Raw genomic sequence first — 113204 nt, 5'->3', positions numbered from 1 at the left:
GTGGCCAGCAGCTTTTTTTCCTGGAAGTTGATCTGGCGCGAGTTCAGGCGCAGGTAGCGCACCTGCGGCTTGGCGTAGTAGGCGTTTTTGAGCTTGCGCTTGTAGTCCTGCACCGACCGGTCGCCGAAAAACCGCGACAGGGCCAGGGCCAGGGAATCCACGTTGCTCTTGAACAGGTCTTCGCCCACCACCGACGGGTCCCAGGCCACCCGGTAAAAGGGCAGCGAGGTGGCCATGATGCTCTCGTTGTCGGACAAAATGCTGCCGCGCGTGGCAAACACCGGCTGGTACACGATGCGCCGCTGCTGCTCCAAGGAGCGCCACTTCTCCCCTTCCTGGTACTGAATGCGCTGAATCTTCCACACGATGGCGCCGGAAAACAGCAGCACGCCCAAAAAGGCGAGCCGCACCCGCGTAACGATGGATTTTTTGACGCTGCCCTGCTGCTTGCTCATGGCTTCGGTGCGCTAGTGTTGCTCGGCTTCGGGGGTGGTGGCCGTCGGGGCGGGCTGCGTAGCGGCCGCGGCGGCCGAGTCGCGCACGGCGCGGGCCGCAATGGAGTCGGCGGTGAGCACCGGCACCTGGTCCAGCTCGGCCTCGTCGAGGCCGCCGGCGGGTACGGTGATGCGGAAGGGCGGCGAGGAGCTTTCAATCAGCCCGTAGCCGGCCACTTTGCGGGCCACCTCACTTTGCTTGCTGGCCTCCATGTAGTCCGATTTCAGGGTGGTGTAGTCGGCGCGCAGGTCTTCGGTTTCGGTCTTGAGCTTCTGGATGTTGCGGTTCATGCGGGTCGCGTAGTGCGTGTTGCCGATGTACAGCAGGATCAAAAACATCACGAACAGGGTGTGCGGCAGAAAGCGCACCGGCACCCCGTCGCGGAACAGCCCGTCCACGTTGACGACCTTCTCCACCAGGGTGAAGATGCTCCACGTCGACGGCTTGCGCGGCTTCGGCTCGGGCCGGGGGGCGCGTTCGGTCGGCTCCGGAGCTGGGGCCTCCGGCTCGGGCGCGCGCTCCGGGGCCGGGGGCGGCACTACTTCGCGCGGCGTGTTCTGGCGCGGCTGCGAGGCGGGCGGACGAAGGGTATTGATGGCCACGGACGGTTCAGGACTTAGATTTCAGCGGGAAGTCGTTGCGGACTCCAACTCGCAATTTAGCGCTGCGCGCCCGGTTGTTCAGCTGCAGTTCTTCCTCCGACGCGGTTATGGGCTTGCGCGTCAGCACCTCAAAAGGCTTCTGGGGGTTGCCGTACAGGTCTTTTTCGGCCTCGCCGAAGAATTTGCCGGCCGCCAGAAAGTTCTTTACCAGCCGGTCTTCCAGCGAGTGGTACGACATGACCACCAGCCGGCCGCCCGGCCGCAGTACCTGCGCGGCCTGCTCCAGCATGGCCTGCAGCACCGCCAGCTCGTCGTTTACCTCGATGCGCAGGGCCTGAAAGACCTGCGCCAGGTACTTGTTTTCCTTGCCGCGCGGGGTGCAGCTGGCAATGGCTTTTTTCAGATCGGCAATGGTTTCGATGCCCCGGCCGCCGCGGCTTTGCACCACGGCTTTGGCCAGGGTGCGGGCGTTCGTCACCTCACCGTACATGCCGAAGATGCGGTGCAGCTCGCCCTCGGAGTACTCGTTGACCACGTCGGCGGCGGTGCGGCCGTCCTCCGGGTTCATGCGCATGTCCAGCGGCCCGTCGAAGCGGGTGCTGAAGCCGCGCTCCGGCGTATCGAACTGGTAGCTGGACACGCCCAGGTCGGCCAGCAGGCCATCTACCGGGCCCACGCCGCGCTGTTCCAGCGCGCGGTGCAGTTCCCCAAAATTCGAGCGGATAAACGTGAACCGGTCGCCGCGCGGGCCGCCGAGCAATTGCTGGGCCTGGCGCTCCGCATCGGCGTCCTGGTCGAAGGAGTAGAGGTGCCCCTGCGGGCCGAGCTGCTCCAGCATGGCCCAGGAGTGGCCGCCGCCGCCGAAGGTCACGTCCACGTAGCGGCCGTCGGCGTGCAGATCGAGCGCGTCGAGGCACTCCTGCAGCATCACGGGGCGGTGGTAGGTGGCGTTGGGGGTGTTCATGCTCATGCGGCCAGGCCGCCGGCGGGCGGAGTTTCAGTGGTCAGGAATTTTTGGGCGAGCTTGGAGAAGCTCTGCTGGTCCTTGATCAGGAATTCGTCGTAGCGCTCCGGCTCCCAGATTTCGCAGCGGTTGCCGAGGCCCACGATGATGGCTTCCTTCTCGATGCCGGCGTAGCGCAGCATGGTGCGCGGCAGCCCGAAGCGCCCGATGTTGTCGAGCTCCACCTCGGTCATGCCGCGGAAAAAGTTGCGCTGAAACTGCCGGTATTCTTCGTTGAACTCGTCCAGCGCCATCACTTTCTCGTGAATCACCTGCCAGGCCGAACGCGGGTAGAGCACCAGGCAGGGCTCGAAGCCGCGCACCAGCACCAGCTGGTTGCCCGATTGCTCCGGCAGGTTACCCTTCACCTTGGCTGGCAACACGAGCCGCCCTTTCGGGTCGAGCTTGCATTCGTATTCGCCGGAGAGCAGGTGCATGGGAGGCTGGCTAGGTATGGACGCAGGGTCGGTAAACAAAAGTACGGAAGGCCCTGCAAAAGGCAACCACCTTTTACCATTTTCTACCACCTACGAAAAAGGCCATTCCGAGTTCGTATAGGCCGTTTTCAGCAAGCCTGAACTGCGTGCGTGGAGCAAAGTGGGAAACCCGATCAGCGTGGTGCCAAAATGACAGCCGGGCCGCGGCGGTGGCCGGCAATCGGAATTGTGCACAAGGCCACTCACATTCTATACTGCGGTGTCCGGTGCATATGGTCTATCTTTGCGGCTGTGAAAACGCCCTCGTTACTGCTGCGCCTCACCAGCTTATGGCTGGCCCTGTTGGTGCTCACCGCCTCGGTGGGCCTGACGGTGCAGCAGCATACCTGCCAGGTCAGCGGCCTGACGCAGCGCGCGGTGGTACTCACGCCGCACCACGGCTGCGCCCCCGAGGAGGTAGCTGGTTCCCCAGCCTCGTCCGGCTGCGAGGTACCGGCTTTGGCGGATAAGGCCACGGTGCAGGATGGCTGCTGCGCCTTCAGTGCCGAACACCACAAGGTGGATGCCGCCGCGCACGACCTGGGCCTGAGCAAGGTACCGGTACCGGCTTTGCTCGCCGTGCTTCCGGCTGCGCCGACTTGGCCGCTGCCGGCTGTCGACCGGGCGCGCCTGCTCACTGCCTGTGTGCTGCACGCGGCCGATGCCTCGCCCCCAACCCGCGCGGGTCGGGCGCTGCTCACGTTTGTGTGCAGTTGGGTCGTCTAGCAGGATTCTTCCCGCCTCGGCACGCTTGCGGGCGGTAGCCGTGGCATTGCCGCCCCTGCGCGGGCGGTGTTCAGCCGGAAGAATCCTAACTCATTGACTGACCTTATGCCTGCTTTCCTGCGAAGCCGCGCCCTGCGTGCCTTGCCCCTGCTGCTGGGGGCCGCGCCGGCCGCTTTCGCCCAATCCGCCGCCCCTGCACGGGGCGAAGTCACCGACGGCTCGACCCGCGCCGCCGTGCCCGGCGCCGTGGTGCGCTGGCTCGGCACCGATCAGGCCACTACGACCGATGAGCGCGGCCTGTTTGTGCTGCCCTACTCTACCAAAGCCACCGCGCCCCGGCTTGTCATCAATGCCCTGGGCTACCGCGCCGATACGGTGCAAGCCGGGCCCTACGTGCGCATCGCACTGCAGAACAGCGCCGAGCTGCAGGAGGTGGTCATCACCGACCGCGCCCCGAGCTACTCCTCGCTCACGCCCACGCACACCCAGGTCATTACCAGCCAGGACCTGACCAAGTCGGCCTGCTGCAACCTCGCGGAGAGCTTCGAAACCAATGCCTCGGTGGAAGTCACGACCACCGACGCGGCCTCGGGTGCCAAGCAGATCCAGTTGCTGGGGCTCGACGGCTCCTACTCCCTGCTGACGGTGGACAACCTGCCGGCCCTGCGCGGCCTCTCTGCTCCGTATCGGCTCAACTACCTGGCCGGCCCGTGGATTGAGAGCATCGACATCATCAAGGGCATGGGCTCGGTGGTAAACGGCTACGAGTCGATTTCGGGCCAGGTGAACGTGCGCCTGAAAGAGCCGGACAAAACCGACCGGCTGCTGTTCAACGTCTACGCCAACGACTTCGGCAAATTTGACGTGAACCTGAACACCTCGGCGCGCCTGAGCCCGAAGTGGAGCACCGCCCTGCTGCTGCACGCCGACCACCTCGGCAACCGCATCGACCGCAACAAGGATGGCTTCCTCGACCTGCCCCTGGCCACCCAGTACAACGTGCTGAACAAGTGGAAGTACAAGTCGGGCACGGCCGTGGTGAGCGAAGTGGGCGTGGGCGCGCTGCGCGAAACCCGGCAGGGCGGCCAGGTTGGCTTCCGCGAAGGAGAAGCCAGCAACCCCTACTACGGCATCACGCAGCAAACCACGCGCTACAACGTGTACGGCAAGTCGTCCTACACCTGGCCCACCAAGCCTTACCAGAGCCTGGGCCTGCTCGTGTCGGGTACCAGCCACGACTTCAACTCCAGCTTCGGCGGCAGCCAGTACGGCACGCTGTTCGACGTGGTGCTCGACCCCGACCACAGCGGCCACTACCGCCCGCAGCGCCAGTACAACGGCACGCAGCGCACCGGGCTGGCCACCTTGCTGTTTCAGAGCGCCATCGGCAACACGGCCCACGTGTACCGCCTCGGCACCAGCTACCTCTACGATGACTACCGGGAGTACCTGCGCAACGGCTTCCGCCCCGGCGAAACGGCCGAGCAGGAGCGCCAGCGCAGCCGGCGCGCCCGCACCGAGCGCGTGCCCGGCGCCTTTGCCGAGTACACCTACCAGAACTCGCGCAACCTGACCGTGGTGGCCGGGGCCCGCGCCGATTACCACAACCTCTACGGCTGGTTTCTGACGCCGCGCCTGAACGTGAAGGTGGATGCCACCAAGAGCACGGTGCTGCGCCTGGCCGCCGGCCGCGGCTACCGCGTGGCCAACCCCATTGCCGAAAACACCGGCATGCTGGTGAGCAGCCGCCCCTTCAACGTGGCCGGGGACCTGCAGCCCGAGCGCGCCTGGAACGTGGGCGGCTCCTTCTCGCAGTACTTCACCGTGGCAGGCCGGCAGGCTACCTTCGTGGCAGACTACTACCACACCATCTTCCAGAATCAGGTGGTGGCCGACCCGTACTCGCTGCCCTCCCTGCTGCTCATCCGCAACCTGGCGCCGGGTGGCCGCTCCTACTCGCGTAGCTTCCAGGCCGAAGTGCAGGTGGAGCCCGCGAAGGGCCTGCAGGCCAAAGCCGCTTATAAGTGGCTCGACGTACGCACCACCTACGGCACGGCACTGCTCCCCAAGCCGCTCACGCCCCAGCACCGCCTGTTTGCCAACGTGGCGTACGCCAGCGCCTACGACAAGTGGCGCGCCGACCTGACAGCCCAGTGGTACGGCCGCCGGCCCTACGCCCCCGGCCTCATGCACCAGCCCGATGCCGGTAGCAGCCCCGAACAGGTGCGCTACTCCCCGCGCTTCGCGACGCTCAATGCCCAGCTCACCCGCGCCTTCAAGCGCTTCGACGTGTACCTGGGCGTGGAGAACCTCACCAACTTCCGCCAGCGCAACCCCATTGACGCGGCCGCTGAGCCATTCGGCCAGCACTTCGACGCCGCGATGAACTGGGGTCCGATCTACGGCCGCCTGACGTACGCCGGCCTGCGCTTCCGTTTGGAATAGTTCTTGGTATAGCCACCCGCCTTTCTTTCTTGTCTGATGAAATACTTCCGTTCGTTTTTGCTGGGCCTGATGGCCATCCTGTTCGCTCACCTGACCCAGGCCCAGACGCCCGCTGCCAAGGCGAAGTCCGGCACCGAGCAGTTGCAGATCAAAACCTCCGCCGTGTGCGACATGTGCAAGGCGCGGCTGGAAAAATCCTTGGCCTACGAAAAGGGCGTGCAGTCGGCCCTGCTTGATGTGCCCTCGCAGGTACTGACCGTCATCTACCGCGTCGACAAAACCTCGCCCGATGCCCTGCGCGCCGCCGTGACGGCCACCGGCTACGACGCTGACCAGCAGGCCGCCAACGCCAAGGCGTACGACCGCCTGCCCGATTGCTGCAAAAAAACCAACAGCGTACACTAAAACTCCGGCCGCCGTGGCCCCCACCGGTGCGTGGGGCCGCGGCGGCCAGCTTTGCGGTAAGCCTCACGCCCAAGCGCTTTGGTGCGTTTCAAATTCCAGTTGCAGGCGGAGCGCTAACGACCGGCTCATGCGCCGCCGGTGCGTGCCCGAGAGTTCTAGTGTAAACCACTCAGCGCGCAGGTAATCCAAGAGATTCACGTGGCTCCTCACATCCATGTGAATGACTGCGGGGGTCACATGCGGCTCGTCAAAGCTAGCAATGAGCACTTTGCTGCTTTGCGCGGTAACGAAGCAGTTGCCTGTGGCCAATGCCATTAGCGTCGGCCCATGCGCGGTGCCGCCCGCCACCGGGTCGGGAATCAGCTCCAGCCGGGCAGCCCGCAACGTCAACGATTCAACGCCGGGCTTTGTCAACGAAACCAAACATTCCAGATTACTGGATAGGGTAGCTTCGATCAGGTAAAGCAGGTCGAGCGAGGGGTCGATACGCAGCCCGACGGAGCGCGTGCGCACCCCGAATGTGGCGGAACGGATGGAAGCATGGCGGGCAATCGTCAGGGCAACTCCCAAAACGACGGGCGTCGAGGCAGCAGGCGTGAACTGAGCCATGACAACAAAAGAAGAAGTGCGCTAAGAGGCGGAGCGGAGGCCAGTGAGTAAGAAGCAGACAGTCAGAATGCTGCTGCACGCTCCTGACCGAAGCAGGAGGCGGTACCCGCTTAAGATACGAAAGATTGACTGGCAATTGTTTAACATAGAGGGCGCTTATGCCCACCATTCTATCAACTCCCCTTTCTGGCCGTTTGCCTGCTGATGCGGTTCATACAAAGCACATTGGTAATTGACTCTTTAGTATATTCACCGCCATTCTCGCTCCATTTCTGGTCATGAAGATTTCCTGTTTGCTTCTCGATGACGATCCGCTGGTGTTGGACCTGCTGCAGGCCTACGTGGCCATGACGGACGTTCTGGATGTGAAAGCAACCTTTACCGACCCGCTGGAAGCGCACCGCTACCTACTCGACAACCCCGTGCAGGTGCTCTTTTCGGATGTGACAATGCCCCACCTCTCGGGCCTGGATCTGGTGCGCTCCTTGCACGAGCCGCCGCTGGTGGTACTGATGACGGCCTACCCGCAGTACGCCATGGAGGGGTTCAACCTGGACGTGTGCGATTTCCTGCTCAAGCCAATCTCCCTGGACCGGTTTCTCAAAGCCGTGAACAAAGTAGCTGGCCTGCTGCGCGCGGCTCAGACGGTGAGCAGCCTGGGTTCCGACGATATGCTGTCGGGTTGGGGCTCGTTTTTTATTCGCACCGATTCGCAGTTTGTCCGCTTACATTACCGCGAGGTACTCTACATAGAAGCCCTAAAGGACTTCACCAAAATCAACACGGTGGATGGGCGCACGCACCTGACACTGGTGAACCTGAAAAACCTGGAAGAACAACTTCCCTTGGGCATGTTTGTGCGCACGCATCGCTCGTACTTGGTCAACGCGGCTCGCATCGAATCCGTCAGTAGCCAGGAAGTGAAAGTGGGCGGGCGCGCCTTGCCGCTAGGCCAAACCTACCGCGACCAAGTCACCGAGCGCATCGTCAACAAGGCGCTGATCCGGCGGCAACACTAGCTCCGCCGGGCCCCCAGCGGGTGGGCAATGTCCGGCAGCGCTGCGGCGCTTTCGAACGCAGCCCCGACTTGCTCGGCTGCCGGGATGGTGAAGCGAAATACAGAGCCGTGGCCTTCCTTGCTTTCAAAGGTGACCTTGCCCCCGTTGCGCTCCACGAAGTCTTTGCACAGACGCAAGCCCAGACCGGTGCCCTTTTCGCGTGCCGTGCCGAGCGTGGTGTGGTGCCCAGCATCTCCGAATATCTTATCGTAGTCGGCCAGGGCGACACCCACACCGGTGTCGCGTACGGAGACCTCCCAGCAGTTGCCCTGGCGTTGCGCTGAGAGGGTCACGGTGCCGCCGCTCGGCGTAAACTTAATGGCGTTGCTCAACAGGTTGCGCAGGATTAGGCGCGTCATGTTCAAGTCGGCCCGCGTGGGATAGGCCTCCCGCAGGTGGTTCAACACCAGAATGTTTTTTCGCTCCGCGTCGCCGAGCAGCAGTGTCAGGCATTCTTCGGCCACGGCATCCAGCCGGAATACTTCGGAACGGGGACCCCCACCCTGCATCTGCGTCGCGGCCCAATTGAGCATGTTATCGAGCAGCCGCAGGGTTGTGTCCAGGGTGCGGGTCAAGCGGTCGGAGTGGGCGGCCAGCTTATCTGGGGGCAAGGAACCCAGGGAAAGCAGCGTGAGCAGGGAATACAGTGAGCTAAGCGGGCTGCGCAGATCGTGTGAAATCACCGAAAACAGCGTGTCTTTGGTGCGGTTCAGCCGGTCCAGTTCCTCCTTTTGCCGGCTGATAGCAGCGTTTTTGCGCTCCAATAGCCGGTTGACCCGTTGCTGCTCTTTGCGGCCCCGGTACAGCGCCGCCACTGTAAGCAACAGGAGTACTGTGCCGATGCCGAGCACGTTGCGGGCCAGCTTCTGCCGGCGCAGGTTGGCTTCCTGCACCTCACGCTTCTTGATGAGCAGTTGAATTTCCCGCTCTTTCTTTTCGGTTTCGTAACGCGTGCGCAACTCGGCCACTTGGGCGGCCCGCTGCTCGGCATCGGCGCTGTCCTGCAGGCTCACGTAGCGCCGTAGCGCCGTAAGGGCCGCTGCTGGTTCGTTGCGCTGCCGGTAGAGCTCCGCCAAGGCGTGGTACAATTCGCTCAGGCGCACCTGGCTACCCGTCCGCCGCACCAGCGGTATGGCCCGCAGCAGGTAGCTTTCCTGCACCTGCGAATTGCCAATGGCGCCGTTTCCGACGGCCAACGACTCGAACAGCGTGGCTTGCAAGTCGGCTGGGGCGCTATGGCGCGGCAGTTGCCCCAGCGCCCGGGTATAGTAGCCCAAAGCCGCCTCGTGGTTGCCGACGGTAGCGTACACTTCGCCAGAACTATGCAGGGCGTACGCCACGGCCACACTGTCGCGCAACGCAGCAGCTTGCTCGGTTCCGAGGCGCAAGTAGTACGATGCCCGGCTGAAGTGCCGCTGCTCCAAGTGCATACGCCCGATGGCGTGAAGCGCCACGGCAGCGCTACGCACATTGCCCAGCCGCTGCCAGATGCTATACGCGCGTTGGTAGCTGTTCAGCGCCTGGGACCAGGCCCGTTGGCTGGCATAGAGGTCGGCCAAATGCTCGTAGCTGTGGCCTTCGCCCGTCGCGTCGCGCAGTTTGCTAAAACGCTCAATGGCCTGCACGTAGCTGATGCGGGCCCGCCCGGTGTCGCCCTGCGTAAACCGCACCCGCCCGAGCAATTGCAGGGCCGCCGCTGCCCCGGCGGGGTCAGCGGCTTGTTGGTACAGGCGCAGAGCCTGCTGCGAATGACGCAGGGCTTGGTCGTAGCGCTGCAGGGTCAGCAGCACTGAGGCCATGCGGCTATGCGCCGCCGCTGCCGTACTCGGCGACCCGGCCCGAGCCTGCTGCAACTCACGCCGAACGACCTGTAACGATAGCCGAGTATCGGATGCAGAAGGCAGCGGGCCATACCGCAGACTGCTGGGCAACCCAAGCTGCTCATTGTCGCGGGCACCGGCCTGGGCGGCGAATGCCGCGAGCCAGCACAGCACTGCCAACCATCCCTGCAGACGGTGGCGGATAGCGTGACGGGGCAATGAGTAGGGTCGGAGCAAAGGCAGGCCGGCGAATTCCTCAATAGCAAGGAGCTTCTTTCGCTAGCTAAAAATAGGAAAAAAACGTGACTATCGACTTCTACCGAAGCAGTACTTTAAGGAAGCTTGTTTCCTTTCGTACGCCAAAGTCGCCACCACGGCAAGTAAGGCTGATCGTGATGTTCGTAGTGGTAGCCGAAAAAGTAGCAGGTAACAAACGCCCACAGATGATGCGGGAGCTGTGTACGAGACTTGTGCGGATTCTCCGCCGCGTGTTCGCCCCGGTGTGGCAGGTAAGTCCCGAAGTAGAATAATTGGACTGTAGCTAGGACAGAAGGCACCATCCAAAACCCGATGACATTCCCAGCCGGGAAAAAGTATTTCAGGACGTGGAAGGTGCCGGCCATCAGCAGCACCTGCCCGAGCGTGATATAGTTGCGGGCAAACCGAAACAGCCAGGGCAGAAACCCACCGTGGCGGCCGTCGTGGAAGTCGGGGTCGTCGGGTGTGGCCACGTGCCGGTGGTGCGCGTGGTGACGCGGCAGCAAACGCGGAAACCAGTTGTAAGCGAACAGCAGCGCCGCTATGGTCCCCAAAGCAGTATTTAGCCACCGCTTGGCGCTGACCACACCGTGCATGGCGTCGTGCGCAGTAATGAAAAGGCCCGTGTACAGGTGCGTCTGCACCAACAGCAGCACGTAGGGTGCGGGGGTACGCCAGTCGGGGCGGTAAAATGCTAGCAGGAAGGCAAGCGACCCGCCCCACGCCGTAATAATGAGCAGGGCCACCGCCACCCCCTTGTAGCCGAGAGGAGCGGGCGCCACTTTGCGGGCAGCGCGAGGAAAATCGAGGTGCCCCCGGTTTTCCTGCACGTGTGGCATCGGGTGCTGGTTGGCCGAAAAATCAGTCATTCGCCTACTTACTTCTTCAACCATCCGGCCTACAGCCCGACCAAGGCGTCACGCACATCCTCCATCAGCCACATGGGCGTGCTGGTGGCCCCGCAGATGCCTACTGTCTGGCCCGGCTGAAACCAGCCAGCGGACAGCTCCTCAACCTTGGAAATGAAGTGCGTGTTGGGGTTGGTGGCTTTGCAGACCTGGTAAAGCACTTTGCCGTTGGAGCTTTTGGTGCCCGACACGAACACAATCTGGTCGTAGTCGGCGGCGAAGCGGCGCAGTTCCTGGTCACGGTTAGATACCTGCCGGCAAATTGTGTCATTGGCCGCCACCTGGTACCCGCGGGTTTCCAACTCGCCTTTGATGCGGTAGAACGAATCGGTGCTCTTGGTGGTCTGGCTGTACAGCGTGATGTTGGATGGTAGCTCGTGGCCGAGCAGTTCATCCAAGCTCTCGAACACCACGGCGTCGCCCCGAGTTTGCCCGAGCAGGCCCCGTACCTCGGCGTGTCCGTGCTTGCCGTAGATGAAAATTCGGTCTTTCCGGTCGTAGCTCGTTTTGATACGGTTCTGCAGCTTGAGCACTACCGGGCACGAAGCATCGATAAGCGTCAGGTTGTTTTGCAGCGCCATCTGGTAGGTGCTGGGCGGCTCGCCGTGGGCTCGGATCAGCACTTTCTCGTCCCGCAGCTCAGCCAGCGTGTCGTAGTCGATGATGCGCAGGCCCCGTTTTTCGAGCCGTTCCACTTCCTCATCGTTGTGCACGATGTCGCCTAGGCAATACAGGTAGCCCTGCTCGTCGAGGATGTCTTCGGCCATTTGGATGGCGTAAATCACCCCGAAGCAGAAGCCGGAATGCGGATCGATGCGGACACTGAGGTTGAGCGGCATAGCTGGCTCGGTAACCGTGAAACCGGGCAGAAGGTTGTGGCCAGGGGCCAACAAAAGGTACGAAATCCAACCAAAGCACCGCCAATTGCGGTGGTAATGGCCTATTCTGGTAGCTGACGTAAGCGAGTCGCGTCGACGCCGCTGACGTGTTGGTTCTGCAGCATAAACTCGCGCACGACCCGGAAAGCCTCGCTGTCAAGCCCCGACTTCGGATGCTGTAACAAGATCTGTGTCAGGAAGGTGCGGTCTTCATCCACATGCTTGCTGGCGCCCAGAAAGCTAGGCAGGTTGCTTTCCACACTGAAGCGCAGAAACCTGATTTCGGGATTTCGGGGACTCATCACCACGGCCTCATCGAATTGCCGGCTGGCCGATTTCACCCGGTCCAGCTTGTCGAACAGCCCGCCAGTGTGCTTCGCCAAAATGGCTTCCGACGCAGCCTTGTAGGCCAGTACCACGGGATTGGCTTCGGCGTAGGCGCTCATCAGCTGATGAAAGCGGCGGCTGGCGGCTTCGTCGGCAGCGGCCTGCCGGTAGTGCTGGCGCAGCTTGGGCAGGGCGTAGGGCGAATGTACGTCGGTGGGGAGCACGGCGGTGGAATGGGCGAACAGCAGGCAGAACAATGGTTTCAAGCGGGGCCGGTGGCGGCACTAAAGGGCACGCAGCCGGTAACGAAAGTACGAGCCCACCAGCAGGAGAAGTTTCGTGTTGTCGGGCACGCGCACGCGGCCGGCCAAGATACGGGCGGCCGGCAGCTGGCGGATTTTGTCGAAAAGCTTCAGGTAGTAAACGTAAGCCAGGTACACGCCCAGCCGGGCCGCGCGGGGCAGTTGGCAAATACCCGCGTATCCGGCCTCAAAATCCGCGCGGATATCGGCTTCGATGGCTTTCTTGGCCTCGTCGTCGAACTGCTCGTAGCAAACGCCGGGAAAGTACACGCGGCCGCGCTCCTCGTAGTCGGAACGCAGGTCGCGCAGAAAGTTGATTTTCTGAAATGCGGCCCCCAATCGGCAAGCGGCGCCGCGCAAGCGCCTGAATTCATCCTCGTCGCCCTCGCAGAACACGCGCAGGCACATCAGCCCAACCACCTCGGCCGACCCATAGATGTACTCCTCGTAGAGCGGCTGGTCGTAGTGCAGGTCTTCCAGATCCATGGCCATGCTGCGCAGAAAGGCTTCGATGAATTCCCGGTCGATGCCGTAGCGGTGCACGGCCAGCTGGAAGGCGTGTAGCACTGGGTTCATGCTGAACTGCTCGTCAAGGGCCCGGTACGTTTCCTCCCGAAACTCGCGCAACAAAGCCGCCCGGTCGCGGTCGTGAAACGTATCCACGATTTCATCGGCCCATCGCACGAAACCGTACACGGCGTAGATGGCTTCGTGGAAACGGGCGTCGAGCGTACGAATGCCCAACGTGAACGACGTGCTGTAGCGCTGCGTGATCAGCTTGCTGCAAGCCAGACTGGCCCGGTCGAACAGGGCCACGTGGTCAACAACGGGCGGTGGCGAAACGGGGGGCGACAGGGTGGCCATAGGAGTTTGGTGTGGTGGGCGTGAGTAGCGGCAGGCCGGGCAGCACTGGTCGGCAAACGGCAACCACTCACGTTTATAAGTTACTTATATTCAGCCCCAATTGAAAATTCCTTTTCAACTTCGCTGGCTACGATCTGTCCCGATATCAGGGCCGGGGGTACCCCGGGTCCCGGCACGGTAAGCTGGCCGGTGAAGTAGAGGTTGGTGATTTTGGGGCTTTTAAGGGTAGGCTTTAGAATAGCCGTCTGGCGCAGGGTATTTGCTAGCCCGTAAGCGTTGCCTTTAAAGGCATGATAGTCTTCGACAAAGTCGCGGTGAGCATAGCTGCGCCGGTAAGTAACCAGTTCGCGCACGGGCTGGCCGGTGTGCCGCTCCAGGCGCTGCATCACCATGTCGTAGTAGCGCTGCCGGGTGGCCTCGTCGTCGCCGCTCAGGCCAGGGGCCACTGGAATGAGCAGGAAAAGGTTTTCCTGGCCCTCCGGCGCCACGCTGGGGTCCGTTATACTGGGTACGCAGGTGTAAAACAGCGGCTTGCTAGGCCAGCGCGGGGCTTCGTAAATCTCGTGGGCGTGCACGGCGAAGTCTTCGTCGAAGAAGAGGTTGTGGTGCTGCACGTTGCGCAAACGCTCTTTCAACCCCACATAAAACAGCAGCGACGAGGGAGCCATGGTGCGGGTATCCCAGTACTTGGGCGTGTAATGGCGGTGCTCGGGCGCCAGCAGCTGTTGCTCTACGTGGTGGTAATCGGCCCCGGCCACCACAATGTCGGCTGCGTGCAGGCCGGCAGTTGTGCGCACGCCGGTAGCGCGGCCCTTGGTCACCTCGATTCCGGTCACCTCCTGGTTGTATTCGATGCGCACGCCCTGCTCTTCGGCCACGCGCACCATGGCCTTCACGATTTCGTGCATACCGCCCATGGGATACCAAGTACCCAAGGCCAGGTCGGCGTAGTTCATCAGCGAGTACAGCGCGGGGGTATTCTGGGGGGTGGCCCCGAGAAAAAGCACCGGAAACTCCATCAACTCCACCAACCGTGGATGCTGGAAGTAGCGGCGCACGTGCCGATGCATGTTTTGCAGCAGATCCAGCCGCACCGCGTCGACCAACAGGCGCGGATCGGCAAACTCGCGCACCGAACGGCCGGGCTTGGTCACGAATTTGCCCATGCCCACCTCGTACTTATAGCCGGCCTGTGCCAGAAACGCGTCGAGCCGCTGTCCCGCGCCCGGCTCCAACTGCTCGAACATGCGCCGCAACGCGGCGCGGTCGGCCGGCACCTGCAAGGTATCCTGCGGCCCAAACACGACCTGGTACGAAGGGTCGAGGCGCACGAGTTCGTAAAAGTCGGCGGGGCGGTGGCCAAAGCGGGCAAAAAACTGCTCAAACACATCAGGCATCCAGTACCAGCTCGGGCCCATGTCGAAGGTGAACCCCTGTGCCTGGAACACGCGTGCCCGTCCCCCGGGACCGTCGTTCTTTTCCAACAATTTCACCGCGTACCCGCGCTGGGCCAGGCAGGCGGCGGCGGCCAGGCCGGCAAACCCGGCCCCAATGACGATGACTTGGGGGGCAGTAGAAACGTTGCTCAAGCGAGAAAAACGTAATGGTGGGGCAGCAAGCTACCAATTGGTGGACGACTTTTGCGGGAAGCCAAGTACTCTGAACCTGGCGCGGGGATGCCGGCGGGTTGCAAAAAGGCCGCAAGCCACGCCCTCATTTCAGGTTGCAGCTTGCGGCCCGTGCACGCATCCGGCGTGGTTACTCCTTCCCCCTACGCGCCGGGTGCGTAGACCTTCAAAGCGTCTTTCAACTCCTTGCGGGCAATGTGAATGCGGTTTTTGACGGTACCAATCGGAATTTGCAGCTTCTCCGCAATTTCTTGGTACTTGTAGCCGATGTAATACATCATAAACGGCGTACGGTACTCGTGGCCTAGGTGGGCAATGGCCTCGTTGATGTCCGTCACCACGAAGTCCGACTGGGCCCCGTTGTGGGTGATGTAGTTTTCGTCGGTGTTGAAGTACTGGAAGTACTCGGTGGTGTCAATGTGGCTGTTGCGCTTCGTTATCTTGTTGTAGTTGTTGATAAACGTGTTGCGCATGATGGTGTAGAGCCACGCCTTCAGGTTAGTCCCCGTCTTGAACTTTTCTTTGTTCAGGAGGGCCTTCAGCAGTGTTTCTTGCACCAAGTCCTTGGCATCATCGGCGTCGCGGGTCAGGTTCATGGCCGCGGGGCGGAGCGAGTAGGAAATCTTCTGTACTTGGTCTGTAAATTCCAGGGAAGTCATACGCCTGTTTAACGTTTGGTGACCAAAAGCTAAACAAACATACGAAAGAACTTGGTAAGCATACGGCCACCCGCCATTTTATTTGCCTTGTTTCGGCCAAGACCAAGAAAACGTCGGCGAACCAGCCGATTCTTTCGGTGAATAGCCCCGCATTTTTACCATCCTCAGCATCATTCCGTCGCCCGGCAAATGCAATCGATTACTCCACAAGCACTTAGACATCAACACGCTTAACTGGAACGCAGTATACTGTAGGCTAGTGGGTTATCGGCACCGCCGCTACCTCTTCAACGAAGCTAATGAAGTCCGTCATGCGCTCCAACCGTCGGAACTGCGGGGGAAGCGCAACGTCCTGTTGGTGCACTGCCGGCCCGTAAAGAGCAAAGTCTACGTCCGGGCACAACCCGGCCAATTGGGCCAGAAAATGCGGGAGCTGGTCACGCTCGGGCACGGTCGTCAGCACCGTGGCTATGTGTTGGGGTCGAAAGTGGATGCATACCCTCGCCAGTTCACTGATGGGCAGATTCTGCCCCAAGTACAACACCCTATGCCCCCGCGCCCGCAGCAAGTAGTTCATAAACAGCAGGGCCAGCTCGTGCAGCTCCGCTTCGGGCAGAAATAATACCCACCGCGGCGCGTCGGGGCTTTCCCCTACCGGCAGGGCATCGGCGGCGGCCAGCAGCTTTTGGCGGAGCAGATGCGAAGTCAAGTGTTCCTGGGCAGGGTTTAGGCTGCCCGTTTGCCAAAGCACCCCTACTCTATATAAGAAGGGATAAACGATGTCCATTACTGTGGCTTCGAAGCCTAGCTCTTCGGTTGCGCGGGCCAGCACGCGGTGCAGCCGCGCCTCGTCCATGTCGATGGTAGCGGTAAGCAGGGCAGTAATCTGGGGATTCTGCTGGCGCGGGTCGTCGCAGCAAGCGGCTACGGCTTGGCACAGCTCCTGCTCCGAGAGGCTGGCCACCTGCGAAATGCGCTGCCCCCGCTCGCAGAGGGTCGCCACGTTGAGCAGACGGCGTAAATCGGCGTCGCAGTAGGTGCGGATGTTGGTGGCGGTACGTTCCGGGCAGAGCACGCCGTAGCGCTGCTCCCACATCCGGATGGTGTGCGCCTTGATGCCGGAAAGGCTCTCCAGGTCTTTGATCGAAAACTGCCCCACGGGATGCGGATGCTAATAAGATGGGGATTGGGAGTCGGCGGCTGCGGGCTGGCAGGGGTGGCCGGACTGCGCCCGCCCCGGCTTGCGGCGGGCCAAACCAAAATACTTCGGCGATACCCACAGCAGCCCAAACTCCTGGCTGCCGTCGCGGCCGGTGGTTTTGTGATGCATCTTGTGAGCCATGTTCAGGGCGCGCAAATAGGTGCTCTGCGTGCGCTTCCAAAAGGGTAGGCGCCGGTGAATCAGCACGTCGTGCACCAAGAAGTACAGCGTGCCGTAGCAGGCAATGCCGAGCCCTACCCAGTAACGCCAGTCTTTCTCAGGCCCTCCGTACACCATGAAAAGCATGGACAGGCCGCCGTAGAAGAGAAAAAAGAAATCGTTGCGCTCAAACCGATGCGGGTGCCGCACGTGGTGCGAACGGTGCAGAAACCACAGCGGCCCGTGCAGCACAAAACGGTGCATGAACCACGCTACGAATTCCATTCCCAGAAACGTAAGGCCCGCCAGTGCGGCGCCGGCTAGTAGATTCATGTTGGGCTAACCGCCGCCGGGCGAAGATGTTTGCTACCAGAGCGCCGGGCGGGAATTATGATTTGTTCGAAACCGGAAGATACGTAGCCCGACGGCAAAGAGATAAAGAAAATCGGCGCCCCGACCATCTGGTCAAAGCGCCGATTGCAAACAGCAGCCGGCGGGTTTTCACCCCCAACGCGTAAATCAGTCCTGTCTCGTACCCTAGTTCCAGGTAATGGGCTCCTTGTTCAGAAAAGCCGAAATGCCACGCTTGCAGTCGTCCGAGCCCCGCGCCTCGGCGTTGAGTCGGGCCGCGTAGCGCAGGCCTTCTTCCAACGGCAGCTCTGGCATGCGGGCTATCATCTCCTTGGTGATTTCCATGCTCTGACCCGAATTCTCAACGCAGAGCCGACGCGCGAAACGGTACACGTGGCCAGCCAGTTCGCCAGCCGGCACTATGTCGTTGATCAGCCCGTAGCCAACGGCTTTGTCGGCCGAGAACACGTCGCCGGTGAGCAGGAGCTGCTTCGTGCGGGCCTCCCCGATTTTGCGCAGCAGAAACACGCTGACGATGGCCGGCAGGAAACCAATTTTAACCTCCGTGTACCCGAATTTGGCTTCGGGTACGGCAAAGGCAAAGTCGCAGAGCGTGGCCAAGCCGCAGCCTCCGGCCAGCGCGTGGCCCTGCACCTGCGCGATGACCACCTTTTTGAGGGTGTAGATCTGGTGAAACAGCTGCATCAGGTGCGTGGAGTCGGCCAAATTATCGTTGTAGCCGAAGTTTTGCAGCTCCTGAATGTAGGCCAAGTCGGCGCCAGCGCAGAAGGCCGGCCCTTCAGCGCGCAGCACCACCACCTTGCACAGGGGGTCGTTTTCGGCGTACTCGAAGGCCTGTTTCAGCTCTGTTACCAGCTCTGAACTAAGGGCATTCCGTTTTTCGGGGCGGTTGAGCGTAATGTAGCCAACAGCATCATTGGCCTCGTAGCGAATGTACTGTAACGCTTCTAGCTCCTGGGTAGCCATGTCTTCCATGAGTTGTTGCGTGGTCGGTGTGGTGGAGGGCCGCGGCGGCGCGTTGTTCTCCCGGGTGGAGAGGTGAAGCCGAAACGGCCCGGTGCGCGGCAGAGGCCCGATCAAGGGCGTCGGTCAAACCTAACAAAAATGATGCGACAATAAAATCGGAATGCCGCACAACGTTAAGGTTGGAGAATGTACGGAGTAACGCAGACTTTGGACGCGTTGCCGTGCACATCTACTCGCCGAAACTGCGGCCGTGGTTGCCAGTGCGGGCCGGCACCGGCTCGATCCAAGCCCCTTCCATGGTTACATCGTGTACCCGCAAGCCGGCGGCGCGCAGTGGCGGAGCCAGCTTTTCGACGTACCAACTGCGGCACGACGAGTCGAATACGATGACGGCCTGCGGCCCGAACGTGGCCCGCAGTTGGTCGGGCCACACCCGGGCGTTGCGCCGCAGTACCACCACGTCGACGGGCACGGGGCGCTGGCCCTGCCACAGCCGCTGGCTTACCCAGGCAACGCGCCGTCCGTGCCAATTCAGCAACACCGGCCCACCGTTGGGCAGGGCACGCACGGCCACCTCCTGCTCGGCCCAGCCCGCCACGTAGCGCGCGGTGCGGTTGCCGCGCCCAATCAGCCCCGGTAGCACGCGGTACGTACGTTCTGTCTGGTTGAGCGGCAGCGAGTCGGGCGTCAGGACCAGCGCGGCGGCCCCATCGTGCAGGCCCACCGCCGAGCGGCGCGGAATGCTGTAGATGATCAGGCGCTTATCGGTGGCCACTTGCCGGGCTTCGGCTACCCGGCTGACGGCAAAGCCCGCCCCCACAGCTGCGGCCGCTCCCAGCCAAGCCAGACGCCGCCAAGCCAGAAAGGCCAGCAGCACGGCGATGAGCAGGTACAGCAGCCAAGTTTGGCCGGGCGTGAGGTGAATGCCCTGCACCAACGCGCCGGGCAAGGACTGGCCGACCAGCACAATGTACTCATTGAAGCACCAGATGAGCTTTTCGAACACCCAGCCGAAGCCCTTGGGTAGCCCGTCCAGCCACAGCCAGCCCGTGGCCCTGACGAGCAGGTACGTCAGGCCCGCTACGGCCTGCAAGGCCAGCCCCACGTACAGCGCCAGCGACGACAACGGCACCGCCACCAGGTTGGAAAGCAGAAAATTCAGCGGAAACTGGTGGAAATAAAACAGCCCCATCGGAAACGTAGCTACCTGTGCCGCGACGGAAAGCGCCACGGCCTGCCACAACCAGTCGAGGCTCCAGCCGATGCCGCCCATCAGCCGCTGCCGGGTCTTCGACTGCCACGGCCGCTTTTTCTTCGCCATCCATTCCTGCGCGTCGACCCAGCGGCCGATCAGCGGCTGCAGGTACACGATGCTGAGCACGGCCAGAAAGGACAACTGGAAGCCCACGTCGACCAGCAGGTACGGGTCGTAGAGAAGCAGGCAAAAAGCGGCCACCGACAAGGTGTTGTACATGTTGCTCTGCCGGCCAACGGCTTTGGCCACGGCGACGAAGGTGAACATCACCGCGGCCCGCAGTACCGATGCCGAAAGGCCCGTCAGAAAGGCGTACGACCAGATGACCAGCAGCCCCAGTGCCGCCGACCAGTACCGAAAGCCGGGTCGGTGCCCGAAGAAGCGCTGCAGTAGCAGTTGGAGCACGGCAAACAGCAGCCCCACCTGCAGCCCGGATACGGCCATAATGTGGGTGGTACCCGTGCTGGCGTAGGCTTGCTTGGTGTCGTCGTCCACGTCGTCTTTGAGCCCCAGCACCAAAGCCGCGGCAATGGCGTACTCGCGCGGTGCCTGCACGTAGCGCCGGAACACACCTTCCAACGTTTGCGCGGCCTGCATGCTCCAGAAGCGCGCCCAACTCGGTGGCGCCAGTTCTATCACCCGGTACTGATCGGGGTGCACAAACTGCTGGTGGTAAACCTGGTGGTAGCTCAGGTAGCGGCGGTAGTCAAACTCTCCGGGGTTCAGCGGGGCTTTGGCCGGGGCTGGGGCACCGCGCACCAGCCACACCTCCCCATAGCCCGGCGGCGCCACCTCGGCCTCGTAGCGCGGAATGGAAACGCGGATACCGCCCCGCGCCGCTCGCCACCGGCCGCCCACCCGCACAGCCGAAACGCGCAGCGTGGTGGCGTAGGTTTTGGGGCGTATCACAGGGTAATCATCCACCACGGCACGGTAGAACTCGATGCCTGTTTGCTGATACAAGTGGTCGGGGGCGCGGCTCTCGGTGGCGCGCTGGGCTGCGGTGGCACCCAGCAACACTACCACCAGCAGGCCTACCAGCCCCACGGCGTCGTTCAGGCCGGGGCCGTTGCGCCGCACGGCCCACCCGTGCGCGGCCAGGTACAGCCCCACGGCGCCGGCCAGCCAAGGCAGCAGTTCGGGCAGCTGCGGGCCGAGGTAAAACCAGATAATAATGCCGCTAATCAACGCCAGCACGAGGCGCACTGCCGGATGAGTCGCCCACGGAATCGTGGTGGTACGGATAGCCATCAGCCAATCGAAACAAAAAATCCTAATTCGATAATCACCGCCGAAGCAGCAACGGCCGAGTTAGGAAAATTCTGTGGCTCCGACAACTACCGGCGCCAACTACCAGCCGCGGCCGGCTACGCGCTGGGCCGTACCCAGCGCATTTTGTAGTGCTCGATGCCGGCTTCGGTAAACTGCTCCCCCACCGTCTCGAAGCCGTGGCGCAGATAGAAACGCACCGCGGCCAGCTGCGCGTGCAGGTACACTTCGGCTTCCGGGTACGCGGCGGCCACGTCGCGCAGCACGGCCTGCAGCAGGGCCGCGCCCACCTGCTGATTGCGGTAGTCGGCCAGCACGGCGAAGCGCTCCAGCTTCACCCCGTTCTCCGTCACGCGCCACCGGGCGGCCCCGCAGGGGGTACCACCGGCGGTGCGGGCCAGGTAGTGGGCGGCGTCGGTTTGGTCGTGCGGGTCGTGCTCTTTCTCCGCGGGCACGCCCTGGCCTTGCACGAAGACCTCGTGACGGATGGCGAAGGCCGCTTCGAGGTCAGCCGGAGCCGTGATACGTTGGGCAGTGGTCATGGGGCAATTGGGAAATCAAATAAGCTGACGAGCTGGCTTACCAGCGGCCTAAAAATAGTGGTGCCACGACTTGGGGAGTCGTGGCACCACCGCATGTACTCGTCGGTCGCGTTAGCTCTGCTCGTGATTCACGGGCAGGTCCGCTGCCGGTGCCTCTTCGTCCGCAGCCGCGGGGCGCTGCCCGGGCTGGTAGTAGCGGGCGGGGCGCACGGGCCGTTCGGCCTGGGCGCGCTGCCGGTCGGCATCGTGCTTGTCGTAAGCCAGCACGATTTCTTTCACCAGGCGGTGGCGCACCACGTCTTCGGCCGACATTTCCACGAAGCCAATGCCGGGCACGCCTTGCAGAATGTCTAAGGCCTGAAAAAGGCCCGATTTGATCTTCGTAGGCAAGTCTACCTGGCTCCGGTCGCCGTTGACCATCACCTTCGCGTTCGGGCCCATGCGGGTCAGAAACATCTTCAGCTGGGAAGGCGTGGTGTTCTGCGCTTCGTCGAGCAGCACGAACGCGTGGTTCAGGGTGCGGCCGCGCATGTAAGCCAGCGGGGCAATTTCGATGGTCTTGTTCTCGAGGTAGAACTTGAACTTCTCTGGCGGCAGCATGTCCTCCAGCGCGTCGTAGATCGGGCGCAGGTAGGGGTCGACTTTCTCCTTCATGTCGCCGGGCAGAAAGCCGAGGTTTTCGCCGGCTTCCACCACGGGGCGCGAAATGATGATTTTCTTGACCTCCTTGTTCTTCAGGGCGCGCACGGCCAACGCTACCGAAATGTATGTCTTGCCGGTACCGGCCGGCCCGAGGGCAAACACCAGGTCGTTCTTGTTAACGGCGTCGACCAAGCGCTGCTGGTTGGCCGTCTTGGCCTTGATGACGCCCCCCTTGGCGCCGAACAGAATCACGTCGGGCGACGAGGCCAGCCGCGCATCCTGCATTTCCTCGTCGGAAGCGCCCACGTACTGCGCGACGGTTTTGTCCGTCACCTGCCCGTACTCGTGGTAGTGCTCGATGAGCGAGGAGAGAATGTCGTTGATGCGCTGGATAACGGCTGTCTGGCCCTGGATTTTTATCTCGTTGCCGCGCGAAATGATTTTGCTGCCCGGAAAGGCGGCCGCCAGCTGGCGGATATTTTGATTATCGGGCCCCAGAAAGTCGACGAGCGACACGTTCTCGAGCGTGATGACTTTTTCGACCAAGCTAAAAGGAGAGTAAACGCCTAAGGCGCAGTGGTGGGAAGAAAAGCGGCCCACGCATTAAGCGGTCAGTCCGGGCCGAATGCCTACTTTTGCCGCCTCCCTGGTGGGGTCAAACAATAGTACGCATTCTTCTCAGAAACGGCCAATGGGGCTGATAACGTTCCTTTCGGACTTTGGCTACCGCGACCATTACGTGGCCGCAGTGAAGGCCCGGCTGCTACAGCTGGTGCCAGCGGTGCCCGTGCTGGACATCACGCACGCCATCGAGCCGTTCAACGTGGCCCAGGCCGTGCACGTGCTCGGGTCGGTGTTTGCTGACTTTCCGGAGGGCACGGTCCACCTCATCGGGGTAGATGACCACGGCGTGGGCCGGCGCGGCTGGCACGCCGCCGCATGGCGCGGCCACTACTTTGTAGCGGCCGACAACGGCATTCTGACCCTGCTCACCGACGCCCACCCCGACGATGTGGTGCTGCTGCCCACGCCCACCGACTGGCCCGCCTCCCCCACCCGCGACGTGCTGGCTCCTGCCGCCGCGCACCTCGCTCAGGGTCGCCCACTCACCGACCTGGGGCCCCTAAGCACCGAGCTCTACCAGCTGCTCAACCGGCAGCTGCGCCTGCAGGACCACCGCATCACCGGCCACGTGGTGCACGTCGACCACTACGGCAACCTCATCACCAACATCACCCGCGAGGCCATTGAGGCGGTGGGCCACGGCCGCCCGTGCACCATCCATTTTGGCCGTGAAGCGGTGCGCGGCGTGGCCCGCCACTACCAAGCTGCCGACCCCGGCGACGCGGTGTGCGTGTACAACAGCCAGGGGCAGCTGTGCGTCGGCGTCAACCAAGGCCACGCTTCCGAGCTGCTGGGCATGCACTTCGACTCGCAGGTAGACGTGCGGTTTCCGTCGGAATAATGGCTGCATGACTGCATAGTCAAATGGCTGCTCGTTCGGAGAACCTGTTGAACGGCCCGCCATCTAACTTGCTAACGATTTGACAATTATGCTTATCCGCATCGTGCGCATGACGTTTCGGCCCGAGGCCGTGACGGACTTTCTAGGCGTGTTCCGAGCTTCCGAAGACCAAATTCGGCAGCAGCCCGGCTGCCGGCACATGGAACTCTGGCAGGATGCCGACCAGCCCCACGTGTTTTGCACCCACAGCCACTGGGATTCGGCCACCGACCTCGACGCGTACCGCCGCTCGGCCCTGTTCGGGCAGGTATGGCCCGCTACCAAGCGGCTGTTTGCCGCTCCGCCGCTGGCTTTTTCCGTACATGCCGTCACGGGCGCCACGGCGCAGCTGCCCCCGCCGGCCCTGCCCGATTCCGTGCTGTAGCCCGACGCGGTCCACGTCCGCCCGGGAGCTTTTCCCGTTGATGCTGTTTTACCCTTCGCGGAGCCCGCTGCTCCGTGCCCTCCCCATGCAGCCCGACTACTTCGCTTTCTACGATTTGCCCGAGAGCTTTTTGCCCGATGAAAAAGCGCTCAAGGCCAAATACTACGCGCTCAGCCGCGAGTACCACCCTGATTTTCACGCCACCGCCGCCCCCGAGCAGCAGCAGCGGATGCTGCAGCTTTCGACGCTCAACACCAACGCTTACCGCACGCTTTCGCACTTTGATCAGCGGCTGCAGTACGTACTACAGCGCCACGGCCTGCTGGAGGAAGGCAAGCAGGAGCTGCCCGCCGACTTTTTGATGGAAGTGATGGAGCTCAACGAGCAGCTGATGGAGCTCGAGTTTGAGCCCGACCCGGAAGTAGCTGCTCGCGTCACGGCGGAGGTCGACCGGCTTGAGCACGGGCTGGAAACCGACAGCCGCCCGGTACTCGCAGGGTACGCGGCCTTGCCGGAGGAGCAGCGCCCGGCCGCCCTGCAACAAGTACGGACTTACTACCTGAAACGGCGCTACCTCTTGCGCATCCGCGAAAGTCTGGCTAAGTTTGCCACCCGTTCGTGAATTACCGACACGCACGGTTGACTTGCCCAGATGGCGGAATCGGTAGACGCGTTGGTCTCAAACACCAATACCGCAAGGTGTGCCGGTTCGACCCCGGCTCTGGGTACTAGCCAGGATTAAGCTAAGCCAAAGGGCCCCTCCGCTGTGCAGAGGGGCCCTTTGGCATTTTTGGGTGCCCGCGAAGGAGCAAGGCTAATTGCAATGTAAATGGGCTTCCTACCTATTGGGCGAACGGGTTCATGAAACGGGACTGCCCAAGGCTCGAGGCAACCTCTAAGGCGCACTAGCGGGAAAAGCCGGATTATTTCCAGCGGCGCATGGTTCCCCGGTTTTCGACTTGTGCGAACCGCACCCGGGTTCACGGCTTCCCGGAGGTAAGGTTTGCAGAGCAACCACCGCGCGGGAAACGCAAAAACGCCCCGATGGCCGTCTGCCGTCGGGGCGTTGTCAGATAGACTGGTCGCCACGTATGGTCCCACACCTGAAACCATACGAGTTGCCGCATCTTGGCGACCAGCCTCACTACCTTAAACGGTCTGCGGGTGGCTGCTGTGACGTTGCTACTACGGAAATAGCCCTGCGGCATAGCGGGATTTTCGTCCTGCGTACTTGCCGAATGACAGCAACCTAACCTCTGCTGCTCTCGGTGTTAGTACGCACGGCGCCCGGTGTCGAGCACAAGAAAGCCCTTCAGCAATGCTGCTGAAGGGCTTTTTGCATTAGGGTTTAGCTACTCCGGGAAGTCTGCCGAGTCGCCGAGGGTGGCCACGCTTTCCAACTCCTGCACCAAGGCGGCAAACTTTTCGCGGGCACCTTTCACCGCGGCTTTGCCCAGGGGCAGGTGCAGCGGCGGGTTCTCCTGGCGCACCAGGTCGTACATGATCTGGGCGGCGCGCTGCGGGTCGCCGGGCTGGCGGCCGCTGTAGCCCTGGATGCCGGCCAGGTTCTGCCCCACGGTGGGCTGGTAGTCTTCGATGGATGTGGTCACCACGTTGGCTGAGCGGCCAGCCCAATCGGTGCGGAAGCCGCTGGGCTCGATGTTGGTGACCTTGATGCCCAGGGGGCCGACCTGCTGGGCCAGGCTTTCGCCGATGGCTTCGAGGGCAAACTTGCTGGCGTTGTACACGCCCACACCGGGGAAGGTTTTCAGGCCGCCGATGCTGGTAATGTTGAGCACGTGGCCGCTGCGTCGCTCGCGCAGGTGGGGCAGCACCGCCCGCAGCACGTGCAGCGGCCCGAACACGTTCACCTCAAACTGCCGCTGCACCTCGGCCGCGTCGATTTCTTCGATGCTGCCCAGGGAGCCGTAACCGGCGTTGTTGACCACCACATCTAGGTGGCCCAGGGCCTGAATAGCACCGCTCACGGCCTGCTTCACCTGCGCTTCGTCGGTCACGTCGCAGACGAAGCCGCGGCCTTGGTCACCGGCTTTTTGGGTAAACTCATCCGCCTGCTCGGGCTGACGAAACGTGGCGGCGACCTTGTCACCTTTAGCCAGTAGCAACTCGGCCAGTGCGGCTCCGAAGCCGGTGCTGACGCCCGTGATAAACCAGTGTTTGGGGGTAATGGCCATTAGCTCTGTTGATAAGTGGAATGGATGTACCGGCTGCCAGATTGGAGCCGGCTCATTCAACTACCAGCCGCGAACTTAGTTTTTGCAGTGGCCATTTTCAGCCGCCCCCCTGCCGGTTTGCGGCTCTTAAGTCCACATACAGGTCGTAGGCTCCTGGACATTCGACGAGACGTAAAACCCGTATAAGCGGCTCAACTTCGCTGGCTCGGCTTTCAACGTATACTGCCGGGGCCACCGCCACGCGGAGCCAGTCGTCTTGGCCCACCCCCACCACTCATGTCGCTAGCCCCGCCACCCGAACCTACCCGCTACCGCTACCTCGGCGACCGGCTGAGTCGCCTGGCCGGCTCACCGCTGGTGGGTGAGGTATGCCGGGCCGTGCTCGATGCACGCGGCAAATGCATCCGGGGCCGCAACGGCTCGATGCTGGTGGAGTTTGCCTGTGGGCGCGCCGTGGTACTGGGCCGGCAACTGCGCAAGTTGCCGGCCGGGCACTCTGCCTAACCGCGACTGCCGCTCGAAAGTCGCGTGCTCAAAGGCGCAGCTCTACTTCCACGGCCGTAGAACCACCCGCGTCGTCATCGGTAACCAGCAACAGTTCGTAGCGGCCCGGGCCCAGCCGGCGCCGGACCGCGACGCTTTCGACCTTGCCCCGGTACGCGCGGCCATCGGGCCATTGCAGCTGCGTCAGGCGCGTCGGCTGGGCCCGTTTGCTGCGCACGGCCGGGTCGAGCACGCCCACGAACGACCCCAGCACCTCCCCATCAGCCACGGGGTCCGTTGTGTCTTCGACGGAGGCCGTCACAAACAGCTGCCCTTCAAATGCCGCGGCGCCCGACAGGCCCGCTGGTTTGCCTTGGATGTGCGGCAGCTCATAGCGCTGCACTTGCACGGTTGGTGCCTGAGAAGTGCGGTGGCGCACGAAGTCCAGCGTCGCGGCCAGAGGGCAATAGAACACGAGGTTGCCGGCGGCCGTGCCCACGCTGCGCTGGAGCAGCAGCAGCGAATCGGCGGTGGCCGCCGCAGCCTCCAGATTGAGCACCACCCCGGCCGGCAGTTGCGCCTTCAGGAGTTGGTAGAGTGCCGTGAGCGAAAGCGGGTACACGCTGGCGGCCGGCGGCGCACCCACGCCCAGCGCTACCCAAAAACCCACTTCGCGGGCCGCTGTAGCTCCCGATCCGAGCACCAACAGGCCATGCTCGCCGTCGGCGCTGGTCACGGCCGTCAGGCATTCAAGGTCCGGTTTGAGGTTCTTGGGAATGCGCCCTGAGCTGAAATGCGCCGTTTCAAACAAGGCCAGCGGTTGGCTGGGCGTCAGGGCCTTCGTATCGAAGCAGTAAAGCAGCGGCGCGTCATCGCCGATGATGTAAGCCGTGTCGCCTACAACTTCAATTCCCGAAGCCGAAGGCAGCCGGGGCAAGGCAATTTCGCGCAGAATGGTGGCGTGCATAGGCAAATCGGCAACCGGACGGTGCAGGAGCTACGCCCCCGGGTCTGGATTATTGCTTGGTGATGGTAAACTCTACGCGCCGATTCAGGCGCCGGGTTTCTTCCCGCTCGTTGCTGGCGCGGGGCCGGTCGCCGCCGTAGCCGATGGTCGCGATGCGCTCCTGACCTACGCCCCGGCTGACCAAGTAGCGCTTGACCTCCGTTACGCGCTGCTCCGACAGCACCTTGTTTTTCTGTGCATCGCCCTGGTTATCGGTGTGGCCTTCCAGGCGAATTTGCACCGAAGGGTTGTCGAGCAAGGTGCGCGAGAGGCGGTTCAACTCGTTGTAGGAACCCGACAGCAGGCTGGCCTTGCCCTGCGCGAAAATAATGGTGGGCAACTCCAGCTTGGCCCCCACCGAGGCCGGCAGGACCAGCAGCTCCAACGTTTGGCTCCCCGTGATAAGTACCGTGTCGGTAGCCGTCAGGAAGCCCCCGGCTGTGGCGGCCACGCGGTAGCGCCCCAGGGGCAGCGAAAACTGGAAGTTGCCACCAGCCGCATCGGTACGGCCGGTCGCGTTGAACACAATGTCGCCGCCCAGCCGGTCGGCCTTCACTTCGGCCACCACCGGCCGACGGGTGCGGGCGTCGAGCACTTTGCCCGTCACGAAGCCGCGGGCGGGCGGCCCCGTAGCCACCACGGGGGCGGCCGGCTGGGCTGTATCGGCCGCGGGCGTTAGGCCCGCGGCAGCCCGCACGATGTCGGCCGGGCCGTTGGCCGTGCGCGACACGGCCCAGTAGGCCGATTTGCCGTCGGGCCCGAGTACGAAGTACGCATCAAAACCCGCGCTGTTGACGGTTGGGCCGAGGTTGCGCGGCTCGCTCCACTTAGCCCAGCTGTCATCGAGGCGCTGGCTCACGAAGATGTCGGCGCTGCCGTAGCCCGCGTGGCCGTACGAAGAGAAGTACAGGGTTTTACCGTCCGGGGTCAGCCAGGGCGCAAAATCGAAACCCGGCGAGTTGACGACCGGTCCCAGGCTGCGCGGCTCGCTCCAGCCCCCGCCCCCGTCGGGCTGGCTGATGTAAAGGTCGTTGCCGCCCTGCCCATCAGCCCGCTCCAGGCTCATCAGCAGCACCTTCTCGTCGGCCGGCTGAAAAAACGTGGTAGACGTGCCCGTGGAATAGTAATTGGTGATTTCCAACGACTCCATTTTGCCCCAGGTGCTGCCCGTCCGGCGGGCCCGGGAAGCGCCTTCGTCGCGTGAGCCGCCGTCGCGCGGTTCGTACCAGCCGCGCACCAGCAGGGCATTGCCGCCGGCCAGTACGGCCTGCACGCCGTTGTGCTGGGGCGTGTTCAGCGCGTCGAGGCGGGTGGCCGGGCTCCAGTTCTGCCCGCTGTCCGTCGTTTCGCTGGTCCAGATGTCGCCCGATTCGGCTACGCCCTCCTTATTGCCAGCGTAGCGGGTGCGCACAAAATACATGGTCTTGCCATCGGGCGTGAGCACCGGGTGCAGTTCGTTGGCTGGGGTATTAATGGCGGCGGCCAGGGCGGCGGGCTTGCCAAAGGTCGGGGCGCTTTCAGCCACCTGCAGACGCAGCGGAAACAATCGCCACTGCTGCGTGGCCCGCGACTGGTAGCGTTGCGCTACCACAGCGGTGCCGTTGGCCTTATCCGATGAGGCTACAGCGAGGCACATGACCTCGTTGCCGCGGCTCACCAGTTGCGCACTGCCCACCGGGCCGGCTGCCACCAGCTTCCACTGCTGAAACAGGCCGCCGGAATACGGCCGCTGCGTCACGGGGGCGTTGTCAGCGGGGCCGTCCACGGTGAGGCACTTACCGCTGTGGCGCACCTCGATGCGAAACCACTCGCTGCCGGCGCTGACGCGCACAAAGCGCCACTGCTGGCTGAGCGCCTGCGTGAACTCCCATTGCACCACGGCCGCGCCGGCCTCGGCCGCTGCGCCTCGTACTTCCAGGGCCCGCCCACTGCCGCGGGCCACCACACCGTACCACGTATCTTCATTCGGCATGGGGGCGGTTTGAGCAAGTATAGTGCGTGTCCCGAGGAGCCCTGCTAAGCAGAGCAAACGCGTGAAGCGACGCAACAACACTGAGGCAATAGGCATGAGGCAGCACACTTGGTCCGGTGCGCAAGTTAGCCGAAATACGCCCCGCGGCGCCCCACCACGCGCCGCCGCCCGGTTTGTGAAGACAAACCGGGCGGCACAAAGCAGGTCAGGAAGGGGTGCGGCGGGGGCTTAGCCCGCGGCGTTGCTGATGTATTTAAAGCGCACAAACCGCTCGTTCTCGTATATGGCGGTGAAGTGCCCTCCTGCATCACCGTTACTCGTGCTGGCACTACTGCGGCGCGGCTCGGCCACCGAACGGGTGGGCGCAGCGGTATCGGTGGTCGGAACGGCCGGATAAGCACCCGGAATAACCCCGGGCACGTGGCAAATGAACGAAAGTATCTTTGAGGCCATGACGATGTGTGTGTCGGTGAAGAGATGGAGAAGGGCGAAAGAAGGTTAACCGGTAAAGCGCGCCGTTCAATATGAAGCAAGCATCATTTTATTGAACGATGCTAAGATAAAGGAATATTCGATTGATTTGCTATCCGTACTACCCCGTAATTTGCCCGTAAGTACTGGCACTTAACCTATTTTAGGTATAACCAAATAAATAGTCGCTCTGGGCCTGATTGAGGCCGTGTTGGTAGATTTCGCTCAGGATTTAAGCAACTTACGAGGTAACTTGGCCCGATAAATGTGCCCCCTCTACCTCGCCCGAACAAGTGCACAAAAAACGCCCGACCTGGCTAGGTCGGGCGTCGTTTGGTGTCATTGGTGCGGCAGGCTAACCGATGAGCTTGTGCCGTAGTGCGTATTGGATCAGGCCAATTACGGATTTGGAGTTGGTCTTGGTCAGCAGGTTTTTCCGGTGCGATTCCACCGTTCGCTCGCTGATGAAGAGCTTTTCGGCAATGCGGGAATTGGGAAATTCGTGCGCGATGAGCTGCAGTACTTCCCTTTCGCGCGCGGTCAGCTCCACCGGCCGTTCCTCGCGCACTTCCACCGCAGTAGCCGGGCGCGGAATGTTCTGCAACAGCGTCGCGCCCACTTCCTGGCTGAAAAACCGGTTGCCCGCGCTGACCTGCCGGATGGCCTCTATTAACTCTTTTTTGCTGGTGTTTTTCAGCAGGTAACCTGCGCCCCCGGCATCAAGCACGTCGGTTACGGAACTGTAGTCGTAGTACACCGAGAGGGCCATGGCCTGCACCTGCGGGTGAGCTTGGCTTATCAGCCGGATCAGTTCTACCCCAGTCATGCCGGGCATGTTCAGATCCACGATTGCCACTTGAATACTCGGGTGCTCCTGCAGGCGCCGCAAGGCTTCGTCACCGCCGGCGGCGGTGGTCACAATCTGGATGTCCTCGACGTCTTTCAGCAAGGAGATGATGCCTTCGATGACCAGCGGGTGGTCATCGACCAACAATACCCTAATAGCTTCGGGAAGAGGTTCGTTCATAAAGTGTATCGGGTTGAGCTATTCAACTGGGGGAATCAGGGCGCCTAAGCCGGGCCGCAATAACCTCTCCAACGTCTTGAAGGCGCTTTTCATTGCGCGGCCGCCAGCAGCGTGGTCCGGTAGCAATGACGGCGGTTAAAAGGCAAAAAGCAGCGAAAGATAACACGCCCCAACGCTGCGGCGGCTACGCGCGGCAGCCATTCCGAACATGGTGCTAGCACTCAACCCCATAGTAACGACTGCCGGGGCTGGCTTGCCGCAGAAAGCGCCTTTTCAACCTACGCCGCGCCCGGCGGCGTATACCGATGGGCTAGAACTTTTTACGGCTGTTCGCATGCGCAAAGGCACCTTGGTCACCTGGAAATACGGCACCGGCACGGCAACCGGCAAAATAGAGCACACCTTCAAGGAGTCGGTTACGCGCAAACTCCAGGGCGCCGAAATCACGCGGCACGCCACCGCCGACAACCCCGCCTTTCTCATCGTACAAAGCAACGGGGCCCGGGTGCTGAAGTTCAAAAGCGAAGTACAGGCGGTGAACAAGTAGCCGCGTTTGGACCCCGACCCGACCAATAAGCGGCAAGCCCCGCCGGAAATCCGACGGGGCTTGCAGTTAAAGCAACGAAACGTAGCGGGACTACTTCTGCTCGATGAAGGCCTGCTCTTCCAGTTCTTTGGGCACCACCACGATGCCTTGCTGCAGCTTGGAGTTCTGCCGGCCGTAGATGAAGTACACGATAAAGCCTATGATCATCCAGCCCAGGGCCAGTTTCAGGGTGTTGCCGTCCAGGGCCAGAATCATGGACAGGCAGATCAGGGCGCCGAGCACCGGCACCAGCGGGAACGAGGCCGAGGACAGCGGCGAGCGGAACGGCCGCGGCTGATCCGGGTCGGAGCGGCGCATGATCCACACGCCGATGCTCACCAGCACGAAGGCCAGCAGGGTGCCAAAGGAGGTCAGGTCGCCGGCCAGGGAACCGGGCACGAAGGCCGCGAAGGCACCCACGAACACCAGCAGCACCAGGTTGGATTTGTAAGGCGTGTGGAATTTCGGGTGCAGGTCCGAGAAGGCTTTGGGCATCAGCCCGTCGTTGGCCATGGAGAAGAACACGCGGCTCTGGCCCATGAGCATCACCAGGATAACCGAGGAGAAGCCGGCCAGGATGGCCACCACCACGGCCGTCGACAGCCACTCGTAGCCGGGCATGTGCTCCTTGATGGCGTAGGCCACAGAGGCTTCGCCGCCCTTGGCCGGGTCGGCAAACTCACGCCAGTTGGCTACGCCCGTCAGCACGTGGCCGAACAGGATGTAGAGCACCGTGCACACGGCCAGCGAGCCGAGAATACCGATCGGCATGTCGCGCTTGGGGTTCTTGGCTTCCTGCGCTGCCGTCGATACGGCGTCGAAGCCAATAAAGGCGAAGAACACGATGGCGGCTCCGCCGAGGATGCCGCCCCAGCCGTGCTTGTTCCAGGCGGTGTATTCGCGCACCACCTCACCGGCGGCATTTTTCACCGGCTCGGCGTTTTCCGGAATCAGGTAGGGCGTGTGGTTGGCGTCGTCGATGAACTGCCAGCCCACGGCAATGAATACCAGCACGATGGCCACTTTCACCACCACGATAATGGCGTTGAACGTAGCCGATTCCTGGGTGCCTTTGATCAGCAGCAAGCTCAGCATGATGATGATGAACAGGGCCGGCAGGTTGATGACGCCGCTGTGCATCACGCCGTTGATGGCCGCGCTTTCAAAGGGCGAGTGACTCCATTCGTAGGGTATACTGGTCCCAAAAACCGCTAAGAGCTTGTTCAGGTACTCGCTCCAGGCAATGGACACCGTGGCGGCCCCGAGGGCGTATTCCATAATCAGGGCCCAACCGATAACCCAGGCGACGAATTCGCCCATGGTGGTGTAGGCGTAGGTATAGGCCGAGCCGGCAATCGGAATCATGGCGGCGAATTCGGCGTAGCAGAGGCCCGCGAAAGCGCAGCCGATGGCGGCCACAATGAAGGCCAGCGTCACGCCCGGGCCCGAAGCTTGGGCCGCAGCGGCCGCCGTGCGCACGAACAGGCCGGCGCCGATGATGGCCCCGACGCCGAGTGCGACGAGGTTGGCCGCACCCAGGGTGCGCTTCAGCGCGCCTTCGCCCGAGGCGTTGGCTTCGCCCAGCAGCACGGCCAGCGGTTTTTTGGCGAAAATGTTTGCCATTAGAGGATTGAGATGGGGAGAATTTAGAGAGAAGTTGGTCGTGGGAGTTGTCCCGGCTTGGGCCCTGAGGACACGCCGGGGCCCGAATATAGGCAGAATCCGACTCCCATGGGCGCTTGGCCCGGATGTTGCCTTTGCCGCCCGGGCCGATTAAACCTTGGCGCCTGCCGAACCTCCAACCGGTACATTTTCCCACAGACCCACTTCCGATGAAAAAGATGCTTTTCTTGCTGACGGCCGCCGTGCTCAGCTTTGCTACTGCCCAAGCACAAACCGCCCCCGCCACCACCAGCACTCCGGCTGGCTACCAGGGCCGAGGCCCGGGCATGGGTCGCGGGGAGCAGCGCACGCCTGAGCAGCGCGCCGATATGCAGACCCAACGCCTGAGCAAGCAGCTGACATTATCCGCGGAGCAGCAGACCCGGGTGCGCGCCATCTTTTTGGCGCAGGCCAATGAACTAGACGCGGCCCGCGCGCAGAAGCCGGCCGCCGGTATGGACCGGGAAACCATGCGCCAGAAAATGCAGGAGGGCCGAGCCCGCTACGACGAGCAGCTGAAGGGCGTGCTTACGGCCGAGCAATTTGCCAAGTACACCCAACAGCGTGAAGACCGTATGGAGCGCGTGGAAGAGGCTAAAGAGGCCCGTAAGGAGACGAAGATGAAGGCCAAAGCCACCAAAACCAAGACGAAGGTAAAGGCGAGCTAGACTACCCTGGCCCGCCAACAGGACCGCCCGCCACCGGGCGGTCTTTTTTTGTCTTGGAAGCTGGAGCAGGGCGAATTTAGCGCCGCCCCCTGCGGCGTCGGGACGCCTTTTCCCCACGCCTCAAACCGCCAATAATATTCTCAATATCAAATCATTAAGCCAAGTAAAGCCGAAATTTAATCTCCCCGAACGGCTCGTGGCCGACCCAGCTTGTTATATTTGACCAAGTCAGCCTACGGGCTGCCTACTCAGCCAAGCTGTCAGTTTCGGGCCCTCCGGCGCGGTGCTTGCGGCGGCACGGCGCGGTTGCCTCGGCTGCTTCGACCAGCCGATAAGTGTCACCTTATTTTACGCACATGAGTCCCCTGCCTTCCTCACAACCCTTCAGGATACATCAGTTTTACGACAAGGGCCTCGCCCACGCTTCCTACGCCGTGCTCAGCGGCGGCCGCATGGCCGTCATCGACCCAGGCCGGGACCCGCAGCCGTACTACGATTTTGCCGACGAGCAAGAGGCACGCATCGTGGCCGTCATCGAGACGCACCCGCACGCCGACTTCGTCTCGTCGCACCTGGAAATTGCCAAGGAAACCGGGGCTACCATCCACGTAAGCCGGCTGGTCAAGGCCACGTACTCGCACCGGCCTTTCGACGAGGGAGACCGAATCAGCATCGGACAAGTGGAGCTGCACGCCATCAACACGCCGGGCCATTCCCCCGACTCCATCTGCGTGCTCCTGGTGGATGAGCTGGGTCAGATTCGGGCGGCCTTTACCGGCGACACCCTCTTCGTAGGCGACGTGGGCCGCCCCGACTTGCGTGAGGACGAAGCCATCGGCGGGCATAAGCGCGAGGAGCTGGCCGCGCAGATGTACGAGAGCACCCGCGAGAAGCTGATGACGCTGCCCCCCACCACCAAGGTGTACCCGGCGCACGGCCCCGGCAGCCTCTGCGGCAAAACCACATCCACCGACCTCGACAGCACCATTGGCAAGGAGCTGAAGACCAATTACGCCCTGCAGCCGATGTCGCAGGAGGAGTTCGTGCGCGTGCTCTTGGAAGACCAGCCCTTCGTGCCGAAGTACTTCGGCCGCGATGTGCAGCTCAACAAGCAGGGTGCCCCGGCCTTCGAGGACTCCGTGCGCGCCGTGAAGCACCTGCAAAGCGGCACCGCCCTGGAGCCCGACGTGCTGGTGGTGGACACGCGCCCGGCGGCGCAGTTCCGGGCCGGCCACCTGCCCGGCGCTATCAACCTGATGGACGGCGGCAAGTTCGAAACTTGGCTGGGCTCCATTCTCGGGCCGAAAGAGCCGTTTTACCTCGTGGCCGAGTCGCAGATTGCCCTGGACACGGTTATCCGCAAGGCCGCCAAAATCGGCTACGAAACCAACATCCAGGGGGCATTGCTGGCCCCGCGCGACGCACCGGCTACGAGCCCCGACGTAGATGTGGAGCGCGTCCGCCAGCACCCGGAGCAGTTTACCATCGTCGACATCCGCAACCGCACCGAGGCCAAGCAGCCGGTATTTGAGGGCGCCCTGCTCATTCCGCTGCCCGAGCTGCGCGAGCGGGCCCAGGAAGTGCCCCCCGGTAAGCCGGTGCTCGTGCACTGCGCCGGCGGCTACCGCTCCGCCGCGGGCGCCAGCATTCTGCAGGCCGCATTGCCCGCCGGTACCGAAGTGTACGACCTCGGCGAGGCCATCCACGAGTTTCAGAAGCAGGCGGTGCACTAAGCGCCGGCTGCCGCCAACGCACAACGCCCCGGCCGGTTTCGGTCGGGGCGTTGTGCGTTCAGCGAAGCCGGGGCAACTGATTAACCCGTATAATCAGCCGGCATTCGGCCCGATCAGCCGGTTGGCGTCGTCGTTGAGGGGCAGCGCCCCGCTGAGGCGGCCCTGCATCTTGCGGCGCCACTGCTCGCCCAAGGCCGGGCAGGCGGCCAGCTCGGCCACCAGGGCCAGGTCGTGCCGCTGCTCGTACTTGGCCGCGTTGACGCGCGTGAGCGGCCACTGCGGATAAGGCCGGCGCTGCAGCACCAACGCGTCGGTGGGGCCCACGCGGCCGGGCTGCAGCACCCGCAGGTACCAGCCCGTAAAGCCCGTATCCTGCAGCCACTGCGAAAACAGCGGCTGCTGCCAGCGGCGCGCGATTTTCCAGCAGGGCGAGCGGGGCTGGCTGATCTGCACCAGTGCCTCTCCGAAGCGGAACACGTCGCCCAGGCACACGTCGGCTTCGGTCCAAGCCCCGGCAATGGTGAGGTTCTCGCCGAAGCCGCCGGGGCCCAGGGGCTGGCCCAGCCGCTCGGTCCAGTAGGCGTAGTGCACGGCGGGGTAGGCGCACAGGGCCTGATCGGGGCCGCCGTGGTTGCGCAGGTCGGCCTGCTCATCGCCCTCCAGGTTGGTGGGGCCCAGCCAAACGAGAGTTGTTACCGCTTCCTTGCCGATGGCCGAGGTCCACGGACGGTCCAGAACGGCCTCGGCCCCGGTGGTGCCCAGGTTTTGTGGCCGGCCAACGCGCAACGACACCAAGGGCAAGGTCAGAGAGGGCGCAGGATCAGCCATGGCAAAAAGCGAGGGAAAGAAGCCGGTCAGGAGCAAAAGCGGCTGGGCAGTGGAACCAGGACCGCTTTTTCAGGCTTTATCAGAAGTAAACGCGGTTACAAATAATTGATGGTAACCATAGTTACCTTACTAACACTCTCCTTTCGTGCCGCCAAATTGCGGAGAAAATCGACGCGACAAACGTTAATTTTGAAGTTGCATTGTCATTACCCTACTCCATGAAAGTCCTCCACACCGCCGACTGGCACCTGGGCCAGCACTTCCTGACCGGGCAGGAGCGCCTCACCGAGCAGCGGCGGTTTCTGGACTGGCTACTGGCTACCGTTAAGGCCCAGGGCGTAGACGTGCTGGTGGTAGCCGGCGACGTGTTCGACACGACCTCACCCTCGCACGCGGCGCAGGAGCTGTACTACACTTTCCTGGTGCAGATGCAGACTACCGGCTGCCGCCACGTGGTGGTGGTCGGCGGCAACCACGACTCCCCTTCCCTGCTCAACGCCTCGCGGCAGCTCTTGCGGCAGCTGCGCATCCACGTAGTAGGCCACGTGCCCACCGACCCGGCCGAGCAGGTACTCACCCTGGACGACGCCAGCGGCCGGCCCGCGCTGGTGGTGTGCGCCGTGCCTTTCCTGCGCGACCGGGACATCCGCCTGGCCGTACCCGGCGAAACGCCCGAGGAGCGGCAGCACCGCGTGCGGGAAAGCATTGCGGCCCATTACTTGGCCCTGGCGGAGCACGAGGCCGTGCGCCGCCCCCGCGAGCAGGATGTGCCGGTGCTGGCCACCGGCCACCTGTACGCCGCCGGCGGCGAAGCCCGCGAAGGCGCCGAGCGCGACGTGCACATCGGCGGGCTGGGCCTGGTGGGCGCCGAGCACTTCCCCGGGGCCTTCGACTACGTGGCGCTGGGCCACCTGCACCGCCCGCAGGTGGTGGGCGGGCGGGCCCACATCCGCTACGCCGGCTCGCCGGTGCCGCTGTCGTTTACCGAGGCCGACGACCGGCAGCAGGTGCTGTTGCTCGAGTTTGCCGGTGCCGGCGCCGCCCCCACCACCACCGCCCTGCTCGTGCCCGTCACGCGGCGGCTGCAGCGCTTCCACGGCACCCTAGAGGAAGTAGAGGCCGACATCTTGGCCTACGACAACGCGGCCTTTGAGCTGGTAGCCTGGGCCGATGTGCTGGTGCATTCCGACGAGGCCCCGGCCGAGGTGCAGCGCCGCGTGCAGGCCGCCCTCGCGCACCAGAAGGCCCAGGTGCTGGCCCCGCGCGGGGTGCGCCACCAGCGCGCCACCGAAGCCCCCGACCTGGCAGCCGCCGTGGCCCCGCTGCAGCTGCTGAGCGACTTGACGGTGGACGAAGTATTTGCCCGCCGCGTGGCCGGCCTGCCCCCCGAGCGGGCCGCGGCCCTGACGGCCACGTTCGGCGAGCTGCGGCAGCTGCTGGCCGAGGCTGACCCGGCAGCCTGGGGCGGCCTGAGCACCTAAACTACCTTTTCACGTCCCTGACCGGCTTCGGCCGCCGGCGTATCTTCGGGAACCGTACCGGAATTTCGTTAGCATGAAGATTATCAGCGTCCACTTCGCCAACCTCAACTCGCTGCCCGGGCCCTACCTGATTCGGTTCGACACGACGCCGCTGGCGGACACCGGCCTGTTTGCCATTACCGGCCCCACCGGCGCCGGCAAAAGCACCCTGCTCGACGCCATTTCGGTGGGCCTCTACGGCCGCGTGCCCCGCCACGACCGGCAGGTGGGCGAAATGGTGAGCCGCCACGCGGCCTACGCCTTTTCGGAGGTCGAATTCGAAGTGTACGCCACCGACGCCGACAGCGGCGTGGCGCAGCGGGTGCGCTACCGCTCCCGCTGGGAAGTGCGCCGCAAAACCCGCGGCGAGGACAAGGGCGGCCTGAACCAGGATGCCATGTCGCTGGTCATGAGCCCCTCCAACGAGGCGGTGGTGAGCGGCAAGGAGGCCGTGCCGGCGCGGGTTGGGGAGCTGTCGGGCCTGGATTTCGGGCAGTTTGAGCAGTCGGTGCTGCTGAGCCAAGGCAAGTTTGCGCGCTTCCTGCACGCCCCGGAAAAGGAGCGCAGCGCCCTGCTCGAGAAGATGACCAACGTGGGCATCTATTCCCGCCTGTCGGTGGCCGCGTTCGAGAAAGCCAAGGAAGAGGAGCTGAAAACCAAGCTGCTGCAGGCCAAGCTGGACGCTACCCGCCTGCTCACCGACGAGGAGCGGGCCGAACTGACGCACCAGCTCGACGCCCTGCACCAGCAAACCGAGCTGCATTACCGAGAGCAGGAAGACCTGACCGTGTGCCTGACCTGGCGCACCATCCTCGACCAGCTCGACCGGCAGCTCGACGCCGCCGCCCGCGAAGTCGAGCGCCTGCGCCTCGTCGACGCGCAGCTGCAGCCCGAGCTGGCCCGCCTGCAAGGCCACCAGCGGGCCAGCGCCGTGGCTACTCCGCTGGCCCTGGCCGAAGTGGCCGAGCAAGCCGTGCGCACCCACGAGCAGAAGCTGCAGGACCTGGAGCGGGAGCTGCCGCTGCTGCACCAGGCCAGCACCACGGCCGCCACGGCCCAGCAAGTGGCCCACGAGCAGCACGCCGCCGCGCAGAGCGAGGAAAGCCAGCGGCTGCCCCTGCTGGAAGAAATGGTGGTGGAAGACACCCGGATTTCGACCCTGCAACAGCAGCTGGTTGCCAAACGCCAGCAGTGGGAACAAACGCGCACCGAATTCACGGAAGCCGAGGCCGACCAAGCCCGTCAGGCCGAGGAAATTGCCCGGTTGGCCACCGAAAACGCCGCGCTGGACCAGTGGCTGATCGAGCACAGCGCCGAGGCCGACCTCAAAAGCCAGATCAACGAGCTGAGCCGGGAAATTATCGACCTGCAGGCGGCCCAGAAGGAAGTGGCTACCCGCGAAGCCCGTCGCCAGGAGCTGCTGAACAACCAGCAGACCACGGCGGCCGACCTGCGGCGGCAGCAAGACTTGGAACAGGAAGCCCTGGCGCGCCGCGAAGCCATCCGGCAGGAAGGTCAGCCGAGCCGCACGGAGTACGATGCGCTGGTGCAGGACACCAGCGTCGCGGCCCTGGATCAGCACGTCGACGACCTCAATGCTTACCTGCAGGGCCTGCAGCAGCTGCTGCCCGTAGCCCGGGACATCCAGAAGCATCAAGGCACCGCCGACGGGCTGGCGGCAGCCATCGAGCGGGAAATGCCCGGCCTTGCCGCCGCCGAAACGGCCTACCAGCACCTGGAGGCGCGGCAGGCCGACGGGCAGCGGCTACTGGAAAGCTACCAGCGCGAATTACGCGCCCAGCAGGCCCTGGCCGACCTCAACGCCCACCGCCAGCACCTGCACGACGGCCAGCCCTGCCCGCTGTGCGGGGCCGTGGAGCACCCGTTCGGCTCTGATTTCCGGGCCGAAACGACCGAGCAGGAACACCGCGAAGCCGAGCAAAAGCAGACCTTGACTCGCCTGGAGCAGGAGTTGCGCCAGGCCGCTACCGAGCTGGCCCGCCGCCAAACCGAGCAGCGCCAGCGCCAGCAGCAGTTGCAGGAAGCCCTGGCCGCCGTCGGGGCGGCCAGGCAGCAGGCCAGCTCCCTGGGTGAGGCGCTGCGGCCGGTACCTGCCCAGCCGCAGGAGCCCGCCGCCGTGCAGGCGCTGCTGGCCGACGCCACCGCGCAGCTGAGTGCCGCCCAGGTGCGGCGCAACCGCCTCAAGGTGCTTAGCACCCAGCTGGAGGAGCTGCGCGAGAAGTTCCAGCAGGCCAAGGACGCGGCTACGGCCGCCCAGCAGGAAATTCCGCGCCTGCTGGACCGCCAGGCAGCCCTCGAGGCCGATCTGAAAACCCTGGCGACGGAGCTGGAGCACTGGCGCGAGCAGACCGCTGTTTATCAGCAGACCATCCGCGAGTACCTGCAGCCCCATCGGCTGCCGCTGCCCGCCAACTCGGTGTTCGACGGCGTGCTGGCCACGCTGCAGGACCGAGCCCAGCAGTACGAAGCGCAGCTTGGCAAGCTCAAGGAGCTGGGCGCGAAGCTGCTGGAGCGCAGCAGCCAGCACAAGTCGCAGACGGAGGAGCTGGGCCGCCGCCGGCAGCAGCTGGCCGCCGCCGCCGCCGCGCTGGACGCCGAACAGCTGGCCCTGGACCAGCAGCGCGCCGCCCGCCAGGCCCGCTACGCCGGCCAGGACCCCAGCGCCGAGGCCGAGCAGCTCCGGCGCAGCACCCGCCAGCTGGCCGAGGCCCTGACCCAGGCCCAAGCCCAGCTCACCCGGCAGCAGCAAGAGCTGGCCATCAGGCAAAGCAGCCAGCAGGAGCTAAAAACCCAACTCGCCGCCGACCACACCACCCACGCCGCCCGCCAGGCCGAACTGGCCACCGCCCTGGCCGACGCCGGCCTGAGCAGCGCCGATGAGGCCCGCCGCCTGCTGATGCCCGCCCCCGAAGCGGCCCGGCTGGAACAGCGCCGCCAGGCGCATCAGACGGCCCAGGCCACCGCCGCCCAGCGCCTCACCGACCTCACGGCCGAGCAACAGCAGCACGCCGAGCTGTTTCTGACCCCGCACACCGCCGCCGAGCTGACCAAAAAGCTCCACGAGCTATCCGACGCCGAGGCCACCCTGCAGCAGAAGCTGGGCGCCATCAGCAGCCAGCTCAACCAGGACGATGCCGCCCGCCGGCAGCAGGCCGCTGGGCAGCGCGAGCTGCAGCGGCGCCGGCAGGAAGAACAGCGCTGGCAGGATCTGAGCGAGCAGATCGGCTCGGCCCGCGGCGACAAGTTCAGCCAGTTTGCCCAGGGCCTCACCCTGAGCCACCTGGCCCGCCTGGCCAACCTGCGCCTGCGCCAGCTCACCGGCCGCTACACCATTCTCAAAACGCCCAACCGCAACCTGGAGCTGCAGATCATCGACCACGACCAGGCCGACACGGTGCGCCCCATGGCCTCGCTCTCAGGCGGGGAAAGCTTCCTGGTGAGCTTGGCCTTGGCGCTGGGCCTGAGCGAGCTAGCTGGCCATAAGGCCCGCATCGAGTCCCTGTTTATCGACGAAGGCTTTGGCACCCTCGACCCGGACGCGCTCAACACCGCCCTCGACGCGCTGGAGCGCCTGCAGCACTCGGGCAAGATGATCGGGGTGATTTCGCACGTCACCGACCTGAAGGAGCGCATCGGCACCCAGATCCGGGTGCGCCCCGGGGCCGGCGGCAACAGCACCGTGCACATCGTGGGCGTGATGGGCGATGAAACCAACTGCGCCGCCCCCAACTAGCGCCGGGCGCCGGCCTAGTCTAGCGCGCTGCCAGCTCGGCTCCGGCCGCCCGGATGGCCTCCCACGTCCAGTGGTGGCGCGGCGCAATGCCGGCGTAGCGCTGGCGAAAAAAGGCCGCTACCAACTGCTCCAGCTCGTTATCGGGAATGGAGGAAGCATAGATGGGTCGCTGGTCGGGGTCGGCGTAGCGCCGCACTTTGCTGAGGCGGCGGCCCGTCAGGCGCAGCAGCGGACCGGTATCGGTGATACCGTCGGCGGCCCAGGGCTGGCCGCTCTGCTCACGGGCGTTTAGCTGCGCCACGAGGGCGTCGAGCGGCAGGCGCGGGCGCGTCGGGCGGCTTTCCAGGTCAATCCAGGTAGTGTATTTGTATTCGAATTCGTAGCGTTGCCCGTCGTAGAGGCTCAGTACCAGGTCGTAGCCGGCGCTCGGGCCGAACAGGGCGTAGTAGGGCAAGGGCTCGGGCGTGCGTACCACCAGCAGGCCGATGTCGGGGTAGCGGCGCAGCGTCGTGGCCGGGCTTTGCATGGTGGTTACGGCGGCCCGCACCCGCTCGTATTCGGGGTGCCAGGCGGCGCGGCCGGCTTCCGGGTTTTCCAGAATGGCGGCGAAGCGGGGCAGAAACCAGCTAAACTTCTCGGCGCAGGCCTCGTCTTCGCGCCGGCGCCGGGCCGGCGCACCGAAGGGCTCGTAGAAGCGGGCCTTTTCCTCGGCATTCAGCCAGCACACCAGTTGCAGGGCGTGGTCGGCCAGCGGATGCTGCCAATCCATTTCGCGGAAGTCGCCGAGTACGGCCGTCATGTGTAGCAGTTCGGTGTGCCGCCGGGCCAGCTCCGGGTTCAGCAAGGCCCACACGCCCACGAAACCGTCCACGTCGAAGTGGTTGGCGGTGACGTAGCGAACGGCACCTAGCGCGGCGGGCGGGGCCGCCAGGGCGCGCAGCACCGAGCCGGCACTGGTATCGTCCTGGTACTCGGCGGGCGTGGGGGCCCCGCGCCAGTGGGCCAGGGTGAGAGCGGCGCGGGGCAGCAGGCTATCGACTACCACCGTGTCGGGGGCGTGGCGGCGGGCATCGGCAAACGGCAGGAAGGTCAGAGCAGGCATCGGTGGGCAAAGAAACGCGCTGCGCGCAGAATCAGCGGCGCCGGCGGCGGTTGCTGATGCGCTCCAGCCGGCTGCGGCGAATCCAGTGCAGGTACTTCGCCAGCTCCTCGGCCCGGCGCAAGTCCTCCACTGTGTGGTAGCGGCGCGCCAACTCTTTGTTGCTCAGCAGCAGGTGTACCGAGCTGTGGCAGGGTTGGCACAAGGCCACGGTGGGGCCGTGGCGGCCGCCTTCTTCGCGCGGTACCAAATGGTGCCGCGAGGTGTGCTGCACGGCCCGCTCGCACAGCTCGCAGCGGGTTTCGATGGGGGCCGCCGCGGCGGGCGCTATGGTTTTCGGACGTCGGGCCACGAGTTGATCTTACGCGTGGGGCTCGCCTTGGGATATGCCCTGCCAGGGCTGGCAAGGGCCTTTCAGCAAAAAAATTATCCTCGTAATATCCCAGCTCACTTCAGGGATTTATATATTTGGTAGTGTGTGGTGTTGCAGCGCCGCCTTCCGGTTGATTTTTTGCTACTTCATCAGCTTCTCGGCACGTTCTTCGCTAAGGCAGTCGCGCCGGGGCTGAAAGCTTGATCTTCACTCCCTTCGTCAACATCCACCTCCTCCTCTTCCGTTCTATGCACACTTCTACTTCCGCTATGTGGAAACGCTGCGGCGGCCTGCTCGGGCTGCTGCTGGTGCTCCTGTTGTGGGCACCCAAGGCTCAGGCCCAAACCTGGCTTGTCTCGACTGATCCGTTCGTCAAGATTGGGGTATCCGACAAGTTCGGCCAGTTGGGCGCTTATACGGCTAAGTTCATCGTCACCAACCAGACCACGGGCAAAGAATACTCGCTCGTGAAAAACGTGGAAAAAGGGCAGAACGGCGTCGATGTGCTGTTCCCAACCCCGCCCACCGAGGCCGATTTCTTCCAGACCAGCGCCGGCATTGCGGCCAACGCCACGCCCGGCAAGTACACCTGGCAGTGCGAAGTCGGGGGCAAGCGGGTGGCCGGGGGTCACTTCGAGATGTCCGACGCGGGCAATGACGTAACCGTGATTGAGCGCAAAAAATAGGTAGCCCACCCAGCTATTTAGCATGACGGCGCCCGGCTTCGCAGAAGTCGGGCGCCGTTGTTGTATCGGCCCAACGCCGGGTACGTATAGCCGGGTATCTCTCGCTTTTTCTCTACTGCCATGGCTAAAAAATCCTTCGCCGAACTCATCAGCAGCCCCGGCATGCCGGTGCTCGTCGATTTTTACGCCGATTGGTGCGGCCCGTGCAAAGCCATGGCGCCCATCCTGCAGCAGGTGGCCGCCCGGCACCAGGGCAAGCTCAAAGTTGTGAAGGTAGACGTGGACCGCAACCCGGCCGCGGCCCAGCAGTTCCGGGTGCAGGGCATTCCCACGCTCATCTTGTTTCACCAGGGCCAGCCGGTGTGGCGGCAGTCGGGCGTGGTGCCCGAGCCGCAGTTGAACCAGGTATTAGCCGGCTACGTGAAGTAGTTGTCAGTGTGTACTCCGGTGGCTGACGCCTGTTACGACTGCTTGCTTCGGCTGATGAGTAAAGCACAGCGGCCGCCGTTCTTATTGGAACGGCGGCCGCTGTGCTTTATTTCGCGGCTGAAGTTTCAGTCGGCAGTTCACGTTGTTTACTGACAACCGACAACTCGCCCCCCTACTTCTTGGCGTAGCGGGTCAGGGTTTTGGAAGCTTCGGGATTGAGCTGGGCCGCTTTTTCCAGGTCCTGCCGGGCCAGTTCGGGCTTGTTCAGCGAGGAGTAGCAGATGCCGCGGTATTCGTAGGCGTCGGCGTAGCTCGGGTCCAGTTCGATGGCTTTGTTGAAATCCGGCACGGCGCCCTTGAAATTATCCAGCGACATTTTAGCCAGTCCGCGCCCGAAAAAGGCCTCCTTGTCCTCGGGGCGGTAGCGCAGCACCTTGCCGAAGTCGCCGATGGCGGAGTTGAATTCCTTGAGCTTAATGCGCGTCAGGCCGCGGTTGTAGTAAGCATCGGCGTTGGTCGGCTTCAGCCGCAGGGCCATGTTGAAGTCGATCATGGCTTCGCGGTAGTCCTTGAGCTGCGCCCGGGCGCGGCCGCGGGCCAGGTAGGCGTCGGCGTTGCGCGGGCTGGTTTTCAGCACTGCGTCGGCGGCTTTGATGTCGGCCTTGTAATCGGCATTGGTGCGGCGCACGGGAGCAGCGGGTCGGGCGGCGGGGACTGCTGCGGGCGCAGGTGCCGGCGCATCTACGGAAGCAGTAGCCCCGGCAGGAGCCACGGCCTCCGCGGCGGGGGCATTGCCGGGGTCGCGGTTGGCGGCCACGGCGGCCTCGTTCATGCGGGCACGGGCGGCCATGCTGGGCGTTTCGTTTTCGCGAGTGGCCGAGCACTGCGCGGTCAGCAGCAGCATGAGCAGCCCGCCGGCAACGGTGCAGGTACGGTGAAGTATGGGTGAGGGCATGGAAGTCGAAGTGGAAAAAGACAGGAAAAGCGGCAAAACCCAACCGGGAATTCAGGGTTGTATACGGCTGCCCGCGACTTAGGTAACGTGCATTGGGGCGGTAAAGTCGGGGCGGCTATCTTTGCCGGCCCGGCACCTGCGGGTCCGGCCCCCATTCGCTCATTTTTTCCCCTCAGACAGTTTTTATGGCATTGCAATTCGACGTAGTCGTGATTGGCTCGGGCCCCGGCGGCTACGTAGCAGCCATTCGTGCTTCCCAGCTCGGCTTGAAAGTAGGCGTGGTGGAGCGCGAATCGCTCGGCGGCATCTGCCTCAACTGGGGCTGCATCCCCACCAAGGCGCTCCTGAAGTCGGCCCAGGTATTCGATTACCTGAAGCACCCGCAGGACTATGGCCTCTCGGCCGACAACGTGGGCTACGACTTCGCGGCCGTGGTGAAACGCAGCCGCGGCGTGGCCGACGGCATGAGCAAGGGCGTTACGTTCCTGCTCAAAAAGAACAAGGTGGAGGTGATTTCGGGCACGGCCAAGGTGAGCAAGCCCGGCGAAGTGGCCGTGACCAAGGCCGACGGCGGCAGCGAGACCATCCAGGCCAAGCACATCATCCTGGCTACCGGCGCCCGCGCCCGGCAGCTGCCCAACCTGCCCATCGACGGCCAGAAAATCATCGGCTACCGCGACGCCATGGTGCTGCCCCAGCAGCCCAAGAGCATGGTGGTGGTGGGCTCCGGCGCCATCGGCGTTGAGTTTGCCTATTTCTACGCCACCATGGGCACCAAAGTGACCATCGTGGAGTACCTGCCGCGCATCGTGCCGGTGGAGGACGAGGAAGTGTCGAAGCAGCTGGAGCGTTCGTTCAAGAAGTCGGGCATCGACATCCTGACCAACGCCGAGGTGACCAAGGTGGACACCGCCGGCGCGGGCTGCAAGGTGAGCATCAAAACCGCCAAGGGCGACCAGCAAATCGAGGCCGACGTGGTGCTGAGCGCGGTGGGTATTCAGCCGAACCTGGAAAACCTCGGCCTCGAGGAGCTGGGCATCACGGTGGAGAAGGGCCGCATCAAGGTGGACGAGTACTACCGCACCAACGTGCCCGGCATCTACGCCATCGGCGACATCGTGCCCGGCCCGGCGCTGGCGCACGTGGCCTCGGCCGAGGGCATCACCTGCGTGGAGGCCATTGCCGGCCACCACCCCGAGCCCATCAACTACGGCAACATCCCCGGCTGCACCTACTGCTACCCGGAAATCGCCTCGGTGGGCCTCACCGAAGAAGAAGCTAAAAAGCAGGGCTACGACATCCTGGTGGGCAAATTCCCCTTCTCGGCTTCCGGTAAGGCTTCGGCCTCGGGCGCCAAGGACGGCTTCGTGAAAGTCATCTTCGACAAGAAGTACGGCGAGTGGCTGGGCGCCCACATGATTGGCGCCGGCGTCACCGACATGATTGCCGAAGCCGTGGTGGCGCGCAAACTCGAAACCACCGGCCACGAAATCATCAAGGCCATTCACCCCCACCCCACCATGTCGGAGGCGGTGATGGAAGCCGCCGCCGCTGCTTACGGCGAGGTGATTCACCTGTAAGCCTCGGGCTGATTGTACGCGAAACGCCCCGCTGGAACTTGGTTCCGGCGGGGCGTTTCGTTTTTGGGAATTTTCGTTTCATGGTGACCATAAGGCCTTGAAAACGAGCAGCCCGGCAACTGCGGCTCCCGGCCTGCTTACGCACCAGATTTACGGCAACGCAGGCCGCTTACCGCCGCCGGCCCCGGTCGTGGTGGTCGTCCATATCGTGCCAGCCGCGGCCGTAGCTGCGCCGGTCGTCGGGGCGCTGGTCATCGTTCCACTGATCGGAGTAACGACGGCCGGCTTCGCCCCGCGGCTCAGCGGGGTTGCGGCTGTTCATGCCGATGCGGCCGAGCAGCGGCTCGTCGCGGCGGCCGTGGTCGTAGTCGCCGCCGCCGTAACCGCCGCGGAAGGGGTTGCGGTCCTGGTCGAAGCGGCGGTCGGCGAAATCGTCGCGGCCGCCGCTGTTGCCAAGGCCGCCGCGCAGGCCGTTCTGGTCGTAGCCGCGGTCATGGTCGCCGCTGAAGCCGGCGCGGCCCTGCCCGTACTCGCGGGCCACGTCGCCGTACCCGTACCCGGCCGCGCCCGCGCGGCGGCGGTGGTTCAGGTCAGAAGCCGGGCGGTTTTGCTCGCCGCGGCCGTAGTTCTGGTCGCGCTCATGGCCGCTACGGTCGGCGGCGCGAAAATCCTGGCGGCGTAGGTCGGGGCGGTCCTGGTAGTCACGGAAGTCGTTGGGCTGGCTGGGCCGGCGGGACTGCGGATCGGGGGGAAAGCGGCGGTTGTCGGCGGCGTAGCGGCCACCGCCAAACTGGTCACGAAACTCTTCTTCGGATTGCGGGAAATAAGCCATAGGTGCTGCCATTGGGTGGTTCGGAACAAACAAAGCGTAAGCCTCAGGTACCGCCGCCGCGCCTCGAATGTTACGGCCGAGCTGGCCCATTGCGCCGGGTTTGGCAAGCTGAGTTTGGGGTTTGCAGGTGCGCGCCTACAGCGGCTGCGCGTCGTTGTTGCGGCTGGCGCCGGGGTCGGTGTCGCCGTGGGTATCGGGCTGGATGTCGGCGGCGGAGGGGTCGGCGGCATCGTCCGCGGCGCTTTCGGGCGTGGGCGCCGCAGGGTCGGGAGCCGGCGCGGCAGGCGGCGCCTGACCAGCGTCGGGGGTACTGGCCGGGCGGGGCAGGTTGGTGACGCTGGCGTTGTCGGCGCTCTGGCTGTCGGACGAGCCTTTGGTGGGCAGCGTGGTTTCGGCTGGGTTGGGCTGCGGGGGTGTGGGTCGGGGTGTGGGCTGGGGTTCCATGATGGGTGCGGCTGGGGTCAATAGTCCTTAGAGAATGTACGCAATGCGCAGCCTGGGGGTGTTGGATTTTCGACTGTGGGGCCCGTGGCGGCAAGGCAGCCCGGATTAGCGGGGGCCGGCAAAAAAATTTCCGCAGCGGCTCGTAACCATTCGGCGCAGCCGCAGTTTCCGGTCCTGAATTTTCGCTTATCCCCCTTCGCCGCGCCACCAGCGGCGGCTCCCTTTCCCTTTCAGCGCGGCGGTCTTCCTGGCCCCTGCCTTCCGTGTTCGACGCCGCGTTGCCGGCGGCGCGGAAGCGTGTTGCCGTTGCGAAGCGAGGCACGAGGGGCTGACGACGCTGCTGTTTCTGCTCTTACTCAAAACGCCCACGCTTTGAAAAACCACGTCTACCACCGTTTCCATTGGCTTGCCCCCGGCGTACTGGCCGGCGCCCTGACGCTCACCGCCCCGCTCCCCGCGCACGCCCAGAGCCCGGCGGCGGTAAGCGGGGCGGTACGCACGGCCGCCGGCGCGGCCGTGGACTACGCCACCGTCACGCTGCACCGGGCGCAGGACTCAACCGTGGTTAAAACCGAGTTCAGCGACGCGCAGGGCAGCTTCCGCTTTGAGCAGGCCGCCAACGGCCGCTACCTCGTGTCGGCTTCGCAGCTCGGCTTCGGGCGCCGGTGGTCGGGGCCCTTCGAGGTGGCCGGCGCCGCCGTAAACCTGCCGGCCCTGACGCTGGCGGCCAGCGCGGCTACGCAGCTCAAGGAAGTGCAGGTGGTGGGCCAGAAACCGCAGTTCGAGCGCCTGGCCGACCGCACCGTCGTCAACGTGGAGGGCTCGCCGCTGGCGGCCGGCAACACCACGCTGGACGTGCTCAACCGCTCCCCCGGCGTGTCGGTGGACGCCAACGACAACCTGGCCCTGCGCGGGCGGCAGGGCCTGCTGGTGCTCATCGACGGCAAGCGCCAGCCCATGACGGGCGCGGAGCTGGCCGAATACCTGCGCGCCCTGCCGGCCGACCAGGTCAAGAGCATCGAGCTGATCACCAACCCGCCGGCCAAGTACGACGCGCAGGGCAGCGCGGGCATCATCGATATCCAACTGAAGAAAGATCAGCGCCAGGGCACCAACGGCAACGGCAGCCTCAGCTACGGGCAGGGGCGCTTCGGCAAGTTCAGCGGGAGCCTGTCGGCCAACCACCGCCGCGAGGGCCTGAACCTGTTTGCCTCCACTACCTACGCCCGGCGCACTAACTTCGGCGTGCGCAACACTTACCGCTCCTTCTACTCACCGCGCGACGGAGGGCAGGTGCTCGACAGCACCGCCGACCAGCGCAACTACCAGGTTTTTCGGGACCATTTCCTGATCTACCGCTTCGGGGCCGACGTGACGCTTTCCAAAAACACGACGGTGGGGGCCGTGCTGACGGGCTTTGCCGTGCCCCAGCCCCACCCCTACGGCACCGGCATCAACACGAGTGCCTTTTACGACGGCCGCGGCCGGCTGCAGGACTATTACACGGCCCACAGCTCGAGCGAAGGCTACAACCCTAACATCACGGCCAATGTCAACGTCAAGTACCGCTTCGGGGAGGCGGGCCGCGGCGAGCTGACGGCCGACGCGGACTACGCCCGCTACTACGCGCACCGACGGCAGCGCCAGACCACCGTCTTCGAGCTGTCGGGCCGCCCCGACTCGACCGTTACCGGCGACCAGACCAGCAACCTGACCATTCAGGCCCTCAAAACCGACTACGCCCAGCCCCTGAACGCGCAAACCCGCCTGGAGGCCGGCGCAAAGGTCAGCCGGGTGAACTCCGACAACGACGTGCTCTTTGAAAACACCGTGGAGGGCGTGACGACCACCAACCGGGGCCTGACCAACCGCTTCCGCTACGACGAGGTTATTTCGGCCGGCTACGCCAACCTGAACCACACCCGGGGCAAGCTGAACCTGCAGCTGGGCCTGCGCGGGGAATACACCGGCGCCACCGGCCGGCAGGTGGTGGACAGCGCGAATTTCCGCCGCGACTACTACCAGCTGTTTCCCAGCGCGGCGCTGAAGTACACCGCCAGCGCCCGGCACGAGCTGGGGGCCTCGCTGAGCCGGCGCATCAACCGCCCCTCCTACCGCCAGATCAACCCTTTCCGCAGCATCATCGACCCGACCACCTACGCCCAGGGCAACCCCGGCCTGCGGCCGGAAACCAGCTACAACGTGGAGCTGACCCACAGCTTCCAGCAAAAATTCACCACCGGCCTCAGCTACAGCGTCACCCAGGCCCCAATTACCGACGTGGCCTACCCCGAAACCGACGGCAAAACGGTGTCGACGTACGTCAACCTGGACCGGCAGCGCTACCTGGCCCTCACCCTCACCGCCCCGCTGACCGTGGGCAAGTGGTGGAGCGTGTACAACAACGCAGTGTTCTACTACATCCACTTTGAAGGCAACCTGGCCGGCACCGCCCTGAACCGGGGCCGGGCGGCCTTCACCCTGAATTCGAACAGCACCTTCACCCTGGGCAAGGGCTGGTCGGCCGAGCTGAACGGCAGCTACCAGTCGCGGCAGCGCGTGGGCTACTTCGAGTTCAGCCCCTACGGGCAAGTGGCCGCGGGCGTGCAAAAGACCCTGTGGCACAACCAAGCCACCCTGCGCCTGGCCGCCACCGATATTTTCTACACCACGCCGCTGCGCGCCGTGTCGCTGTACACCAATTACCGCCAGGACCTGTACCTGCGCCGCGACGCGCGCGTGGTGACCCTGACGCTCAACTGGCGCCTGGGTAACACCCAGCTAGCGGCCACCAACCGACGCAGCGGCGCCGAGGACGAGAAACGCCGGGCGCAGTAAGGTGTACCACTGCCACGGCGCGCCATCGGGGCCAGTAAAGTCAGCGGTGTGCGCGAGGCCCAGCTTTTCCAGCACGCGGCGCGAGGCCCCATTGTCGCGCATGACGGTGGCATGGACCTCGGGCAGCTGCAGCACCTCGAAGGCGTAGCGCAGGCTGGCGGCCGCGGCCTCCGAGGCGTAGCCCTGGCCCCAGTGCCGGCGCAGCAGGCGGTAGCCCAGGTCGTAGTAGCCGAGGCGCCCGTTGGTGGCTTCAGCGTCCACGAGCTTGAGCCCGCACCACCCCACAAACTCGCCGGTAGCCCGCAGCTCGACGGCCCAGCGGCCGATGCCGTTGCGCCGGTACTGGCCCCGGATGTAGTCCACGACAGCGGCGGCCTCGGCCAGGGTGCTCATGGGCTGGTGGGGCACGTAGCGCAGCACTTCCGGGTCGGAATCCAGCGCCAGAATGCCGGGCGCATCGGCGGGCAGCAGCTCGCGCAGCCGCAGCCGGGCGGTTTGGGGAAGGTCGTGCATGGGCGGCGGGGTTCGGGGCGGGGGCGACACCGGCCAAGGTAGCCAGCGCGCCGGCTTCGGCCCAAACGCACCGGCGACCGGGCAAGGCCGAAGCTGACCATCGTTCGCGCCGAATGCTATAGCACCCCAAAGCAGCGGGCGGGGCTGCGCGCGTCACCTGGTAGCAAACGCCCCCTGCTTCCGGGTATCCGGAGCTGAGGGGCACGGAGCGTACCTTTGCGGCCGCCACTCCGGCCTACCGCATCCGTGCCCCTTCAGCCCCTGCCTCCGCCCCACCCGCACCAGTACCTGCTGCCCGGCCTCAGCCTGCCCGGCCTGACGGCCTTCGACGTGGAGCGGCACAGCGCGGCGCGGCCGCCAGCCGATGCCCGCACCCTGGCGGCGCTGCTGCCCGAAACCCTTGCGCTCAACCACGCCACCTTCGGCGCGGCGGCCGGTGCCGGCAGCGCGGGGCCCTTTCCGGCCGTGGTGGTGGAGCAGCTGCCCGCGGGCCTGCTGCTGGCCTGCGCCTGCGCGGCGCCCAAAACCACGCTGTGCGAGCATCAGGCGCTGGTGCTGCTGAGCTTGCTGCCGCGCAAGGAGCTGCGCCTGTTTTTCGACGCGCGCGCCCGGCAGCAGTACCTGCAGGCGGTGGCCCGCGACTACGGCCTGGAGCACGCCCCCGACCTCGACGCGCACTTCGAGCTGACGTACGCGCCGCCGGCCACGGTAGCGGCGCGCCCCCGCCGCCCCGACCTCTACCCCATCACGGCCGCCACCAAGCAGGAGGTGCTGCAGCAGCTGCAGCCCCCGCGGCGCGAGCCGACCGTGGCCTCCGGCGGGCAGGCCTTCATCGTGCTGAGCCGCCACCGCTACTACGGACACCTCACCATTCAGCTGGCCGAGGCGGCCACCACGGCGGCGGGCAAGCCGAAAAATCCGGTGACGCTGCGCAACCCGCTCGACGGCATCTGGCGCCTGCAGCAGCCCGAGGAGGTGAAGTTTTACTCGGCGCTGGCCCGCTTTCAGCACAACTACGACGAGGTGCGCACACCCGCGGCCCTGGAAGCGCTGCAGGCCATCGTGCGCAACCCCGCCGGGCTGCCCATGTACGCCCACGACCCGGCCGTGTCGGAGAGTATCACGGCGCAGTCCGTCCGGCCGGTGCAGCTGCGCGCCGCTCGCCCCGACCTGCGCCTGGTGGTGAGCGAGCAAGGCGATTACTACGCCGTGCGCGGCGAGCTGCGCCTGCACGACGAGCCCTACGACCTGCGCGCCCTAGCCATCCGCCACGAATACTTTCTGGAGGCCCGCCAGGCGCTGTACCTGCTCGACGACCTGGACGTGTGGCGCGTCATCGAGTTTTTTCAGCGGCGCAACAACACGCTGCTGATTCACCAGCGCAAGTTCGGCGAGTTTCAACGCGACGTGCTGGAGGGCCTGGAGGACCGCCTGCGCATCAGCTACGGCTACCGGCGGCCGGCTTCCCCGGCGCAGCAGGCCGAGCTGGGCTTCGACCGGCCGCCCGAACCCTTGCTCTACCTCAGCGACGCCGGCGCGCACGTGGAAGTGCTGCCCGTGATGCGCTACGGCGACAAGGAAGTGTCCATTCTCTCGCAGCGGCAGCTGTACGCCACCGACGAGCGGGGCCGGCAGTTTGCCCTGGAGCGCGACGCGGCGGCCGAAACGCGCCTGATGGCCGCCCTGCTCCGTCACTACCCCGACTGGCAGGAACAGGCCAGCCAGGAGGCGCTGTACGTGCCCAAAACGCATTTTCTGCGCGAGGAGTGGTTTCTGGCGGCCTTTGAGGACTGGCGCGCCCAGGGCATTAATATCCTGGGCTTCAACGAGCTGAAAAACAACCGCCTGAACCCGCACCGGGCCCGCGTGACGGTACGCGTAAGCAGCGAAACGAACTGGTTCGACACGCAGCTGACGGTGCAGTTTGGGACCCAGCAGGCCTCGCTGCGCCACTTGCAGCGGGCCCTGCGCAACCGCTCGCGCTACGTCACGCTCGACGACGGCACCCGTGGCATTCTGCCCGCGGAATGGGTGGAGAAGTTCGCGGCCTATTTCGCTGCTGGCGAGGTGGTGGAAGGGCAGCTGCGCACGCCCAAAATCAGCTTCGCAGCCCTTGCGGAACTGTACGAGCCCGCCACGCTCAGCCCCGAAACGCGCGCCGAGCTGGCCCGCTACCAGGCCGCCGCGGCCGATTTCGGGGGCATCGCGCCGGTGCCCGTGCCCGCCGGGCTGCACGCCACCCTGCGCGAGTACCAGCAGCAGGGCCTGAACTGGCTGAGCTTCCTCGACACGTTCGGCTTCGGCGGCTGCCTGGCCGACGATATGGGCTTGGGCAAGACTGTGCAGGTGCTGGCCCTGCTGCTGCGCCAGCGCGAGCAGGGCCGCCGCGGGGCCAGCTTGGTGGTGGTGCCCACTTCGCTGGTGTTCAACTGGCAGGCCGAGGCAGCCCGCTTTGCGCCCGCCCTGCGCGTGCACGTGCTGCACGGCACCAGCCGCCGCCACGGCACCGCCCCGCTCGACGACGCGGAGCTGGTGCTGACCACCTACCACACGCTCGTGGCGGACATTCACTGGCTGAAAAACTACGCGTTTAACTACGTCATCCTCGACGAGGCGCAGGCCATCAAAAACCCCGATTCGCAACGCTACCGGGCAGCCCGGCTGCTGCAGGCCCGCAATCGGTTGGTGCTGACCGGCACGCCCGTCGAAAACAACACCTACGACCTCTACGGGCAGCTTTCCTTTGCCTGCCCGGGCCTGCTGGGCAGCCGCCAGCACTTCCAGGACCACTACGCGGCGCCCATCGACAAATTCAAGGATGCCGGGCGGGCACGGGCGCTGCAGCAGAAAATCAGCCCCTTCGTGCTGCGCCGCACCAAGGCCCAGGTGGCGCGCGAGCTGCCGGCCAAAACCGAGATGGTGCTGTACTGCGAGATGGGCGAGGCGCAGCGCCGCGTGTACGAAACCTGCCGGCAGGAGTACCGCGCCAAGCTACTGGGCCAGCACGAAGGCCCCGCCAGCAAGGACCACCTGCACATTCTGCAGGGCCTCACGCGCCTGCGCCAGATCTGCAACGCCCCCGCCCTGCTGCCCGACGAGCAGGACTACGACGCGGGCTCGGCCAAGCTGGACGTGCTCCTGGAGGAAATCAGCAACCGCGCCCCGCAGCACAAAATCCTTGTTTTCTCGCAGTTCGTGGGTATGCTCTCCCTCATCCGGGCCGAGCTGCAGCGGCGCGGCATTGCCTACCAGCAGCTCACCGGCCAGACGCGCAACCGCGAGGCGGCCGTCACCGCGTTTCAGCAGGACGAGGCCGTGCGCGTGTTCCTCGTCAGCCTGAAAGCCGGCGGCACCGGCCTGAACCTGACCGCCGCCGACTACGTGTACCTGGTGGACCCGTGGTGGAACCCCGCGGTGGAAAACCAGGCCATCGACCGCAGCCACCGCCTCGGCCAGACGCAGAAAGTGGTGGCCGTGCGCCTGATCTGCCCCGATACCATTGAGGAGAAAATCCTGAAGCTGCAGGAAACCAAGCGCGAGCTGGCCCACGAGCTCATCAAGACCGATGCGGCCCTGCTCAAAACGCTCGGCCGGGAGGAATTGCTGACCCTGTTCAGCTAGCCTGCCGGCTGAGCGGCTCAGCCGGCCCTCGAAACCCAGCTCAGTGCGGCGCCGGCCCGGCAGCATTACGCCGCTCCCCGCGGCAGCACCTCCGCCCTACCCCCGTTTTTCCGGGCGGGTAAATGCAAGGGCTGGGCCCTGCCACGGCGTCGTGTTGCCGGCCGCGTCCAGCAGGGTGAAAGCCACCGTGTAGCGCCGGCCGTTTTCCAGCCGGAACGCGCCCGTACACATGCCATGCCCCACCGACACCAGCCCGGCCGCGTCGGGCGGCAGGTAGTAGGCACTGGCTTGGCCGCTGTCCAGGTCCCGCACCGTGGCTTTGATCAGGCAGGCCGACTCATCCAGGACGGCGGCGGTAAAGTCCACGTACACTTCCGGGCCGCAGCCCATTTCCTCGTAGTGCTTGGCGTGCTCCCGCGGCGCAGCCTTCCATGCTGGCGGCGTCTGGTCGGTGCCGGCCACCACGGTGTACACCACGTTGGCGCGGTAGGGGCCGTTGGCCTGCTCCAGGAGGTTGCCGCTCCCAGCGCCTTTGCCGCGGATGATCAGCTCGTACCGCTGCCCGACGGTCAGCGGGCGGCGGGGCTTCAGCACGGCCTGGCTCACTCCGTACTGCCCCACCAATTTATCCTGCACGTCGAGGACCACGCGCTCCTTGCCGGCCTGCAGGTAGGCTTGGTAGGTGGCGCCCAATGCGTGGATGATTTCCTGGCTTTGCGCCAGGCCGTCGAGCACCAGGATGGGCTGCGGGCGCAGGGTGCCGCCGCTGGGCCAGCACCGCAGGCCGCGGGTGTAGCACTTGGCTTGCCCGGCGTGGGCCAGGCCCCAGGCGGCGAGCAGCAAAACAACAAACTTGGCGGTGCGAGCAAAACGGTTCATGGCGGGCCGGCGGGGAAGCTAGTGCTCCTCAAGGTACCAAATGTGCCCGGCATCGGTACTTGGGCAAAGCCGCCTGATGCGCCATCCCGCCCGGCACAAACGGCTGGCCGGACCCAGCCGGAAATCCGGACGTGCTTACCTTGGGACCCGTTCCCGCCCGTCTTTCCTGGCCCGTGCCACCGCCGCATGAATCTGAACCCAACCTGGACCCGCCGCGCCTTTCTCCAGCGCGCAGCCCTGCTAGCCGCCGGGCCGCTGCTGGTGGCTTGCGCTACCGGCCGCCGCGGCTCGGCGGCGCCGCAGTACCTGCTCTACATCGGCACGTACGGGCCCACTGAGCAGGACAACCTTTTCCTGTACCGCCTGCACGGCGGCACCGGCGCGCTGACCGCGGTAGGTGGCTTCCGGGGCGGCGTGCGGCCGGGCTTCTTGGCGCTGACGCCCGACCACCGCTACCTCTACGCCGTCAACGCCAGCCTGGAGTTTCAGGGCCGCAGCACCGGGGCCGTGCGCGCCTTCGCCGTGGATCAGCAAACCGGCGGCCTGGTGTTGCTCAACGAGCAGGCCTCGGAGGGCGCTGGGCCGTGCTACGTCAGCCTCACGCCCACCGGCAGCGCCGCGCTGGTGGCCAACTACTTCGGCGGCACCGTCAGCGCACTGCCGCGCCGGCCCGACGGGCACCTGGCACCAGCCGCGGTGGTGGATCAGCACCTGGGCAGCGGGCCGCACAAAAACCAGGACCGGGCGCACGCGCACTGCATTCTGCCCGATCCGGCGGGCCGCTACGCCCTGGCCGTGGACCTGGGCACCGACCAAGTGCTGAGCTACCCGCTGACCACTGAGGCGCCCGCGCTGCAGCTGCCCCCCAACACGGCGTTTGCGGGCCGCCCCGGCGCGGGGCCGCGGCACCTGGCCTTTCACCCCAATGGCCGCTGGGCCTACCTCATCAACGAGCTGAACTCCACCGTCACGGCCTTGGGCTACGACGCGGACGCCGGCACTTTCCGGGAGCTGCACACCCTGTCGGCACTGCCTGCGGGCTATGCCGGCAGCAACGCCAGCGCCGACGTGCACGTGTCGCCCGACGGCCGGTTCGTGTACGGCTCGAACCGCGGCCACGACAGCCTGGTGGTCTTTGCCGTGGATGCGCGCAACGGGCACCTGCGCCTGGTGGAGCACGTGAGCACCCAGGGCAAGACGCCGCGCAACTTCACCTTCTCCCCCGACGGCCGGCTGCTGCTGGTGGCCAACCAGAACTCGGACTCCATCCACTCCTACCACGTGCACCCGCGCACGGGCCGGCTCACGCCCACCGGCCACTCGGCCAGCGTGCCGGCCCCGGTGTGCCTGCGCCTGCTGCCCGACTTCACCGCGCGCTGAACCGGCCGCTTAGTGGTCGTAGCTGACGACGCGAGTGATTTTCCACTGCCCGTCGCGCTGCCGCCACACCATCATGTTCTTGAAGGTGCCGCAATCCTGCTGGCCGTTTTCCTGGTGCAGAAGCGGTGCTGGTAGGTTTCGACGGCGCCGTAGCCTTTCAGCGGATACACCTCCAAGGTGCCGGGCACGAGCTGGCGCTGCAGCCCGTTGGCGCGGGCCTGCTCAAACATGCGCCGGAAGCCTTCCATGGTCTGCGCGTAGTTGGTCAGGCCGCCTTTGTCGTGGTAGAACTCCAGGTCCTCGGCGAAATAGGTCTTGAGCTGCTCCAGGTCGTAGCGGTTGAAGGCCGCGAACAGAGCGCTGTCGCGCTGCGCGATGGTGGCGTGCAGCGCCCGGTCGACGGACGGGCGCGCCGCAGCCGCGGCGGAAGGCACTGGCGACTTGGCGGTGGTGCAGGCGCACAGTATCAGCGCTGCGAATATGACCTGGGGCTGTACGAGCGGTCGAACGGGGAGTCGAAGGCGTTGAAACATGAGCCGGGACTTGTTACGGGAGAGGTACTTGGCCCAGTACGGTGGGCGGCCGCTGTTGCCACTCGACCGCGCTGAGCCAGACAAAAGTATGGGACGGCGGAGGCCATTTCGCCACTGCTCACACGCATATGTGGTGCCCCGGCAAGCCCGATGGCTCCGGCTTTCTGCAGCCCGACCGCCACCCAAACGCGGCCCGTTGCGTTAAGCAGGTACCCCCCACGGCCGGCGCGGCCGGTGCCGCGCCGGCTGCTCGTTTGACCATCCAACCGCCAGAGCAGCATGGACACAACGCAGGTAAACAACCCCACCCAGGCCCGCTACGACATTGCCCAGATCATGGGCGGTCTGTACGGCGACGGCATCATCGGACTCAAAGGAGCCTTTTCGCGCGAGTGGGCGCAGCAGCTCGGTGAGGACATTGCCCGCCTCTACGCCGCCGCCCTGCAGCGGCCCGGCGGAGCCCTCGGCCGCGGGCCCAACCGGCATTACGTCGAGATTCACCCCGAGAGTATTCGCGGCTTCGTGGAGCTGGCCACGCACCCGTGGGTCACGACGGTGTGCGAGGCCGTGCTCGGGCCCGAGTACAAAATCGTGGAAATCGGTTTCGACGTGCCCAACCCAGGCGCCATGAACCAGCCCTGGCACCGCGACTTTCCCGCCCCCGACGACACCCTCACCGGCCGCCGGCTCAACTCGCTGGCCTTTAACCTGACCACGGTGGACGTGACCGAGGACATGGGCCCCTTCGAAATTGCGGTGGGCACGCAGTGGGATTTGCCCATCGACTTCGAGCACGGCATGTTTCCGCCCAAAAGCAACAGCCCACGCTACGAGCAACGGGCCCAGCGCAAAATGCCGCAGATGGGCGACATCTCCGCCCGCTCGGCCCTGACCATCCACCGCGGCACGGCCAACCACTCCACCCAGTCCCGCCCCGCGCTGGTGCTCGGCGTGGATGCCCCCACGGCCACCAACGCGGAGCGCCACGACCTGCAGTTCACCCACGCCTACTACGACGCGCTGCCCGCCGCGCTGAGGGCCCACCTCACCTGCCGGGTGGTCGACGAGCTGCAGCCCATCGTGCAGGCCCACACCATCGAGGGCCTGATGATGGGCGAAGCGTAAGTCGCCTTTCCGGACCTGCGGTCCGGAAAACAACACCCCTCCAACCACCCCAGGCTCCCCTGGGGACAGCCGTAGCTTTTCCATGCCCGACGACCACATCTACCAGGCGGCGCAACTCGCGCCGATGACGGTGGCGGAGATTAATGAACGGACGAAAGCCGCCCGGGCCCTGCCGCCCAGCGGCGACCAGACGCACGTGCTGGTGGCCGACGGCGAAGACCCCTGGGTGGTGGCGCACGCAGGCCACCTGTATTACTGTACCGTCGACCGCGCCAAGCGGCGGATTCTGGTGGCGCGGTTTACGCAATGGGCAGAAATGGCCACGGCGGAGCTGGTGCCGGTGTGGCCCGCTCCCGGGGGTGATACGCCCGAGTTCGTGGAAATCTGGGCGCCCGAGCTGCAGTTCGTGGACGGCAGTTGGTACATCTACTTCGCGCTCTACAACGCCGAAAACGGCGCGGAGCGCATGTACGCGCTGCAAGCCCGCAGCCCCGATCCGCAAGGCCCCTACGCGTTTCGGGGTAAGCTGGACATTCCCACCGACCGGTGGGCCATCGACGGAACGGTGCTGCGCCTGCCCGACGAGCAGTGGTACTTTCTCTGGTCGGGCTGGGAAGGCTTTACCAACGTCAGCCAGAACCTTTACATCGCCCGCATGAGCAACCCGTGGACCATTGCCTCCGACCGGGTGTGCCTCTCGCGGCCCGAGTACGCGTGGGAAAAGCAGGGCTACCCGCACGTCAACGAGGGCCCGCAGGTGCTGCAGCGCGCCGGGCGCACGTTCGTCATCTACTCGGCCAGCGGCAGCTGGACCGACGACTACTGCCTGGGCCAGCTCACCTACCTCGGCGGCGACGCGCTCGATCCGGCGGCCTGGCGCAAGGAGCCGCGGCCCGTGTTTGCCAAGACGGACGCCATTTTCGGCCCCGGCCACGCGTCGTTTGTCGAGGTCGAGGGCCAGGACTACATCGTGTACCACGCCGCCCGCCGCAGCGGGGCCGGTTGGGCCCGGCAGATACGCTACAAGTCCTTTTCCTGGCGGGCGGACGGCACACCCGATTTCGGCTCGCCGGTGTAAGCCAGCGCGGGCGGATGCCTGACGCCAATTCAGCCAAAACAGCGCCCCTGCCCGGCCGGGCTTATTGCGCGCGGTCGGGCAGGGGCTCCCTCCTTTTCACCCTACACGCTGGCGGCCCCGGGCTAGCCGCCAGCCCATACCTGATTGGCCTTCATGTCAGGCTCGGCAGCTTTGAGCCCGGAGCCTATTTTCTTCCGTTACCCGCTTCTGGGCCTCAATCCCGCGGCGCAGCATTTCGAGCTGCTGCGCGTCGTCGTCCTGGCCGGGATGCACGTGCAGCGGCGTCCCCCGGCCCTGGGAGCGGCTGATCTGCTCAAAGACGGCCAAGGCTCCGCCGGTGTCCTGGCCCGACCCTTTCACGTCCAGAATGTTGACGTTGACGCCTTTCAGCTGAATGCGCCCGTGGCGCTGCCCTTCGCCGGCTGCAGTTTGCCCTCAGTCAGAGCTCGGCCCTTCGTGTTCGAAATTTGATGCCTTGATCCTGCGGAGCCCGCTTCTCCGGTTCGATCAGCACAGCAGAAGGCGTTGGCGGCACGTTGGAGTCGCTTCCCGCCCGGGTCGTTCATTCCTCGCCTGCGGCTTACAGCAGCTGCGCGAGCATGGCGGCCACGCCTTCCAACGCCCCGACGTAGTGCACCACGGGCTCGAACAAGCTGCCCGACGACAACTCCACCTCGACCCCGCTGTTGGGAATGTAAAGGCGCAGGCTGCCCCGCTCGCTCATGCGCACCAGCAGCTCGCCGTGCCGGTAGCGGGTGCCGCTGGGAATCCAGTCGGCGGGGAAAAAGCCAGCCAGGGCCAGTTCTTCTCGACTCATGCGGAAAAAAGCAGCGGAAGCCGGTCGGGGCTTCCGCTTAGGTAAGAGTGCAACACATTAGAGGGCCGGCGCGGCGGGCTGCCAGCCGCCGCCCAGGGCGCGGTACAGGTCGATGAGGCGCAGAAACTGCTCGCGGCGCAGCTGGGTAGCTTCCAGCTCGGCGTCGAGCACGCTGCGCTGGGCGGTGATGACCTCCAGGTAGTTGGCGCGGCCGGCCACGTACAGGTCGTTGGCCGCCTCCACGGCGCGGGTGAGCGAGGCAGCCTCCTGCTGCTTCAGGCTGTAGGCGCGGCGGAAGTAGGCCAGGCCGCGCAGGTTGGTGTGCACTTCCCGGAAGCCGGTCTGCAGGGCTTTCTGGTACCCGAAGAAGGCTTCGCGGTCGACGGCGGCGGCGCGGTGGTAGTCGGCCCGGATGGCCGTGCGGTTGAACACCGGCGCGGCCAGGCCGGCCAGCGCCCCGAAGGCAATGGACTCGGGCCGAAACAGCAGCGCGCCGCTGTAGGCGTTCAGGCCCACGTAGGGCGTGATGGTGAGCGAGGGCAGAAACGCGGCCCGGGCGGCCGACACGTCGGCGTGGGCGGCGGCCAGCTCCAGCTCGGCCTGGCGCACGTCGGGGCGGCGCAGCAGGGCGCGGGCGGGCAGGCCGGCGGCCACGGTATCGGGCAGGGGCTGCTGGCGGATGGCCACCCCGCGCCGAATGGGCTGCGGGTAGCGGCCGAGTAGCTGGTTGAGCTGGTTTTCGCTTTCCACGAGGCGCTGCTGCGTCTGCAGCGTCAGGGACTGGGTGCGCAGCAGCTGGGCCGTAAACTGCTGCACGGCCAGCTCGGTGGCCCGGCCGGCCTGCTTCTGCACCCGGATGATTTCCAAGGCGCGCTGCTGGTAGGCGGCGTTGCGGCTGAGCACGTCCAGTTCGTTGTCGAGGGCCAGCAGCTCGTAGTAATGGCGGGCCACCTGGGCCACCAGGGCCGTCACCACAACGTGGCGCCCCTGCTCGGAGGCCAGCACGCGGGCGGCGGCGGCGCGGCGGCGCTGGCGCAGCTTGCCCCACACGTCGATTTCCCAGGAGCTGCGCAGCCCCAGGAAGAAGTCGGGCGTGACGGGCGTCGGAATGCGCTGGGCCCCGTCGATGTTGGGCGAGAGGTTGGTGTCGAAGTTGCCGACCCCGTTCAGGGTGTAGTCGCCCCAACGGTCGGCGCCGGCGGCGGCCACCCCGCTCACGGTGGGCAGCAGCGCCCCGCGGGCGGCAATGAGCCCGGCCCGGGCCTGCTCCACGCGCTGCACGGCTATCTGCAGGTCGAGGTTGTTGCGCAGGGCCGTGTCGATCAGCCCCACGAGCTGGGCATCGGCGAAGAACTCCCGCCAGGGCCGGTCGGCAATGCTGGCCGAGTCGGTGCCGGCCACGGGGCCGAAGGCCGCCGGCAGGGCGGCGCTGATGCGCGGCGGCGTGGGCTCGGCGACTTTGCAGCCGCTGAGCAGGCCACCGGTGAGCAGCGCGGCAACGATATAGAAGCGTTTAAAGGGCATTGCAAAAGGGTAAAAAACGACCAGGCGACTCCCGCACGGGTTTGGCGGCGCCTGCCGGCGGTTTAGTCCGCGGCCGGCCGGACGATGGAATTACGACCCGGAAGCGGGCTGAGCCGCCGGCGGGCGTTAGCCAGGCCCACGCCCGCCGCTCCCGGCCAAACACCCCCGCCGCTTCTTCCGAAGGACGAGTTCCCCAACCGTGGCCACGGATTACGGTCGGCAGGGATGTTGGCTTGGGCGCGGCAGGCATTCTGGAGCGGGTTACACATGGCTGGGTTCGAGGTGGCGCACCACCGGTTCGGCTTCCACGGGTTCTTCGTCGTCGGCCGCGGCCGGCTTTTCCAGCGCGGCAAAGAGCACGTACAGGCCCGGAATCAGCACCACCCCGAACAGGGTGCCGATGAGCATGCCGCCCGCGGCTGCCGTGCCAATGGAGCGGTTGCCGAGGGCACCCGCGCCGGAGGCAATGCAGAGCGGAATCAGGCCGGCGATGAAGGCGAAGGACGTCATCAGGATGGGCCGCAGGCGGGATACCGCGCCCTCAATGGCCGCGTCGAGCACGGAAGCGCCCTGCTGCCGGCGCTGGTTGGCCACCTCGATGATGAGGATGGCGTTTTTGCCCAGCAGGCCGATGAGCATCACCAGCGCCACCTGGGCGTAGATGTTGTTTTCCAGCCCCAGCAGCTTCAGCGAGAGAAAGGCCCCGAACACGCCCGTGGGCAGCGACAGGAGCACCGGCAGCGGCAGCAGGAAGCTTTCGTACTGGGCGGCCAGCAGCAGGTACACGAACACGATAACCATCAGGAACACGTACACGGCTTGGTTGCCCGAAAGGATCTGCTCGCGCGTCATGCCCGACCACTCGTAGCTGAAGCCGCGCGGCAGCTCCTGCTTGGCCACGCGCTCGGCGGCCTGAATGGCCTCGCCGGAGGAGAAGCCGGGGGCCGCGTCGCCGTTGAGCATGGCCGAGGTGTACATGTTGTAGCGCGTGAGCTGCTCGGGGCCGTACACGCGCTCCATCGTCAGGAAGGTGGAGTACGGCACCATCTCGCCCCGGTCGTTCTTCACGTAGAGCTTGAGCACGTCCTCGGGCGCGGTGCGGTAGTTGGGGGCGGCCTGCACCATCACCTTGTACATCTGCCCGAAGCGGATGAAGTTGGAGGCGTAGTACGAGCCCAGCAGCGTCTGCAGGGTGCTCATGGCGCGGTCCACGGTCACGCCGCGCTTGGCCGCCATTTCCTGGTCCACGTGGATCAGGTACTGCGGGAAGTTTGGGTCGAAGGTGGTGAAGGCAGCCCCGATTTCGGGCGTCTTGGCCAAGGCGGTGATGAATTTATTCGTCGCATCGGCGGTCTGCTGCAGGTCGCCGCGGCCGGTTTTGTCGAGCACGCGCAGCTCAAAGCCGCTGCTGTTGCCGAAGCCCGGCACGGTGGGCGGCGAGAAAAACTCGATGCGCGCGTCGCGGATGCCGGCCGTGCGCTTGCGCAGCTCGGCAATCAGCTCGTCCACCGACTGCTCGCGCTGGTCCCAGGCTTTCAGGTTGATCATGCCCATGCCGTAAGAGGCGCCGGCCACTTCGTTCAGCAGGCTGTAGCCGGCCAGCGTCGTCACCGATTCCACCGGCCCGAGCTGGGCGGCCTGCTGCTGAATCTGGTCCAGTACCTTTTCGGTGCGCTCCACGGTGGCGCCGGCCGGGGCCGTCACGTTCACGTAGATCATGCCCTGGTCCTCGGTCGGGATAAAGCCCGACGGCAGAATGGTGCTCAGGCCCCAGGTGGCGGCGCAAAACAGCGCAAACAGGCCCAGCGTGACGGCGCGGCGCGGCGCGAGGCGGCGCAGCAGGCTTTCGTAGCCGCGGGCCACCCGGTCGTAGTAGCGGTTGAAGCCGGCGAAGAAGCGGGCCAGCAGGCCGGGGCGCTTGCCATCCGGGGCGTCAGCCGTGTCGCCCTCGATGGCGTGCGAGGGCTTGAGCATGATGGCGCACAGGGCCGGCGTCAGCGTGAGGGCATTGACGCCCGAAATGACGATGGAAATGGCCAGCGTGAGCGAAAACTGCCGGTAGAACACGCCCACCGGCCCGCTCATGAAGGCCACGGGCACGAACACCGCCGTCATCACCAGCGTGATGGCCACGATGGCCCCGCCGATTTCCTGCATGGCCGCCAGCGTGGCCTTGCGCGGCGAGAGGTGCTCCTCGTGCATCTTTACGTGCACGGCCTCCACCACCACGATGGCGTTGTCGACCACGATGCCGATGGCCAGCACCAGCGCGAAGAGCGTGAGCAGGTTGATGGAGAAGCCGAACAGCTGCATGAAGGCCAGCGTGCCGATGAGGGCCACGGGCACGGCCAGGGCCGGGATGAGCGTGCTGCGCCAGTCCTGCAGAAACAGGTACACCACCACGAACACCAGCAGGAAGGCCTCGAACAGCGTCCGCAGCACCTCGTGAATGGAGGCGTCGAGGAAGCGCGACACGTCGTAGCTGATGTTGTAGGTCATGCCCGGCGGGAAGGAGGTGCCCTTCAGCTCGGCCATGCGCGTTTTCACGTTCTCAATTACCTCGCGGGCGTTGGAGCCGGGGCGCTGCTTCAGCATGATGGCGGCCGAGGCGCGGCCGTCGGTTTTGGAGGCCATGCCGTAGCTCAGGGTGCCAAACTCCACCTCGGCCACGTCCTGGAGGCGCAGCACCGAGCCGTCGGAGTTGGCGCGCACCACGATGCTGCGGTACTGCTCGGGCTGGAACAGCTTGCCGGTGTAGCGCAGCACGTACTGCAGCATCTGGGCGGTGCGGCCCGAGCTTTCGCCGGTCTGGCCGGGGGCGGCCTCCACGTTCTGGGCCCGGATGGCGTCCACCACCTCGTCGGCCGACACGTTGTAGGCCAGCAGGCGGTCGGGCTTCAGCCACACGCGCATGGAGTACTCGCGGGAGCCCATGATTTCGGCCCGGCCCACGCCCTCGATGCGCTTGAGCTCCTGCAGGATGTTGATGTCGGCGAAGTTGTAGATGAACTCCTCGTCGGCCGAGGGGTCGTCGCTCATCACGTTCAGGTACAGCAGCATGCTGTTCACTTCCTTCTCCGTGGTCACGCCGGCCTTGATGACTTCCTCCGGCAGCTCGTCGATGATGGTCGTGACGCGGTTCTGCACGTTCACGGCCGCCAAATCGGGGTCGGTGCCCACCTCGAAAAACACCTGAATGGCCGTGATGCCGTTGTTGCTGGTCACCGTCGACATGTAGGTCATGCCCGGCACGCCGTTGATGGCGCGCTCCAGCGGGGTGGCCACGGCCTTGGCGCACACCTCGGCGTTGGCGCCGGTGTACTTGGCCGTCACCGTCACGGAGGGCGGCACGATTTCGGGAAACTGCGTGATGGGCAGCGAGAAAAACGCCAGCCCGCCCAACAGCACGAATATCAGCGAAATGACCAGCGACAAAACCGGTCGTTTGATGAACAGTGCGAGCATGCAATAGGTAGGGGTTGTCGGCCGACCAAGGTGCGGGGCCGGCGACGATGAGCAGGAAAAACAAACGGCCCGACCGGCCCTAACGCCTGCCGGAAGCCGCGCCGCCGATGTTCCGGAACCAACCGCTCATTCCTTTCTCCAAAGGGGAAAACAGTTCCGGTATCGGGCGTGGCGCGGCTTCGGCAGGCGGACGCCGCACGCTAAAGGTGGCACGCGTGGGCGTCGGGGCGGGCACGTCAGTAGGCGTGCACGGCGGCCACGGCGCTGCCCCCGCCACCGTTGCCGGTACTTGGGGCGGGGGCCAGCAGGCTGTCCATGCCGATGACGCGCGGCTGAATGCGCATCCCGTCGCGGGCATCCTGCACACCCTCGTACACCACCCGGTCGCCGGGTTGCAGCCCGGATTCGACGAGGTAGAAGTGCGAGAGGCGCGTTTTGGGCACGAAGTGCGTCTGGTGCAAGCGGTTGTGTTTATCCACCACGAACACGTAGTTTTTATCCTGAAGCTCGAACACGGCCTTCTGCGGCAGCAGCAGCGCGTCGTCGACCTCGCTGGCCAGCTTCACGCGGCCGGTAGCGCCGTGCTTGAGCAGCTTGTCCGGGTTCTGGAAGCGCGCCCGGAAGGCAATGGAGCCGGTGTTAGCGTCGAACTCGCTTTCCACCGTCTCGATGCGGCCCGGGTGCGGGTAGCTGCTCCCGTCGGCCAGCACCAGTTGCACGTCGTCGGCCGGGGCGGCGCTGCCTTTCGGGTGGCGCTTCATGTAGTCGAGGTACTCGCCCTCCGACACAGTGAAGTAGGCGTACACGGCCCGGATGTCGGACACGGTGGTGAGCAGCGTGCCGTCGTCGACGAGGCTGCCCACTTTAAGCGGAATGCGGTCGATGATGCCGTCGAAGGGCGCGCGCACCTGGGTGTAGCTCAGGTTCAGCTGGGCGTCGGTGAGGGCCGAGCGGGCCTGCGCCACCTGCGACTGGGCGGCTTTCAGCTTGGCCTGGGCCACTTCCAGCTCGGTTTTCGACACGATGTTCTTGGCCACCAGCAGCTGCACCTGCCGCACTTCCAGCTCGGCCACGCGGGTGTCGGCCTGGGCACTGGAGAGGGCCGCCTGGGCCTTGGTAATCTGGGCGCGGAAGGGCGCGTCGTTGATGCTGAACAGCAGCTGGCCCTGGCGCACCTCCTGGCCTTCGTCCACGTGAATCTTCTCCAGGAAGCCCGGCACGCGGCCGCGCAGCTCCACGTTGCGCAGGGCCTGGATGTCGGCCACGTACTTGCGGTACAGCGTGGTGTCCTTGGTCACGAGCTGCGTGACGGGCAGGGTGAGCTGCGGCTCGGCCGCCGCGGCCGCAGCCGAGGATTCGGTTTCGCCCTTGGCCGAGCAGCCGGCGAGCAGGCCACCCAGCGCGGCCAGGGTTATCGAGTGCGAGAGTAGCTTGGACAAAGGTGGTAGGGACATGGCGAGGCGCCGGACGGGCACGGTGGTTCAGTTTCGGCTGCAAAGCTCCAGCCGCGGCATTAGAGCGGTATTAGGCTCACATTAGAAAACATTAAAGCCGGCTTAAAGCTTGACGGCACTGGTCTGGGTGCGGCTGAGCAGGCTCACCAGTACGCTGTCTTTGCGCAGCTGCTCGGCCTGGCAGTGCGCCAGCTGCGTGTGGGCCAGCTGCAGTTCCAGCTCCGATTCGGCCAGGCGGCTGTCGGCCAGCAGGTCGGCGGCGGGCAGCACTTTGTCGGCGGCCAGCAGCAGGTAGCAGTTCAGCCCCGCCGACAGCAGCAGGGCGGCCAGCAGCAGAAAGGCCGGCAGCTGCACGCGCTCCTCTTTGTTCATGGGCATAATGCTTCGGTCGGCCACAAAGGAGGCCCACAGGCATTAGAGCCGGGTGAGAACGGGATTAGAAAAGATTAGAAGGCCAGCTACAGCGCTGGCAGGCGCACGGTGGCCGAGGTGCCCTGCCCGACTGCCGACGTCACCACCAGCTCGCCGCCGTGCAGGCGCACCACCTTCTGCGTGATGGGCAGGCCCAGCCCGTGCCCGGCCTTGTGGCGCGAGTTGCCGGCCCGGAACAGCGGCTCGTAAATGCGCTGCAGGGCTTCCGGCTCGATGCCGATGCCCGTGTCGCGCACCTGCACCTGCAGGGTGCGGGCGTCGGGGTAGCCCAGCTCCACGGCCACGGGCGCTTCGGAGTACTTGCAGGCGTTGTCGAGCAGGTTCAGCAGGGCCGTGGTGAGCAGGTGGGCGTTGCCCTGCACCATAAACGGCTCGTCCAAGGCCGCGGGCACCTCGCCGAAGTGCAGCCGCACCGGGCAGGCCGGGTGCTTGCGCGTGCACTGCTCCAGGGCCAGCGTCAGGCACTCGTCGAGGCGCACGGGGCCGCGCTTGAAGGCCGTTTCGTCGGCGCGGGCCAGGGCCAGCAGGCCGTTGGTCAGCTCGATCAGGCGGCGGATTTCCTCCATGGCCGACTGCATGCTCTGCTTGGCTTCCGGGAGGTCGTGGTCGTAGAGCACGGAGGTTTCCAGCGTGCCCAGGGCGTTGGCCAACGGGGTGCGCAGCTCGTGCGAGGCGTGCGCCACAAAGCTTTTGTGCGCTTCAAAGGCCTGCTCCAGCCCGCTGAGCATGCGGTTGAAGGTCATGGCCAGCTGCGCCACCTCGTCTTTCTGGTTGCCCTCGTGCACGCGCTGGCTCAGGTTGGAGGCCGTGATGCGCCGCACCTGCCGAACGATGCGCGCCATGGGTTTCAAGGACTCGTCGGCGAAGTACCAGCCGGCCACCACGATCAGGGCCAGCGCCCCGAGGTTGCCCACGAGCAGAATCAGCCGCAGCTTGTCGAGCTGCTGCAGGCCCACCTCGTCGTAGCCCGCCGCGAAAATGCGGTAGTCCTGCCCGTGGTGGCGGTAGGCCATGCCCAGCGCCTCGCGCCCCCCGTAGCTGAAGCTCACCGGCCGCTGCGGCCCGATTTCGAGCAGGTGCGCCTCGTTGCCGCGCTGGTCGATGTGGTCGTCGCTGGCGTAGATCAGGCGCCCGTGCGGGCTGTAGATACTGATCTGCTCGCGGGGCATGGTGAGCAGGTCGCGGCGGCGGAAGGTGCGCAGGATGCCGCTGCGCAGGTTGTTGCGCTCCAGCAGGATGCGCCCGGTCAGCTCGGCTTTGCCCATCAGCCGGTTGTGGAACTTCTGCTCGCGCGTGGCGGCGTGGAAGTAGTACACAAACAGCGACAAACTCAGCTGGATGGCCAGCACAAGCAGGGTAAAGCGCAGGATGAGCTTGTTGCGGATGAGCATTTAGGGCAATTTAGGCAGCCATCAGGCCGTCATGTCGAGCGCAGTCGAGACATCTCGCGTGCTGATGGCAGGTAGTAACATCCTCGTTCAACGAAGAAATTACTATCCGGCGAGATGTCTCGGCTGCGCTCGACATGACGTTCATTTTCCGCTTGCCTCCTACCCTTCGCGCATCACGTAGCCCATGCCCACCACGGTATGAATGAGCTTGGGGGTAAACTCCTTGTCGATTTTCTTGCGCAGGTAGCTCACGTACACGTCGATGACGTTGGTGTTGGTGTCGAAATTCAGCTCCCAGACGCGCTCGGCAATGTCCACGCGGGTGACGGTCTTGCCGCGGTTCAGCAGCAGGTACTCCAGCAGGGAATACTCGCGGGTGGTCAGGTCGATGCGCTGCCCGGCGCGGGTCACGGTTTTCGCGTCGAGGTTCAGCTCCAGGTCGGCCATGTGCAGGATGTGCTTGACGGTGGGCGCGTCGTGGCTGCGCTTCATCAGGGCGCGGGTGCGCAGCAGCAACTCCCGAAACTCGAAGGGCTTCACTAGGTAGTCGTCGGCGCCGGCCTCGAAGCCGGTCACTTTGTCGTCGATGCTGTCGAGGGCGGTGAGCAGGAGCACGGGCACCTGCGCGTCGTGCTGGCGCAGGCGGCGGCACAGCTCGAAGCCGTTGACGTAGGGCAGGTTCACGTCGAGAATGACCACGTCGTAGCGGTTCTGCTCGAGCAGGGACTGGCCCACGCGGCCGTCGTAGGCCACTTCCAGCTCGTACGCCTCGTTTTCAAAGCCCTTCTTAATGAACGAGGCCAGCTTGGGCTCGTCCTCCACCAGGAGTAGTTTCATGCGCTTGGGGCCGCAACGGGCAGGCCACTCTGGCCCAAAAATAACGTCGCCGCCCCCTGCTTACGTGCGGCCGGACAATATGGCGCCCCCCTTCGTGCGTTAACGCAGCCGCCGCGGCGCTTGTCGGCCCTGGCACGCTTCCTGCAACTGCGCCCTCGTCTTTCAGCCCCTGCCCTACCAGCCCGCCGATGAAACCGCTCCTACGCTTCCGCAACCTGCTGTACCTGCTGCTCACCGGCCTCATCGTGGTCGGACTGGGCGCCTCGTTTAAAGTCTCGCATCTGCACCCGGTGTGGGCCGACGGCAGCCTGCTGGTGGGCATGGTGTGCGTGCTGCTGGCCGAGGCGCTGCTGCTGGTGCAGTCCGTCCACTGGGCGCTGCGCGTGCAGCAGCGGCTGGCTACTGGCTAGGGCATTTTCCAGGTCGGTTGATACAACGCCGCGGCGCTCCGCCCAGCCACCTTGTGGCTGGGCGGAGCGCCGCGGCGTTTCAAACAGAATCCGGCGCCTTACTGCGGAATGGCCCGTTCGGCGGTGGCCAGCGGCAGCTTGGCGCGGCGGGCGGTCAGCAGGCTGTCGGCGCTGGCTTTGGCGTCGGCAAACACCGGCTGGCCGGGCTTATCGAACTGCCAGTGGCCCACGTAGTGCAGCGCGCCCGGCCGCACCGTGAAGGCGTAGCGCGACGCCGTCAGCGGCCGGCCGTTGCCCTGGGGTTGGATGGGCCCCTTGCGCAGCGGCTCCACCGAAAATACGCCCCCGTAGACCTTGCTTTCGGTGTATTCGTAGTGCTGCAACACGTAGCGGCCGGGCGGCAGCGCGTAGCAGAAGTTGTTTTCGCGGGCCGAGCGGAAGGTGGGCTTCACCGACAGGCGCACAAACTTGCCGGTGTCCCGGTTGTAGAGGCGCACGTACTGCCCGAACCCACCGCTGCTGAAGCCCAGCCGCTGCCGGCAGCTGCCGTACACCACGCCCCGGTCGGTGGGCAGCTCGCCTTGATTCGTCGACCAGGAGCCGAGCGGCAGCACCATGCCGCCGGGGTTCAGGTCCAGCGAGTCGGCGTAGCCGGCCTGGTACCGAAAGGCCGCCGGCCGGCCGACCGGCGTCGGGCCCGCCGAGCCGTTGAGCGGCCCAGCCAGGGAGGTAAGGAGCACGACGGATACGAGCGAGGCGGCAACGCCGAACGGTTCACGGAGCATGGGGTAGCAGTAGTTGGTGGCCAATCAACCCCAAAGATAACACGGCCCGGCGGGCCATTCCAGGGCTTTGCCAGGCGGGTAGCGCCCGGTGGGGCGTAGGTTTTCCGGCTGCCCGGCCGGGCTTAGTCCCAGATGCCGTTGGCAGCGGTCAGGATGAGGGGCTGCCCGTCGGTAACCACCAGCGTGTGCTCGTGCTGGGCCACGAAGCTGCCGTCCTTGGTGGCCAGCGTCCAGCCGTCGCCCAGCTGATGAGCCAGGCTGGCGCGGGTGGAAATGAACGTTTCCACGGCCACCACCGAGTTTTTCTTGAAGCGCTTGAGGTTGTGCCGGTCGTAGTAGCAGGGAATTTCCTTGGGCTCCTCGTGCAGGCTGCGGCCCACGCCGTGGCCCACCAGGTTTTTGATAACCCGGAACCCGGCCTTGCGGGCTTCGGCCTCGATCAGCCCGCCGATGTCGGCGATGCGCACCCCGCCCCGGATGCGGCTGATGGCCGTGCGCAGAATCTGCCGGGAGGCCTCCACCAGCGGGCGGTGCTGGTGCAGATCGGCGCCGAGCACGAAGGAGCCGCCGTTGTCGGCCCAGAAGCCGTTCAGCTCCGCCGACACGTCGATGTTGATCAGGTCGCCCTCTTGCAGCACTTTCTGGGCCGACGGGATGCCGTGGGCCACTTCCTGGTTGACGCTGATGCACGTCCAGCCCGGAAAGCCGTAGGTGAGCCGCGGGGCCGAGCGGGCCCCGAGCTCCGCCAGCAGGCGGCCGCCGTACTCGTCCAGCTCCAGGGTGCTCATGCCGGGCTGGGCGTAAGCACGCATCTGCTGGAGCGTAGTGGCCACGGCGGTGCTGATTTGCTGCAGGCCGGTCAGCTCGGCTTCGGAGGTAATGGACATCGGACGAAATCGGTTACATGGCCTCGGCTTCACCCGGGCAAGGCGGTTAACGGGGCGGCAAGATAAGCACCCGGCTTAGTCCTGCACCGGCTCCAGCGGCACGTCCTCTCCTATCACCGTCTTCGTTTTGGGCTTCTGGCTCACCAGCCACACCCCGAGAAAGATCAGCAGGCCCTGGCCGGCGCGGGCCCAGGTAAGCTGGTCGCGGCCCAGGCCCACGGCGATGAGCACGGCCAGGATGGGCTGCAGGTAGATGTAGACGCCGAGCAGCGCCGGCGGGGCGTGCTTCAGCGCCCAGTTGTTGAGCAGGTAGGCCACGATGGTGAGCATGAACACCATGTACAGGATGTCGGCCCAGATGCGGGCGGGCAGGTGGGCGTAGTCGGGCGCCAGGGCCTCGCGCCAGCCGAAGGGCACCACGATGCAGGCGCCCACCAGGAAGCTGCGCGCCAGCACCGTGAAGGCGTGGTACTTCTTCATCAGCGGGGCGGCCAGCACCAGGTACAGCCCAAAAAACGTCGCGTTCAGCAGGATGTAAAGGTTGCCCAGCGCCACCGATTCGCCGGCGGCACCCGCCGGGCCGCGGCTCAGGATAACCAGCGCCGCGCCCACCCCGGCCACCAGGATGCCCGTAGCCCGCAGCAGCGTCACCCGCTCGCCGAGCAGCGCCACCGAGGCCAGCACCACCACGATGGGCGACACCGTCTGGATCAGCGAGGCGCTGATGGGCGTGGTCAGGTTCAGCCCGCCGAAAAACAGCAGCTGGTTCAGCCCGATGCCCGAAATGCCGCAGAGAATGGAGCGGATGTTGTCGGCGCGGCCCACGATGCGCTCCTTGGTCACCACGCGCGCCAGCAGGCCGAACACCAGCGTAGCCGTGACGACACGTAGCACGATCAGCCCGTTGGGGCCCACGTAACGCGGCATGACCTCTTTGGCAATGGAGTAGTTGGCGGCGTAAATCAGCGCTACCACAAACAGGGCCGCGTGCACGCGCAAGGGGTTGATCAGGGTCGAGGACAAGGTGTACGGGGGCTTGGCTATCGGAGCGGGGCCGGGCGGCGCCGGAAAGGCGGCAGGCTTTAGCTTTGCGGACCTTCGCGACTGGTTCGCGTATCAGTACGCAAAACTCCTTCCGACGCACTTGTTCAGGGCGCAGGCCGCAAAGGTAGCCTCACGCGGCCCGGCGGCCCGCGCAGCTTTTGTTTATGGCTTCACTTTTCGATCCGCCCGCCGACCAGCCCCGGCCCGGCGCCCCGCTGGCCGAGCGCCTGCGCCCGCGCACCTTGGCCGAGTACGTGGGCCAGCAGCACCTCGTGGGCGAGGGCGGCGTGTTGCGCCGCTACCTCGACGCGGGCCGCCTGCCCTCGCTCATTCTCTGGGGCCCGCCCGGCGTGGGCAAAACCACCCTGGCCCACCTGCTGGCCGCCCAGCTCAAGCTGCCCTTCGTGGCCCTGTCGGCCATCAACGCGGGCGTGAAGGACGTGCGCGACGTGATTCAGCAGGCCCGCTCGCGCCGCGGCACGCTGCTGTTCATCGACGAGATTCACCGCTTCAGCAAGTCGCAGCAGGACGCCCTGCTGGGGGCCGTGGAGCAGGGCATCGTCACGCTCATCGGAGCCACCACCGAAAATCCCTCGTTTGAGGTGATTCCGGCCATCCTGAGCCGGGCGCAGGTGTACGTGCTCGAAGCCCTGGGCAAAGACGATCTGACCGGCCTGGTGGACCGCGCCCTGCGCGAAGACGAGGCGCTGCGCCGCCGCCCGGTGCGCGTGGAAAGCTACGACGCGCTGCTGCGCATCTCGGGCGGCGACGCGCGCAAGCTGCTCAACCTGCTCGAAATCGTGGTGCAGTCGGCCCAGGCCAACCCGGAGACGGGCGAAGTAGTCATCACCGACGCGGTGGTGCAGCAGCTGGCCCAGCAAAACCTGGCCCGCTACGACAAGGGCGGCGAAATGCACTACGACGTGATTTCGGCCTTCATCAAGAGCATCCGCGGCTCCGACCCGAACGCGGCCCTGTACTACCTGGCCGTGATGCTGGAGGGCGGCGAAGACCCCAAGTTCATTGCCCGCCGCCTGCTCATCCTGGCTTCCGAAGACGTGGGCAACGCCAACCCCAACGCCCTGCTGCTGGCCCAGAGCACGTTTCAGGCCGTCACCGTCATCGGGATGCCCGAGTCTGACATCATCCTGGGCCAGTGCGTGGTGTACCTGGCCACCTCGCCCAAAAGCAACGCCTCCTACCTGGCCATCCGCGAAGCCCGGGCGCTGGTGAAGCAGCAGGGCGTGCAGCCCGTGCCCCTGCAGCTGCGCAACGCACCCACCAAGCTCATGAAGCAGCTCGGCTACGGCTCCGAGTACCACTACTCCCACGACGGGGCGGGCAACTTCGTGTACCAGGAATTCATGCCCGACGCGCTGCAGGGCCACCGCTTCTACACCCCCGGCGACAATGCCACCGAGGCCAAGATGCTGGAGCGCCTGCGCTACTGGTGGGGCGAGAAGTACGGCTACTGACAGACCCGAAGCCAACGCGGCCCCGCCCGGACAAACCGAGCGGGGCCGCGCATTTTGGGTCGCCGGGGCGGAGCTACTTCTGCAGGAAGTATTTCCAGTGGAAGGTCAGCGTGTTGATGAGGTTGCCCTGGTAAGTACCCGAAATGCCCACCAGCCGGGCGTTTACCGCGTCGTCGAGGCCGGCCTCAAAAAAGGTGCGGTGCCCCATGCGGCCGCCCTCGATCAGCCGGCCGTGGTTGGTTTCCAGCAGCAAGCCTTCTACCTGGTCCCACTCGTAGCCGCGGGCGTTGACGATGTACTCGCCCGTGGCCAGCTCCAGCTTGGCCTGCTGGCTGCCCGGCACGCCGTAGGTGCGCTCCACATTGTCGGCGTACGTCAGCTTCAGGCCGCAGATGAACGGGTGCCCGTCGCCCCAGCAGATAACCACTTTTCGCAGGCCGACGAGGCCCTCGCTAAAGGCGGTGCCGCCGGGCCGGACGCCGAAAGGGCCCACGGCCACGGTTGTGGGCTGAGCGGAGGGCTTGACCGGCTTGGAGGTATTTAGGTAGGGCCAGAGGTAGGCCGGGGCCAGCAGGGCATCCAGCTCGGCGTTGAACTGCGCCGCAACCCGCGCCTGGCGGGCCACCCGGGCGGCGGTAATGTTGGCCGGGCTGTTCGGGTCGCCGTTTACGTCGTGGTTGTGGCTGTAGGTGGTATTGCCGCGGTCCATGCGCCAGCCGTCGTACTCGTCCACCACCCAGTCCTTGCGGTAAAACTCGGTGATGGTGGTGTTGCCCAGGTCGAAGTCGTGCGTGGTGTCGCTGCTGCCCTGCTTGATGTAGCCCAGGCGCCATTTCAGGGCCAGCTCGCGGCTGCGGGCCACCCCGGCCACGTATTCCTCGATTTCCCGCTGCAGAAAGACCAGCTCCTCGGCTTGGCCGTCAGCCTTTTGCTCCGCGGTCTTGTTTGGAAACAACGTCGCGTAGCCCTGCACCAGCTCGGCGCGTAGCGTAAGCACCAGCGTGCCCCAGGCGGCCAGCAGCGGCAGCACGGTCACGCCCTCCCGGTCGCGCAGGAAGTCGTACTCGTCGCCCGTGGCCTCCGAAATGGCGGCAATGAGGCGCGTGGCCTTCACGTCGACCTGGGTGGTGTCCAGAAACTGCTGGGTTTTTTTGCGGATGCCGGCCAGGTGCCCGTGCAGCTTGAGCATGTTTTCCTGCAGCAGCAGCTGCTTCATGCGCTGCTCCACGTACTGGGTCATCTGGTTCCAGAAGTCCTGGTCGTGGCCGTCGGGCCAGAACACGCCCAAGGCCGCCTTGGCCCCACCCCCGACGGTGGGAATCAGCCCGGTGACGCCTAGCACCAGGTCGCGCAGCTGGTCGCTGTGCTTCTGGAAGGTGCGCACCTCGTTGGAGAGGTAGTCGGCCGAAACCGGCACCACGCGAAACAGCTGATGGTCCCGGTTGCTTACCGGGGCTAGGTCGCCCTGCTTGATAATGTCCTGGCCGTGGGTAGCGCCGGGCACTTCCAGCACCTTGCCCCGGGCGTGCACTGGGCGCAGGTAGTAGTATCCGTCACCGGCGTACATAAAGCGAAACCGCTGGTTGAGCGACACCTGGTCGCCGCTATCCTGCATGTGCCACTGAATCAGGTTGGCGCCGGCATCCGGCGACACGCCCGCAATGGCCCAATACAGGTTGTCGTAGGGCAGGTGCACGTGGTACTCGCCGGTGCCCTTTTTCTTGAGCTGAAACTGCTGGGCGGGGTTGTTCTGGTAGGGCTCCTGCTGCTGAATGGCATTGCCAGGGTGCCGCTGGTGGTGCACCGGCGCCAGGGGCAGGTTGCTGTGCTTGGGAATGATGACGAATCGACGGTCACCAGGGACAATTAAAGCCATGCGTATGGGTGGGATAAAGGTATGGAAGGTCCCGGCAAGCTAAACAAAATCAAATCGTATCAAGCAAATGCCATAAAGTAATTCGGGCGTTCCTGCGTCTGCCGCCGTACAGGCGCCGGCTGGGCGGCCGGTTCCGGCAGGCGGCGCGGCATTCACGCCGCCGAACAGCCCGGTTGTCGATTAGGCCCGACCACCCGTTGCGCGCCTCCCGTACTTTGGGCATCGGCAAGGCTGAACCCGGCCCGCCGCAGCTCACTCCACCCAAGCGCTCCGCCAAAACCCGCCTACTTTTGTTTCTCTACCGCTGATCCTCTTTCCTCTCAACCATGCTGCAATTCTTTAAGTACGTGCTGGCCACCATCTTGGGGCTGGCGCTGTTTTCCCTGGTCGGCTTCCTGCTGCTCGTGGGGGTGGTGGCGGCCATCGGCTCGTCGTCCGACGAGGTGACCGTGGCCAGCAACTCGGTGCTGGAGCTGAAGCTCGACCGGCCGCTGACGGAGCGCAAGCAGGAGGCCGAGTTTACGCTCTTCGGCGGCGGCAACGCCTCCATCGGCCTCAACAGCCTGAAAGCCGCCATCCGCCGCGCCAAAACCGACGACGACATCAAGGGCATCCTGCTGAACCTGGACGTGGTATCGGGCGGCATGGCGTCGCTGGAGGAAGTGCGCGACGCGTTGGTGGACTTCAAGGAGTCGGGTAAGTTCGTGGTGGCCTACCACGAAACGGGCTCCGAAAAGGGGTACTACCTCTCCTCGGTGGCCGATGAGGTGTACCTGCACCCGCAGGGGCTGCTGGAATTCAACGGCCTCTCCTCGGAGGTGTTCTTCTACAAGCGCCTCTTCGACAAGCTCGGCGTGGAGCCCTTCATCTTCCGCGTGGGCTCGTTTAAGAGCGCCGTGGAGCCCTACTTCCGCGAGAGTTTCTCCGACTCGGCCCGCTACCAGACGGTGTCGTTCCTGAACTCCATCAACGACCACACCGTGGCGCAGGTAGCCAAGGCCCGCAAGCTGACGCCCGCCCGCCTCAAAACCGTGCAGGACTCCATGCTGGTGCACAACGCCCAGGACGCCAAGCGCTACGGCCTGGTGACCAAGCTCGGCTACTACGACGAGGTGCTCGACTACATGCGCAGCCAGCTGCAGCTGGCCAAGGATAAGAAGCCCAACCTGATCAGCCTGGGCACCTACGCCAAGTCCGAGCAGGACGACGAAGCCAGCGGCAGCCAGCGCATCGCGGTGGTGTACGCCGAGGGCGACATCGTGGGCGGCAAGGGCGGCAACGAGAGCATCGGCGGCACCAAATTCGCCGAGACCATCCGCAAGGCCCGCCTCGACGACAAGGTGAAGGCCATTGTGCTACGCATCAACTCGCCCGGCGGCTCGGCCCTGGCCTCCGACGTGATTTACCGCGAGGTGATGCTGGCCAAAAAAGTGAAGCCCGTCATTGCCTCGATGTCAGACGTGGCGGCCTCCGGCGGCTACTACATTGCCATGGGCTGCGACACCATCGTGGCGCACCCGAACACGATTACCGGCTCCATCGGCGTGTTTGGGGTGCTGCCCAACCTGGGCCCCCTGCTCTCCGACAAGCTCGGCATCACCGTGGACCGCGTCACGACCGGCAAGTTCTCCGACATTCCGACGGTGACGCGCCGCCTCACGCCCTTCGAGCAGCAGAGCCTGCAGCGCGAGGTGGAGCGCACCTACGCCGACTTCACCAGCAAAGCCGCCCAGGGCCGCCGCATGCCGGTGGAACGCCTGCGCCGCCTGGCCTCGGGCCGGGTGTGGTCGGGCACCGAGGCCAAGCAGCGCGGCCTGGTGGATGTGCTCGGCTCGTTCGACGACGCCGTGGCCATTGCCGCCCGCCGCGCCGGCCTCAAGCAGGGCGACTACCGCCTGCAGAGCCTGCCGCGCATCAAGAAAAACCCCTTCCAGGCCGTCATGTCGATCCTCGACGACGAATCGGAGGAAGCCGAAACCCGCGTGCTGAAGAGCAAGATGGGTCCGCTGTTCCCCATCTACCAGCAGTACCGCTCGGTGCTGCAGATGCAGGGCGTACAGGCCCGCCTGCCCTACGAGCTGTCGGTGCAGTAAGCGCCTTCCGACTGCTCTCAAACAAACAGCCCCGGCTTCCGAGCCGGGGCTGTTTGCATTAGGGGTGTGCGTAAAGCCTCAGTGCGGGCTTAGGGAAGCTTGCTGCCGTAGTACGTGCGCGTGGTGCCGCCGCCAAGGCCGCCCCGGCGCCATTCGAAGATGAGGCTGTCGCTCTGCATCTGTGCCTTCACCAGGCCGTAAGTAGAGGCCGTGCCCGCGTAAAAGAGGTAGCTGGGGGCGGAGCCGATGTTGGTCCAGGGCACGGAGCCGGCCTGCAGCGGCAGGGTGTACGTGTGGATGCTGATCTGCCCGGCGGCCCGGTTTTGGGTTACCGTCATCGTCGTATCGGCCAAGCGGCGCACGAGGTTGACGGGCGGCGCGCCCGCGTACGTGCGCTCGATGACCTTGTTGAACCGGTAGCGGCCGGCCACCTTGTTCAGCAGGGGCGTGAGCGTGTCGGCCTGGGCCACCACCAGCGTTTTCGAGGCCTCGGCGGCGCCCAGGCGGCCGTTAGTCCGCAGGCGCACGGCGTAGCTGCCGGCCCGCCGGAAGACGTGCGTCGGATTGGCCTCGGTGGAGTTGGTGCCGTCGCCAAAGCTCCAGTCGTAGGTGCTGGCCCCGGGCGCCTGGCTGGCAAACTGCAGCGGAGTAGCGTGTTGCAGCGCGCCGGTGTACGTGAAGTCGGCGGTGGCTGCTTCCGGCGTGGGCTTCTCCTTTTCCTCGCAGCCCACGGCCAACAGGCCGGCGAGTAGTAGGTAGGACGATTGGGTTAAGCGCATAGAGTTGGGTATGAGTGATAAGCTAGAGCAATGATACGCGGCCGGCCGGCAATCTGCACCGGCGGCGGCCGAAAAAAGCTCCTGAAGCCCGCCGTGCTTTTCCGCCTCGCCGTAAGCAAATGCCCGGCCCGCGCTGTTCCTTTGCGCTATGAACCTCTCCGCCGCTCAACAACTGCAGCAGCTCCGCGAAGCCACTGCCCACATCCAGGCCCAAACGGCCGGCTTCCAGCCCGAATTCGGCATCATCCTCGGCACGGGCCTCGGCGCGCTGGCCCGGGAAGTGCAGGTAGCGCACACGCTGAGCTACGCCGACCTGCCCCACTTCCCCGTGTCGACGGTGGAAAGCCACGCCGGGCGGCTGCTGCTGGGCACCCTGGGCGGGCGCCGCGTGGCGGTGCTGCAGGGCCGCTTTCACTACTACGAAGGCTATTCCATGCCCGAGGTGGTGTTTCCGGTGCGGGTGCTGAAGCTGCTGGGCATTCGGAAGCTGTTCGTGAGCAACGCTGCCGGCGGCCTGCACCCCGACTTCGCCATCAGCGACCTGATGCTCATCGACGACCACATCAACCTGCAGCCGACCAACCCGCTGGTGGGCCCCAACCTCGACGAGCTGGGCCCGCGCTTTCCCGATATGTTTGAGCCCTACGACCACCAGCTGCTGGCCCAGGCCGAGTCGGCGGCGCGGGAGCTGGGCTTCGGCCCGCGGGTGCGCCGCGGGGTGTACGCTTCCCTGCCCGGCCCCATGCTCGAAACGCCGGCCGAGTACCGCTACCTGCGCACCATCGGGGCCGACGCGGTGGGCATGAGCACGGTGCCCGAAGTCATTGCCGCCCGCCACATGGAGCTGCCGGTGCTGGCCATTTCCGTCATCACCGACCAGGCCTCGCCCGCGCACCTGAAGCCGGTGAACATCCAGCACATTCTGGCCGCCGCCGCCGACGCCGAGCCGCGCCTGACCGCCCTGCTCAAGCGCGTGGTGGAGCAGCAGGCCTAGGCCTAACCTCCTACCAAACCGCAGCGCCCGGCTACTGGTCAGTAGCCGGGCGCTGCGGTCTGGGGGCCTGCTGTTGCGTGGCCCGCCTCAGCGAATGATGATGGTGCGCCGCTGGTAATTCAGTATGGCAAATACCCCGATGCCGCCCTCCACGGTGCTCTGCACCGCCGCCGGCTGCCCGAAGGGGTTGCCGTTGGACGACTGCGCGTCGTCGATGGAGCGCAGGAAGTTGTAGTAGGGCCGGTCGAGGTGGTAGAGCGAGACGATGAGCGTGTCGTCGGGAGCAAACTCGAAGCCGGTGCCCAGGGTGAACTGCTGGCCGTCGAGCAGGCGGTCTTCGGGCAGGTAGTCCACGTCCGGGTCGTCGGAAATGCTGTCGTTGTGGATTTGCAGGCGGTAGAAGTCGCCCACGCCGGGCGGGTCCTGAAACTTCACCAGCAGCAAGGCCCGGCGCTCCTCGGCGGGCCGGTCGTTGAACTTCCACTCGATGGTGTCGAAGGGCACCGTGGCGGGCATGGTGGCCGTGCCCGTCACCACGCGGCCCTTGGAATCGGCCACCTTCAGCTGCCAGGTTTCGCCGGGCCGGATGGTCAGCACGCGCGTGCCGCGGTGGGTGTAGAATTTCTCGGTGAGCGGGTTCAGGCCGGGCAGAAAGCGCAGCGTCTCGACGCGGCCCGAGGGGCTGGTGAGCGTCACCGTCACGTCGGTGGGCACGTTGGGCGTGGGCGCGCTCAGGTAGGGCACGGTTTCCGATACCGTCATTTCCGCCACCTTGCCCGACTCCAGGTAGCACTCCACCACCAGCTGGGCCGGCAGCACCGGCAGCTCCACGTCCACGTCCTTCTGCAAGTCGCAGCCGGTGAGCAGCCCTGCCAGCGGCAGCAAGCTTAGTGCGGCGGCCCGCAAGCGGCCAATCAGTGGCCGCCCTGCGCTGTTCCAAGCCCGTGTTATCCGTTGAATTCGCATCAGGCCGAAATTAGAATTTGAAGTTGTAGGTCAGCGAGGGAATGACCGGGAACAGGGACACCTGCCGGGCCCGGTAGCGGGTGGGCAGGTTGGTTTCCGGGTCGCGCACCTCGTCGATGTAGATGAAGTACGGGTTGCGCCGGTTGTAGGCGTTGTAGATGCTCAGCGTCAGGTCCGACTCTTCGCGCCAGAAGGGACGCAGCTTGAGCACCACGCCCAGGTCGAGGCGGTGGTAGCTGGGCAGCCGGTAGGAGTTGCGGTCGGGGTAGATGGGCACGGCCTGCAGCTCGCCGCCGTACACGTCCTGCACCCCGATGCGGGCCGTGGGCAGGGTGGTGGGGTTGCCGGAGGTGTACACGAAGGAGCCAGTGAGGTTGATGCGCTTCGAGAGCTTGTGCAGGAGCACCGCCGTCAGGTTGTGGCGGCGGTCGTAGGTGGGAAAGAAGGCGCGGCCCTGGTTGATGCCGGTGCCGCCGCGCTGGGGGTCAAACTCGCGCTGCGTCCAGGCCAGGGTGTAGCCCAGCCAGCCGGTGGTGGTGCCCTGCTTTTTTTCCAGGTAGATTTCGTTGCCGTAGGCCCAGCCCCTGCCGAAGAGGAACTCCTGGTCCAGCTCGGGGTTCACGAACAGCTGCGCCCCGTCGCGGAAATCGATCTGGCGCTGCGCCCACTTGTAGTACACCTCGTCGGTGAGCAGGAACTTGCCGCCGAACAGCAGCCAGCTGAAGCCCGCCGATACCTGCTGGGAGCGTTGTGGCTTCACCGAAAGGCGCGACGGGTACCAGATGTCGGTGGGCAGCGAGGCGCCGGAGTTGGTGACCAAGTGCACGTACTGGTACATCATGGCGTAGCTGGCCTTCACCGAGAGGCCGGGCGTGAGGCTGTAGCGGGCCGCCGCGCGCGGCTCCACCCCGCCGTAGTCGTTGGTGCCCGAGCGGAAGCCCGTCAGGCGCAGGCCGTAATCGAGGGCCAGCTTGTCCGACACGGTGAAGTTGTCGGAAGCGTAGAGGCCGCCTTCCTGCCCGTCGTACTCCACGTCCTGCCCGATGTTGAAGGAGCCGTCCTGGGCCCCGGCCTGCAGGCGACCCACCCCGAAGTGGTGCAGCGTGCCCGAGCCGCCGAAGCGGATGACGTGCTTGCCGCCCTCGGGCCGCCACTCCCAGTCGGAGCGCAGGTTCCAGTCCTGGATGTTGCTGCCGAGCCCGAAGCTGAACTGGTCGAGCTTGTTGGCAATGTTGTAAGTGTAGTACGACCAGGTGGCCGTGCTGTTGGTGAACAGGCGCGGGTTGAACACGTGGCTCCAGCGGGCCGTGGCTGAGCGGTTGCCCCAGTTGAAATCGAAGTTGAAGCCGCGCGTGGAGCTGAAGCCGAACACGTCGTTGCCGAAGTACCCGCTCAAGAACACCTGGTCCTTGTCGGTGAGCTGGTAGTTGGCCTTCAGGTTCAGGTCGTAGAAGTAGTAGTCGGGGATGGGGTTGTAGTCCGGGTCGTCGTCGTTGAGCTTGTTGATCTGCCGCGTGAACACGTCGAAGTAGGTGCGGCGGCCGGCCACGATAAACGAGCCTTTACCCTTTTTGATGGGCGCTTCCACGGCCAGGCGCGAGGATATCAGCCCCAGCCCGCCCGACACGCCCAGCGAGTCGCGGCTGCCCTCGCGCAGCTTCACGTCGACCACCGAGGAGAGGCGCCCGCCGTACTGCGCCGGAAAGCCCGACTTGTAGAGGTCCACCGACTGCACCACGTCGGAGTTGAAGGTGCTGAACAGGCCGAAGAGGTGGTTGGGGTTGTACACCACCGCGTCGTCGACGAGGAACAGGTTCTGGTCGGCGGAGCCGCCGCGCACGAACAGGCCGCTGGTGCCCTCGCCGCCATTCTGCACGCCGGGCTTGAGTTGCAGGGTCTTCAGGATGTCGACCTCGCCGAACAGGGCGGGCAGCAGCTTGGCCTCGCGGGCGGTGATGCGCTCCACGCCCATCTGCGTGGTTTGCAGCTTCTGCTCCAGCGTGCCCGAGCCTTCAATGACCACCTCCTGGAGCTGGTTGCCGTCGGCGGGCAGGGTCAGATCGAGGCGCTGGTTGCCGCGCAGGTTCACGTCCTCGTTCACGGCGCGGTAGCCGATAAAGGAGCCCTGCACGCGGTGCCGGCCGGCGGGCAGGCTCAGCTCGTAGCGGCCGTTGGGGTCGGTGGCGGTGCCCAGCCCGAGGGCGGGTACGGCCACGTTGGCGCCGGGCAGGGCGGTGCCGTCGGCGCCGCGCACGGTACCGCGCAGCAAAAACGTTTGGGCCAGCAGCGTGAGCGGCGCCAGCAGCAGCGCCAGCAGCAGCAGAGCCCGGGAAGCGGATAATGGAATCATGAACGGTGGAATGACCGCGGCAAAGGTCGGCAGCGAATCACTGGCTAACGCCTTGGTAGGTCGAATAGTTTGAGCCGCGGGGGGCGGTAAAGGTTGTAAGGTCCGGGTTTTAAAGGCCGCGAACGGGTCCCAGAGTTGCACCAACGGCCGTACGGCCGCCCGGGTAGCAGTCATAGCAGCGCTTCGCGCCCCATGGCTGCTAGTGTCGCCGTCTTGTTTAGCTTTGCCTTATGACCAAACTGCTCGACGGAAAAGTAGCGCTGATTACCGGCGCTTCGAAAGGAATTGGCCGGGCCATTGCCCAGCATTTTGCCCAATTGGGCGCTCAGGTGGCCTTCACCTACCTCTCCAGCGTGGAGAAAGGCCAGCAGCTCGAACAGGAGCTGGCTCAGCACGGCACCAAGGTACGCGGCTACCGCTCCGACGCCTCCGACTACGCCCAGGCTGAAAAGCTGATTGAGGACGTGGTGGCCGAGTTCGGCAAGCTCGACGTGCTCGTCAACAACGCCGGCATCACCAAGGACGGCCTGCTCATGCGCATGAGCGAGGAGCAGTGGGACCAGGTGCTGAACGTGAACCTGAAGTCGGTGTTCAACCTGACCAAAGCGGCTACCAAGCCCATGATGCGCGCCAAAACGGGCAGCATCATCAACATGACCTCGGTGGTAGGCATCAAGGGCAACGCCGGCCAGGCCAACTACGCGGCCTCCAAGTCGGGCATCATCGGCTTCACCAAGTCGGTGGCGCTGGAGCTGGGCTCGCGCAACATACGCTGCAACGCCATTGCCCCGGGCTTCATCGAAACGGAAATGACCGGCGAGCTGGACCAGAAAGTGGTCGACGAATGGCGCAAGGCTATTCCGCTCAAGCGCGGCGGCACCCCCGCAGACGTGGCCAAAGCCACGGCCTTCCTGGCCTCGGACGACAGCAGCTACATCACCGGCCAGGTGCTGCAGGTCGACGGCGGCATGCTGACCTAATCGGTCAGCAGCGCTTACACTGCTTGATCAAACGTCATGCTGAGCTCCGCGAAGCATCTCTACCGAACGGTTTCGTCCGAACGAAGCGGTAGAGATGCTTCGCGGAGCTCAGCATGACGTTCTTTTTTTACTGGATTAGTTTACCTGCCGATCAACCAATGCGCCGCCCGCTGTCCATCGTCCTTGCCGTTCTGCTGCTGGTGCTGGCCGTCTGGGCCTGCCCGCGCCGGAAGCAGCGCCCAGGCGACTCCAAGCGGGAACGGCGCGCCGAGCTGACCACGCTGCTCGTGTCGCTGAAGCTGCGCGAAGGCGACCTGATTTTTCACACCTCGCAGTCGGCGCAGAGCCGGGCCATTCAGCTGGCCACGCACTCGCCGTACAGCCACTGCGGCCTGCTGTTTCGGCAGGGCGGCGAGTGGCAGGTGCTGGAGGCCGTGCAGCCGGTGGGCATCACGCCGCTGGAAAAGTGGATTGCCCGCGGCCAGGGCGGGCACTTCGTGGTGAAGCGCCTGCGCGACGCCGAAACCGTCCTCACACCCGCCGTGCGGCGCCGCCTGCTGCGCGCCGGCCACCGCTACCGGGGCCGGCCTTACGACCAGTTCTTCGGCTGGTCCGATGAGCGGATTTACTGTTCCGAGCTGCTCTGGAAGCTGTACCGCGACGCGACCGGCCGCCAGATCGGCCGACTGCAACGGTTGCGCGACTTCGACCTCTCACACCCCACTGTGCAGCAGAAGATGCGCGAGCGGTACGGCCGGAATCTTCCCCTCGACGAGCCGGTGATTTCGCCGGCGCGCATGTTCAGCAGCCCCGAGCTGGTGACGGTGGTGGAGCGGTAGCGCGGGCTGGCCGGCGCTACTTTTCCTGCACGCTGGCCAGCAGCTCCTCGATCTGCTGATTGTACACCTGCAGCGAGTCGTCGTAGGCGCGGGTGTCTTCCTGCACCGCCCGGTACATCATCCGGTAGCTGCGCAGGCGCAGCTGGCAGTACGCTTCCAGCACGCGGTTGCGCTGGTGGTATTCCGCCGGCAGGTTTAGGCTGTCGAGGCGCTGCACCAGGCGCAGGTTCTGCTCCCAGTAATAAATGCCGCGGTCCTTCAGTCCGTAGAGCACCTCGTCTTTGGCAGTGCCGGCCCCGACCTGGGCCACTTCCAGCGCCATCGACTCCTGGGCCGTGAAGCTTTTCATGCCCGCGTCGTACAGGCCGAGGTCGTTGGGCAGCTGCTGGCATACGACGGTGGCCCCCAGCCCTACCACCGCGGCCAGCGCCCCGGTCGTCAGCCAGGCCAGCCGGGGCTGCTCGCGGCGCTGCAGGCTGGGGTAAAAGGCATAGCCCATCAGCAGCCCGCTCAGCAGTCCGCCGATGTGCGCCGCGTTGTCGATGCCGCCCTTCAGGCCGAACAGCAGGTTGTAGCCCACAAACAGGCCGATGCTGGAAAGCAGGGTTTTGCGGGCGTGGGCCTCCAGCAGGTTGGTCGTGAGCATGGCCAGGAATACCCCGTACAGGCCGAAAATGGCCCCGGAGGCGCCGGCGCTGATAGTGAAATCGTGCCACCACAGGCTCGTGAGACTGGCCGCCACGCCCGTCAGCAGGTAGGCCGCGCCAAACCGCAGCGGCCCGATCAGCGGCTCCAGCAGGGCCCCAATGTACAGCAGCGCGTACAGGTTCATCAGCAGGTGCAGCACGCCGATGTGCACGAAGCAATTGGTGAGCAGCCGCCAGGCCTCGCCGTCCAGGGTCAGGGGGCGAAAGTTGGCGCCCCAGGCCAGCAGATTTTCGCCGGTGGGCGCCACGATGCTCACGCCGCTCAGCGCCATCACCACGAAGACCAGCAGGTTCAGGTTCAGCAGCACGGGCGTGACGACGTAGCCCTCGGCGGGCTTGAACAGCCGCAGAAAATCCAGCCACGAGTCTTTGGCCGTGGGCGCGGGCTGGCGCAGGTGGTCGTCTTCGGCGGGCACCAGGTCGGGCGCCAGCTGCTCGTAGCGCGCCTGCAGCACGGCGGCATCGGCCGTGGCGCGCAGGTTTGCCCAGGCTGCCACGAACCGCTGCACCGTGCGCTTGTTTTTGCCGAAGTCGATCAGCTCGCTGCCCATGGACTCGCTGCGCAGTTCGGCGTGCTCCTCGTACAGGCGCAGGGTAAATTGGTAATTGCCCGAAAACATACCGTTGTTGGTGTACGCCACCAGCCCAGCCGTGCTCAGGTGAGCCACGCGCCACTGCAGCTGCAGGGCTGTTTCCAGGGCCACGACCAGGGCCTGCTCGACGGTCAGATCCGGTAGGGCAATAGTTTCAGTGTAGCTGGGGGTAAATCCTACGGCCATTCGGGGATAAAGTAAAAGGGCCCTAAAGCTAAGCCTCCGGGCCATACGCGGCGGCTTTTCGGGCGGCTGCGCGGGCAATTTTGGGCGCGGGCGGGCCCGGCCCCACCAGTATTCTGTTGGCGGCCGATAAATTTCCTGCGTTTGCCCTTAGTTGAATAACTGGTCTCGCAAGGCAGTGTAGCCGTCCCATCGATAGCCGGTATTGTGAAACTCCAACTGCAATGTGCCGTCAGTCAGGGCTGCGAGGTAGATGTTACCGGAATTAGCGGGCTGAATTGCTTTGAAGCTGGACGCTTGCAGCTCCTGCAGGTATCGGGCAATGAGCCTTTCATCGTCGACGTCAATTAAACGTTGGCCTTTTAGAATGTATTTTCTGCTTGGCCCTGGGCACCTGACGCTGTCGAATAGCCAAGTAGCTGTGAACGGGCTCTGTCGCCACTTGACAAAGCTTCGGCCCGCCTCCGGCCGCTTGTCGGAGCGCAGATAAATCAGTATTTGCTCGCGGTGTCCACCCCACTCGCCGCACTCGGAAAACCAGGCAGAAAGCACGAGTGTATCACCCCAGGACAAGTTTTGGAATACGTGTGCCTCACCCAAACGGGCCGCTGGGGCCAAGTCGGAGCTGCACCACTTAGCCACCAGCAGGAACAGCGCGCAGGTACCAGCAAGGGCACCAATAATTTTGATCATCTGGAAATATGGCCCCTACTTGATAATGCTTGGCACCGCTTGCCGCAATAGCTAAAGGTAGGGGAACGAGTCAGGCTGGTGGTTCGCCTCTCACAACTTTCTACCTTCGCCTTCCTTAGCTCAAGACCGATGCTGCGCGCAACTGTTTAGCCCGCGGCGGGGTTCTTAGGCTCTCCATCCGCTGACTTCCGCCCGTTGCTGACGACTGCTTATTCTTCCTGGTTTATCCTGCTGTGCCTTGCCGTCGGGGCGGGCTACGCGGCGCTGCTCTACTCCAAAAAAGCTCCCTGGAGCCGGCCCGTCAACCTGGGCCTCGCGCTGCTGCGTTTCGTGCTAGTGAGCCTGCTGTGCTGGCTGCTGCTGGGCCCCATCTTCCGCCGCCAGACCACCTCGCAGGAAGCCCCTACCGTGGTGCTGGCCCTCGACGACTCCCGCTCCGTGCCGCTGTACTCCGCCGATTCCAGCGCGCTGCGCCGCACCCTGACGGGCCTCGACGCCATGACCGCGCGCCTGCGCCAGGCCGGCTACGAGGTGCAGCTGCGCACCCTCGACACGGCCGCTCCCGCCCGGGCCGCGCAGCTGCGCTTCCGCCAGCAGGCCACCAACCTCGATGGGCTGCTCACCGGCCTGCAGCAGGGCTACCAGGGCCGTAACCTCGCCGCCGTGGTGCTGGCCTCCGACGGCCTGGCCAACCAGGGCCGCCCGCCCGCCTACGCCGACTTCACCTTCCCCATTTTCCCATTGGCCCTGGGCGACACCGTGCCGCGCCGCGACCTGCGCGTGGCCGACGTGCGCTACAACCGCGTGGCCTTCGCCGGCAACCGCTTCCCGCTGGAAGCCGAAATCGGCTACGACGGCTTTCCGCAGGGCGGCACGGCCACCGTGCTGCTGCGCGAAAACGGCCGCGTGCTGGCCCGCCAGCAAGTCACGCTCACCCCCACCCGCCGCCTGCAGCGCACGCAGTTCACGTTGACGGCCGCTGCCCCCGGCAAGCACCGCTACGAGGTGCTGGTGGAGCAGCAGCCCGGCGAATTCACCCCCCTTAACAACACCCGCAACGCCTACGTGGAAGTGGTGAAGGGCCGGTTGCGCGTGCTGCTGGCCGGCGCGGCCCCCCACCCCGACCTGAAAGCCCTGCGCACGGCCCTGCTCGGCAACGACAACTTCGACGTGGCGCTGGCGCTGCCGGGCATTGCGCCGCTGCGGAGCCAGCAGGACTACGACGTGGCCATTCTGCACCAGCTGCCCAGCCGCACCGGCGAGGGCCGCGACGTGGTGCAGTACGTGCGCAGCCGCCGCCTGCCGGCGCTGTACGTGCTCGGCGCGCAATCGGACCTGGCCGCGTACAACGCGCTGGGCGCTGGCCTGCGGGCTGCGGGCGCCGCCGGGGCGCCGGAAGTCTCGCCGGTGGTCAATCCCAACTTCGCGCGCTTTACCCTCGACGCCGAGGCTGCCGCCCGCGTGGCCGACTACCCGCCTGTGCCGCTGGCGGCGCAGGCCCAGGCCGGGGGCGGCGCCGAGGTAATTTTGCGCCAGCAGGTGGGCAGCGCCCGCACCACGCGGCCCCTGCTGCTGGTGGCCGGCCCGGCCGGGCAGCGCCAGGCCACCCTGCTCACCGACGGCAGCTGGCAGTGGCGCCTGCACGAGGCCGCCACCCACCCCGACGAGCGCGCCCCCGCCTACGACGGCCTCGTCACGCGCCTCTTGCAGCTGCTCACCCAGGATGCACGCCGCAAGCGCCTCGACGTGTACCCCACGCAGGACGCGTTCAATACCACCGACGACGTGACGCTGGGCGTGGAAACCTACAACGCCGTGTTTGAGCGCGTGTACGGGCAGCAGATCAGCCTGACGCTGACCGACGAGCAGAACCGCCCGCGCAGCTTTCCCTTTACCAACCGCGAAAACGGTGGCCCCCTGCACCTGGGCCCGCTGCCCGGCGGCCTGTACCGCTACACGGCCCGCGCCACCGTGGCCGGCCAGCCCCAGGAAGACCGCGGCGAGCTGCTGGTGCAGGAGCAGCAGCTGGAAGCCGCCGCCGCCCGCGCCGACCACAACACGCTCTACCAGCTGGCCCAGCGCAGCGGCGGGCGCCTCTACTACCCGCAGCAGCTGCAGCAACTGGAGCAGCAGCTCCTGCAGGCCAAGTTCAAGCCCGTTATCTACTCCCAGGAAGAGCTGAAGGACCTCATCGACGAGCCGTGGTTGTTCTTCCTACTGCTGGCCCTGGCCACGGCAGAGTGGGCCATTCGGCGGTACTCAGGGAGTATCTAGCGCGGTTAGCAGCCTTCTCTGGCTTAGTGGCCGTTGTTTCTCTTGTCATTCGAAGCAATGCGACCCGGAGGCAGGCACTAGGCTTCGCTTGCTTTCGGGTTGCGTTGTCCGGATGACGTTCTTCGATTTCCCGGCCTCTATCTTGCCGTTATGGACTACCCCACCGCCCTCGAAAAGCTCCTGCGCCACGCGGGGCTCAGCAAGCAGAAGCCCTCGGCCGAAGATTTTCAGTACGTGCTCTACGTCATCAGCGACAAGCAAGCGTTCCGCCCCGTGCAGCCGCTGGCCGCTGACGTGGTGCGCTGCCTGGAGGCCGTGAACCAGCACCTGAACGGCCCCCAGCCCGCCGAAACCGATGATTCGGCCAAAAGCCAGACCCTCGACCGCACGCTGGTGCACGCCGTAAACGGCTTGCTGACCACCGGCCGCCGCTACGCCGCCTGGATGGAAAAGGAGTCCGGTTTTGCCCCGGCCGACGTGGCCGAAATGCAGCGCGCCGTGCAGGCTATCGAATTAGGGTGGAACTTTGTGCTGGCCGGCGACTCCGACTCTATTCAGAAGGAAGTCGATACCTGGCTCGAATAACCCCTCCCCGCCTTTATGCGCTACATCCTCGTCAACAAGCCCTTCGAAGTCCTGCCCCAGTTTACCGACGAGGCCGGGCGCGCCACGCTCAAGGATTTCATTTCCATCCCGAACGTGTACCCCGTCGGCCGCCTCGACTACGATTCCGAGGGCCTGATGCTGCTCACCGACGACAAGCAGATGCAGTTTCGACTGGCCGAGCCGCGCTACAAGGTGCCCAAGACCTACTGGGTGCAGGTGGAAGGCGAGCCGACCGAGGAGGCGCTGGAGCAGCTGCGCCGCGGCGTACAGATCAAGGACGGTTTCACGGCCCCGGCCGAGGTGCGCCTGCTGCCCGAGCCGCCCGCCCAGTTGTGGGACCGAAGCAAGCCCGTGCGCTTCCGCGCGGCCATTCCCACCAGCTGGATCGAGCTGACCATTTCGGAGGGCATGAACCGGCAGGTGCGCAAGATGACGGCCGCCGTGGGCTTTCCCACGCTGCGGCTGGTGCGGGCCTCCCTGGCCACCATCACCCTGGCGGGCCTGGCCCCCGGCAAATGGCGCGAGCTGACCAGCGACGAAGTGCAGGAGCTGAAGGGCCTGACCGCCGCCAGCCTGCCGGGCGAGGAAGCCCCGGCCCGCCGCAAGCCTACGCAGAAGTACGACCCCAACTACGAGCAGAAGGTGGCCGCTGAAAAAGCCGCCCGCGCCCGCCGCGCCGCCGAAAAAGCGGCTTCCGGCCGGGGCCCGAAAGGCGGCGGCCGCTCCGGTGGTCGGGCGGCAGCTGGCACCGGCCGGAACAGCGGCCCGGCCGGTGCCGCTCCGCGCGGCGGCAAGTCCGTCGGGCCTGCTAGCGGCGCGCCCCGCGGCGGCAAAACCGGCGGCCCCGGCGCCGGTCGCCCCGCTTCGGGGCGCTCCGCCTCTTCTTCGGCCCGCCCACCCCGCCGCGGCAAATGAACCGCCGGCGCCTGACGCGCCGGTTGCTGCTGGCGGGCTTACTGCTTTTTCTGCTGATCAACGTGGTGGCGTTCAACCACGCCTGGCGCTTCACGCACTTTTCCGCGGAGCCGGGGCCGCATACGGCCTCGCCCGAGCAGCTCAGCCTGCCCGATAAACTCTGGCTGCTGGCCACCGGTGTCCAGAATCCCAAGCCGCGCAACGGTCGGGAGCCGGCGTTTTTCTTTCAGACCGTCAGCATCCCGAGCCCCAACGGCCAGCTGGAAAGCTGGTACAGCCCGGTGGCCGACGCCCGCGGCACGGTGGCGCTGTTTCACGGCTACACCAGCAGCAAGGCGCACCTGCTCACCGAGGCGGCCTACTTCCGCCAGTTGGGCTACTCGGTGCTGCTCACCGACTTTGCCGGCGCCGGCGGCTCCGAGGGCCAGCGCATTACCGCGGGCTACCGCGAGGCCGACGACGTGGCGGCCGTGGTGCACTGGCTGCGCGAACGGCAGCCTGAGGCCCGCGTGGTGCTCTACGGCGTGAGCATGGGCGCCGTGGCCATCCTGCGGGCCGAAAGCGAGCTTGGCACACGCGCCGACGCCAACATCTTGGAGTGCCCCTACGGCAGCATGCTGCAAACGGCCCAAAACCGCTTCGGCGCCATGGGCGTACCCGCTTTTCCGATGGCCCACCTGCTCGTGTTCTGGGGCGGCGTGCAGAACGGTTTCTGGGCTTACGACCTCTCCGCCGAAGCCTACGCCCGCCAGGTGCGCACGCCCACTCTGCTGCTGTGGGGCGAAGCCGACCCGCGCGTCACCCGCTCGGAAACCGACGCCATTTACGCGGCACTGGCCGGCCCCAAGCAGCGCCGCGACTTTCCGGGCAGCGGCCACGAGCCGTACTGGCGCAAGCACAAAGCGGCCTGGCAGGGCACCATCATGGAGTTTCTGGCTGGCCGTAATCTGACGTCCCCCGCTCTGTAGCCGAGTAGGCAGACGACTGCGCGGTTCGTGCGTACCTAAAAAGCCGCCCCAGCGGAAGGTTTGCGTCCCAGGCTTAGGCGGCGGGCGGCTGCGTGGCGCGGCCGATGCGGCCCAGGTGGGTATGCTGAAAGCTCGTCGGCAACTTCAGCCCGTAGCCCAGCAGGCGGTCGAAGGCAGCGTGGGCGAGCAGCACGGTGCCGGTCAGCAGCAGCACTGGCGCGCCGAGCAGCCAGCCGGCTACCCCGCAGACCACAGCCAGGGCCTTGTGGTGAAACAGGTTGTAGCTCAGTGCGCCCACGCGCGGCCCGGCCAGGTAGCCCAGGGCGCTCAGGTCGGGCAGCAGAAAAGTGGCCGGCAGCACCCACCAGGCAAAGGGCAGGTGGGCAAATACGGCCACGGCCAGCAGCAGTTCGGCCAGTTCTTCGAGTTTCAGCAGGGTTTTCATGGCGTTGTCGGGGTGTCGAGGTGTGGTAGAACGAACACCCCAAAGGTCCGACCACCCGTCTCCGGCCGACGATAACAAAAGCTAAGAAAACGCCTTACCCGCTCCGCGCCACCCGCGCCCGGATGCGGCTCAATGACACCGGCGTAATGCCCAGGTAATTGGCCACCAGGTGCTGCGGAATCCGTTCCAGAATCTTGGTTTTGCCCGAGGCCAGCAGGGCCCGGTACCGTTCTTCGGGCGAGAGCAGCAGTTGCTCGGTCAGGCGGGCGTCGGTGCCGAGCAGGTGGTACTCGGCCACCAGGCGGCCAAACCGCTCGTACACCGGAAACTGGTCGTAAAGGCCGCGCAGCACCGCGTAATCGAAGACCAGTAGCTCGGCGTCGGTCAGGGCCTGAATATTGAGCTGGCTGGGCCGGCCGGTCAGGCAGCTGGGATAGTCGCCGAGCAAGTGATTTTCAAAGAAGAAATACGTGGTGCGCTCCTCGCCGTTGGGCCGCGAGTAGTACAGCCGTAACGCCCCGCTGAGCACCAGGGCCAGCACCGGCCGCTGCTGCCCTGCCTGCACGAAGTGCGCCCCGCGGGGTAGCCGCTCGGTGCGCAGCGCCGCCTCCAGCGCCGTCCACTCCTGCTCGGTAAGATTCGGCACAAAGCGGAGCAAATAGGCGCGCAGTGGATTCATGCGGCAAACATAAGCGCCGCAGCGGCCTCGTGGCTGTTGAAACAGCTGGCAGTTCAGTAGTGTACTGGGCGTCAATGGCCGCAACCCGCCGGGCTGGGCCTGCCGCTGCCGCCTACGCAGCCCGGCCTGGCAGCACGGCTCCGCCCCCTGAGCCGGCAAATCAGGAACATCTGTCCGCCTGCCTCTGCCGTACAACCCGTTCCGCCGGCAAAACCGGCAGCGAATCTGCCGCGCGGTGACATTGTGGCAGCCAAACAGGCCGCATTTGGCCTTGGTACGCCGCTTGTTATCTGCCGGACAGCCGCCCCCGCCGGGGTGGCTTCTGAACTGAGACACCTTCACTCCTACTCATCTCCATAGCAATGGGAAAAATTATCGGTATTGACCTCGGCACGACCAACTCGTGCGTGGCCGTGATGGAAGGCAACGAGCCGGTTGTAATTCCGAACAGCGAAGGCCGCCGCACGACGCCGTCGATTGTGGCTTTCCTCGATAATGGCAAGGGCGAGCGTAAAGTCGGTGACCCGGCCAAGCGTCAGGCTATTACCAACCCCCACAATACCATCCAGTCGATCAAGCGCTTCATGGGCCGCCACTTCTCGGAAGTAACCGAGGAAGCCAAGCACGTGGCCTACAAGCTCGTGAGCGGCCCCAACAACACGGTAGCCGTGCAGATCGGCGACCGGCAGTACACCCCGCAGGAAATTTCGGCGATGGTGCTGCAGAAAATGAAGCAGACTGCGGAAGACTACCTCGGCACCACGGTGACCGAAGCAGTTATCACCGTGCCGGCTTACTTCAACGACGCCCAGCGCCAGGCCACCAAGGAAGCCGGGGCCATTGCGGGCCTCGACGTGAAGCGCATCATCAACGAGCCGACGGCCGCTGCCCTGGCCTACGGCCTCGACAAAGACCACTCGAACCACAAAGTGGCCGTGTACGACCTCGGCGGCGGTACGTTTGACATTTCCATCCTGGAGCTGGACAACGGCGTGTTCGAAGTGCTGTCGACCAACGGTGACACCCACCTCGGCGGCGACGACTTCGACCAGGTCATCATCAACTTCCTGGCCGAGACGTTCTCGAACGAGAACGAAGGCCTGGACCTGCGCAAGGACCCGATGGCCCTGCAGCGCCTGAAGGAAGCCGCCGAAAAGGCCAAGATTGAGCTGTCCTCGTCGAACGAGACGGAAATCAACCTGCCCTACATCACGGCTACCGCTTCGGGTCCCAAGCACTTGGTGGTGAAAATCAGCCGCGCCAAGTTTGAGCAGCTGGCCGATTCGCTGATCCGCCGCTCGATGGAGCCCTGCAAAAAGGCTCTGCAAGATGCCGGCCTCTCGGCTTCGGACATCAATGACGTCATCCTGGTGGGGGGCTCGACGCGCATCCCGCGCATCCAGGAAGAAGTAGAGAAGTTCTTCGGTAAGAAGCCTTCGAAGGGCGTGAACCCCGACGAAGTGGTAGCCGTGGGTGCGGCCATCCAAGGCGGCGTACTCACCGGTGAGGTGAAGGACGTGCTGCTGCTGGACGTGACCCCGCTGAGCCTGGGCATCGAGACCATGGGCGGCGTGATGACCAAGCTCATCGAGTCGAACACGACCATCCCGACCAAGAAGTCCGAAACTTTCTCGACGGCTTCCGACAACCAGCCCTCGGTGGAGATCCACGTGCTGCAGGGCGAGCGGCCGCTGGCTTCGCAGAACCGCACCATCGGCAAGTTCCACCTCGACAGCATTCCGCCCGCCCCGCGCGGCGTGCCGCAAATCGAAGTGACCTTCGACATCGACGCCAACGGCATTCTGCACGTGACGGCCAAGGACAAAGGCACCGGCAAGGAGCAGAAAATCCGCATCGAGGCTTCGTCCGGTCTGTCGGACGCCGACATCGAGCGCATGCGTCAGGAGGCCCAGGCCAACGCCGATGCCGACAAGGCGGAGCGCGAGCGGATCGAGAAGCTGAATCAGGCCGACTCGATGATCTTCCAGACCGAGAAGCAGTTGAAGGAGTACGGCGACAAGCTGAGCGCCGGCAACAAATCGGCCATCGAATCGGCTTTGGCTGACCTGCGCTCGGCCCACGAAAGCAAGGACGCTGCCCGCATTGATTCGGCCATGACGGCCATCAACGCCGCGTGGCAGGCCGCTTCGCAGGAAATGTACGCCCAGGGCGGCGGCCCCGAAGGCCAGCCCCAGGGCTACCCCGGCGGCGACGCCAGCGGCTTCCAGGGCGGGCAGCCCGGCGGCAACGGCCAAGGCCAGCCCCAGGGCGCCGGCCACGACAACGTGACCGACGTGGACTACGAAGAAGTAGACGGCAAGAAGTAATTCGGCTCGTTCAGCACAAAAAAGCCCCGCAGCAGCCGCTGCGGGGCTTTTTTATTGCCTACGGATTGTCGGCAGATGACGCAGGTGCCCGAACCGTTTTCGCGCTCCGGGCGCTTCATGTCCCCATAAGCGCAGAGACGCTGCTGGCGGGCCTTTCCTAGCTTCCGTCCTGGGTTTATCCACTGGGTTTCCGTCGCATAACCGCCTCATACGGCTCTCGGTACATAACGCGTCGCTGCTTATCTTGCCGGGAACATTACGCGTGCTTATGCCCTGCCATACCCCAGCTTATCTACTCGCGTCGGGCCTGTTGGCCGGCGCCGGCCTGCTCAACAGCTCCTCAGCTCTGGCCCAAGGCCCCATGGCTTCGGCCGACACGGTACGTTTCCCGCTGCGCTACTGCACGGCGCTGCCCCGCACCGGCTTCGAGCAGTGGGACGCCGATTTTGAACGCTACACGAAGTGGATGACGCCTGAGATTCGGAAGACGCAGGTAGGCCTGAGCTTCCAGCGGGAAGGCGTGGTGACGTGGGTGTGCCGGCCGTCGGCCAACCCCCACGCGCAGCTGGATACCGCCACCGCCATCCGCGACGCGGCCCGGCTGCAGGGCAACTGGCGGGCCGTGTCGAACCGCGTCGTGCTCCACGTCGACTCGGCTTCATTTGCCGACAAGCGCATCTACCGCACGGCGGCGCTGCTGCCCGGCGGCTCGCCGGCCACCTTGCAGGTGACCGACCGGAAGTTTGCCTTTACGCAGGTCGGAGCGGCCGACGGCAAGCCCAGCAAAACGCAAAATTCCAACTACGAGTTGGTCAATCAGCGGTACCTGCTGCTCTACCGCCTTTCGAAGGCCGCCGGCGCGATTCAGCAGGTAGGGCTTGACCCGGAAGGCCGCTTGGTGCTGCACAGCGCCAGCGTGGAGGAACGCAAAATTCCGGGCCGCTACCAAGTGTACCAGACGATTATCAACCAGGTCATCTTCGAGCGGCAATAACCAGCCTGCGGGAAGCAGCCGAATCTGGTAACTCCTCCAACGCCCCAGGGCCGGGCCGGAATAATTCCGACCCGGCCCTGGGGCGTTGGGGGCTGATGGTCTAGCGCCTACGCTTTCAGGTCGCTTACGTTCACGTCCTCCAGGTAGCGCGGCGTGGTGGGCACTTTGGCCTCCTTGCGGTTAACGGTTTGCTTGGCTCCGCTCTTGTCGCTGGGGTCGGCGGTGATGTGCTCGATCTGCTGCTGGCCCGTCAGGTAATCGGTGCGCTTAAACGTCGTGTCGAGCTTGAGACGGCTGCTCAGGATGGTGTTTTCGCCCACGAGCTGCACGCGGCCCGTCGTCGGCTCGTAGCGGTAGCGCTGCGTCAGGTCCAGCGTCTGCTGCACGCCCGAAACGTGCCGCACCGACAATACCCCCTTCACGATGCTCAGCTCGGGGGTGCCACCCGCGCCGCGGTCCGACTCGAAGCAGCCGGTGCAGTACAGGGCGGTGCCCGAAGCCGCTACGCGGCGAAACTGCCCGTCGGTTCCGGCCAGCAGCACCACCAAGGCCCGTTCGCGCCGGGCCTCGGGGGCCGTGGGGCTGGGACGCTCCACCAGCATCAGCACGGGGTCGGGGCGGTTGTCGCCGTTCAGGTCGCCGCTGACCTGCTTTTCCAGCAGCCAGCCCGTAGGGATAAAGGCCACCGGGCGCGCGGCCTTGGCCGGCAGCAGCTCCGCTTTGAACACCGGACCCGGCTCGGCCGGAGTGGCAAAAGCGGCAAAGCCGGCCAGCAAGGAGGTAAACAGAATATTCATATTCGGGCGTTAGGCAAGACGAATCTACTCGGCCCAAACCGCCTCCTTCGCTTCTTTGGTTCAATCGGTTGCATCCCTATTTGGGAGGCGTCGTTTTCTGTTCGGGAATGTTTCGGCGGGCCCGCTGCCGCCCTCGCGGCGCCCACCGCACCTCACCCAAAGATGCGGTAGCAGTTGCCGGGCGCCCTGCCTAAGTTGCAGCCGCGTTTCGGGCCGGCTGACGGTAGCGCGCCCGCGCCCAGCATCACTATGGAATTTCTGATCATCGGCGCGGGCATCGGGGGCCTGACCACGGCGCTGGCCCTGCACCGGCAAGGACACCAGGTAGAGGTAGTTGAAGCCGCAGCCGAACTGCGCGAAATCGGGGCAGGCGTGGTGCTTGGGGCCAATGCCATGCAGGCCCTGGACCGCCTCGGCGTGCACGACGCGGTACGGGCCGCCGGCCACCCCATCACGGCCATCAGCCTGCTGGATGAGCGCGGCCGCGTGCTGAACGACGTAGACACGCGCCCGTTCACCGAGCCGCTGGGCTTCGACAACCTTGCCATTCACCGCGCCGACCTGCAGCGCGTGCTCCTCGCCCACGTGCCCGCCGGCATGGTGCGGCGAGGCAAGGCTTTTACTCGTTTCGAGCAGGCCGGCAACCGGGTGACGGCGCACTTCGCCGATGGCAGCCAGGCCACCGCCGATGCGCTGCTGGCCGCCGACGGCATTCGTTCCCGCGTACGCCTGCAGCTGCTGCCCGCCTCGCAGCCGCGGTATGCGGGCTACACCTGCTGGCGCGGCGTCATCGACGCGGCTTCGCTGGGGCTGCCCGCCGGGCGCTCCACCGAAACCTGGGGTCCGGCCGGCCGCTTCGGCGTGGTGCCCCTAGCCAACGGGCAGGTGTACTGGTTTGCTTGCCTGAACAGCACCACAGCCCAAAACCCCGCGTACCGGGCCTTTCGCCTCACCGATCTGCGGCAGCGCTTTGCCGGCTACCACGCGCCCATTCCCCAATTGCTGGCCCTCACCACCGATGCGCAGCTGCTTTGGGGCGACATCATCGACCTGAAGCCCATCCACCGGTTTGCCCACGACCGGGTGCTCCTCATCGGCGACGCGGCCCACGCCACCACGCCCAACATGGGCCAGGGGGCCGGGCAGGCCGTGGAAGACGCCGCCGTGCTGGCGCGCTGCCTGCAGGAGCAGCCGGCGCCGGAGGATGCGTTTCGCTTGTTTGAGCAGCGCCGCCGCCCGCGCACCACGCGCATCGTGGAGCAGTCGTGGCAGCTGGGCAAAGCGGCCCAGCTGACGCACCCGTTCCTGGTGGGCCTGCGCAACGCCGTGATGCGGCGCGTGCCGGCGGCCGTGAATGCGCGCCAGATGCGCTTTTTGTACCAAGGCTAGCGGCCGCCGGCACGCACCGCCATCAGCGTTTCCCGAGCCGGGCCACCGGTCTGCGGGGTATTTACGCGCGAAAGCCCCGCCGAATGGCAGCGGCGGGGCCTTCCATTCGGGCTAGGCGCAGACTAGAGGTAAGCGGAAGCGTCGGGGTAAACCCGGGTGAGCTTGCGGGGCGGGGGCGGCGTGGCGTCGGAGCGCTCTTCCTCCACCTCTTCCTGAAAGCCGTCCTTGATCTTTTCGAGCGCCTCCACGTGGTCTTCGGTATCGGCCTTTTCCACGTTGGCCTCCTGCTCGTGCTTGTCGTGGGGCTCGTAGCTGAGGCGGATGAAGATGGGGAAGTGGTCGGAGCCCACGTAGGGCAGGCGCTGCATGTCGTCCACCTTGAAGTGCGGGGAGACGAACACGTGGTCGAGGGGCCAGCGCAGCAGGCGGTAATCGGCGTGGAAAGTGGGCAGCAGGCCCCGCCCCACGCGCGGGTCCATCAGCCCGCTGATGCGGCGAAACAGCTCGGAGGTGTGCGACCAGGCCACGTCATTCATGTCGCCGAACACGATGGTGGGTTCGTCTTTGCTATCGATTTCCTTGCCGACGATGAGCAGCTCGGCGTCGCGCTTGGTGCTGGTTTTGGCCTCCTGCGGAGCCGGCGGCTTGGGGTGCAGCCCGTACACGCGCAGGCGGGTGCCGTCGGGCATTTCCACCTGGGTGTGGATGGAGGGCACGTCGTCGTCGAGCAGGTACTTGATGCGGCAGCCGATCAGGGGCAGGCGCGAGAAAAACAGCAGGCCGTAGGTATTGTCCAGCGGCTCGTGGCAGGTGTAAGGGTGCGTCTGCTGCAGCGGGCGTAGCTGGTCGAGCCACCAGTCGTCGGTTTCGACGGTCATGATGATGTCGGCATCGGCTTCGCGGATGACTTCCAGCGCGCGGGCGCCCTCTCGGTTGTACTGCAGCACGTTCATCATCAGCAGGCTCACGTGGCCGCGGCTGCCGGCAGCGGCGCTGTCGCCCACCTGCTTGCGCACCAGGCGGGTATAGGGCAGGATGCGCACCAGCTGATACACAATGCCGCCTGCCAGCAGCAGCACCAGACCGCGCGCCCACCAGCCCTGCTGCCAGAAATCGAGCAGCAGCGCCGCGGGCAGCACCAGGGCCATGACGCCCACGATCTGCAGGCGGGGAAAGTCGAAGACCCGAATCCACCACGCGGTGGCCCGGATCAGGGGCAGCCAGGTGGCCAGCAGGGCTGCTCCGCCCAGCGCGGCTACCAGGCCGGCCAACAGCTGTGGAATCGAAAGAAAAAGCAGGGTTTGCACGAGCGGGGCGGAGGGAAAAGAGAGTCGTGAGGAGTTGTACTACGCCCCGCCGAGTTGGTTGCAGTGTTCGGCGGAATTAGCGCCCCGGCGTGCCCCCGATTGCATCCTACCCAGAATTCTCTGTCGCCTATATGTCGTCCAGCCCACCCTTGCGCAGCTCGTCCACGGTGCGCATCACCTTGTCGCGCAGGGCGGCGCGGTACTTCTCCAGCGCATCGGCGAGGCGGGCGTTGCTCAGGGCCAGCATCTGCACGGCCAGCACGGCCGCGTTGGCGGCGTTGTCGAGGGCCACGGTAGCCACGGGTACCCCGGTGGGCATCTGCAGCATGGAGAGGATGGAATCGAGGCCGCTGATGCTGGTGGCCACGTTGATGGGCACGCCGATGACGGGCAGCGTGGTGAAGGCCGCCACCATGCCGGGCAGGTGAGCCGCCCCGCCCCCGCCGGCAATAATCACGCGCAGACCCCGCTTGCGGGCCGATTCGGCGTATTCTACGAGGCGGTGTGGAGTGCGATGCGGCGACACGAGGGTCAGCTCGTAGGGCACCTGAAACTGGCGGAGCATCTCGGCGGCGACGTTCATCACGCGCAAATCAGATTGCCCGCCCATGAGAATGCCGACGATGGGCGTGGGGGCTTCGGCGGGGTGCGAATCGGCGGGGGTGGTGGTACTGGTCATCGGGGCAAGCAAGTAAACCGGGCCGGCGGAAAGGCCACTCCGGTGGGCGCCCAATGGCGCCTTCGTCAAACATAGCCAATTTGCGGGCTCGTCGTACGCCGCCGGCCGCCTACCTTTAAGCCGCCACTGCCCGCTCCTGCCCCACCGCATGGAAATACTGCTCGCCACCTTCACCACGCTTTTCTCCGTCGTCAACCCGTTTGGGGCCATGCCCGTGTTCCTGACGCTGACCGAAACCGAAACCGGCCACGAGCGCACCCGCACGGCCCTGCGCGCCTGCATCTACATGGTGGGCGTGTTATCGGTGTCGTTCTTCGCCGGGCAGTACGTGCTCAACTTCTTCGGCATCAACATTCACCACTTGCGCATTGCGGGCGGTATCCTGCTCATGCGCTCGGCCTTCGATTTGCTCACGCCCGGCGGCAACCGCGCCAAGGTGTCCGACGCGACCCTGGAGGAAAGCATGCACAAGGACGACATCAGCTTCACCCCGCTGGCCATGCCCATGCTCTCGGGGCCGGGCTCCATGGCCGTATGCATCGGCCTCTTCACCGAGCGGCTGACCTACCTCGACATGGGCCTGATCTTTTTCGGCTTCGTGCTCGTGGCCGTGGCCAGCTACATTATCCTGCTTTCCTCGCTGCGCCTCACCAAGTTTCTGGGCCGGCCGGGCATGGCCGCGCTGGCGCGCATCATGGGCTTTCTGACGCTGGCCATCGGCGTGAACTTCCTGGCCACGGCCATTAAGGCGCTGTTTCAGGAGTAGGGTGAAGTCACGGTTTCTGTTGCTTCTGAGCGGTGCTAGCGTCATGGCGGGCTGCGACTACTCCACAACGACCAATTCTCAGCCTCAACAGCCGCATCAGGTTACGTTTTACGTGTACAACGGCAGTCAAACCCAGCCAGCTACTGATTTACTGATTCGCTGGGACACCACAGTGGTAGCGCAGGACACGTTCCGTTACACCAACGTTAGCGACCAGTATGAGACGTATCAACTAAGCATTCAGCCCGGTGAGCACCACATTCGGGTTGTAAATAGCATGAACCAGTTGCAGCTGGATTCAACGATTATCGTGCGTAATCCGCTAATGCATGTGTTCGTGGGCTTCAATTATAAAAAGCTTGACGAGGCTGATATTGACCACATAAGGCAACTGGAACCGCCCGAGGGAATTGATGCCGTCGTACAGGAGCTGTCTGAACCCAAGCGGCTCATTCTTCACATCATGGAAGGCCCAATTAGTATTCCTTAAACACCATAGTTGCCCTGACAACTATCAGCCGCGCGTCACTGCCGCCCGCGGGTTATCTTTGCGGCCCGAAACTCCCTCCGCTGATGCTGAAGAACGACCTGATCCTGCGTGCCGCCCGCGGCGAACAAACCGAACGTACGCCCGTGTGGCTCATGCGCCAGGCCGGCCGCATCCTGCCCGAGTACCGTGCCCTGCGCGCCCGGCTCAGCGGCTTCAAGGAGCTGGTCGAGACGCCGGAGCTGGCCGCCGAAGTCACCATTCAGCCTATCGACGCGCTGGACGTGGATGCGGCCATCATCTTCTCCGACATCCTGGTGGTGCCCGAGGCCATGGGCCTGACCTACGAGATGGTGGAAGCCCGCGGCCCACTGTTTCCCGAAACCATCAAGTCGGCGGCCGACGTGGCGCGGCTGCGCGTGGCCGACCCGCACGAGCACCTGGGCTACGTGCTGGAAGCCCTGCGCGTGACCAAGCGCGCCCTGGGTGGCCGCGTGCCGCTGATCGGCTTTGCCGGCGCGCCGTGGACCATCCTGGCGTACATGGTAGAAGGCCACGGCTCCAAAACCTTCAGCAAGGCCCGTCGGATGCTGTTTCAGGAGCCGGAGCTGGCCCACCAGTTGCTGCGCAAAATCACCGACACGACCATTGCCTACCTGCGCGCCCAGGTGGAGGCCGGCGCCAACATGGTGCAGGTGTTCGACTCCTGGGCGGGCATCCTGAATCCCCAGCACTACCACGCGTTTTCGGCCGCCTACATCCGCGAAATCTGCGCGGCCATGCCCGCCGACGTGCCCGTGACGGTGTTTGCCAAGGGTGCCTTCTTTGCCCACGAAGACTTCGCCCAGATGCCCTGCCGCACCATTGGCCTCGACTGGAACGAGGACCCGCGCCAGGTGCGCCCCCTCGTCGGCGACAAAACCCTGCAGGGCAACCTGGACCCCTGCGCGCTGTACGGCTCGCCGGAGCAGGTGCGCGCCGCCACCATCGAGATGCTGGACCGCTTCGGCCCGCAGCGCCACATTGCCAACCTCGGCCACGGCGTGTACCCCGACACCAACCCCGACCGCGTGCGCGTGTTCATCGATACGGTGAAGGAGCACAGCCTGCGCATGCGCCAGGATCTGGCGTAAGTGCCGCCGCACAAGGAGTAAAGCCGTCCTCCTGACGCGGGAAGGGCCCTATCCTGCCTGAACGATTACCGTCACCACGACTCGTTCAGGCTTGGTAAGGCCCTTCCCGCGTCAGGAGGACAAACGTTTTCCGCTTACAGCACCGCGGCGGCCTCGGCTTCCTGCAGCAGGCGCGTCTTTTCGATGGGCACCACGCCCACCTGCTCGCACACCAGGCCACCGCCCAGGTTGGCCAGCGCGGCCATGCTGGCTGGCGCTACCGCCAGGGCCACGCACAGCGCGGCAATGCTGATAACCGTGTCGCCGGCGCCCGATACGTCGGAAATGGCGCGCACGTGGGCGGGCAGGTACACCGGGCCGGTGGCGGCCGCGTCGCAGAACACGCCGCGCTCGGAAAGGGTCACCAGCACCATGTCGGGGGCCAGATGCTCGCGCAGGGCGGCCACGGCGTGCTCCAAGCCGGCGTTGTCGCCGTCGGCGAAGTCCAGCTTTAGGCCCTCGCGCAGCTCCTTCAGGTTGGGCTTAAACAGCGTGCAGCCGCGGTACGCCAGGAAGTTGCGCTTCTTCGGGTCGACCACCGTGGGTACGCCTTTGGCACGGGCCAGGGCAATGAATTGGGCAATGCGCGCCGCGTTGAGCACGCCCTTGTCGTAGTCTTCGAAGATGACCACGTCGGCGCGGTCGAGCAGCTGCTCGTAGGCTTCAGTCAGGGCCGCGTCCTCGGCCGTGCTCAGGTCGGTTTCCACTTCCGCGTCGATGCGCAGCAGCTGCTGGCCGTGGGCCAGGATGCGCTGCTTCACGGTGGTGGGCCGCTCCTGGCTGCGCACCAGGCCGTCGGCGGGCAGGTGCCGCTCGTGGAGTAGCTGCACCAGTTGGTCGCCGCCGGGGTCGGCCCCGATGACGGCGCACAGCAGGGGCGTGGCGCCCAGGGCCTGCACGTTCAGGGCCACGTTGGCGGCCCCGCCGAGGCGCTGCTCGGTGCGCGTCACGTTCACTACCGGCACGGGGGCTTCGGGCGAAAGACGGGCCGCTTTGCCCCACACGTAGGCGTCGACCATCACGTCGCCCACGATGAGCACGGTCAGGTCATTGAAAGCGGTAAAGAGTTCGGGCAGCGTGGCGGGCGACGACAAAGCGGCAGCGGGCATCAGGGAAAGCAGGGCAAATGAAGCCGCAAAGATAACCCGCGCCGCGCGCCGCGCTACCGCTTGCAAATTGCTGCCGGAAAGAAACGTACCTTCACCGAGCACGAAACCCGGCGCTTCGGGGTTGGTGCTGGTAGTTGGGGTTCCGCACGGCTCCTCGCCCCTCATTGAACCCTAACCCCTCTATTTTATGGATGAAGACCTGAAAACCAGCCTGGCCAACAACGCCAAGGCCTGGCTGGCCTTATCACTCTCCATTTCCGACGCCGAAAAAGTCGCTTTCGACAAGGTGCACGATGACTTTCTGGCCACGTACGGCCACGAGTTCATGGTGCGCGTGTACCGGAGCATGGTGGAAAAAATCCTGCGTCACAGCACCAACGATGAGCGCGACAAGCTCATGACCGACTTCAAATCGGCCATGGACCAAGCCATCGACGAGCATCACGGGGCCCGGTAAACGAGCACCACTGGTTCTGCTCAACCCAAACAGCCGCGCCGGCTTCCCGAGGGAAGCCGGCGCGGCTGTTTGGGTTGAGTTGCTAAAGACGCTTACTGCAGCCGGGCCAGGCTGGCCTTCACGCGGCGGAACGCTTCGGCCAGCTTCTCGTCGGCGGTGGCGGTGCTGAAGCGCAGGCACTGCGGCGCACCGAAGGCGGCCCCGTCGACGGCCGCCACGTGGGCGTCGTTGAGCAGGTACATGGCCAGATCGTAAGCCGACGCAATGACGTCGCCGGCGGGCGTCGCCTTGCCGAAGTAGGCCGACACGTCGGGGAAGATGTAAAAGGCGCCCTCCGGCGTGGGCGTGATGAAGCCCGGAATGTCTTTCACCAGCTCCAGCACTAGGTCGCGGCGGCGGCGGTAGGCCGTCACCATCTCGTCGGCCGAGCTGCGGCCGCCCTGCAGAGCCGCCAGAGCCGCGCGCTGCGTGATGGAGCAGGTAGCCGAGGTCACCTGGCTTTGCATCTTCTCGCAGGCGGCGGCAATTTCCTTGCGGGCCGCCAGGTAGCCGATGCGCCAGCCCGTCATGGCGTAACCCTTGGAGAAGCCGTTGACGGTGATGACCTGGTCCTTCACGGCCGGAAACTGCGCCAGGCTCACGTGCTCCCCGACGAAGTTGATGTACTCGTAAATCTCGTCGGCCAGCACCAGCACCTGCGGGTGCCGCGCCACCACCTCGGCCATGGCGGCCAGTTCCTCGCGCGACCACACCGCGCCGGTGGGGTTGCAGGGCGAGGAATACATGACCAGCTTGGTGCGGGGCGAAATGGCCGCAGCCAGCTGCGCGGCCGTCACTTTGTAGTCGTTTTCGAGCGAGCCAACGAGGCGCACCGTCACGCCCTCGGCGAGCTTCACCATCTCCTCGTAGCTCACCCAGTAGGGCGAGAAGATGATAACTTCGTCGCCGGGGTTGACGAGGCTGAGCACGGCATTGGCCAGGGCCTGCTTGGCGCCGGTGCTCACCACGATGTTCTCGCACTGGTAGTCGAGCTGATTCTCGCGCTTGAGCTTATCGGCAATGGCCTGGCGCAGCGGCAGGATGCCGGGCACCGGCGTGTAGAAGGTAAAGCCTTCGTCGATGGCCTGTTTGGCGGCGTCCTTGATGTATTGCGGCGTCTGAAAGTCCGGCTCGCCGAAGCTCAGGCTAATCACGTCGACGCCCTGGGCGGCCAGCTCGCGGGCCTTCTTGGCCATGCCAATGGTCTGGGACTCTTCCAGGGCCTTGATGCGGTCGGACAGAAGCGAAGTAGCAGACATGGCAGCGGCAGTAGCGGTAGTCATAGGGGGAATGCGGGGAGGAAGTGTGGGGACGGGGAAAGGTAGCAAAGGTACAACCTCAACCGCGGCGCGGCTCACTTTGGCCGCACCGGGCTTAAGCACCAACCGGTTATCCGCCGGGGTGCCACTCCCCATCGGGCCGGAGGCGCCGACGCTTCAGCCGGGAAAACACCTCCACACCCTGCTCATTGGTGAACTCACTGGCGGAATGGACGTCGAGCGAATAGGTATCTAAAAACGATTCGAATTGCCAGCGCACCAACTGCCCGCTGTTGTTTAAATAGGGCTTGGCGTACCCCTCAAACCCGGTCATCAGCTTTTGCTTGGCTTCGACTTCGGAAGCAGCCTGCACCAGCAGCATTCGGTCTTCGTAGAGCTGCAGACCTTTCGTGGCGTTTTCTATCTGCACCGCAAACCGGGCCTCCACGCACCAAAATCGGGGGCCTGCCTCCTGCTTCACCCGCGCCATTCCCACGATGTCCTGAACCAGGATGGAGCCAATAAAGTCCTGCTCCAGCAGCCTGGGCAGCTCATCCAAGGGCAGCCTTAGCCGGACGCCCGTCGGGCGGCGGGGCGTTCCGGTCAGTTCCAGCTCTCCGGCCGGCAGCGCGGCCCGCAGCCGCTGGTAGTCGCGGCGGTAATGCGCATCAATGCGTCGGATCCGCTCCCGGGGCCCGTACGGCATCAGGGTATGGTAGTCGGGCCAGGTCAAGCTGATGTGCACTGCGGCCGGATTGTTCAGCCCGAGTAGCTGCTCGGCCCTCAGGCCCCATTCGTCCAAGTCCAGGAGTTGTCCCATCGGGCAAGTAGGTAAGATAATCGGCCAAGTATACTGCCCACCCGACCGGCCTCCTACTCCCGCCCCAGCCCGCGCAGGTTTTGCAGCACCAGCCGTACATCGTCGGCGGGCGTGTAGTCGCGGGCGTAGAGCAGCTCCAGGCGGCGGCGGGTGGCCTCGGTGAGCGGCAGGGCCTCGCGCTCGGCGTGGTCGGCGGGCGAGAGGACGGCCCGGGCCGAGCCCTGGCGGGGCGCGAGGTAGCGCAGGCCTACCCAGGTGCGGCGGCCGGCCAGCACGCGCAACACGTTGCGCAGGTAGCCGGCGGCGTGGCGCTGCAGCCCCACCAGCAGCGGGGCGCCCACCAGCAGGCCCAGGCTGAGCAGGATGTCGACGAGGCGCTTGGCGCGGCGCTGCTGGGGCTTGTAGAGGTTCAGCTCGATGTCGAGGGCGTAGTAGTCGCCGGGCGAGTCCTTGCTGGAGGAGCCGATGATGTACTCGCTGTCCTCGGGCAGAATCTTGAACGATACGTCGGGGTGCGTCTGCTGCAGCTGCACCATGCGGCCCATGATCTGCCCGGCCGAGAGGTCCTTGCCGCAGAAAATCAGCTCGTCGAGGGCGTAGATGCGCAGCACCTCGTCGAGCTGGCGCAGCGAGCCGAGCAGGTCGTCGGGCGCGTCGACGGAGGCGCCGTCTTCGGTGGGGCTGATGAACCCGATGATGCGCGCCTGCACGGCGGCGGCTTCGAGCAGGTGCCGCACCCGGGCGCTTTCGGCTTGGGAGCCCACGATGGCAATGTTTTTCTGCCGCCGCTCGGAAAGGCGCAGGTCGCGGTAGCGCAGGAAGTGCTGCACCAGCCGCCGGCCCACCATGGCTGCCACCGCCCACACGCCGCCGAGCACGATGAGGGCCTTGGAGAAGCGCCAGGCATCGAGGTAGTTGGAGGCCGCCGAGATGATAACCGTGCCGAAAAAGATGCCGCGCACGATGCGGGCGGTTTTGGCCGGCTCGTCGTAGGCCCCGCTCAGGTAGGCCGAGCTCAGCCAGAGCGTGATGTAGGCGGGCACGGCTACCAGCATATACTGCGGCGGGTAGGGCGTGGGCACGTACTTGTGGTTTCGCTCCCAGTACGTCTTCAGGAAGTACATCCCCACGAAGATGATCAGCGCGTCGAGCAGGATAGGCCAGGCCTGGTCCCAGAAGCGGCGCGCAATGGCCACGCCAGCGCGCAGCCAGATGGCCAGGTTGATGAGCAGCGAAAACGTGCCCGCCCGCTGCGGGGCGAAGTGCTTGCGGGCGAAGATGACCATGGCGCGGTAGAACACGAACACGTAGTTCACGCTCGTGCGCTTGGTGCTTTCGCCCTTGTAGTGGATGATCTGGGTGCCGGGGTAGTAGTAGTTCTGCCAGCCGCCCTGCGTGAGCCGGTACGAGAGGTCGATGTCCTCGCCGTACATGAAGTAGTCCTCGTCGAGCAGCCCGACCTGGTCCAGTGCCGTTTTGCGCATGAGCATAAAGGCCCCGCTCAGCACCTCGACGCGGTGCGTCTGGTCGCGGTCGAGGAAGCCGAGGTGGTAGCGCCCGAAACGGCGCGACTTCGGAAACAGCGCCGCCAGCCCGAACACCTTGTAGAAAGCCACCCAGGGCGTAGGCAGGCCGCGCTTGCTTTCGGGGAGAAACTTGCCCTGCCCGTCGAGCATTTTCACGCCCAGGCCGCCGCAGTCGGGGTGCGCGTCCATGAACTCGCAGCAGCGCAGGAAGGTGTCTTCCTCCACCACCGTGTCGGGGTTGAGCAGCAGCTGGTATTCGCCCTGGGCGATGCGCAAGGCCTGGTTGTTGGCCTTTGAGAAGCCCGGGTTGTCCTTGTTCTCGATCAGAATGACCTCGGGGAAGCGCTGGCGCACCATGGCCACGGAGCGGTCCACGGAGTTGTTATCGACCACGAACACCTCCACCGGCTGCGCGAGCTTCTCCACCGCCCGGCGTACCGACAGCAGCGTCTGCTCCAGAAAGTAGCAGACGTTGTAGTTGACGATGACGACGGAAAGCTTGGCGGGGGCGGGCACGGGCGGGTGAGGCGAGGGCAAGGCCGCGAAAGTTACGGAATTGGCCTTAGCCGTTTGCCTCACCGGCCGCCGATGGCCTCCCCCCCGCCCCTTATCCCGTGGAGAGGGGGGCCTGGCGTCAGCAACCTCAGCTGGCGGCGCGGGGCAGCCTCCGCTCGCGCTGCGCCGCCCCGCCGACGACGCCCGGTTCGCCAATACCCTCTCATAACTCCAGAACGGCGCGGGCGCCATGAGCGCGGGCTCATGGCGCCCGCAATCCTTGCTGAGGTTGCTGACGCCAGGCTCCCCCTTTCCATGGGAGAGAGGGCCGGGGGGTGAGGCCATTGGCGGCGGGGATGTCAGGCCATCGGCGGCCCGGCTAAGGCGGCCGGAAGCCCAAGGAAGCTACCCCAGCAGCTCGGCGCACTGCCGGGCTATTTCCAGTTCCTCGTTGGTGGGTATCACCAGCACTTTCACCGCCGCATCGGCCGCGCTGATTTCGCGCAGCCCGCGGGCACGTGCTTCGTTGCGGGCCGCATCCAGCCGAATGCCCAGGAACTCCAGTTTTTCGCAGGCCAGGCGGCGCACGGCGGCATCGTTCTCCCCTACCCCGGCCGTAAATACCACCGCATCCAGTCCGCCCAAAGCGGCGGCGTAAGCGCCGATGTATTTGCGGATGCGGTAGCCGTAGAGTTGCAGCGCCAGCGTGGCATCCGGGTCGCCGGCCGCCACGGCCTGGCCCACGTCGCGCATGTCGCTGTGGCCGGTGAGGCCCAGCATGCCGCTTTGCTTGTTCAGCAGCGTGTTTACCTGCTCAGCGGAGTAGCCCAGCTGGTTGATGAGGTGGAAGATGATGGACGGATCGATGTCGCCGGCGCGGGTGCCCATCACCAGGCCGCCCATGGGGCCCAGGCCCATGCTGGTATCCACGGAGCGGCCGGCCTGCACGGCCGTGATGCTGCTGCCGTTGCCCAGGTGCACCGTGATGAGGCGCGCGTCGGGCCGGCCGAGGTAGGCAGCGGCCTGCGCGGCCACGTACTTGTGGCTGGTGCCGTGGAAGCCGTAGGCCCGGATGCCGTGCTCGTGGTAGAGCTGGGCCGGCAGGGCGTAGCGGAAGGCGTGCTCGGGCAGGGTCTGGTGAAAGGCCGTATCGAACACCGCCACCTGGTGGGCCTGCGGAAACAGCTCTTCCGCCACTTCGATGCCGAGGTAATTGGCGGGGTTGTGCAGCGGCGCCAGGGCAAACAGGCTCTTGATTTTGGCCTTTACGGCCGGCGTGATACGCGTGGTGGCGGCAAACTCCTCCCCGCCGTGCACCACGCGGTGCCCCACCACGTGCATTTCGGCCGGGTCCTGCAGCACGCCGGTTTCGGCATTGGTGAGCAAACGCACCACCTCGCGCAGGCCGGCGGCGTGGTCGGACAGGTCCAGTACGTGCTGCTGCTTCTGCGGCTCGCCAGCGGCGCCGAACGCGGTGTGGGTGATGAGGGATTCGGGCAAACCGATGCGCTCAATCAGGCCGGAGCAGACGGGCTGCTCCTGGGGCCAGCGGAACAGCTGGTACTTGATGGACGAGGAGCCGGAATTGACAACAAAGATGTTCATGGGCGGTGGAATGCGCTGCCAGGTGCGGGGCTGAGGCGCGGCAGCGTCGGAAACGTGGCAAGCAAGGTACGCACGACGGCGCGCCAAGGTAAGCCGCCGGGTTGTGGTCCATTGGTCCGGCCAATGGCCCCAAGCCGGGTATTTACCCCGTGCCCAGTGCGGTGCGCTGCCTCGGGGCTTCTGCGGCGGCCCGGGCGGCACAGGTTTTCGGGGTGGGTGCTTAGCTTAGCGCACTCCCCCCCGCCTCCGCCTATGAACATCCTCGTCACCGGCGCCACCGGCCATGTTGGTCTGGCTACCCTGCGTGCGTTGTCGCGCCCCCGGCCGGGCATCAGCGTGGTGGCGGGCGTGCGCAACCCGGCCGCCGACAGCCCGGCCCTGGCCGGCCTCGCCGACCGGGTCGTGCCCTTCGACTTCGAACGCGAAGCGACGTTTGCGCCGGCCCTGCAGGGCACGGACGTGCTTTTTCTGCTACGGCCACCCGCCCTGGCCGACGTGGCCCGCTACTTTGCGCCGCTCATACAGGCTGCCAAGGCCGCGCAGGTGCGGCACATCGTGTTTCTCTCGGTACAAGGCGTGGAGCGCAACTCGCTGATTCCGCACCACAAAATTGAGCAGCTCATCAGCGCCAGCGGCCTGGCCTACACCTTCCTGCGCCCGGCCTATTTCATGCAGAATTTCACCTCTTCCCTGCGGGATGATCTGACAAGCAACCACTTGATTTTCTTGCCGGCGGGCCAGGCCAAATTCACGCTGGTAGACGTAGACGACGTGGGCCGGGTGGCCGCCCAGGTGCTTGCCGACAGCCCCCGCCACGCGCACAAAAGCTATGACCTGACCAGTCACGACCAGTTGACGTTTGGCGAAATGGCCGCCGAGCTGAGCCGGACGCTGGGCCGGCCCATCCGGTTTGAGTCGCCGAATCTGCTGCGCTTTTACCTCACCAAGCGCCGGCAGGGCCTGCCTTCCACGCTGATTCTGGTCATGATCCTGCTGCATTACCTGCCCCGGCTTCAGCCCACCCCGCCCACCTCCGACTGGGTGGAAACCATCACCGGACGAGTCCCCACCTCCTTTGCCGAATTTGTGGCCGAGCACCGCAGCCTGCTTCAGTAAGCTGGGGCAGGCGCGGGACGAGCCCCGTCCTCACTTCTCCTTACCACCCACCCCGCCGTTTCCCATGCCCGCTCCTCACCACGCAAATCAACCCCAAATGCCGACCGCCGACCTGGCCGCCCAAACGCTCTACCACGGCACCAAGGCCGATTTGCAGCCCGGCGACCTGATCGAGCCGGGTTTTCAGTCCAACTACGGCCAGCGGAAAAAGGCGTCTTACGTGTACCTGAGCGCCACCCTGAACGCAGCCACCTGGGGCGCCGAGCTGGCCGTGGGCGAAGGGCGTGGCCGCATCTACATCGTGGAGCCCACCGGCCCCATCGAAGACGACCCCAACCTGACGGACAAGAAGTTTCCCGGCAACCCCACCAAGTCGTACCGCTCCCTGCACCCGCTGCGGGTAATCGGCGAATTCATGGATTGGCAGGGCCATTCGCCCGACGAGCTACACGCCATGAGGCAGCACCTGGAACGACTTAAGCGGCAAGGCATTGAAGCCATCGATGGCTGAATTGCGGCCTCGGATATTGATACTATCGGCTGATCAACCGTACAAGAGCACTTTCCACCAGCATACTCCCGCTCTATATGGATCAGTCGACCAGCCCGGATATTGATTCACTTCTGCTGAAATCTAAGAGCAGTGGCCGCAACGAAGACCTGTCCGCGTTGTGGAAAGCCGCTCTCAGCTTGCCGCAGTGGCATTTTATCACCAAGCAAACCGAGAAACTCGAGGACAGAAGGCCGTTTGTCGGTGTGCTTGAGGGGCAGTCGTGGGCCTTTGTATTTACCGACCGGCAGAAAGCCCACGAATTTGCCAAGGCCATGAAAGACGGCAGCTTCGTGGACGAACAAGGAACCGCCCTGATCATATCTTCGGAAACGCCCAAAGCCATAGAATACATCATGGCTTTGGCAGCAAAAGGGGTGCACGGCGTAAGAATAAATGAATTAAACGGCTGGTTTCCCCCATTGCAAACCTGCCGGCTATTATTAAACACGTAAATCAATAAGCATGAATGTCAACCCATTACAAGACCATACTTACCTGAACCTACAGCCCGTTGTAGAAAACGGATTTATGCCCTTATTGCCATAAAAAATTACCCGCCCAATGAAGAGCATTCTACTCATGCTCCAGCTGCTGGCTCTGTGCTCCGTGGCCATCGGACAAACGAGTAAGAAGGCTTACTCCCTGACCGAAACCAGTAAACTCCAGCCACTTCACGTACAGATAGCCCCGGCTGTTTACGCTGGCAAAAAATCGGTAATGGTGGCGGATACGGCCCGGGGCCTGACCTCGGAGCTTAGAGCGTGTTGGGGATTAGGTAATACGATTTAGACAAAGAGCGATGTTGGCCCAGAGCACCC

The 113204-nt window shown here is 65.2% G+C and carries 101 protein-coding genes and 1 tRNA gene (1 of these 102 running past the window's edge); 43 read left to right on the top strand and 59 right to left on the bottom strand.

Features of this window, described 5'->3' with window-relative positions; genetic code table 11:
* The 4 genes in view from ACYVKQ_RS09670 to mraZ are tightly spaced (at most 12 nt apart) and all read right to left on the bottom strand, a layout consistent with a single transcriptional unit that may run on beyond the window.
* On the bottom strand, positions 1–455 hold the 5' portion of the coding sequence (locus ACYVKQ_RS09670) for a penicillin-binding protein (RefSeq protein WP_460577950.1). Its footprint begins 1885 nt before the window's first position; the window shows 455 of its 2340 coding nt (coding positions 1–455); its start codon is at positions 453–455; its stop codon lies off the left edge, out of view.
* Between the two features lie 12 nt (positions 456–467).
* Positions 468–1097, bottom strand: a complete 630-nt coding sequence (locus ACYVKQ_RS09665) for an FtsL-like putative cell division protein (RefSeq protein ID WP_460577949.1) — start codon at positions 1095–1097, stop codon at positions 468–470.
* Positions 1098–1104: 7 nt separating this feature from the next.
* The gene (gene rsmH / locus ACYVKQ_RS09660; RefSeq protein WP_460577948.1) at positions 1105–2061 is read right to left on the bottom strand and encodes a 16S rRNA (cytosine(1402)-N(4))-methyltransferase RsmH; all 957 of its coding nucleotides are present in this window, start codon (positions 2059–2061) and stop codon (positions 1105–1107) included.
* A 2-nt stretch (positions 2062–2063) separates the two neighbouring features.
* Positions 2064–2537 (bottom strand): division/cell wall cluster transcriptional repressor MraZ, encoded by a 474-nt coding sequence (mraZ, locus tag ACYVKQ_RS09655; RefSeq protein WP_460577947.1) that lies wholly within the window; start codon positions 2535–2537, stop codon positions 2064–2066.
* Between the two features lie 291 nt (positions 2538–2828).
* Here mraZ and ACYVKQ_RS09650 point away from each other — a divergent pair, with 291 nt between their 5' ends.
* The 3 genes from ACYVKQ_RS09650 to ACYVKQ_RS09640 all read left to right on the top strand — a co-directional run bounded on the left by ACYVKQ_RS09650 (position 2829) and on the right by ACYVKQ_RS09640 (position 6152).
* Positions 2829–3302: a hypothetical protein gene (locus ACYVKQ_RS09650; protein WP_460577946.1), complete on the top strand. Its 474-nt coding sequence runs from the start codon at positions 2829–2831 to the stop codon at positions 3300–3302.
* Positions 3303–3407: 105 nt separating this feature from the next.
* A complete protein-coding gene (locus ACYVKQ_RS09645) occupies positions 3408–5747 on the top strand; it encodes a TonB-dependent receptor (protein ID WP_460577945.1) in 2340 nt (779 codons plus the stop codon).
* 36 nt (positions 5748–5783) lie between these two features.
* Positions 5784–6152 (top strand): heavy-metal-associated domain-containing protein, encoded by a 369-nt coding sequence (locus ACYVKQ_RS09640; RefSeq protein WP_460577944.1) that lies wholly within the window; start codon positions 5784–5786, stop codon positions 6150–6152.
* A 63-nt stretch (positions 6153–6215) separates the two neighbouring features.
* On the opposite strand, the gene ACYVKQ_RS09635 is transcribed toward ACYVKQ_RS09640, so the two are convergent.
* The gene (locus ACYVKQ_RS09635) at positions 6216–6761 is read right to left on the bottom strand and encodes a hypothetical protein (protein ID WP_460577943.1); all 546 of its coding nucleotides are present in this window, start codon (positions 6759–6761) and stop codon (positions 6216–6218) included.
* A 278-nt stretch (positions 6762–7039) separates the two neighbouring features.
* Here ACYVKQ_RS09635 and ACYVKQ_RS09630 point away from each other — a divergent pair, with 278 nt between their 5' ends.
* Positions 7040–7780 (top strand): LytR/AlgR family response regulator transcription factor, encoded by a 741-nt coding sequence (locus ACYVKQ_RS09630; protein ID WP_460577942.1) that lies wholly within the window; start codon positions 7040–7042, stop codon positions 7778–7780.
* Here ACYVKQ_RS09630 and ACYVKQ_RS09625 read toward each other — a convergent pair.
* The 13 genes from ACYVKQ_RS09625 to ACYVKQ_RS09565 form a co-directional block, all read right to left on the bottom strand.
* Positions 7777–9813, bottom strand: a complete 2037-nt coding sequence (locus tag ACYVKQ_RS09625; RefSeq protein ID WP_460675463.1) for a sensor histidine kinase — start codon at positions 9811–9813, stop codon at positions 7777–7779. The two genes, ACYVKQ_RS09630 and ACYVKQ_RS09625, sit on opposite strands and share 4 nt — an antisense overlap.
* Before the next feature lie 158 nt (positions 9814–9971).
* The gene (locus tag ACYVKQ_RS09620; protein WP_460577941.1) at positions 9972–10766 is read right to left on the bottom strand and encodes a fatty acid desaturase; all 795 of its coding nucleotides are present in this window, start codon (positions 10764–10766) and stop codon (positions 9972–9974) included.
* Positions 10767–10795: 29 nt separating this feature from the next.
* Positions 10796–11644, bottom strand: coding sequence for a 4-hydroxy-3-methylbut-2-enyl diphosphate reductase (locus ACYVKQ_RS09615; protein ID WP_460577940.1), 849 nt, complete (start codon positions 11642–11644; stop codon positions 10796–10798).
* A 101-nt stretch (positions 11645–11745) separates the two neighbouring features.
* The gene (locus ACYVKQ_RS09610; RefSeq protein WP_460577939.1) at positions 11746–12276 is read right to left on the bottom strand and encodes a hypothetical protein; all 531 of its coding nucleotides are present in this window, start codon (positions 12274–12276) and stop codon (positions 11746–11748) included.
* Between the two features lie 18 nt (positions 12277–12294).
* Entirely contained in the window at positions 12295–13176 is an 882-nt protein-coding gene (locus tag ACYVKQ_RS09605; RefSeq protein ID WP_460577938.1) for a phytoene/squalene synthase family protein, read from the bottom strand.
* An 80-nt stretch (positions 13177–13256) separates the two neighbouring features.
* On the bottom strand, positions 13257–14765 hold the full coding sequence (locus tag ACYVKQ_RS09600) for a phytoene desaturase family protein (RefSeq protein ID WP_460577937.1): 1509 nt from the start codon (positions 14763–14765) through the stop codon (positions 13257–13259).
* A gap of 182 nt (positions 14766–14947) precedes the next feature.
* Complete coding sequence (locus ACYVKQ_RS09595) at positions 14948–15463, bottom strand: RNA polymerase sigma factor (RefSeq protein WP_111478994.1); 516 nt, start codon at positions 15461–15463, stop codon at positions 14948–14950.
* A 256-nt stretch (positions 15464–15719) separates the two neighbouring features.
* The gene (locus ACYVKQ_RS09590; protein WP_460577936.1) at positions 15720–16622 is read right to left on the bottom strand and encodes a MerR family transcriptional regulator; all 903 of its coding nucleotides are present in this window, start codon (positions 16620–16622) and stop codon (positions 15720–15722) included.
* A 12-nt stretch (positions 16623–16634) separates the two neighbouring features.
* Positions 16635–17108, bottom strand: coding sequence for a sterol desaturase family protein (locus ACYVKQ_RS09585; RefSeq protein ID WP_460577935.1), 474 nt, complete (start codon positions 17106–17108; stop codon positions 16635–16637).
* 252 nt (positions 17109–17360) lie between these two features.
* Complete coding sequence (locus ACYVKQ_RS09580) at positions 17361–18170, bottom strand: enoyl-CoA hydratase/isomerase family protein (protein WP_460675462.1); 810 nt, start codon at positions 18168–18170, stop codon at positions 17361–17363.
* Positions 18171–18390: 220 nt separating this feature from the next.
* Positions 18391–20667 carry a ComEC/Rec2 family competence protein gene (locus ACYVKQ_RS09575; protein ID WP_460577934.1) on the bottom strand — a complete coding sequence of 759 codons (2277 nt, stop codon included), beginning with the start codon at positions 20665–20667 and terminating at the stop codon, positions 18391–18393.
* Positions 20668–20783: 116 nt separating this feature from the next.
* Positions 20784–21227: a GNAT family N-acetyltransferase gene (locus ACYVKQ_RS09570; protein WP_460577933.1), complete on the bottom strand. Its 444-nt coding sequence runs from the start codon at positions 21225–21227 to the stop codon at positions 20784–20786.
* A gap of 111 nt (positions 21228–21338) precedes the next feature.
* On the bottom strand, positions 21339–22415 hold the full coding sequence (locus tag ACYVKQ_RS09565; RefSeq protein WP_460577932.1) for a PhoH family protein: 1077 nt from the start codon (positions 22413–22415) through the stop codon (positions 21339–21341).
* Positions 22416–22560: 145 nt separating this feature from the next.
* Here ACYVKQ_RS09565 and ACYVKQ_RS09560 point away from each other — a divergent pair, with 145 nt between their 5' ends.
* The 4 genes from ACYVKQ_RS09560 to ACYVKQ_RS09545 all read left to right on the top strand — a co-directional run bounded on the left by ACYVKQ_RS09560 (position 22561) and on the right by ACYVKQ_RS09545 (position 24486).
* A complete protein-coding gene (locus ACYVKQ_RS09560) occupies positions 22561–23334 on the top strand; it encodes an SAM hydrolase/SAM-dependent halogenase family protein (protein WP_460577931.1) in 774 nt (257 codons plus the stop codon).
* Positions 23335–23422: 88 nt separating this feature from the next.
* The gene (locus ACYVKQ_RS09555; protein ID WP_460675461.1) at positions 23423–23758 is read left to right on the top strand and encodes a putative quinol monooxygenase; all 336 of its coding nucleotides are present in this window, start codon (positions 23423–23425) and stop codon (positions 23756–23758) included.
* Between the two features lie 85 nt (positions 23759–23843).
* Positions 23844–24380 (top strand): iron-sulfur cluster co-chaperone HscB C-terminal domain-containing protein, encoded by a 537-nt coding sequence (locus ACYVKQ_RS09550; RefSeq protein ID WP_460577930.1) that lies wholly within the window; start codon positions 23844–23846, stop codon positions 24378–24380.
* Positions 24381–24404: 24 nt separating this feature from the next.
* A tRNA-Leu gene (locus ACYVKQ_RS09545) sits at positions 24405–24486 on the top strand.
* 624 nt (positions 24487–25110) lie between these two features.
* Here the strand turns inward: ACYVKQ_RS09545 and ACYVKQ_RS09540 are convergent.
* A complete protein-coding gene (locus ACYVKQ_RS09540; RefSeq protein ID WP_460577929.1) occupies positions 25111–25953 on the bottom strand; it encodes a Rossmann-fold NAD(P)-binding domain-containing protein in 843 nt (280 codons plus the stop codon).
* A gap of 276 nt (positions 25954–26229) precedes the next feature.
* Between ACYVKQ_RS09540 and ACYVKQ_RS09535 the strand changes: the two genes are divergently transcribed.
* Complete coding sequence (locus ACYVKQ_RS09535; protein WP_460577928.1) at positions 26230–26457, top strand: hypothetical protein; 228 nt, start codon at positions 26230–26232, stop codon at positions 26455–26457.
* Between the two features lie 28 nt (positions 26458–26485).
* Here ACYVKQ_RS09535 and ACYVKQ_RS09530 read toward each other — a convergent pair whose 3' ends face one another.
* From ACYVKQ_RS09530 to ACYVKQ_RS09515, 4 genes are all read right to left on the bottom strand, one after another.
* A complete protein-coding gene (locus tag ACYVKQ_RS09530; RefSeq protein WP_460577927.1) occupies positions 26486–27403 on the bottom strand; it encodes a DUF6929 family protein in 918 nt (305 codons plus the stop codon).
* 49 nt (positions 27404–27452) lie between these two features.
* The gene (locus ACYVKQ_RS09525) at positions 27453–29414 is read right to left on the bottom strand and encodes an RICIN domain-containing protein (protein WP_460577926.1); all 1962 of its coding nucleotides are present in this window, start codon (positions 29412–29414) and stop codon (positions 27453–27455) included.
* Between the two features lie 228 nt (positions 29415–29642).
* A complete protein-coding gene (locus ACYVKQ_RS09520; RefSeq protein WP_460577925.1) occupies positions 29643–29867 on the bottom strand; it encodes a hypothetical protein in 225 nt (74 codons plus the stop codon).
* Positions 29868–30240: 373 nt separating this feature from the next.
* Entirely contained in the window at positions 30241–30912 is a 672-nt protein-coding gene (locus ACYVKQ_RS09515; RefSeq protein ID WP_460577924.1) for a response regulator transcription factor, read from the bottom strand.
* A 334-nt stretch (positions 30913–31246) separates the two neighbouring features.
* On the opposite strand from ACYVKQ_RS09515, the gene ACYVKQ_RS09510 reads away from it, so the two are divergent.
* The gene (locus tag ACYVKQ_RS09510) at positions 31247–31459 is read left to right on the top strand and encodes a hypervirulence associated TUDOR domain-containing protein (RefSeq protein ID WP_460577923.1); all 213 of its coding nucleotides are present in this window, start codon (positions 31247–31249) and stop codon (positions 31457–31459) included.
* Between the two features lie 90 nt (positions 31460–31549).
* Here ACYVKQ_RS09510 and ACYVKQ_RS09505 read toward each other — a convergent pair whose 3' ends face one another.
* Positions 31550–33121: an amino acid permease gene (locus ACYVKQ_RS09505; protein WP_460577922.1), complete on the bottom strand. Its 1572-nt coding sequence runs from the start codon at positions 33119–33121 to the stop codon at positions 31550–31552.
* Between the two features lie 209 nt (positions 33122–33330).
* Here ACYVKQ_RS09505 and ACYVKQ_RS09500 point away from each other — a divergent pair, with 209 nt between their 5' ends.
* Together ACYVKQ_RS09500 and ACYVKQ_RS09495 are read left to right on the top strand one after the other, a co-directional pair.
* Entirely contained in the window at positions 33331–33828 is a 498-nt protein-coding gene (locus ACYVKQ_RS09500) for a hypothetical protein (protein ID WP_460577921.1), read from the top strand.
* Between the two features lie 356 nt (positions 33829–34184).
* Complete coding sequence (locus ACYVKQ_RS09495) at positions 34185–35561, top strand: MBL fold metallo-hydrolase (protein WP_460577920.1); 1377 nt, start codon at positions 34185–34187, stop codon at positions 35559–35561.
* 93 nt (positions 35562–35654) lie between these two features.
* On the opposite strand, the gene ACYVKQ_RS09490 is transcribed toward ACYVKQ_RS09495, so the two are convergent.
* Positions 35655–36389 (bottom strand): MOSC domain-containing protein, encoded by a 735-nt coding sequence (locus ACYVKQ_RS09490; RefSeq protein WP_460577919.1) that lies wholly within the window; start codon positions 36387–36389, stop codon positions 35655–35657.
* 218 nt (positions 36390–36607) lie between these two features.
* Here ACYVKQ_RS09490 and ACYVKQ_RS09485 point away from each other — a divergent pair, with 218 nt between their 5' ends.
* Positions 36608–37870 (top strand): exonuclease SbcCD subunit D C-terminal domain-containing protein, encoded by a 1263-nt coding sequence (locus ACYVKQ_RS09485; protein WP_460577918.1) that lies wholly within the window; start codon positions 36608–36610, stop codon positions 37868–37870.
* A gap of 73 nt (positions 37871–37943) precedes the next feature.
* Positions 37944–41663: an AAA family ATPase gene (locus ACYVKQ_RS09480; protein WP_460577917.1), complete on the top strand. Its 3720-nt coding sequence runs from the start codon at positions 37944–37946 to the stop codon at positions 41661–41663.
* 19 nt (positions 41664–41682) lie between these two features.
* Here the strand turns inward: ACYVKQ_RS09480 and ACYVKQ_RS09475 are convergent, their stop codons facing one another.
* On the bottom strand, positions 41683–42765 hold the full coding sequence (locus ACYVKQ_RS09475; protein WP_460577916.1) for a DUF6687 family protein: 1083 nt from the start codon (positions 42763–42765) through the stop codon (positions 41683–41685).
* A 31-nt stretch (positions 42766–42796) separates the two neighbouring features.
* The gene (locus tag ACYVKQ_RS09470; protein WP_460577915.1) at positions 42797–43114 is read right to left on the bottom strand and encodes an HNH endonuclease; all 318 of its coding nucleotides are present in this window, start codon (positions 43112–43114) and stop codon (positions 42797–42799) included.
* 269 nt (positions 43115–43383) lie between these two features.
* Here ACYVKQ_RS09470 and ACYVKQ_RS09465 point away from each other — a divergent pair, with 269 nt between their 5' ends.
* Together ACYVKQ_RS09465 and trxA are read left to right on the top strand one after the other, a co-directional pair.
* Complete coding sequence (locus tag ACYVKQ_RS09465; protein WP_460577914.1) at positions 43384–43821, top strand: hypothetical protein; 438 nt, start codon at positions 43384–43386, stop codon at positions 43819–43821.
* A gap of 120 nt (positions 43822–43941) precedes the next feature.
* On the top strand, positions 43942–44250 hold the full coding sequence (gene trxA / locus ACYVKQ_RS09460) for a thioredoxin family protein (RefSeq protein WP_460577913.1): 309 nt from the start codon (positions 43942–43944) through the stop codon (positions 44248–44250).
* Between the two features lie 172 nt (positions 44251–44422).
* On the opposite strand, the gene ACYVKQ_RS09455 is transcribed toward trxA, so the two are convergent.
* Positions 44423–45205: a tetratricopeptide repeat protein gene (locus ACYVKQ_RS09455; RefSeq protein WP_460577912.1), complete on the bottom strand. Its 783-nt coding sequence runs from the start codon at positions 45203–45205 to the stop codon at positions 44423–44425.
* 185 nt (positions 45206–45390) lie between these two features.
* Between ACYVKQ_RS09455 and lpdA the strand changes: the two genes are divergently transcribed.
* A complete protein-coding gene (gene lpdA / locus ACYVKQ_RS09450) occupies positions 45391–46785 on the top strand; it encodes a dihydrolipoyl dehydrogenase (RefSeq protein WP_460577911.1) in 1395 nt (464 codons plus the stop codon).
* Between the two features lie 169 nt (positions 46786–46954).
* On the opposite strand, the gene ACYVKQ_RS09445 is transcribed toward lpdA, so the two are convergent.
* Together ACYVKQ_RS09445 and ACYVKQ_RS09440 are read right to left on the bottom strand one after the other, a co-directional pair.
* The gene (locus ACYVKQ_RS09445; RefSeq protein WP_460577910.1) at positions 46955–47617 is read right to left on the bottom strand and encodes a hypothetical protein; all 663 of its coding nucleotides are present in this window, start codon (positions 47615–47617) and stop codon (positions 46955–46957) included.
* 135 nt (positions 47618–47752) lie between these two features.
* Complete coding sequence (locus tag ACYVKQ_RS09440) at positions 47753–48061, bottom strand: hypothetical protein (RefSeq protein WP_460577909.1); 309 nt, start codon at positions 48059–48061, stop codon at positions 47753–47755.
* A gap of 372 nt (positions 48062–48433) precedes the next feature.
* On the opposite strand from ACYVKQ_RS09440, the gene ACYVKQ_RS09435 reads away from it, so the two are divergent.
* Positions 48434–50899 carry a TonB-dependent receptor domain-containing protein gene (locus tag ACYVKQ_RS09435; RefSeq protein WP_460577908.1) on the top strand — a complete coding sequence of 822 codons (2466 nt, stop codon included), beginning with the start codon at positions 48434–48436 and terminating at the stop codon, positions 50897–50899.
* On the opposite strand, the gene ACYVKQ_RS09430 is transcribed toward ACYVKQ_RS09435, so the two are convergent.
* Positions 50843–51412 (bottom strand): GNAT family N-acetyltransferase, encoded by a 570-nt coding sequence (locus ACYVKQ_RS09430; protein ID WP_460577907.1) that lies wholly within the window; start codon positions 51410–51412, stop codon positions 50843–50845. The two genes, ACYVKQ_RS09435 and ACYVKQ_RS09430, sit on opposite strands and share 57 nt — an antisense overlap.
* Before the next feature lie 246 nt (positions 51413–51658).
* On the opposite strand from ACYVKQ_RS09430, the gene ACYVKQ_RS09425 reads away from it, so the two are divergent.
* Entirely contained in the window at positions 51659–55033 is a 3375-nt protein-coding gene (locus ACYVKQ_RS09425; RefSeq protein WP_460577906.1) for a DEAD/DEAH box helicase, read from the top strand.
* 96 nt (positions 55034–55129) lie between these two features.
* Here ACYVKQ_RS09425 and ACYVKQ_RS09420 read toward each other — a convergent pair whose 3' ends face one another.
* Positions 55130–55912 (bottom strand): hypothetical protein, encoded by a 783-nt coding sequence (locus tag ACYVKQ_RS09420; RefSeq protein WP_460577905.1) that lies wholly within the window; start codon positions 55910–55912, stop codon positions 55130–55132.
* Between the two features lie 186 nt (positions 55913–56098).
* Here ACYVKQ_RS09420 and ACYVKQ_RS09415 point away from each other — a divergent pair, with 186 nt between their 5' ends.
* Complete coding sequence (locus ACYVKQ_RS09415) at positions 56099–57292, top strand: lactonase family protein (RefSeq protein ID WP_460577904.1); 1194 nt, start codon at positions 56099–56101, stop codon at positions 57290–57292.
* A 71-nt stretch (positions 57293–57363) separates the two neighbouring features.
* Here ACYVKQ_RS09415 and ACYVKQ_RS09410 read toward each other — a convergent pair whose 3' ends face one another.
* Positions 57364–57726, bottom strand: a complete 363-nt coding sequence (locus tag ACYVKQ_RS09410; protein WP_460577903.1) for a nuclear transport factor 2 family protein — start codon at positions 57724–57726, stop codon at positions 57364–57366.
* 378 nt (positions 57727–58104) lie between these two features.
* On the opposite strand from ACYVKQ_RS09410, the gene ACYVKQ_RS09405 reads away from it, so the two are divergent.
* The 3 genes from ACYVKQ_RS09405 (at position 58105) to ACYVKQ_RS09395 (ending at position 60499) form a co-directional block, all read left to right on the top strand.
* The gene (locus tag ACYVKQ_RS09405; RefSeq protein ID WP_460577902.1) at positions 58105–58950 is read left to right on the top strand and encodes a phytanoyl-CoA dioxygenase family protein; all 846 of its coding nucleotides are present in this window, start codon (positions 58105–58107) and stop codon (positions 58948–58950) included.
* Between the two features lie 82 nt (positions 58951–59032).
* Positions 59033–60028, top strand: a complete 996-nt coding sequence (locus ACYVKQ_RS09400; RefSeq protein WP_460577901.1) for a glycoside hydrolase family 43 protein — start codon at positions 59033–59035, stop codon at positions 60026–60028.
* 144 nt (positions 60029–60172) lie between these two features.
* Complete coding sequence (locus tag ACYVKQ_RS09395; RefSeq protein WP_460577900.1) at positions 60173–60499, top strand: hypothetical protein; 327 nt, start codon at positions 60173–60175, stop codon at positions 60497–60499.
* A gap of 109 nt (positions 60500–60608) precedes the next feature.
* Here ACYVKQ_RS09395 and ACYVKQ_RS09390 read toward each other — a convergent pair whose 3' ends face one another.
* The 7 genes from ACYVKQ_RS09390 to ACYVKQ_RS09360 all read right to left on the bottom strand — a co-directional run bounded on the left by ACYVKQ_RS09390 (position 60609) and on the right by ACYVKQ_RS09360 (position 69948).
* Entirely contained in the window at positions 60609–60845 is a 237-nt protein-coding gene (locus tag ACYVKQ_RS09390) for a hypothetical protein (protein WP_460577899.1), read from the bottom strand.
* Between the two features lie 57 nt (positions 60846–60902).
* Entirely contained in the window at positions 60903–62369 is a 1467-nt protein-coding gene (locus ACYVKQ_RS09385; RefSeq protein ID WP_460577898.1) for an outer membrane factor lipoprotein domain-containing protein, read from the bottom strand.
* Between the two features lie 261 nt (positions 62370–62630).
* Positions 62631–65834 (bottom strand): efflux RND transporter permease subunit, encoded by a 3204-nt coding sequence (locus tag ACYVKQ_RS09380; protein ID WP_460577897.1) that lies wholly within the window; start codon positions 65832–65834, stop codon positions 62631–62633.
* Positions 65835–66070: 236 nt separating this feature from the next.
* Complete coding sequence (locus ACYVKQ_RS09375) at positions 66071–67273, bottom strand: efflux RND transporter periplasmic adaptor subunit (protein WP_460577896.1); 1203 nt, start codon at positions 67271–67273, stop codon at positions 66071–66073.
* Between the two features lie 117 nt (positions 67274–67390).
* Positions 67391–67666 carry a hypothetical protein gene (locus ACYVKQ_RS09370; RefSeq protein ID WP_460577895.1) on the bottom strand — a complete coding sequence of 92 codons (276 nt, stop codon included), beginning with the start codon at positions 67664–67666 and terminating at the stop codon, positions 67391–67393.
* A gap of 80 nt (positions 67667–67746) precedes the next feature.
* The gene (locus ACYVKQ_RS09365; protein ID WP_460577894.1) at positions 67747–69111 is read right to left on the bottom strand and encodes a sensor histidine kinase; all 1365 of its coding nucleotides are present in this window, start codon (positions 69109–69111) and stop codon (positions 67747–67749) included.
* A gap of 159 nt (positions 69112–69270) precedes the next feature.
* Positions 69271–69948 carry a response regulator transcription factor gene (locus ACYVKQ_RS09360; RefSeq protein ID WP_460577893.1) on the bottom strand — a complete coding sequence of 226 codons (678 nt, stop codon included), beginning with the start codon at positions 69946–69948 and terminating at the stop codon, positions 69271–69273.
* 188 nt (positions 69949–70136) lie between these two features.
* On the opposite strand from ACYVKQ_RS09360, the gene ACYVKQ_RS09355 reads away from it, so the two are divergent.
* On the top strand, positions 70137–70358 hold the full coding sequence (locus tag ACYVKQ_RS09355) for a hypothetical protein (RefSeq protein ID WP_460577892.1): 222 nt from the start codon (positions 70137–70139) through the stop codon (positions 70356–70358).
* Positions 70359–70456: 98 nt separating this feature from the next.
* Here the strand turns inward: ACYVKQ_RS09355 and ACYVKQ_RS09350 are convergent, their stop codons facing one another.
* The 3 genes from ACYVKQ_RS09350 to ACYVKQ_RS09340 form a co-directional block, all read right to left on the bottom strand.
* Positions 70457–71143 (bottom strand): hypothetical protein, encoded by a 687-nt coding sequence (locus tag ACYVKQ_RS09350; RefSeq protein ID WP_460577891.1) that lies wholly within the window; start codon positions 71141–71143, stop codon positions 70457–70459.
* Between the two features lie 122 nt (positions 71144–71265).
* The gene (gene map, locus ACYVKQ_RS09345) at positions 71266–72030 is read right to left on the bottom strand and encodes a type I methionyl aminopeptidase (RefSeq protein WP_460577890.1); all 765 of its coding nucleotides are present in this window, start codon (positions 72028–72030) and stop codon (positions 71266–71268) included.
* 75 nt (positions 72031–72105) lie between these two features.
* Positions 72106–73053 (bottom strand): DMT family transporter, encoded by a 948-nt coding sequence (locus tag ACYVKQ_RS09340; RefSeq protein ID WP_460577889.1) that lies wholly within the window; start codon positions 73051–73053, stop codon positions 72106–72108.
* Between the two features lie 185 nt (positions 73054–73238).
* On the opposite strand from ACYVKQ_RS09340, the gene ACYVKQ_RS09335 reads away from it, so the two are divergent.
* Positions 73239–74549 (top strand): replication-associated recombination protein A, encoded by a 1311-nt coding sequence (locus ACYVKQ_RS09335; protein ID WP_460577888.1) that lies wholly within the window; start codon positions 73239–73241, stop codon positions 74547–74549.
* Between the two features lie 73 nt (positions 74550–74622).
* On the opposite strand, the gene ACYVKQ_RS09330 is transcribed toward ACYVKQ_RS09335, so the two are convergent.
* Positions 74623–76425 carry an RICIN domain-containing protein gene (locus ACYVKQ_RS09330; RefSeq protein ID WP_460577887.1) on the bottom strand — a complete coding sequence of 601 codons (1803 nt, stop codon included), beginning with the start codon at positions 76423–76425 and terminating at the stop codon, positions 74623–74625.
* Positions 76426–76751: 326 nt separating this feature from the next.
* On the opposite strand from ACYVKQ_RS09330, the gene sppA reads away from it, so the two are divergent.
* Complete coding sequence (gene sppA, locus ACYVKQ_RS09325; RefSeq protein ID WP_460577886.1) at positions 76752–78518, top strand: SppA family protein; 1767 nt, start codon at positions 76752–76754, stop codon at positions 78516–78518.
* An 89-nt stretch (positions 78519–78607) separates the two neighbouring features.
* Here the strand turns inward: sppA and ACYVKQ_RS09320 are convergent, their stop codons facing one another.
* Positions 78608–79297 carry a PKD domain-containing protein gene (locus tag ACYVKQ_RS09320; RefSeq protein ID WP_460577885.1) on the bottom strand — a complete coding sequence of 230 codons (690 nt, stop codon included), beginning with the start codon at positions 79295–79297 and terminating at the stop codon, positions 78608–78610.
* A 148-nt stretch (positions 79298–79445) separates the two neighbouring features.
* Here ACYVKQ_RS09320 and ACYVKQ_RS09315 point away from each other — a divergent pair, with 148 nt between their 5' ends.
* A complete protein-coding gene (locus ACYVKQ_RS09315; RefSeq protein ID WP_460577884.1) occupies positions 79446–80291 on the top strand; it encodes a purine-nucleoside phosphorylase in 846 nt (281 codons plus the stop codon).
* An 87-nt stretch (positions 80292–80378) separates the two neighbouring features.
* Here ACYVKQ_RS09315 and ACYVKQ_RS09310 read toward each other — a convergent pair whose 3' ends face one another.
* Both ACYVKQ_RS09310 and ACYVKQ_RS09305 read right to left on the bottom strand, forming a co-directional pair.
* Positions 80379–81176, bottom strand: coding sequence for a DUF4249 domain-containing protein (locus tag ACYVKQ_RS09310; RefSeq protein WP_460577883.1), 798 nt, complete (start codon positions 81174–81176; stop codon positions 80379–80381).
* 91 nt (positions 81177–81267) lie between these two features.
* The gene (locus tag ACYVKQ_RS09305) at positions 81268–83607 is read right to left on the bottom strand and encodes a TonB-dependent receptor (protein WP_460577882.1); all 2340 of its coding nucleotides are present in this window, start codon (positions 83605–83607) and stop codon (positions 81268–81270) included.
* 230 nt (positions 83608–83837) lie between these two features.
* Here ACYVKQ_RS09305 and fabG point away from each other — a divergent pair, with 230 nt between their 5' ends.
* Positions 83838–84587: a beta-ketoacyl-ACP reductase gene (fabG, locus tag ACYVKQ_RS09300; protein ID WP_460577881.1), complete on the top strand. Its 750-nt coding sequence runs from the start codon at positions 83838–83840 to the stop codon at positions 84585–84587.
* A gap of 158 nt (positions 84588–84745) precedes the next feature.
* The gene (locus ACYVKQ_RS09295) at positions 84746–85426 is read left to right on the top strand and encodes a YiiX family permuted papain-like enzyme (RefSeq protein WP_460577880.1); all 681 of its coding nucleotides are present in this window, start codon (positions 84746–84748) and stop codon (positions 85424–85426) included.
* 16 nt (positions 85427–85442) lie between these two features.
* Here ACYVKQ_RS09295 and ACYVKQ_RS09290 read toward each other — a convergent pair whose 3' ends face one another.
* Together ACYVKQ_RS09290 and ACYVKQ_RS09285 are read right to left on the bottom strand one after the other, a co-directional pair.
* Positions 85443–86912 (bottom strand): rhomboid family intramembrane serine protease, encoded by a 1470-nt coding sequence (locus ACYVKQ_RS09290; protein ID WP_460577879.1) that lies wholly within the window; start codon positions 86910–86912, stop codon positions 85443–85445.
* A 147-nt stretch (positions 86913–87059) separates the two neighbouring features.
* Positions 87060–87602: a hypothetical protein gene (locus ACYVKQ_RS09285; protein WP_460577878.1), complete on the bottom strand. Its 543-nt coding sequence runs from the start codon at positions 87600–87602 to the stop codon at positions 87060–87062.
* A gap of 195 nt (positions 87603–87797) precedes the next feature.
* Between ACYVKQ_RS09285 and ACYVKQ_RS09280 the strand changes: the two genes are divergently transcribed.
* From ACYVKQ_RS09280 to ACYVKQ_RS09265, 4 genes are all read left to right on the top strand, one after another.
* Complete coding sequence (locus ACYVKQ_RS09280) at positions 87798–89876, top strand: VWA domain-containing protein (protein ID WP_460577877.1); 2079 nt, start codon at positions 87798–87800, stop codon at positions 89874–89876.
* Between the two features lie 150 nt (positions 89877–90026).
* Positions 90027–90461 (top strand): hypothetical protein, encoded by a 435-nt coding sequence (locus ACYVKQ_RS09275; protein WP_460577876.1) that lies wholly within the window; start codon positions 90027–90029, stop codon positions 90459–90461.
* A gap of 15 nt (positions 90462–90476) precedes the next feature.
* Entirely contained in the window at positions 90477–91397 is a 921-nt protein-coding gene (locus tag ACYVKQ_RS09270) for a pseudouridine synthase family protein (protein ID WP_460577875.1), read from the top strand.
* A complete protein-coding gene (locus ACYVKQ_RS09265) occupies positions 91394–92365 on the top strand; it encodes an alpha/beta hydrolase (protein WP_460577874.1) in 972 nt (323 codons plus the stop codon). Before ACYVKQ_RS09270 ends, ACYVKQ_RS09265 begins: the two co-directional genes overlap by 4 nt.
* A 73-nt stretch (positions 92366–92438) precedes the next feature.
* Here ACYVKQ_RS09265 and ACYVKQ_RS09260 read toward each other — a convergent pair whose 3' ends face one another.
* Both ACYVKQ_RS09260 and ACYVKQ_RS09255 read right to left on the bottom strand, forming a co-directional pair.
* Complete coding sequence (locus ACYVKQ_RS09260) at positions 92439–92810, bottom strand: DUF4260 domain-containing protein (protein ID WP_460577873.1); 372 nt, start codon at positions 92808–92810, stop codon at positions 92439–92441.
* 94 nt (positions 92811–92904) lie between these two features.
* The gene (locus tag ACYVKQ_RS09255) at positions 92905–93489 is read right to left on the bottom strand and encodes a Crp/Fnr family transcriptional regulator (RefSeq protein WP_460577872.1); all 585 of its coding nucleotides are present in this window, start codon (positions 93487–93489) and stop codon (positions 92905–92907) included.
* 362 nt (positions 93490–93851) lie between these two features.
* On the opposite strand from ACYVKQ_RS09255, the gene dnaK reads away from it, so the two are divergent.
* Together dnaK and ACYVKQ_RS09245 are read left to right on the top strand one after the other, a co-directional pair.
* On the top strand, positions 93852–95816 hold the full coding sequence (gene dnaK / locus ACYVKQ_RS09250) for an Hsp70 family protein (protein WP_460577871.1): 1965 nt from the start codon (positions 93852–93854) through the stop codon (positions 95814–95816).
* 268 nt (positions 95817–96084) lie between these two features.
* Positions 96085–96810, top strand: a complete 726-nt coding sequence (locus tag ACYVKQ_RS09245) for a hypothetical protein (RefSeq protein ID WP_460577870.1) — start codon at positions 96085–96087, stop codon at positions 96808–96810.
* A 107-nt stretch (positions 96811–96917) separates the two neighbouring features.
* Here the strand turns inward: ACYVKQ_RS09245 and ACYVKQ_RS09240 are convergent, their stop codons facing one another.
* On the bottom strand, positions 96918–97607 hold the full coding sequence (locus tag ACYVKQ_RS09240) for a hypothetical protein (protein WP_460577869.1): 690 nt from the start codon (positions 97605–97607) through the stop codon (positions 96918–96920).
* Positions 97608–97856: 249 nt separating this feature from the next.
* Between ACYVKQ_RS09240 and ACYVKQ_RS09235 the strand changes: the two genes are divergently transcribed.
* Positions 97857–98996: a flavin-dependent monooxygenase gene (locus ACYVKQ_RS09235; protein WP_460577868.1), complete on the top strand. Its 1140-nt coding sequence runs from the start codon at positions 97857–97859 to the stop codon at positions 98994–98996.
* Between the two features lie 122 nt (positions 98997–99118).
* Here ACYVKQ_RS09235 and ACYVKQ_RS09230 read toward each other — a convergent pair whose 3' ends face one another.
* Together ACYVKQ_RS09230 and purE are read right to left on the bottom strand one after the other, a co-directional pair.
* Complete coding sequence (locus ACYVKQ_RS09230) at positions 99119–100303, bottom strand: endonuclease/exonuclease/phosphatase family protein (protein WP_460577867.1); 1185 nt, start codon at positions 100301–100303, stop codon at positions 99119–99121.
* Between the two features lie 127 nt (positions 100304–100430).
* On the bottom strand, positions 100431–100982 hold the full coding sequence (purE, locus tag ACYVKQ_RS09225) for a 5-(carboxyamino)imidazole ribonucleotide mutase (protein ID WP_460577866.1): 552 nt from the start codon (positions 100980–100982) through the stop codon (positions 100431–100433).
* 148 nt (positions 100983–101130) lie between these two features.
* On the opposite strand from purE, the gene ACYVKQ_RS09220 reads away from it, so the two are divergent.
* The 3 genes from ACYVKQ_RS09220 (at position 101131) to hemE (ending at position 103368) form a co-directional block, all read left to right on the top strand.
* The gene (locus ACYVKQ_RS09220) at positions 101131–101748 is read left to right on the top strand and encodes a MarC family protein (protein WP_460577865.1); all 618 of its coding nucleotides are present in this window, start codon (positions 101131–101133) and stop codon (positions 101746–101748) included.
* Position 101749: 1 nt separating this feature from the next.
* Positions 101750–102238 (top strand): hypothetical protein, encoded by a 489-nt coding sequence (locus ACYVKQ_RS09215; RefSeq protein ID WP_460577864.1) that lies wholly within the window; start codon positions 101750–101752, stop codon positions 102236–102238.
* An 80-nt stretch (positions 102239–102318) separates the two neighbouring features.
* Entirely contained in the window at positions 102319–103368 is a 1050-nt protein-coding gene (gene hemE, locus ACYVKQ_RS09210) for a uroporphyrinogen decarboxylase (RefSeq protein WP_460675460.1), read from the top strand.
* A 134-nt stretch (positions 103369–103502) separates the two neighbouring features.
* On the opposite strand, the gene ACYVKQ_RS09205 is transcribed toward hemE, so the two are convergent.
* Positions 103503–104516: a bifunctional heptose 7-phosphate kinase/heptose 1-phosphate adenyltransferase gene (locus ACYVKQ_RS09205; RefSeq protein ID WP_460577863.1), complete on the bottom strand. Its 1014-nt coding sequence runs from the start codon at positions 104514–104516 to the stop codon at positions 103503–103505.
* 187 nt (positions 104517–104703) lie between these two features.
* Between ACYVKQ_RS09205 and ACYVKQ_RS09200 the strand changes: the two genes are divergently transcribed.
* The gene (locus ACYVKQ_RS09200; RefSeq protein ID WP_460577862.1) at positions 104704–104973 is read left to right on the top strand and encodes a hypothetical protein; all 270 of its coding nucleotides are present in this window, start codon (positions 104704–104706) and stop codon (positions 104971–104973) included.
* A gap of 92 nt (positions 104974–105065) precedes the next feature.
* Here ACYVKQ_RS09200 and ACYVKQ_RS09195 read toward each other — a convergent pair whose 3' ends face one another.
* From ACYVKQ_RS09195 to ACYVKQ_RS09180, 4 genes are all read right to left on the bottom strand, one after another.
* Positions 105066–106295 (bottom strand): pyridoxal phosphate-dependent aminotransferase, encoded by a 1230-nt coding sequence (locus ACYVKQ_RS09195; protein ID WP_460577861.1) that lies wholly within the window; start codon positions 106293–106295, stop codon positions 105066–105068.
* A gap of 106 nt (positions 106296–106401) precedes the next feature.
* Positions 106402–107091 carry a DUF4288 domain-containing protein gene (locus ACYVKQ_RS09190; protein WP_460577860.1) on the bottom strand — a complete coding sequence of 230 codons (690 nt, stop codon included), beginning with the start codon at positions 107089–107091 and terminating at the stop codon, positions 106402–106404.
* Positions 107092–107144: 53 nt separating this feature from the next.
* A complete protein-coding gene (locus tag ACYVKQ_RS09185; RefSeq protein ID WP_460577859.1) occupies positions 107145–109154 on the bottom strand; it encodes a glycosyltransferase in 2010 nt (669 codons plus the stop codon).
* 363 nt (positions 109155–109517) lie between these two features.
* Entirely contained in the window at positions 109518–110717 is a 1200-nt protein-coding gene (locus tag ACYVKQ_RS09180; RefSeq protein ID WP_460577858.1) for an acetate/propionate family kinase, read from the bottom strand.
* Positions 110718–110969: 252 nt separating this feature from the next.
* Here ACYVKQ_RS09180 and ACYVKQ_RS09175 point away from each other — a divergent pair, with 252 nt between their 5' ends.
* From ACYVKQ_RS09175 to ACYVKQ_RS09165, 3 genes are all read left to right on the top strand, one after another.
* Entirely contained in the window at positions 110970–111833 is an 864-nt protein-coding gene (locus ACYVKQ_RS09175; protein WP_460577857.1) for a Rossmann-fold NAD(P)-binding domain-containing protein, read from the top strand.
* A gap of 97 nt (positions 111834–111930) precedes the next feature.
* Entirely contained in the window at positions 111931–112344 is a 414-nt protein-coding gene (gene arr / locus ACYVKQ_RS09170; protein ID WP_460675459.1) for an NAD(+)--rifampin ADP-ribosyltransferase, read from the top strand.
* 77 nt (positions 112345–112421) lie between these two features.
* Positions 112422–112838: a hypothetical protein gene (locus ACYVKQ_RS09165; protein WP_460577856.1), complete on the top strand. Its 417-nt coding sequence runs from the start codon at positions 112422–112424 to the stop codon at positions 112836–112838.
* The last annotated feature ends 366 nt before the right edge of the window (positions 112839–113204 follow it).

This window comes from Hymenobacter coalescens (assembly GCF_054783195.1).
The sequence above is the reverse complement of the archived record's forward strand: the minus strand, read 5'-3'. Positions and strand labels throughout refer to the sequence as shown.

Coding starts and splice junctions, on each gene's coding strand:
- rsmH (WP_460577948.1), bottom strand. CDS start 2,061: ATGAACACCCCCAACGCCACCTACCACCGCCCCGTGATGCTGCAGGAG.
- mraZ (WP_460577947.1), bottom strand. CDS start 2,537: ATGCACCTGCTCTCCGGCGAATACGAATGCAAGCTCGACCCGAAAGGG.
- ACYVKQ_RS09645 (WP_460577945.1), top strand. CDS start 3,408: ATGCCTGCTTTCCTGCGAAGCCGCGCCCTGCGTGCCTTGCCCCTGCTG.
- ACYVKQ_RS09640 (WP_460577944.1), top strand. CDS start 5,784: ATGAAATACTTCCGTTCGTTTTTGCTGGGCCTGATGGCCATCCTGTTC.
- ACYVKQ_RS09635 (WP_460577943.1), bottom strand. CDS start 6,761: ATGGCTCAGTTCACGCCTGCTGCCTCGACGCCCGTCGTTTTGGGAGTT.
- ACYVKQ_RS09630 (WP_460577942.1), top strand. CDS start 7,040: ATGAAGATTTCCTGTTTGCTTCTCGATGACGATCCGCTGGTGTTGGAC.
- ACYVKQ_RS09620 (WP_460577941.1), bottom strand. CDS start 10,766: ATGACTGATTTTTCGGCCAACCAGCACCCGATGCCACACGTGCAGGAA.
- ACYVKQ_RS09615 (WP_460577940.1), bottom strand. CDS start 11,644: ATGCCGCTCAACCTCAGTGTCCGCATCGATCCGCATTCCGGCTTCTGC.
- ACYVKQ_RS09605 (WP_460577938.1), bottom strand. CDS start 13,176: ATGGCCACCCTGTCGCCCCCCGTTTCGCCACCGCCCGTTGTTGACCAC.
- ACYVKQ_RS09595 (WP_111478994.1), bottom strand. CDS start 15,463: ATGACTTCCCTGGAATTTACAGACCAAGTACAGAAGATTTCCTACTCG.
- ACYVKQ_RS09585 (WP_460577935.1), bottom strand. CDS start 17,108: ATGGAATTCGTAGCGTGGTTCATGCACCGTTTTGTGCTGCACGGGCCG.
- ACYVKQ_RS09580 (WP_460675462.1), bottom strand. CDS start 18,170: ATGGAAGACATGGCTACCCAGGAGCTAGAAGCGTTACAGTACATTCGC.
- ACYVKQ_RS09575 (WP_460577934.1), bottom strand. CDS start 20,667: ATGGCTATCCGTACCACCACGATTCCGTGGGCGACTCATCCGGCAGTG.
- ACYVKQ_RS09570 (WP_460577933.1), bottom strand. CDS start 21,227: ATGACCACTGCCCAACGTATCACGGCTCCGGCTGACCTCGAAGCGGCC.
- ACYVKQ_RS09560 (WP_460577931.1), top strand. CDS start 22,561: ATGGGGCTGATAACGTTCCTTTCGGACTTTGGCTACCGCGACCATTAC.
- ACYVKQ_RS09555 (WP_460675461.1), top strand. CDS start 23,423: ATGCTTATCCGCATCGTGCGCATGACGTTTCGGCCCGAGGCCGTGACG.
- ACYVKQ_RS09550 (WP_460577930.1), top strand. CDS start 23,844: ATGCAGCCCGACTACTTCGCTTTCTACGATTTGCCCGAGAGCTTTTTG.
- ACYVKQ_RS09540 (WP_460577929.1), bottom strand. CDS start 25,953: ATGGCCATTACCCCCAAACACTGGTTTATCACGGGCGTCAGCACCGGC.
- ACYVKQ_RS09535 (WP_460577928.1), top strand. CDS start 26,230: ATGTCGCTAGCCCCGCCACCCGAACCTACCCGCTACCGCTACCTCGGC.
- ACYVKQ_RS09530 (WP_460577927.1), bottom strand. CDS start 27,403: ATGCACGCCACCATTCTGCGCGAAATTGCCTTGCCCCGGCTGCCTTCG.
- ACYVKQ_RS09525 (WP_460577926.1), bottom strand. CDS start 29,414: ATGCCGAATGAAGATACGTGGTACGGTGTGGTGGCCCGCGGCAGTGGG.
- ACYVKQ_RS09520 (WP_460577925.1), bottom strand. CDS start 29,867: ATGGCCTCAAAGATACTTTCGTTCATTTGCCACGTGCCCGGGGTTATT.
- ACYVKQ_RS09515 (WP_460577924.1), bottom strand. CDS start 30,912: ATGAACGAACCTCTTCCCGAAGCTATTAGGGTATTGTTGGTCGATGAC.
- ACYVKQ_RS09510 (WP_460577923.1), top strand. CDS start 31,247: ATGCGCAAAGGCACCTTGGTCACCTGGAAATACGGCACCGGCACGGCA.
- ACYVKQ_RS09505 (WP_460577922.1), bottom strand. CDS start 33,121: ATGGCAAACATTTTCGCCAAAAAACCGCTGGCCGTGCTGCTGGGCGAA.
- ACYVKQ_RS09500 (WP_460577921.1), top strand. CDS start 33,331: ATGAAAAAGATGCTTTTCTTGCTGACGGCCGCCGTGCTCAGCTTTGCT.
- ACYVKQ_RS09495 (WP_460577920.1), top strand. CDS start 34,185: ATGAGTCCCCTGCCTTCCTCACAACCCTTCAGGATACATCAGTTTTAC.
- ACYVKQ_RS09490 (WP_460577919.1), bottom strand. CDS start 36,389: ATGGCTGATCCTGCGCCCTCTCTGACCTTGCCCTTGGTGTCGTTGCGC.
- ACYVKQ_RS09485 (WP_460577918.1), top strand. CDS start 36,608: ATGAAAGTCCTCCACACCGCCGACTGGCACCTGGGCCAGCACTTCCTG.
- ACYVKQ_RS09480 (WP_460577917.1), top strand. CDS start 37,944: ATGAAGATTATCAGCGTCCACTTCGCCAACCTCAACTCGCTGCCCGGG.
- ACYVKQ_RS09475 (WP_460577916.1), bottom strand. CDS start 42,765: ATGCCTGCTCTGACCTTCCTGCCGTTTGCCGATGCCCGCCGCCACGCC.
- ACYVKQ_RS09465 (WP_460577914.1), top strand. CDS start 43,384: ATGCACACTTCTACTTCCGCTATGTGGAAACGCTGCGGCGGCCTGCTC.
- trxA (WP_460577913.1), top strand. CDS start 43,942: ATGGCTAAAAAATCCTTCGCCGAACTCATCAGCAGCCCCGGCATGCCG.
- ACYVKQ_RS09455 (WP_460577912.1), bottom strand. CDS start 45,205: ATGCCCTCACCCATACTTCACCGTACCTGCACCGTTGCCGGCGGGCTG.
- lpdA (WP_460577911.1), top strand. CDS start 45,391: ATGGCATTGCAATTCGACGTAGTCGTGATTGGCTCGGGCCCCGGCGGC.
- ACYVKQ_RS09445 (WP_460577910.1), bottom strand. CDS start 47,617: ATGGCTTATTTCCCGCAATCCGAAGAAGAGTTTCGTGACCAGTTTGGC.
- ACYVKQ_RS09440 (WP_460577909.1), bottom strand. CDS start 48,061: ATGGAACCCCAGCCCACACCCCGACCCACACCCCCGCAGCCCAACCCA.
- ACYVKQ_RS09430 (WP_460577907.1), bottom strand. CDS start 51,412: ATGCACGACCTTCCCCAAACCGCCCGGCTGCGGCTGCGCGAGCTGCTG.
- ACYVKQ_RS09420 (WP_460577905.1), bottom strand. CDS start 55,912: ATGAACCGTTTTGCTCGCACCGCCAAGTTTGTTGTTTTGCTGCTCGCC.
- ACYVKQ_RS09415 (WP_460577904.1), top strand. CDS start 56,099: ATGAATCTGAACCCAACCTGGACCCGCCGCGCCTTTCTCCAGCGCGCA.
- ACYVKQ_RS09405 (WP_460577902.1), top strand. CDS start 58,105: ATGGACACAACGCAGGTAAACAACCCCACCCAGGCCCGCTACGACATT.
- ACYVKQ_RS09400 (WP_460577901.1), top strand. CDS start 59,033: ATGCCCGACGACCACATCTACCAGGCGGCGCAACTCGCGCCGATGACG.
- ACYVKQ_RS09390 (WP_460577899.1), bottom strand. CDS start 60,845: ATGAGTCGAGAAGAACTGGCCCTGGCTGGCTTTTTCCCCGCCGACTGG.
- ACYVKQ_RS09385 (WP_460577898.1), bottom strand. CDS start 62,369: ATGCCCTTTAAACGCTTCTATATCGTTGCCGCGCTGCTCACCGGTGGC.
- ACYVKQ_RS09380 (WP_460577897.1), bottom strand. CDS start 65,834: ATGCTCGCACTGTTCATCAAACGACCGGTTTTGTCGCTGGTCATTTCG.
- ACYVKQ_RS09370 (WP_460577895.1), bottom strand. CDS start 67,666: ATGCCCATGAACAAAGAGGAGCGCGTGCAGCTGCCGGCCTTTCTGCTG.
- ACYVKQ_RS09365 (WP_460577894.1), bottom strand. CDS start 69,111: ATGCTCATCCGCAACAAGCTCATCCTGCGCTTTACCCTGCTTGTGCTG.
- ACYVKQ_RS09360 (WP_460577893.1), bottom strand. CDS start 69,948: ATGAAACTACTCCTGGTGGAGGACGAGCCCAAGCTGGCCTCGTTCATT.
- ACYVKQ_RS09355 (WP_460577892.1), top strand. CDS start 70,137: ATGAAACCGCTCCTACGCTTCCGCAACCTGCTGTACCTGCTGCTCACC.
- ACYVKQ_RS09350 (WP_460577891.1), bottom strand. CDS start 71,143: ATGCTCCGTGAACCGTTCGGCGTTGCCGCCTCGCTCGTATCCGTCGTG.
- map (WP_460577890.1), bottom strand. CDS start 72,030: ATGTCCATTACCTCCGAAGCCGAGCTGACCGGCCTGCAGCAAATCAGC.
- ACYVKQ_RS09335 (WP_460577888.1), top strand. CDS start 73,239: ATGGCTTCACTTTTCGATCCGCCCGCCGACCAGCCCCGGCCCGGCGCC.
- ACYVKQ_RS09330 (WP_460577887.1), bottom strand. CDS start 76,425: ATGGCTTTAATTGTCCCTGGTGACCGTCGATTCGTCATCATTCCCAAG.
- sppA (WP_460577886.1), top strand. CDS start 76,752: ATGCTGCAATTCTTTAAGTACGTGCTGGCCACCATCTTGGGGCTGGCG.
- ACYVKQ_RS09320 (WP_460577885.1), bottom strand. CDS start 79,297: ATGCGCTTAACCCAATCGTCCTACCTACTACTCGCCGGCCTGTTGGCC.
- ACYVKQ_RS09315 (WP_460577884.1), top strand. CDS start 79,446: ATGAACCTCTCCGCCGCTCAACAACTGCAGCAGCTCCGCGAAGCCACT.
- ACYVKQ_RS09305 (WP_460577882.1), bottom strand. CDS start 83,607: ATGATTCCATTATCCGCTTCCCGGGCTCTGCTGCTGCTGGCGCTGCTG.
- fabG (WP_460577881.1), top strand. CDS start 83,838: ATGACCAAACTGCTCGACGGAAAAGTAGCGCTGATTACCGGCGCTTCG.
- ACYVKQ_RS09295 (WP_460577880.1), top strand. CDS start 84,746: ATGCGCCGCCCGCTGTCCATCGTCCTTGCCGTTCTGCTGCTGGTGCTG.
- ACYVKQ_RS09290 (WP_460577879.1), bottom strand. CDS start 86,912: ATGGCCGTAGGATTTACCCCCAGCTACACTGAAACTATTGCCCTACCG.
- ACYVKQ_RS09285 (WP_460577878.1), bottom strand. CDS start 87,602: ATGATCAAAATTATTGGTGCCCTTGCTGGTACCTGCGCGCTGTTCCTG.
- ACYVKQ_RS09275 (WP_460577876.1), top strand. CDS start 90,027: ATGGACTACCCCACCGCCCTCGAAAAGCTCCTGCGCCACGCGGGGCTC.
- ACYVKQ_RS09270 (WP_460577875.1), top strand. CDS start 90,477: ATGCGCTACATCCTCGTCAACAAGCCCTTCGAAGTCCTGCCCCAGTTT.
- ACYVKQ_RS09265 (WP_460577874.1), top strand. CDS start 91,394: ATGAACCGCCGGCGCCTGACGCGCCGGTTGCTGCTGGCGGGCTTACTG.
- ACYVKQ_RS09260 (WP_460577873.1), bottom strand. CDS start 92,810: ATGAAAACCCTGCTGAAACTCGAAGAACTGGCCGAACTGCTGCTGGCC.
- ACYVKQ_RS09255 (WP_460577872.1), bottom strand. CDS start 93,489: ATGAATCCACTGCGCGCCTATTTGCTCCGCTTTGTGCCGAATCTTACC.
- dnaK (WP_460577871.1), top strand. CDS start 93,852: ATGGGAAAAATTATCGGTATTGACCTCGGCACGACCAACTCGTGCGTG.
- ACYVKQ_RS09245 (WP_460577870.1), top strand. CDS start 96,085: ATGCCCTGCCATACCCCAGCTTATCTACTCGCGTCGGGCCTGTTGGCC.
- ACYVKQ_RS09240 (WP_460577869.1), bottom strand. CDS start 97,607: ATGAATATTCTGTTTACCTCCTTGCTGGCCGGCTTTGCCGCTTTTGCC.
- ACYVKQ_RS09235 (WP_460577868.1), top strand. CDS start 97,857: ATGGAATTTCTGATCATCGGCGCGGGCATCGGGGGCCTGACCACGGCG.
- purE (WP_460577866.1), bottom strand. CDS start 100,982: ATGACCAGTACCACCACCCCCGCCGATTCGCACCCCGCCGAAGCCCCC.
- ACYVKQ_RS09220 (WP_460577865.1), top strand. CDS start 101,131: ATGGAAATACTGCTCGCCACCTTCACCACGCTTTTCTCCGTCGTCAAC.
- ACYVKQ_RS09205 (WP_460577863.1), bottom strand. CDS start 104,516: ATGCCCGCTGCCGCTTTGTCGTCGCCCGCCACGCTGCCCGAACTCTTT.
- ACYVKQ_RS09200 (WP_460577862.1), top strand. CDS start 104,704: ATGGATGAAGACCTGAAAACCAGCCTGGCCAACAACGCCAAGGCCTGG.
- ACYVKQ_RS09195 (WP_460577861.1), bottom strand. CDS start 106,295: ATGACTACCGCTACTGCCGCTGCCATGTCTGCTACTTCGCTTCTGTCC.
- ACYVKQ_RS09190 (WP_460577860.1), bottom strand. CDS start 107,091: ATGGGACAACTCCTGGACTTGGACGAATGGGGCCTGAGGGCCGAGCAG.
- ACYVKQ_RS09180 (WP_460577858.1), bottom strand. CDS start 110,717: ATGAACATCTTTGTTGTCAATTCCGGCTCCTCGTCCATCAAGTACCAG.
- ACYVKQ_RS09175 (WP_460577857.1), top strand. CDS start 110,970: ATGAACATCCTCGTCACCGGCGCCACCGGCCATGTTGGTCTGGCTACC.
- arr (WP_460675459.1), top strand. CDS start 111,931: ATGCCGACCGCCGACCTGGCCGCCCAAACGCTCTACCACGGCACCAAG.
- ACYVKQ_RS09165 (WP_460577856.1), top strand. CDS start 112,422: ATGGATCAGTCGACCAGCCCGGATATTGATTCACTTCTGCTGAAATCT.